This window comes from Actinoplanes sp. NPDC049548 (assembly GCF_040676695.1).
Classification (GTDB): domain Bacteria; phylum Actinomycetota; class Actinomycetes; order Mycobacteriales; family Micromonosporaceae; genus Actinoplanes.
In genome coordinates this window covers 173183-287655 of sequence record NZ_JBFAPM010000004.1, presented here as the reverse complement: position 1 = coordinate 287655, position 114473 = coordinate 173183, and the positions used below count along the sequence as shown (strand labels likewise).

At 70.8% G+C, this 114473-nt stretch carries 106 protein-coding genes, 1 tRNA gene, 1 pseudogene and 2 riboswitches (1 of these 110 cut by a window edge); of the genes and pseudogenes, 69 read left to right on the top strand and 39 right to left on the bottom strand.

Translation table 11 applies throughout. From position 1 onward, the window contains the following. The 3 genes from AB0J80_RS11155 to acs all read right to left on the bottom strand — a co-directional run. Positions 1-709 carry the 5' end (the start) of an immune inhibitor A domain-containing protein gene (locus AB0J80_RS11155; protein WP_364703288.1) on the bottom strand. The gene continues 1673 nt to the left of window position 1, outside the view, so only the first 709 of its 2382 coding nucleotides appear in the window; it begins with the start codon at positions 707-709; its stop codon lies off the left edge, out of view. Positions 710-895: 186 nt separating this feature from the next. Beyond that, positions 896-3259: an immune inhibitor A domain-containing protein gene (locus AB0J80_RS11150; protein ID WP_364703713.1), complete on the bottom strand. Its 2364-nt coding sequence runs from the start codon at positions 3257-3259 to the stop codon at positions 896-898. 271 nt (positions 3260-3530) lie between these two features. Beyond that, on the bottom strand, positions 3531-5516 hold the full coding sequence (acs, locus tag AB0J80_RS11145; RefSeq protein WP_364703285.1) for an acetate--CoA ligase: 1986 nt from the start codon (positions 5514-5516) through the stop codon (positions 3531-3533). Between the two features lie 211 nt (positions 5517-5727). Between acs and AB0J80_RS11140 the strand changes: the two genes are divergently transcribed. Together AB0J80_RS11140 and AB0J80_RS11135 are read left to right on the top strand one after the other, a co-directional pair. Further along, the gene (locus tag AB0J80_RS11140) at positions 5728-6471 is read left to right on the top strand and encodes an oxidoreductase (RefSeq protein WP_364703282.1); all 744 of its coding nucleotides are present in this window, start codon (positions 5728-5730) and stop codon (positions 6469-6471) included. Between the two features lie 58 nt (positions 6472-6529). Continuing rightward, complete coding sequence (locus AB0J80_RS11135; RefSeq protein WP_364703280.1) at positions 6530-7003, top strand: PH domain-containing protein; 474 nt, start codon at positions 6530-6532, stop codon at positions 7001-7003. A 285-nt stretch (positions 7004-7288) separates the two neighbouring features. Here the strand turns inward: AB0J80_RS11135 and AB0J80_RS11130 are convergent, their stop codons facing one another. Both AB0J80_RS11130 and AB0J80_RS11125 read right to left on the bottom strand, forming a co-directional pair. Beyond that, the gene (locus AB0J80_RS11130; protein ID WP_364703277.1) at positions 7289-8089 is read right to left on the bottom strand and encodes an HAD-IB family hydrolase; all 801 of its coding nucleotides are present in this window, start codon (positions 8087-8089) and stop codon (positions 7289-7291) included. A 391-nt stretch (positions 8090-8480) separates the two neighbouring features. Next, entirely contained in the window at positions 8481-8837 is a 357-nt protein-coding gene (locus AB0J80_RS11125) for an STAS domain-containing protein (RefSeq protein WP_364703275.1), read from the bottom strand. A 253-nt stretch (positions 8838-9090) separates the two neighbouring features. Between AB0J80_RS11125 and ssd the strand changes: the two genes are divergently transcribed. Further along, a complete protein-coding gene (ssd, locus tag AB0J80_RS11120; protein ID WP_364703274.1) occupies positions 9091-10158 on the top strand; it encodes a septum site-determining protein Ssd in 1068 nt (355 codons plus the stop codon). A gap of 98 nt (positions 10159-10256) precedes the next feature. On the opposite strand, the gene AB0J80_RS11115 is transcribed toward ssd, so the two are convergent. Beyond that, a complete protein-coding gene (locus AB0J80_RS11115) occupies positions 10257-10742 on the bottom strand; it encodes a hypothetical protein (RefSeq protein ID WP_364703272.1) in 486 nt (161 codons plus the stop codon). Positions 10743-10896: 154 nt separating this feature from the next. Here AB0J80_RS11115 and AB0J80_RS11110 point away from each other — a divergent pair, with 154 nt between their 5' ends. From AB0J80_RS11110 to AB0J80_RS11085, 6 genes and pseudogenes are all read left to right on the top strand, one after another. After that, positions 10897-12123 (top strand): TadA family conjugal transfer-associated ATPase, encoded by a 1227-nt coding sequence (locus AB0J80_RS11110; RefSeq protein WP_364703270.1) that lies wholly within the window; start codon positions 10897-10899, stop codon positions 12121-12123. Positions 12124-12269: 146 nt separating this feature from the next. Further along, positions 12270-12854, top strand: a pseudogene (locus tag AB0J80_RS11105) (hypothetical protein); the annotation flags it as partial. Between the two features lie 310 nt (positions 12855-13164). Continuing rightward, positions 13165-13761, top strand: coding sequence for a type II secretion system F family protein (locus AB0J80_RS11100; protein ID WP_364703710.1), 597 nt, complete (start codon positions 13165-13167; stop codon positions 13759-13761). A 79-nt stretch (positions 13762-13840) separates the two neighbouring features. Continuing rightward, complete coding sequence (locus tag AB0J80_RS11095; RefSeq protein WP_364703268.1) at positions 13841-14023, top strand: DUF4244 domain-containing protein; 183 nt, start codon at positions 13841-13843, stop codon at positions 14021-14023. Continuing rightward, positions 14020-14412: a TadE family type IV pilus minor pilin gene (locus AB0J80_RS11090; protein WP_364703266.1), complete on the top strand. Its 393-nt coding sequence runs from the start codon at positions 14020-14022 to the stop codon at positions 14410-14412. Before AB0J80_RS11095 ends, AB0J80_RS11090 begins: the two co-directional genes overlap by 4 nt. Before the next feature lie 83 nt (positions 14413-14495). Next, the gene (locus AB0J80_RS11085) at positions 14496-14870 is read left to right on the top strand and encodes an Rv3654c family TadE-like protein (RefSeq protein ID WP_364703264.1); all 375 of its coding nucleotides are present in this window, start codon (positions 14496-14498) and stop codon (positions 14868-14870) included. 20 nt (positions 14871-14890) lie between these two features. On the opposite strand, the gene AB0J80_RS11080 is transcribed toward AB0J80_RS11085, so the two are convergent. Further along, entirely contained in the window at positions 14891-17200 is a 2310-nt protein-coding gene (locus tag AB0J80_RS11080; RefSeq protein ID WP_364703708.1) for a DEAD/DEAH box helicase, read from the bottom strand. 220 nt (positions 17201-17420) lie between these two features. Between AB0J80_RS11080 and AB0J80_RS11075 the strand changes: the two genes are divergently transcribed. The 6 genes from AB0J80_RS11075 to topA all read left to right on the top strand — a co-directional run bounded on the left by AB0J80_RS11075 (position 17421) and on the right by topA (position 25624). Continuing rightward, entirely contained in the window at positions 17421-17792 is a 372-nt protein-coding gene (locus tag AB0J80_RS11075; protein ID WP_364703261.1) for an STAS domain-containing protein, read from the top strand. Further along, positions 17789-18229, top strand: a complete 441-nt coding sequence (locus tag AB0J80_RS11070) for an ATP-binding protein (RefSeq protein ID WP_364703258.1) — start codon at positions 17789-17791, stop codon at positions 18227-18229. Before AB0J80_RS11075 ends, AB0J80_RS11070 begins: the two co-directional genes overlap by 4 nt. A gap of 632 nt (positions 18230-18861) precedes the next feature. Then, positions 18862-21228 carry a sodium-translocating pyrophosphatase gene (locus tag AB0J80_RS11065; protein ID WP_364703255.1) on the top strand — a complete coding sequence of 789 codons (2367 nt, stop codon included), beginning with the start codon at positions 18862-18864 and terminating at the stop codon, positions 21226-21228. A gap of 72 nt (positions 21229-21300) precedes the next feature. Beyond that, complete coding sequence (locus tag AB0J80_RS11060) at positions 21301-21831, top strand: hypothetical protein (RefSeq protein WP_364703252.1); 531 nt, start codon at positions 21301-21303, stop codon at positions 21829-21831. After that, on the top strand, positions 21822-22613 hold the full coding sequence (locus AB0J80_RS11055) for a hypothetical protein (protein ID WP_364703249.1): 792 nt from the start codon (positions 21822-21824) through the stop codon (positions 22611-22613). The genes AB0J80_RS11060 and AB0J80_RS11055 overlap by 10 nt, the downstream gene beginning before the upstream one ends. A gap of 197 nt (positions 22614-22810) precedes the next feature. Next, positions 22811-25624: a type I DNA topoisomerase gene (gene topA, locus AB0J80_RS11050; RefSeq protein WP_364703246.1), complete on the top strand. Its 2814-nt coding sequence runs from the start codon at positions 22811-22813 to the stop codon at positions 25622-25624. A gap of 24 nt (positions 25625-25648) precedes the next feature. Here topA and AB0J80_RS11045 read toward each other — a convergent pair whose 3' ends face one another. Next, positions 25649-26962 (bottom strand): D-arabinono-1,4-lactone oxidase, encoded by a 1314-nt coding sequence (locus AB0J80_RS11045; protein ID WP_364703243.1) that lies wholly within the window; start codon positions 26960-26962, stop codon positions 25649-25651. 190 nt (positions 26963-27152) lie between these two features. Between AB0J80_RS11045 and AB0J80_RS11040 the strand changes: the two genes are divergently transcribed. Then, on the top strand, positions 27153-27782 hold the full coding sequence (locus AB0J80_RS11040) for a TetR family transcriptional regulator (protein ID WP_364703241.1): 630 nt from the start codon (positions 27153-27155) through the stop codon (positions 27780-27782). A gap of 10 nt (positions 27783-27792) precedes the next feature. Here AB0J80_RS11040 and AB0J80_RS11035 read toward each other — a convergent pair whose 3' ends face one another. Beyond that, positions 27793-28998 carry an amino acid deaminase/aldolase gene (locus AB0J80_RS11035; RefSeq protein ID WP_364703238.1) on the bottom strand — a complete coding sequence of 402 codons (1206 nt, stop codon included), beginning with the start codon at positions 28996-28998 and terminating at the stop codon, positions 27793-27795. Between the two features lie 243 nt (positions 28999-29241). Here AB0J80_RS11035 and tmk point away from each other — a divergent pair, with 243 nt between their 5' ends. From tmk to AB0J80_RS11010, 5 genes are all read left to right on the top strand, one after another. Further along, entirely contained in the window at positions 29242-31761 is a 2520-nt protein-coding gene (gene tmk, locus AB0J80_RS11030; protein WP_364703705.1) for a dTMP kinase, read from the top strand. Between the two features lie 19 nt (positions 31762-31780). Next, the gene (locus AB0J80_RS11025; RefSeq protein WP_364703235.1) at positions 31781-32971 is read left to right on the top strand and encodes a DNA polymerase III subunit delta'; all 1191 of its coding nucleotides are present in this window, start codon (positions 31781-31783) and stop codon (positions 32969-32971) included. Positions 32972-33096: 125 nt separating this feature from the next. After that, the gene (locus AB0J80_RS11020) at positions 33097-33423 is read left to right on the top strand and encodes a YbaB/EbfC family nucleoid-associated protein (protein WP_364703232.1); all 327 of its coding nucleotides are present in this window, start codon (positions 33097-33099) and stop codon (positions 33421-33423) included. A 367-nt stretch (positions 33424-33790) separates the two neighbouring features. Then, positions 33791-34087: a type VII secretion target gene (locus tag AB0J80_RS11015; RefSeq protein WP_364703230.1), complete on the top strand. Its 297-nt coding sequence runs from the start codon at positions 33791-33793 to the stop codon at positions 34085-34087. Continuing rightward, on the top strand, positions 34087-34692 hold the full coding sequence (locus AB0J80_RS11010; RefSeq protein WP_364703227.1) for a hypothetical protein: 606 nt from the start codon (positions 34087-34089) through the stop codon (positions 34690-34692). The genes AB0J80_RS11015 and AB0J80_RS11010 overlap by 1 nt, the downstream gene beginning before the upstream one ends. Before the next feature lie 771 nt (positions 34693-35463). Here AB0J80_RS11010 and AB0J80_RS11005 read toward each other — a convergent pair. After that, positions 35464-37677 carry a hypothetical protein gene (locus AB0J80_RS11005; RefSeq protein ID WP_364703224.1) on the bottom strand — a complete coding sequence of 738 codons (2214 nt, stop codon included), beginning with the start codon at positions 37675-37677 and terminating at the stop codon, positions 35464-35466. Between AB0J80_RS11005 and ricT the strand changes: the two genes are divergently transcribed. After that, on the top strand, positions 37676-38512 hold the full coding sequence (gene ricT / locus AB0J80_RS11000; RefSeq protein ID WP_364703221.1) for a regulatory iron-sulfur-containing complex subunit RicT: 837 nt from the start codon (positions 37676-37678) through the stop codon (positions 38510-38512). The two genes, AB0J80_RS11005 and ricT, sit on opposite strands and share 2 nt — an antisense overlap. A 214-nt stretch (positions 38513-38726) precedes the next feature. Here ricT and AB0J80_RS10995 read toward each other — a convergent pair whose 3' ends face one another. From AB0J80_RS10995 to AB0J80_RS10985, 3 genes are all read right to left on the bottom strand, one after another. Then, positions 38727-39353: a DUF1062 domain-containing protein gene (locus tag AB0J80_RS10995; RefSeq protein WP_364703218.1), complete on the bottom strand. Its 627-nt coding sequence runs from the start codon at positions 39351-39353 to the stop codon at positions 38727-38729. A 434-nt stretch (positions 39354-39787) separates the two neighbouring features. Then, positions 39788-40141, bottom strand: a complete 354-nt coding sequence (locus AB0J80_RS10990; RefSeq protein WP_364703216.1) for a hypothetical protein — start codon at positions 40139-40141, stop codon at positions 39788-39790. A gap of 193 nt (positions 40142-40334) precedes the next feature. Beyond that, a complete protein-coding gene (locus AB0J80_RS10985) occupies positions 40335-42041 on the bottom strand; it encodes a metallophosphoesterase (RefSeq protein WP_364703702.1) in 1707 nt (568 codons plus the stop codon). A 188-nt stretch (positions 42042-42229) separates the two neighbouring features. Here AB0J80_RS10985 and AB0J80_RS10980 point away from each other — a divergent pair. The 4 genes from AB0J80_RS10980 to AB0J80_RS10965 all read left to right on the top strand — a co-directional run bounded on the left by AB0J80_RS10980 (position 42230) and on the right by AB0J80_RS10965 (position 45912). Beyond that, positions 42230-42306 (top strand) — tRNA-Thr (locus AB0J80_RS10980). Positions 42307-42564: 258 nt separating this feature from the next. Then, positions 42565-42912, top strand: coding sequence for a hypothetical protein (locus AB0J80_RS10975; protein WP_364703213.1), 348 nt, complete (start codon positions 42565-42567; stop codon positions 42910-42912). 375 nt (positions 42913-43287) lie between these two features. Continuing rightward, entirely contained in the window at positions 43288-45267 is a 1980-nt protein-coding gene (locus AB0J80_RS10970) for a M4 family metallopeptidase (RefSeq protein WP_364703210.1), read from the top strand. Positions 45268-45366: 99 nt separating this feature from the next. Further along, entirely contained in the window at positions 45367-45912 is a 546-nt protein-coding gene (locus tag AB0J80_RS10965; protein ID WP_364703207.1) for a hypothetical protein, read from the top strand. Between the two features lie 465 nt (positions 45913-46377). Here AB0J80_RS10965 and AB0J80_RS10960 read toward each other — a convergent pair whose 3' ends face one another. Together AB0J80_RS10960 and AB0J80_RS10955 are read right to left on the bottom strand one after the other, a co-directional pair. Next, positions 46378-46926: a type 1 glutamine amidotransferase domain-containing protein gene (locus tag AB0J80_RS10960; protein ID WP_364703205.1), complete on the bottom strand. Its 549-nt coding sequence runs from the start codon at positions 46924-46926 to the stop codon at positions 46378-46380. 37 nt (positions 46927-46963) lie between these two features. Next, positions 46964-47425 (bottom strand): DUF2231 domain-containing protein, encoded by a 462-nt coding sequence (locus AB0J80_RS10955; protein ID WP_364703203.1) that lies wholly within the window; start codon positions 47423-47425, stop codon positions 46964-46966. Positions 47426-47555: 130 nt separating this feature from the next. Between AB0J80_RS10955 and AB0J80_RS10950 the strand changes: the two genes are divergently transcribed. The 9 genes from AB0J80_RS10950 to AB0J80_RS10910 all read left to right on the top strand — a co-directional run bounded on the left by AB0J80_RS10950 (position 47556) and on the right by AB0J80_RS10910 (position 52261). After that, complete coding sequence (locus AB0J80_RS10950) at positions 47556-47909, top strand: DUF1304 domain-containing protein (protein WP_364703200.1); 354 nt, start codon at positions 47556-47558, stop codon at positions 47907-47909. Between the two features lie 251 nt (positions 47910-48160). Next, positions 48161-48601, top strand: a complete 441-nt coding sequence (locus AB0J80_RS10945; RefSeq protein ID WP_364703198.1) for a DUF6232 family protein — start codon at positions 48161-48163, stop codon at positions 48599-48601. 238 nt (positions 48602-48839) lie between these two features. Further along, positions 48840-49283 (top strand): DUF6232 family protein, encoded by a 444-nt coding sequence (locus AB0J80_RS10940; RefSeq protein WP_364703195.1) that lies wholly within the window; start codon positions 48840-48842, stop codon positions 49281-49283. 143 nt (positions 49284-49426) lie between these two features. Continuing rightward, entirely contained in the window at positions 49427-50392 is a 966-nt protein-coding gene (locus AB0J80_RS10935) for a helix-turn-helix transcriptional regulator (RefSeq protein WP_364703192.1), read from the top strand. Positions 50393-50469: 77 nt separating this feature from the next. Continuing rightward, positions 50470-50667 carry a DUF397 domain-containing protein gene (locus AB0J80_RS10930; RefSeq protein ID WP_364703189.1) on the top strand — a complete coding sequence of 66 codons (198 nt, stop codon included), beginning with the start codon at positions 50470-50472 and terminating at the stop codon, positions 50665-50667. Positions 50668-50863: 196 nt separating this feature from the next. Further along, entirely contained in the window at positions 50864-51064 is a 201-nt protein-coding gene (locus AB0J80_RS10925; RefSeq protein WP_364703186.1) for a DUF397 domain-containing protein, read from the top strand. Positions 51065-51106: 42 nt separating this feature from the next. Continuing rightward, positions 51107-51682 (top strand): DUF6226 family protein, encoded by a 576-nt coding sequence (locus AB0J80_RS10920; RefSeq protein WP_364703183.1) that lies wholly within the window; start codon positions 51107-51109, stop codon positions 51680-51682. Between the two features lie 12 nt (positions 51683-51694). Further along, a complete protein-coding gene (locus AB0J80_RS10915) occupies positions 51695-51817 on the top strand; it encodes a hypothetical protein (protein WP_364703180.1) in 123 nt (40 codons plus the stop codon). Positions 51818-51883: 66 nt separating this feature from the next. Beyond that, positions 51884-52261: a DinB family protein gene (locus tag AB0J80_RS10910; RefSeq protein ID WP_364703177.1), complete on the top strand. Its 378-nt coding sequence runs from the start codon at positions 51884-51886 to the stop codon at positions 52259-52261. Between the two features lie 248 nt (positions 52262-52509). On the opposite strand, the gene AB0J80_RS10905 is transcribed toward AB0J80_RS10910, so the two are convergent. From AB0J80_RS10905 to AB0J80_RS10895, 3 genes are all read right to left on the bottom strand, one after another. Next, a complete protein-coding gene (locus AB0J80_RS10905) occupies positions 52510-53865 on the bottom strand; it encodes an MFS transporter (RefSeq protein ID WP_364703174.1) in 1356 nt (451 codons plus the stop codon). A gap of 112 nt (positions 53866-53977) precedes the next feature. Then, on the bottom strand, positions 53978-54616 hold the full coding sequence (locus AB0J80_RS10900) for a TetR family transcriptional regulator (RefSeq protein ID WP_364703171.1): 639 nt from the start codon (positions 54614-54616) through the stop codon (positions 53978-53980). 298 nt (positions 54617-54914) lie between these two features. Further along, the gene (locus AB0J80_RS10895) at positions 54915-55481 is read right to left on the bottom strand and encodes a sugar O-acetyltransferase (RefSeq protein WP_364703168.1); all 567 of its coding nucleotides are present in this window, start codon (positions 55479-55481) and stop codon (positions 54915-54917) included. Positions 55482-55546: 65 nt separating this feature from the next. Between AB0J80_RS10895 and AB0J80_RS10890 the strand changes: the two genes are divergently transcribed. Then, on the top strand, positions 55547-56692 hold the full coding sequence (locus tag AB0J80_RS10890; RefSeq protein ID WP_364703699.1) for a geranylgeranyl reductase family protein: 1146 nt from the start codon (positions 55547-55549) through the stop codon (positions 56690-56692). 70 nt (positions 56693-56762) lie between these two features. Here AB0J80_RS10890 and AB0J80_RS10885 read toward each other — a convergent pair whose 3' ends face one another. From AB0J80_RS10885 to AB0J80_RS10870, 4 genes are all read right to left on the bottom strand, one after another. After that, complete coding sequence (locus AB0J80_RS10885) at positions 56763-57221, bottom strand: hypothetical protein (RefSeq protein WP_364703165.1); 459 nt, start codon at positions 57219-57221, stop codon at positions 56763-56765. Positions 57222-57437: 216 nt separating this feature from the next. Further along, entirely contained in the window at positions 57438-58709 is a 1272-nt protein-coding gene (locus AB0J80_RS10880; protein WP_364703163.1) for an MFS transporter, read from the bottom strand. A 40-nt stretch (positions 58710-58749) separates the two neighbouring features. Then, the gene (locus tag AB0J80_RS10875; RefSeq protein WP_364703161.1) at positions 58750-59238 is read right to left on the bottom strand and encodes an NUDIX domain-containing protein; all 489 of its coding nucleotides are present in this window, start codon (positions 59236-59238) and stop codon (positions 58750-58752) included. 13 nt (positions 59239-59251) lie between these two features. Continuing rightward, positions 59252-60148, bottom strand: a complete 897-nt coding sequence (locus AB0J80_RS10870) for a Ku protein (protein ID WP_364703159.1) — start codon at positions 60146-60148, stop codon at positions 59252-59254. A 93-nt stretch (positions 60149-60241) separates the two neighbouring features. On the opposite strand from AB0J80_RS10870, the gene ligD (AB0J80_RS10865) reads away from it, so the two are divergent. The 5 genes from ligD (AB0J80_RS10865) to AB0J80_RS10845 all read left to right on the top strand — a co-directional run bounded on the left by ligD (AB0J80_RS10865) (position 60242) and on the right by AB0J80_RS10845 (position 64387). Next, positions 60242-61195: a non-homologous end-joining DNA ligase gene (gene ligD, locus AB0J80_RS10865; RefSeq protein WP_364703156.1), complete on the top strand. Its 954-nt coding sequence runs from the start codon at positions 60242-60244 to the stop codon at positions 61193-61195. Further along, positions 61185-62090, top strand: a complete 906-nt coding sequence (ligD, locus tag AB0J80_RS10860) for a non-homologous end-joining DNA ligase (protein ID WP_364703153.1) — start codon at positions 61185-61187, stop codon at positions 62088-62090. Before ligD (AB0J80_RS10865) ends, ligD (AB0J80_RS10860) begins: the two co-directional genes overlap by 11 nt. Positions 62091-62130: 40 nt before the next feature. Continuing rightward, positions 62131-62472 (top strand): PadR family transcriptional regulator, encoded by a 342-nt coding sequence (locus AB0J80_RS10855; RefSeq protein ID WP_364703150.1) that lies wholly within the window; start codon positions 62131-62133, stop codon positions 62470-62472. Next, positions 62469-63587: a hypothetical protein gene (locus tag AB0J80_RS10850; RefSeq protein ID WP_364703148.1), complete on the top strand. Its 1119-nt coding sequence runs from the start codon at positions 62469-62471 to the stop codon at positions 63585-63587. Before AB0J80_RS10855 ends, AB0J80_RS10850 begins: the two co-directional genes overlap by 4 nt. Before the next feature lie 245 nt (positions 63588-63832). Further along, positions 63833-64387 carry an AAA family ATPase gene (locus AB0J80_RS10845; protein ID WP_364703145.1) on the top strand — a complete coding sequence of 185 codons (555 nt, stop codon included), beginning with the start codon at positions 63833-63835 and terminating at the stop codon, positions 64385-64387. 25 nt (positions 64388-64412) lie between these two features. Here AB0J80_RS10845 and AB0J80_RS10840 read toward each other — a convergent pair whose 3' ends face one another. Further along, the gene (locus AB0J80_RS10840) at positions 64413-66074 is read right to left on the bottom strand and encodes a DNA repair helicase XPB (protein WP_364703143.1); all 1662 of its coding nucleotides are present in this window, start codon (positions 66072-66074) and stop codon (positions 64413-64415) included. A gap of 173 nt (positions 66075-66247) precedes the next feature. Beyond that, a complete protein-coding gene (locus AB0J80_RS10835; protein WP_364703140.1) occupies positions 66248-68677 on the bottom strand; it encodes a helicase-associated domain-containing protein in 2430 nt (809 codons plus the stop codon). A gap of 84 nt (positions 68678-68761) precedes the next feature. Here AB0J80_RS10835 and AB0J80_RS10830 point away from each other — a divergent pair, with 84 nt between their 5' ends. The 3 genes from AB0J80_RS10830 (at position 68762) to AB0J80_RS10820 (ending at position 70149) form a co-directional block, all read left to right on the top strand. Further along, a complete protein-coding gene (locus AB0J80_RS10830; RefSeq protein ID WP_364703137.1) occupies positions 68762-68971 on the top strand; it encodes a hypothetical protein in 210 nt (69 codons plus the stop codon). Between the two features lie 85 nt (positions 68972-69056). Continuing rightward, a complete protein-coding gene (locus tag AB0J80_RS10825) occupies positions 69057-69668 on the top strand; it encodes an HAD family hydrolase (protein WP_364703135.1) in 612 nt (203 codons plus the stop codon). 94 nt (positions 69669-69762) lie between these two features. Further along, a complete protein-coding gene (locus tag AB0J80_RS10820) occupies positions 69763-70149 on the top strand; it encodes a cold-shock protein (RefSeq protein WP_364703132.1) in 387 nt (128 codons plus the stop codon). A 114-nt stretch (positions 70150-70263) separates the two neighbouring features. Here AB0J80_RS10820 and AB0J80_RS10815 read toward each other — a convergent pair whose 3' ends face one another. The 3 genes from AB0J80_RS10815 to AB0J80_RS10805 form a co-directional block, all read right to left on the bottom strand. Beyond that, positions 70264-71085 carry a 1,4-dihydroxy-6-naphthoate synthase gene (locus AB0J80_RS10815; RefSeq protein WP_364703129.1) on the bottom strand — a complete coding sequence of 274 codons (822 nt, stop codon included), beginning with the start codon at positions 71083-71085 and terminating at the stop codon, positions 70264-70266. Between the two features lie 108 nt (positions 71086-71193). Beyond that, positions 71194-71820, bottom strand: coding sequence for a futalosine hydrolase (locus AB0J80_RS10810; RefSeq protein WP_364703697.1), 627 nt, complete (start codon positions 71818-71820; stop codon positions 71194-71196). A 119-nt stretch (positions 71821-71939) separates the two neighbouring features. After that, positions 71940-73718, bottom strand: coding sequence for an MFS transporter (locus AB0J80_RS10805; protein ID WP_364703127.1), 1779 nt, complete (start codon positions 73716-73718; stop codon positions 71940-71942). A gap of 368 nt (positions 73719-74086) precedes the next feature. On the opposite strand from AB0J80_RS10805, the gene AB0J80_RS10800 reads away from it, so the two are divergent. Then, a complete protein-coding gene (locus AB0J80_RS10800; RefSeq protein ID WP_364703125.1) occupies positions 74087-74911 on the top strand; it encodes a DUF3027 domain-containing protein in 825 nt (274 codons plus the stop codon). A gap of 189 nt (positions 74912-75100) precedes the next feature. Here the strand turns inward: AB0J80_RS10800 and AB0J80_RS10795 are convergent, their stop codons facing one another. Next, entirely contained in the window at positions 75101-75313 is a 213-nt protein-coding gene (locus AB0J80_RS10795) for a DUF2530 domain-containing protein (RefSeq protein WP_364703694.1), read from the bottom strand. 244 nt (positions 75314-75557) lie between these two features. Between AB0J80_RS10795 and AB0J80_RS10790 the strand changes: the two genes are divergently transcribed. The 3 genes from AB0J80_RS10790 (at position 75558) to AB0J80_RS10780 (ending at position 78977) form a co-directional block, all read left to right on the top strand. After that, positions 75558-77039, top strand: coding sequence for an NCS2 family permease (locus tag AB0J80_RS10790; RefSeq protein ID WP_364703122.1), 1482 nt, complete (start codon positions 75558-75560; stop codon positions 77037-77039). A 101-nt stretch (positions 77040-77140) separates the two neighbouring features. Beyond that, a complete protein-coding gene (locus tag AB0J80_RS10785; protein WP_364703691.1) occupies positions 77141-77584 on the top strand; it encodes a MarR family transcriptional regulator in 444 nt (147 codons plus the stop codon). 70 nt (positions 77585-77654) lie between these two features. After that, entirely contained in the window at positions 77655-78977 is a 1323-nt protein-coding gene (locus tag AB0J80_RS10780) for an MFS transporter (protein ID WP_364703120.1), read from the top strand. 69 nt (positions 78978-79046) lie between these two features. Here the strand turns inward: AB0J80_RS10780 and AB0J80_RS10775 are convergent, their stop codons facing one another. Further along, a complete protein-coding gene (locus AB0J80_RS10775) occupies positions 79047-79841 on the bottom strand; it encodes an FCD domain-containing protein (RefSeq protein ID WP_364703118.1) in 795 nt (264 codons plus the stop codon). A gap of 22 nt (positions 79842-79863) precedes the next feature. Between AB0J80_RS10775 and AB0J80_RS10770 the strand changes: the two genes are divergently transcribed. From AB0J80_RS10770 to thpR, 3 genes are all read left to right on the top strand, one after another. Continuing rightward, complete coding sequence (locus AB0J80_RS10770) at positions 79864-81060, top strand: MFS transporter (protein WP_364703115.1); 1197 nt, start codon at positions 79864-79866, stop codon at positions 81058-81060. A gap of 89 nt (positions 81061-81149) precedes the next feature. Further along, positions 81150-81599, top strand: coding sequence for a hypothetical protein (locus tag AB0J80_RS10765; protein WP_364703112.1), 450 nt, complete (start codon positions 81150-81152; stop codon positions 81597-81599). 155 nt (positions 81600-81754) lie between these two features. After that, a complete protein-coding gene (gene thpR, locus AB0J80_RS10760) occupies positions 81755-82246 on the top strand; it encodes an RNA 2',3'-cyclic phosphodiesterase (RefSeq protein ID WP_364703110.1) in 492 nt (163 codons plus the stop codon). 231 nt (positions 82247-82477) lie between these two features. Here the strand turns inward: thpR and sepH are convergent, their stop codons facing one another. Then, positions 82478-83566: a septation protein SepH gene (gene sepH / locus AB0J80_RS10755; RefSeq protein WP_364703108.1), complete on the bottom strand. Its 1089-nt coding sequence runs from the start codon at positions 83564-83566 to the stop codon at positions 82478-82480. Positions 83567-83773: 207 nt separating this feature from the next. Between sepH and AB0J80_RS10750 the strand changes: the two genes are divergently transcribed. Beyond that, entirely contained in the window at positions 83774-84214 is a 441-nt protein-coding gene (locus AB0J80_RS10750) for a GNAT family N-acetyltransferase (RefSeq protein ID WP_364703105.1), read from the top strand. A 415-nt stretch (positions 84215-84629) separates the two neighbouring features. Here AB0J80_RS10750 and AB0J80_RS10745 read toward each other — a convergent pair whose 3' ends face one another. From AB0J80_RS10745 to AB0J80_RS10735, 3 genes are all read right to left on the bottom strand, one after another. Beyond that, positions 84630-85886, bottom strand: a complete 1257-nt coding sequence (locus AB0J80_RS10745) for a histidinol-phosphate transaminase (protein WP_364703102.1) — start codon at positions 85884-85886, stop codon at positions 84630-84632. 62 nt (positions 85887-85948) lie between these two features. After that, on the bottom strand, positions 85949-87070 hold the full coding sequence (gene serC / locus AB0J80_RS10740; protein WP_364703100.1) for a phosphoserine transaminase: 1122 nt from the start codon (positions 87068-87070) through the stop codon (positions 85949-85951). A 30-nt stretch (positions 87071-87100) separates the two neighbouring features. Beyond that, the gene (locus AB0J80_RS10735) at positions 87101-88207 is read right to left on the bottom strand and encodes a citrate synthase 2 (RefSeq protein WP_364703097.1); all 1107 of its coding nucleotides are present in this window, start codon (positions 88205-88207) and stop codon (positions 87101-87103) included. A 203-nt stretch (positions 88208-88410) separates the two neighbouring features. Here AB0J80_RS10735 and pdxH point away from each other — a divergent pair, with 203 nt between their 5' ends. From pdxH to AB0J80_RS10700, 7 genes are all read left to right on the top strand, one after another. Then, positions 88411-89037: a pyridoxamine 5'-phosphate oxidase gene (pdxH, locus tag AB0J80_RS10730; RefSeq protein ID WP_364703688.1), complete on the top strand. Its 627-nt coding sequence runs from the start codon at positions 88411-88413 to the stop codon at positions 89035-89037. Further along, positions 89034-90347, top strand: coding sequence for an MFS transporter (locus AB0J80_RS10725; protein ID WP_364703094.1), 1314 nt, complete (start codon positions 89034-89036; stop codon positions 90345-90347). The genes pdxH and AB0J80_RS10725 overlap by 4 nt, the downstream gene beginning before the upstream one ends. 10 nt (positions 90348-90357) lie before the next feature. Further along, positions 90358-91287: an aldose 1-epimerase family protein gene (locus tag AB0J80_RS10720; RefSeq protein WP_364703092.1), complete on the top strand. Its 930-nt coding sequence runs from the start codon at positions 90358-90360 to the stop codon at positions 91285-91287. Positions 91288-91290: 3 nt separating this feature from the next. After that, positions 91291-91914 (top strand): nitroreductase family protein, encoded by a 624-nt coding sequence (locus tag AB0J80_RS10715; protein WP_364703090.1) that lies wholly within the window; start codon positions 91291-91293, stop codon positions 91912-91914. Positions 91915-91982: 68 nt separating this feature from the next. After that, complete coding sequence (locus AB0J80_RS10710; RefSeq protein ID WP_189205918.1) at positions 91983-92279, top strand: type II toxin-antitoxin system VapB family antitoxin; 297 nt, start codon at positions 91983-91985, stop codon at positions 92277-92279. A 19-nt stretch (positions 92280-92298) separates the two neighbouring features. Continuing rightward, positions 92299-93468, top strand: a complete 1170-nt coding sequence (locus AB0J80_RS10705) for an acyl-CoA dehydrogenase family protein (RefSeq protein WP_364703087.1) — start codon at positions 92299-92301, stop codon at positions 93466-93468. A 40-nt stretch (positions 93469-93508) separates the two neighbouring features. Next, the gene (locus tag AB0J80_RS10700) at positions 93509-94258 is read left to right on the top strand and encodes a DUF4230 domain-containing protein (RefSeq protein WP_364703086.1); all 750 of its coding nucleotides are present in this window, start codon (positions 93509-93511) and stop codon (positions 94256-94258) included. Between the two features lie 10 nt (positions 94259-94268). Here AB0J80_RS10700 and AB0J80_RS10695 read toward each other — a convergent pair whose 3' ends face one another. After that, on the bottom strand, positions 94269-94451 hold the full coding sequence (locus AB0J80_RS10695; protein ID WP_364703083.1) for a PspC domain-containing protein: 183 nt from the start codon (positions 94449-94451) through the stop codon (positions 94269-94271). Positions 94452-94668: 217 nt separating this feature from the next. On the opposite strand from AB0J80_RS10695, the gene AB0J80_RS10690 reads away from it, so the two are divergent. From AB0J80_RS10690 to AB0J80_RS10660, 7 genes are all read left to right on the top strand, one after another. After that, complete coding sequence (locus AB0J80_RS10690; RefSeq protein WP_364703080.1) at positions 94669-96672, top strand: DUF5941 domain-containing protein; 2004 nt, start codon at positions 94669-94671, stop codon at positions 96670-96672. Then, entirely contained in the window at positions 96669-98843 is a 2175-nt protein-coding gene (locus tag AB0J80_RS10685) for a bifunctional glycosyltransferase family 2 protein/CDP-glycerol:glycerophosphate glycerophosphotransferase (protein WP_364703078.1), read from the top strand. Before AB0J80_RS10690 ends, AB0J80_RS10685 begins: the two co-directional genes overlap by 4 nt. 130 nt (positions 98844-98973) lie before the next feature. Further along, entirely contained in the window at positions 98974-100272 is a 1299-nt protein-coding gene (locus tag AB0J80_RS10680) for an ABC transporter ATP-binding protein (RefSeq protein ID WP_364703075.1), read from the top strand. Positions 100273-100412: 140 nt separating this feature from the next. Further along, entirely contained in the window at positions 100413-101288 is an 876-nt protein-coding gene (locus tag AB0J80_RS10675; protein WP_364703073.1) for a hypothetical protein, read from the top strand. Between the two features lie 60 nt (positions 101289-101348). Next, positions 101349-101867, top strand: coding sequence for an ATP-binding protein (locus AB0J80_RS10670; protein ID WP_364703070.1), 519 nt, complete (start codon positions 101349-101351; stop codon positions 101865-101867). Positions 101868-101945: 78 nt separating this feature from the next. Then, positions 101946-102686 carry a beta-phosphoglucomutase family hydrolase gene (locus tag AB0J80_RS10665; protein WP_364703068.1) on the top strand — a complete coding sequence of 247 codons (741 nt, stop codon included), beginning with the start codon at positions 101946-101948 and terminating at the stop codon, positions 102684-102686. Positions 102687-102732: 46 nt separating this feature from the next. After that, positions 102733-105099, top strand: a complete 2367-nt coding sequence (locus AB0J80_RS10660) for a glycoside hydrolase family 65 protein (protein ID WP_364703065.1) — start codon at positions 102733-102735, stop codon at positions 105097-105099. 197 nt (positions 105100-105296) lie between these two features. Here the strand turns inward: AB0J80_RS10660 and AB0J80_RS10655 are convergent, their stop codons facing one another. Beyond that, on the bottom strand, positions 105297-106316 hold the full coding sequence (locus AB0J80_RS10655; RefSeq protein WP_364703062.1) for a hypothetical protein: 1020 nt from the start codon (positions 106314-106316) through the stop codon (positions 105297-105299). A gap of 4 nt (positions 106317-106320) precedes the next feature. After that, a riboswitch (cyclic di-AMP (ydaO/yuaA leader) is annotated at positions 106321-106457 on the bottom strand. A 246-nt stretch (positions 106458-106703) separates the two neighbouring features. Beyond that, positions 106704-106841: riboswitch (cyclic di-AMP (ydaO/yuaA leader) on the top strand. A gap of 3 nt (positions 106842-106844) precedes the next feature. Here AB0J80_RS10655 and AB0J80_RS10650 point away from each other — a divergent pair. Next, positions 106845-107927 carry a hypothetical protein gene (locus AB0J80_RS10650; protein WP_364703059.1) on the top strand — a complete coding sequence of 361 codons (1083 nt, stop codon included), beginning with the start codon at positions 106845-106847 and terminating at the stop codon, positions 107925-107927. An 18-nt stretch (positions 107928-107945) separates the two neighbouring features. On the opposite strand, the gene AB0J80_RS10645 is transcribed toward AB0J80_RS10650, so the two are convergent. Beyond that, a complete protein-coding gene (locus tag AB0J80_RS10645; protein ID WP_364703057.1) occupies positions 107946-108716 on the bottom strand; it encodes an ABC transporter ATP-binding protein in 771 nt (256 codons plus the stop codon). Continuing rightward, positions 108709-109602, bottom strand: coding sequence for an ABC transporter permease (locus AB0J80_RS10640; protein WP_364703054.1), 894 nt, complete (start codon positions 109600-109602; stop codon positions 108709-108711). The genes AB0J80_RS10645 and AB0J80_RS10640 overlap by 8 nt, the downstream gene beginning before the upstream one ends. Positions 109603-109773: 171 nt before the next feature. On the opposite strand from AB0J80_RS10640, the gene AB0J80_RS10635 reads away from it, so the two are divergent. Continuing rightward, complete coding sequence (locus AB0J80_RS10635; RefSeq protein WP_364703051.1) at positions 109774-110382, top strand: TetR/AcrR family transcriptional regulator; 609 nt, start codon at positions 109774-109776, stop codon at positions 110380-110382. Here the strand turns inward: AB0J80_RS10635 and AB0J80_RS10630 are convergent. Next, positions 110345-112258, bottom strand: a complete 1914-nt coding sequence (locus AB0J80_RS10630; RefSeq protein WP_364703048.1) for an EAL domain-containing protein — start codon at positions 112256-112258, stop codon at positions 110345-110347. The genes AB0J80_RS10635 and AB0J80_RS10630 overlap by 38 nt on opposite strands. Before the next feature lie 64 nt (positions 112259-112322). Continuing rightward, positions 112323-113765: a glycoside hydrolase family 76 protein gene (locus tag AB0J80_RS10625; protein ID WP_364703045.1), complete on the bottom strand. Its 1443-nt coding sequence runs from the start codon at positions 113763-113765 to the stop codon at positions 112323-112325. 196 nt (positions 113766-113961) lie between these two features. Between AB0J80_RS10625 and AB0J80_RS10620 the strand changes: the two genes are divergently transcribed. Then, positions 113962-114306, top strand: a complete 345-nt coding sequence (locus AB0J80_RS10620) for a hypothetical protein (RefSeq protein ID WP_364703042.1) — start codon at positions 113962-113964, stop codon at positions 114304-114306. The last annotated feature ends 167 nt before the right edge of the window (positions 114307-114473 follow it).

Sequence of the window (114473 nt, the reverse complement as noted above, 5' to 3'; positions counted from 1 at the left end):
GGGCCCAGGCGTTCGTGTCGGTGCAGGTGCCGTTGACGTCGCAGTCGCGACCGTAGCGGGCCTCGTTGTAGGGCACCTTGACCCAGTCGGAGACCTCACCGTCGACGCTGTAACGACCGGAGGACTGGGTCTCGTAGTAGGTCTTGAGCGACTCGACGCCCTTGCCCTCGCCGAAGTACAGGTCCTCGTAGTGCTTCTTGTTGTAGTCCGCCTGCCAGACGGTGGTGTTGTCCTTGGACCGGTCCGGAGCCGGGATCTTGTTGTGCAGCGGGCCCTCGAACGTGGTGGGGCCCGGCGTAGCCGGGTCGCTGTCGACGTCCGGGTAGTTCGGGTGCCGCTGGTTACCGAACTCCGCCAGGATCACGAAGATCTTGTCGGTGCGCTCGTTGCTGAGCTCGACGTACTGGTCCTGGCCGGCCGCCTTGACCGTGCGGTCGTTCAGGCCGCCGCCGCGGGTCTTGCCCACCTTCGCAACGGTGCTGCCGCCGCGCTCCTGCGTCTTGATCTCGCCCTTGAGGACGCCGTTGATGGCCTCCTCGCGCAGCTCGCGACGCTTGTCCTCGACCGGGTTGGGAAGGTCGTCCATCGCGGTCCGCTTGCTGGCCGCGGTCGGCTCCACCGGAGGCGCCGCCTGGGCCACGGTCGGGAGCGAAATCCCGACACCGGTGACCATCGCGGCGCCGAGTAGTCCCACGACTACTTTTCGCACTACGTACCTCCGTCGACATGCCCGACACGCTGGGTCACAGCGGATCGGCGTGCATCAACCTTGTGATCAAGGCCGCAGTGAACGTATGCAAAAAGTGAGATGCGTGGAAGTCTTCGCAACGAATTCTTTATCCGAAACGAAACGGCGCCCGGGAGATTTCCCGAGCGCCGTTCCTTATGTCCGAGATCAGCTGATGCGGATCTTCATCGAGGTGCCGTTCACGTCGACCACCTTGATCTTGACACCGACCGCCGGGAGCTTGACGCCGTGGTTCGGCAGCTCGTCGTAGAAGAACTTCTTGGTGTCGTCGAACAGCGGCTGCGCGGCCTGGCCCCGGATGTAGCTGGGCTTGCCGTTGATGTGCAGGGTGAACGAATCCGCCTTCTTCAGGCTGAACGGGGCGTCGTACACCTGGATGCGGGCCCGCCACGGCAGCCCTTCCAGGTTGTAGAACGGCGCCGGGTGCGCGTCGATGTACAGGTTGCGGCCCGTACCCGGGTGCACGTTGGTGTTGTTGTCGACCTGCGAGGTGTCCCAGTACGAGATGAGCAGACCCTCCTGGTAGGAGTAGTGGTCCACCTTGTCGGGCAGCGCCGGCAGGTAGCCGAAGAAGTACGGGCCCGTCTTCAGGTACTGGTCGTACGACACGTAGCTGCGGTGGCCGGCGATGTAGAAGTTGTCGAACTCCTCGGTCGAGGTGGCCCCGACGATCGAGAAGCCGTTCAGCTGCCACGAGGTGTCGCCCTCGGCGCCGTCGGCCAGCACGGTTGCGCCGTCCGCGGTGATGGTCACGTCGTCACCGAAGAAGCCGCCCTCGGCCACGCCGCCATCGGTCAGGTAGTGCAGACGGAACGTGATCTTCTTGCCCGCGTACGCGTTCAGCGGCACGGCGATGTCCGCCCACGCGCCACCGGTGCTGCCGGTCAGAGCCGGCGTGTTGCTGGCGTCCCGCGGGAACGCCGCACCGTTCAGCGTGCCGTCGAGGCGCGTCCAGGTGGCGCCGTTGTCTGTCGACGCCTCGAAGTACAGGTAGTCGTAGTCCTGCTCGATGTCGTACCGGCCCTTGAGCGTGACCGCCGCGGTGGTCTTGCCGGTCAGGTCGATGTCGTGCGCCATCGAGTTGTTCAGGTCGTCCGCGTTGCCGGAGAAGAACTGGCCCTCACCCGCGAACGGCGCGCCCAGGTCGGTGGTGACCTCCTTGTCGGGCAGCACCACCACGACACCCTGCGCCTTGGCCGTGTTGTACTCCTGCGGGCCGAGGTTCAGCGTCTTCTGCTGGCCGGCGACGACGGTCTCGTAGTCGAGCCAGTTGAGCTGGAGCTTGTTCCAGGCGCCGAGGTCGCCGGGCCGGGTGCCGATGCCCTGATCGCCGGCCGCGCTGAGCCGGCTCTGGGCCATCAGGGTCCAGTGCTCGTTGTTGTTGTCGCCGAGGCCGGAGGTGTCGTAGTCGTCCGGCAGGCCCAGGTCGTGGGTGTACTCGTGCGCGAAGACGCTCAGGCCGCCGTTCTCCGGCTGGATGGTGTAGTCGCCGATCCAGATGCCGGTGCTGCCGATCTGGGTGCCGCCGAGCAGGTTGCCGGCCGGGCCGGTGCGGCCCTGGTCGGTGCCGTACGCGTACCAGCGGTGGCTCCAGATCGCGTCCTCACCCTGCTGCGGGTCACCGTCGGCCTGGTCGCCGCCGGCGTGGACGATCTGGAAGTGGTCGATGTAGCCGTCGGGCTCGTTGAAGTTGCCGTCGTTGTCGAAGTCGTAGCGGTCGTACTGGTCGAACGACTTCATGTCCGCGGCGATCTGGGCGTCGGTGCGGCCGGCCTTCTTCTGGTCGGCGACCCACTGGTTCGCGGCGTCGCGGACGAGCGCCCAGGTGTTGTTGCAGACGTGGCTGCCGCAGAAGTCGCGGCCGTACCGGGCCTCGTTGTAGTTGACCTTGACCCAGTCGGTGACCTCCCCGTCGACGCTGTAGCGTCCGGACGACTGGGTCTCGAAGTAGGTCTTCACCGACTCCTTGCCGGCGCCTTCACCGAAGTACAGGTCGCGGTAGTGCTCGGCGTTGTAGTCCGGCTGCCAGACCGTCGAGTTGTCCTTCGAGCGGTCGGGGGCCGGGATCTTGTTGTGCAGCGGGCCGTCCCACGTCGTCGGGCCGGGCGTCGCCGGGTCGCTGTCGACGTCGGGGTAGCTCGGGTGCCGGTCGTTGCCGAACTCGGCCAGGATCACGAAGATCCGGTCGGTCCGCTCACGGCCGAGCTCGACGTACTGGTCCGTGCCGGACTTGGCCACCTTGCGGTTGGTCACGCCCGAGCCCTGCGTACGGCCGACCTTGACGACCGTGCTGCCGTTCCGCTTTATCGCCTTCGCCTTGCCACTGACCACGTCGGCGACAGCCTGCTCGCGCAGAGCGCGGCGCTTGTCCTCGAGCGGGTTGGGCAGGTCGTCCACCTGAGTCATGCCGGCCTTGGCCGCCGGCGTTGGGTCGACCGGCGGTGCTGCGAGGGCCGTGGCCGGGACGGAGATCCCGACACTGGTGACCATCGCGGCGCCGAGCAGTCCCACGACCACCTTGCGCACTACGTATACCTCCGTTGGCATGACCGCGCGCTGGGGTACAGCGACAGCGGTGAAACCGCCCCGGATTCGGAGCTCCAGTGAAGGTATGCAAAGTCGCCGATGTCTTGGAAGGGGCTACACGGATTGTTCGGGGATGGTTACGCATTATGGATGAGGCATAATGCGAGGACCGGCAAATGGTAGAAATTGGACCGTCCACACGAAACAGCGGCAGATCTGACGATCGCAGATCTGCCGCCATTCATAGACGATTATCTCAGTCTTCGGACTTGGCCGCCTGCATTCCGGAGGAGATCAGGTCCATCACCGTGGAGTCCTGCAGTGTCGTGACGTCGCCCAGCGACCGGTTCTCGGCCACGTCCTTGAGCAGCCGCCGCATGATCTTGCCGGAGCGGGTCTTGGGCAGCTCGGCCACGAGCATGATCTGCCGAGGCTTCGCGATGGGGCCGAGCTTCTTCGCCACGTGGGCGCGCAGCTCCTGGATGAGCTTCTCGCCCGCCTCGCCCGAAGTGTCCACATTGCCACGCGGGATGGTGAAGGCCACGATCGCCTGACCGGTGGTCGGGTCGGTCGCGCCGACCACGGCCGCCTCGGCCACCGACGGGTGCGACACCAGCGCCGACTCGACCTCGGTGGTGGAGATGTTGTGCCCGGACACCAGCATCACGTCGTCGACGCGGCCGAGCAGCCAGAGCGCGCCGTCCTCGTCCTTCTTCGCGCCGTCGCCCGCGAAGTAGACCCACTCGTCGCCGGAGCCGGCGCCCTTGCCGAAGCGGGACCAGTACGTGTCGATGAAGCGCTGGTCGTCACCCCAGATCGTGCGCAGCATCGACGGCCACGGCTCGCGCAGCACGAGGAAACCGCCGCCACCGTCCGGCACCGACTGCGCCGCGTCGTCGACCACGTCCGCCGAGATGCCGGGCAGCGGGGTCATCGCGGACCCGGGCTTGGTGCTGGTCACGCCGGGCAGCGGAGAGATCATGATCGCGCCGGTCTCGGTCTGCCACCACGTGTCCACGATCGGGGCGTTCTCGCGGCCGACGTTCGCGCGGTACCACATCCAGGCCTCGGGGTTGATCGGCTCGCCCACGCTGCCGAGGAGGCGCAGCGAGGACAGGTCGTACTTGGCCGGGATGTCGTCGCCCCACTTCATCATCGTGCGGATGAGCGTGGGGGCGGTGTAGAGGATCGTCACTTTGTACTTGTCGACGATGTCCCAGAACCGGCCCTTGTGCGGGGTGTCCGGCGTGCCCTCGTACATGACCTGGGTGGCACCGTTGGAGAGCGGACCGTAGACGATGTACGAGTGCCCGGTGACCCAGCCGATGTCGGCGGTGCACCAGTAGACGTCGGTCTCCGGCTTGAGGTCGAACACGGCGTGGTGCGTGTACGACGTCTGGGTGAGGTAGCCGCCGGTGGTGTGCAGGATGCCCTTGGGCTTACCGGTCGTGCCGGAGGTGTAGAGGATGAACAGCGGGTGCTCGGAGTCGAAGGCCTTCGGCTCGTGCTTGTCGCTCGCCTGCTCGACCGTCTCGTGCCACCACAGGTCCTTGTCGCTCCAGGCGACGTCCTCACCGGTGCGGCGGACGACCAGCACATGCTCGATGCTCGGGCACTGCGCGACGGCCTCGTCGACGGTCGGCTTGAGGGCGGACGGCTTGCCCCGGCGGTAGCCGCCGTCCGCGGTGATGACCACCTTGCAGTCCGCGTCCTGGATGCGGGTGGCCAGTGCGTCGACCGAGAAGCCGCCGAAGACCACGCTGTGCAGGGCGCCGATCCGGGCGCAGGCCAGCATCGCGACCGCGGCCTCGGGGATCATCGGCAGGTAGATCGCGACCCGGTCGCCGGCCGTGACGCCCAGCTCGGTCAGCGTGTTCGCCGCCTGGCTGACGCTGCGCAGCAGGTCGGCGTAGGTGATCGTGCGGGTGTCGCCGGGCTCGCCCTCCCAGTGGATCGCGACCTTGTCGCCGTGGCCGGCCTCGACGTGCCGGTCGACGCAGTTGTACGCGATGTTCAGCTCGCCGCCGACGAACCACTTGGCGAACGGCGCGTTGGACCAGTCCAGCACCTGGTCCCACGGCTTGGCCCAGGTGAGCCGCCGGGCCTGTTCCTCCCAGTACGCCAGGCGGTCGGCGCCGGCCTGCTCGTACGCCTCGGCCTTGACGTTCGCCGCGGCGGCGAGCTCGGCCGGCGGCGGGAACTGCCGCGTCTCCGAATACAGGTTCTCCAGCGTCTCACTCATGAGGGCGGCTCCTCTGCCGTGACCGGTCTCTCTTGTGGTGAACACTAGTTCCGCCCCGGCGCGGCGGGCGAGAGCTGCAGGCGTCTCGCGCCGAGTGGCACGGCGTGCGCGCCGATCGGGCAGAACGTGATCGGTACTGCGCGAATCTTGCCACTTCCGAGCCGGTTCGTGCAGCCCATGTTTCGTGTCTTTTTCCGGCTAAGTTAGGCGCGTGACGAACGATCCCCTGGCCCCGCTGCTCGCCCTCGCCGACGTCGAGCCTGCTTTCACCGACGCGCGTGCCGCCGTGGACGCCGCGCTGCGGCACCGGGCTCTGCGGCGCAACGGCGGTCAGGTAGCGGCCGAGATCGGCCTGCACGCGGCGGTCGCGAGCGCGGCCCTCGAGGACCACCGGCACGACGTCGCCGAGGTGCGCGCGGGCACCGTCACCGATCCGGTCGTGCAGGGTGCGCTGCGGGTCTCCGAGGCACTCGACGGCCTGACGGACCTGTGGCCCCGGGCCCCCCGGCAGGTTCTGGCCCGGCTGCACGTGCTGGCGGCGCGCGGCGCCGTCGCCGACGGTGAGCTCGGCCGGCTGGTGTCCGGGGCCGAGCGGATCGACGCGCTCGCCGGACTGGTGGCCGGCAACGAGCGGACGCCGCCGCTGCTGCTGGCGGCCATCGTGCATGCCGAGCTGCTGGCCCTCCGCCCGTTCGCCGGGCCGGCGGGCGTCGTGGCCCGCGCCGCCGCCCGCCTCACCTTGATCGCGCGCGGCTTCGACATCCGCGGCCTGGTCGGGGTCGAGCAGGGCCACCTCGCCCGCGAGCCCGAGTACGTCGGCTCGGCCGGCGCCTACGCCACCGGGACGCCCGACGGCGTCAGGTCCTGGCTGCGGCACTACGCCGCGGCGGTTACGGCCGGCGCGGAAGAGTTGGTTCGGGTGGCCGATGAGGTGCTGGCACCTTCAGGCAAATGACGCCGCGGTCGCGCAAAAAGCACCTTTTGTCCCTGGGTCGGTTGGCATACTCGTGCCCGTGGGAGACGACTGGGTTCGCCCCTACTCGCCCGGAACCGGCCGGTGGCTGGTCATCGGGTGGGAGGCGGTGGCATTCGGGCTGCTGGGCTGGGCGAGCATCGGGCTCTTCGAGCTGACGGGCGTCGGCGTACGCATCCTGGCCGTCCTGATGGCGGTGGTCTGGGTGGTCGGCGGCTGGCGCATCCTCGAGATGGGCGTGTACGTCAGCCCGGGCGCGCTGCGCATCCGGGGGCTGCTGCGCTCCCGCACGCTGCGCTGGGAGGAGATCGCCCACGTCCGCCTGCACCGGCACACCAACAAGATCGGTCGCTGGGAGATCCAGGGCGGCATGACCGTGCTGATCGAGCGCCGCGACGGGTCCATGGTCAACACCGAGCTGTGGGCGCAGGGCGTCGACTTCCACCGGCGGCCGCACGTCTTCCGCGAGGTCTACCACGAGCTGCGCAACCGGCACCTGGCCGCGACGGTCTAGACAGTAAGGACGGCGCCTCACTGATGAGGCGCCGCCGCTTGCGCGTCCGACCGGGTTATCAAGCGTGCACCTGGGTCGTTGTCGGCAGTCCCGCCGGTATCCCCGGTGGGTCCCGCCGCAACGTGCCTGCCGTGGCTGATCGCGCGTGGGTTCCCGGTGGCCGTGCACGGAACCTTCGGTCTTCCTTCGTGGTCCCGCGTGTTCTTTTCTACGCCGCCGCGGCCTTGATCACCAGGGCAAAAGCTACGAACAGTAATTAGTCAGACGCTTGACGGTGACAGTGCTCTATGCAAGAGCGGCACGTAGGCGCCGATGCCGGCCGTACAGCGCGATCCCGATCGCCACGCCGACGCCCACCCCGAGGGCGGCGGCGGCCACCGGCACGGCGGGACGATCTCGCAGCCGGCGACCCAGCGGCACCGGGTGCCGGAACTCCAGCACCGGCCAGGAACGTTCCTGCGCCACCCGCCGCAGCGCGCGGTCCGGGTTGACCACGCTCGGCCGCCCGACGGCCTCCAGCAGTGGCAGGTCACTGCTCGAATCGGAATAGGCGTAACACTCCGCAAGGTCGTACCCGCGCTCGGCGGCGAGCTCGCGCACGCCGGCCACCTTGCTGGGGCCCGCCGCGTAGAACTCGACCTCGCCGCTGTAGCGCCCGTCGACGATGCCCATCCGCGTGGCGATCACGTCGGTCACCCCGAGCAGCTCGCCGATCGGGCGCACCATCTCGTCGCCCGACGCGGACACCAGCACGACGTCCCGGCCGGCCGCCTGGTGCTCGCCGATGAGGACGGCGGCCTCGGCGTACACGTACGGGTTGATGAGCTCTTCCAGGGTCTCCGCGACGATCTGCCGAACTTGCTCGACCTTCCAGCCCTTGCAGAGCGTGGCCAGGTAGTCACGAATCCGCGCCATTGTCTGCTCGTCCGTGCCGCCGAGACGGAACATCAGCTGCGCGTAGGCCGACTTCACGACATCGCGGCGGCTGATCAGCCCATCGCGGTAGAACGGCCGTCCGAAGGCCAGCGCGCTGGACTTGGCGATGACGGTCTTGTCGAGGTCGAAGAACGCGGCACTCTGGCCCACGGGCCGAAAGTGTAGCCGCAAGCCGCACCCGATCACGCCCACGGCGGCGCCTGTGGGGTTTCTGGTGACAGTGGGTACTCGACGGTAGCCCGCTCCTGAGGCATGCTTGTGTTGCGACTGAGATTCACGTTGCGCACTTCCCTCACCAAGATTCTCGGTGGTTGCGCCCCCCGCGATCGCCGAGTCCGATTCGGCTCGACCCCCCCGGAGCCGAATCCTCGGACGGCCCCCGTCACCCCCGACGGGGGTCGTTCTCTATTTCTCCGGTTCTGGCTTTTTCAAGTACGCGCACAGCACAGTGTCGCCCGCACACCGCGAGGCGCTGCATGGTTGCGCGGGGAGACGCGACCGTCCGGGCTGTCCGCGGGGACCTGGTTTGGGGCTTTGGTGGTCAGGCTCCTGTGGCCTGGCTAAGGTCGGCCTGCTCGGCTTCCTCGGGCATGCCGAACAGCTCGCAGAGCCCGGTCACCGTCAGCACGCGGCGGAAGCTCGGGGTCGGGTTGCTCACCACGAACCGGCTCTCCGCCTCCGTCACCGCACGGTAGCCCTCGATCAAGGCGCCCAGACCGGTCGAATCGATGAAGGTGGCCCCGGAGAGGTCGATCCGGATCTCCGGCGGCGACCACTCGTCGACGGCATCCCGGATCGCCTGCGCGACCTCGTCGGCGTTGGAGAAGTCGATCTCGCCGAGCACGGTCACGTGCGCGACGCCGTCCTCGCCGAGCTCGCTCCGAACCGGGTTCTCCATGCCAACTCCATCGGTCGTGTCGGCAACAACATACCCAACGTCAGCATCATCCGCTCTGTCATGTCCGTCGCGGGCCCGACGATGCTACGCCGCGATCGGGGATGTCGGCGCCGCTCGTCATAGCAGATCAGCCGCTGGAGTGTGACTTGTACACAGCCCGGTGGTTCATCCACAGCCCGCCGGTCTCCTCTTGAGCGCGAACCGGCCCGGCCGCGAGCCTCGCTCGTCGTGCCCTCTGTCCGCTGGAGCCGCCATGTCCGCCCCCGCCACCCTGCCGCTGGTCGTGACCGCCGACCCCGACCTGCTGGACGACCTGGTCCGCCTCGCGGCCGCCGCCGGCACGGAGGTCGACGTGGCGGCCGACCCACCCGCGGCCCGGAGGAGCTACCCCGGCGCACCCCTCGTCATGATCGGCGCGGACCAGGCCGCAGCCTGCCTCCGCGCCCGCCTCCCCCGCCGCCCCCGCATGGTCGTGGCCGGTCACGAACCGGTCATCCACGCCGCCTGGCAGCTCGCCGAGCCACTCGGCGCCGAGCACGTCGCCGTGCTCCCGGCCGCCGAGCCGTGGCTGGTCGAGCAGTTCGCCGCCGCGGCCCGCTCCGACCCGCCCCCGGCCGGCCGCATCCTCGCCGTCCTGGGCGGCCGAGGCGGTGCCGGAGCCAGCACCCTCGCGGGCGGCCTCGCCGTCACCGCCGTTCACGAGGGCCTGCGCACCCTTCTGCTCGACGCGGACCCCCTCGGCGGCGGCCTCGACCTCGTCCTCGGCTGGGAAAGCGAACAAGGGCTCCGCTGGCCGGCACTGGCCGAAGCCGGCCCCCACGCCGACCCGTCAGCCCTGCTCAAGGCCCTCCCCAACCGAGGGGACCTGGTCCTGCTGTCGTTCTCCCGCGACAATCTGCCCGCCATCCCACCCGAGGCCATGGCGGTGACGATGCGAACCGCCCGCGAGAACCGCGACCTCACCGTGATCGACGTCCCCCGCCACCTCGACGACGCGGCGGCCATCGCCCTGGCGTCCGCCGACCACACGATCATGATCGTCCCGGCCGAGCTGAGGGCGACGGCCTCGGCGGCGCGCGTCGCGGCGGTGGCGAAGCTGCACTGTCCGCAGCTCTCGGTGGTGGTCCGCGGCCCGGCACCGGGGCGGTTGCGAGCCCGGGAGATCGCCCGGTCCCTGGGGCTGCCGCTGGCCGGATCGCTGCGGCCGGAGCAGGCGTTGTGTCAGGGGCTCGAGCAGGGAGAGCCGCCTGCCGCCGGGGGAAAGGGGCCCATGGCGGACCTCTGCCGGGAACTCCTCGCCCGTCTGACGTCTGCGGCCTGACGGCGAGGTCATCACCGATCCGGTCCTTCTGGTTCTCTGAGCACCCCTCTTTCGGCCCAGACGCCCTGCGGGACTTGCTCTCCCGCGAGTTGCTTCGGCTACGTCGGCTGCTGGTCGTCGATGCAATCGGCTGCACCCTCCAGCACGGCTGCGAGGGCGTCGGGCCGAAGGTTGGCGACGAACACCTTGCCTTGGTCCTCGGGAGCCGGGTGGTCCGCTCGCCAGAACGCGAAGACGAGGACGACATTGTCGTCGTCGCGGTAGGCGTACCGCGACACGTTGTCGACGATTTCGCCCCATTCCAGGAACCAGAACCGTTCCCTGAAGTCGGTTTGGTCAGCGTGGAGCAGTGCGAAGATCTCGCCAGGTTCGCGGCCTGGAGCAGGGCAGGGCTCGACATCGCGCCGCCGCAACTGTGCGGCGGTTGATCGCATCGCCCGAGCGAGGAACGGAACAAAGGCGACATTGTCGGCGGTGGTCAGCCGCTTTCCGGCGGCCCACAGATCGACGACGCGAAGCTGGGGCGACTGCTGCACCCCGATCTCGACGGCGAAGTCAGCTCGGTCGCCGAATCGGCGCGTCATGATCACGACGGTAGCAGTGGACAGCCCGCCACCCGGGCGTCCGCCGGTTATCCACAAGGACGCTCGTCATCCACAGGTTCGGCGCCCATCCGTTGAGGCGAGGTCCTGGTCTTCGCGATGGTTTGCGACCTACCCGTCAGCTCCGGAGGTCGCCATGTCAGTCCCTCATCCCGTCCTCTTAGGACCCGGTAGCGACCGCACGGCCACCGGCACCGGGATCACCGAGAAGGTGCGGCACCGGTTCGCGGTCGACGGGGTGCCCCCGACGGCCGACGCCGTCGTGACCGCCGTGAAGGAGGATTCTTCCGTCTCGCTGCTCGGGGACACGGCGGTGCGAAGAGTCGCCGACCGGGTTCGGCAGGACCTGGTCGGTGCCGGCCCGCTCGCGTCCCTGCTCGCCGACCCGGCGGTGACCGACGTCCTCGTCAACGGCACCGAGGTCTGGGTCGACCGCGGCGCGGGCCTGCACCGCGCCCCGAAGGCGTTCGGGCACCCCGACGACGTCCGCAGGCTCGCCCAGCGCCTGGCCGCCAGTTGCGGGCGACGGCTGGACGACGGCCGGCCCTATGCGGACGCGTACCTGCCCGATGGCACCAGATTGCATGCGGTGCTGCCGCCGGTCGCCACGTCAGGGCCGTACCTGTCACTGCGTACGTTCCGGCAGAGACCCTTCACGCTCGCAGATCTTGTCCGATGTGGAACAGTGCCACCGCAGATCGGCCGGCTGCTCACTGCGGTGGTCGAGGCCCGGCTGGCCTACCTGGTCGTCGGTGGCACCGGGTCGGGGAAGACCACCCTGCTCAGCACCTTGCTGGGGATGGTGCCGGCGACCGAGCGGATCGTCCTGGTCGAGGACGCGGCGGAGCTGCGGCCCGCACATCCCCACGTGGTGGCACTGCAGACGCGGACGTCGAACGTCGAAGGTGCCGGCGCGGTCAGCCTCACGGACCTGGTACGCCAGGCGCTGCGCATGCGGCCGGACCGGCTCGTCGTCGGTGAGTGCCGCGGGGCGGAGGTCGTGGACCTGCTCGGTGCGCTCAACACGGGGCACGAGGGCGGTGCCGGCACGCTGCACGCCAACGCGCTCGGCGACGTCCCGGCCCGGCTGGAGGCGCTCGGGCTGCTCGGCGGCCTGCCCAGAGCGGCCCTGCACGCCCAGGTCGTGGCCGCGATCCAGGTCATCCTCGAGGTACGCCGGGAAGCCCGCGGACGAGTTCTCGAGTCGATCGGGGTGCTGGTGCCGGCGGGGGAGCAGCAGCTCGCCACGGTCGTCCCGGCCTGGCAGCGGGCTCGGGGAGCCGGACCCGGCGCGACGACGCTCACCCGTGCCCTGGCCGACCGCGGCGTACGGGTCGCTCCGGTCCTGGGGCCGCGGCGATGACTTCGTGGACCTGGACGACCGCGGCGGTTCTGCTCGTCATGGCCGCCGCGCTGGCCGCCTGGCCGGCCAACCACGGGCTGAGCCGGCTCGCCGTGCGATCGCGGCCCTCCGTAAGCCTCGCGTCCACACGCGACTGGCCGTCACGCTCACCGCGTCGCTTCGTCATCGCATCAGGGGTGATGGCGGCGCTGATCGGGGCCGTCCTCGGTGGCCCGGTCGCCGCGCTGGTCGCTTCGGTCTACGCGGCGCTCGGGGCCCGGGCACTCACCCGCCGGGCAAGCGGCCGCCGGTACGCCGAGGCTCGGGCCCGCGACCTCGACGAGCTCAGCGCACTGGCCGCTGACCTGCGCGCCGGGACGTCGCGGGCACCAGCGCCCATCGGCGGGCGGCTAGGGGAGCTGACGGCAGCCGCGGCACGGCTGTCGGAGCGTACGGGAGCCCCGACGGCGGACCTGGTCGAACGGATAGAGGCGGACGCGCGCGCCGCCGACAGGGCCGAAGCCACGGCGGCCGCCCAGGCCGCGGGGGCCCGGGCGACGGCGGTTCTGCTGGCGGCGCTGCCGGTCGGAGGCATCGCGTTCGGGTACGGCATCGGCGTCGACCCACTGCACGTCCTGCTCCACACCGCGGCGGGCGCGGCCTGCGCGGCCGGTGCCGTCCTGCTGCAGGCTGCCGGCTTGCTCTGGGCCGACCGCCTCGCCGGTGGGCCGTCGGCCGGACGACGCGGATGAGCGCCTCGATATGCGGTGCCGAGTCGATCCTGCGCAGGGGAGGCCCGGTGCAGGTGCCGCTGCAGCCCTGCTGCGTCGCCGCGCTCCTGCGCGCTGCCCGGACGCCGAGACCGTCGGCGCTGACCACGGTCGTGCCTTGCCCGCTTCGCGCTGATCTGTGCGCCCTGACGTCGGCGCCGATCCGGGAGGGGGTCGCATGATCCGGCGGGTGCTCATAACCTTCGCCTGCGGTGCCGGGGTGGCCTGGTACGTCGGCCATTGGTGGGGTGTGCCGCCTGCGCTGCTGGTCGCGTACGGGATCGATCGGTGGCTGAAGAAGCAGGAGCCCGCCGCCGTGCGGGCGGCGCGGATCAGCGCTCAGGCCGACCTGCCGCTGAGCGCCGATCTGCTCGCGGCTGCCCTCCGCGCCGGGACGCCCGTCGACGGCGCGGTGTCGGCGGTGGCTGAGGCGCTCGGCGGGCCGCTGGGCGAGCGGCTGGCACGGATCGCGCGGTCGTTGCGGCTGGGCGCCGATCCGCCCGAGGCTTGGGCGCACCTGACCGGCCTCCCCGGCCGCCCTTCCGGCGGCCTTCCGAGCGGCCTTTCCGACGGCTCTTTCGGCGGTCGTTCCGCCGGCTTCCCGGGCGGCCTTCCCACGGGACCTTCCGCCGGCTTCCCGGGTGGCCTTCCCGGCGCTGAACGGCTGGTGGCGGCGGCCGTGCGGTCCAGTGCGAGCGGGGGAGCGCTGGCGGGGGCGTTCACCCGTATCGCCGACGATCTGCGGGCCGATCGGGCGGTCGCGGCGGAGGCGGCCGCTCGGCGGGCCGGGGTGTTGATCGTCCTGCCCCTGGGCCTGTGCTTCCTGCCGGCGTTCCTGCTCGCCGGCCTGTTCCCGGTGCTCATCGCCGTCCTCGGGGACGTGCTGTGACGCCAACAAGCTCGCCGGTCCGCGGACCGGTGCTGGTCGCCGACCCGGCGACGTCCCGTGACAACCACACCAACTAGGAGTGCCCGTGTACCGACTCATAGCCCGCCTGACCGGGCCTCACGCCGACGAAGGAATGAACACAGCGGAGTATGCGGTCGGCACGCTGGCCGCCGTCGCCTTCGCGGGCGTGCTGTTCAAGATCTTGAACAGTCCCGCCGTTGCTCAGGCCCTCACCAGAGTCATCACCGAGGCCCTGAAGTGAGGCGGCGCCGGCGGCCCGGGCGCCCCTCTGCCCTGGCCGGGCTGCTGAGAGGGCGGGATCGTGGCTCCTTCACGGCCGAGCTGGCGGCCGGGCTGCCGGCGCTGATGCTGCTGCTCTTCGCGGGTCTCACGGCCGTCGTAGCGGTGACGACGCAGGGCAGGTGCGTCGACGCGGCCCGGGAAGGCGCAATCGTCGCCGCCCGGGGTGGCGCGGGGGCGGAGAATGCCGGCCGGATCGCTCCGCCCGGCGCCGCCGTGGCGGTCGTCCCCGGCGACGACACGGTGACCGTCACGGTACGGGCGCGGGTGACGGTACTCGGCGGTCACCTTCCGATGCTCACGGTCGAGTCGACGGCCGTGGCGGCCCGGGAGCCGGAGGGAATCCCATGAGCCCACGGCCGTGGCCGCGCATGGGCCGGAGGGAGTCCCATGGGTCGCTGGAAGAGGTGGCTGAGGCACCGGAGGGGGCTCTCGTGAGTCGGCGCTCGTGGCGGCTCGGTAGGGCGGCGGACCGGGGAGCCGGGTCGGTGTTCGTGCTCGCCGTCGGGCTCACCCTGGTCGCCGGTGGGGTGGCCGGCGCGGCAGTCGGCGCGGCCCGGGTGGGACGACATGCGGCCCGCACAGCGGCCGATCTGGGGGCATTGGCAGGGGCCATGCGCGCCGTCGAGGGGCCGCGGGCGGCCTGTGCCCGGGCCGAGGAGCTCGTCTCAGCCAACGGAGGCCGTCTGGTGACCTGCCGGCTCGAAGGGCTGGAGATCGTCGTCGGAGTCGTGACGCCGGTGAGGCCGTTGCCCGGGCTCACCGTCGAGGCCGGAGCCGCCGCCCGGGCCGGCCCGGTCCAGGGGTGACCGGGGCTCCCACTCCGGGGTCAGGAGCCCTGGTGGGGGAGGGCGGCCAGAACCGCGTCGAGCACGGCGATCGCCTTGGCCTTGTCGAGCGGGTTGTTGCCGTTGCCGCACTTCGGGGAGTGCACGCACGACGGGCATCCCGTCTCGCACCCGCACGACGCCACCGCCTCCCGGGTGGCTCGGAGCCAGGCCGATGCCGTCCCGTACGCGCGTTCCGCAAAGCCTGCCCCGCCCGGATGACCGTCGTACACGAACACCGTAGGGCTCTGGGTGTCCACATGGTTCGCCGTCGACAGCCCGCCGATGTCCCACCGGTCGCAGGTCGCGATCAGTGGAAGGAGGCCGATTCCCGCATGTTCCGCCGCATGCAGCGCACCCGGTACGTCCGCCGGTTCCACACCCGCCCTCAACAGCTCCTGGGGCGAGATCGTGAACCAGACGGCGACCGTACGCAGCTCGCGTGCCGGCAGGTCCAGCGGGCGGGTGTCGAGCACCTCGCCGGTGCCGATGCGGCGGCGCTGGTACGACACCACTTGGCTCGACACGTCCACCGTGCCCAGGAAGAGGCCGACCGGGCCGGCGTCCACGTACTCGCGGACCGAGACCACGGACACGTCGGTGACGTCGCGGGCGTGGGTCGACCAGTCCGGTTCGGCCGCATGGACCAGGGCCACCGCCTCCTCCAGGTCGAGGTCGTCGACCAAGTAAGTGGCGCCCTGGTGCAGGTAGACCGCGCCCCGGTGGAGCATGGCGTGCGACGAGCCCTGGTCGACCGTACCCAGCAGGCGACCGGTAGCCGACTCGACCACCGCCACCGGAGCCCCGCCCGTGCCGCGCAGGTCCACCTCGGGCCGGCCCTTGTGAGTCCAGTACCAGCCGGACGGGCGTTTGCGCAGCGCGCCCGAGCGGACCAGGTCGTCGACCGCCGCTTCGCCGCCGAACAGGGCCAGGTCCGCGGGCCGCAGCGGCGCCTCGGCGGCCGCGCAGCACAATTGCGGGCCGAGAACGTACGGGTTGGCCGGGTCCAGCACCGTCGCCTCCACGGGACGGCCGAAGAGGGCTTCCGGGTGATGCACGAGATAGGTGTCCAGGGGGTCGTCGCGGGCTACGAGCACCGCGAGCGCCTCGCCGCCGGCCCGGCCCGCCCGGCCCGCCTGCTGCCACAGCGACGCCCGGGTCCCCGGGTAGCCGCAGATCAGCACCGCGTCCAGGCCGACCAGGTCCACGCCGAGCTCGAGGGCGTTGGTCGAGGCCAGCGCCAGCAGCTCGCCCGACATCAGGGCGCGTTCGATCGCGCGGCGGTCCTCCTTGAGATAGCCCGCCCGGTACGCCGCCACCCGCTCGCCAAGGCCCGGCACCGCCTCGTCGAGCGAGCGCCGTGTCATGGTCGCGACGACCTCGGCGCCTCGGCGGGAACGGACGAAGGCGAGGGTACGGGTGCCCGCCACGACGGCGTCCGTCAGCAGATCCGCCGTCTCGGAGAGGGCCGAGCGCCGGGTCGGGGGCAGGTCGGGATCCTCATGGGGCAGCAGCGGCGGTTCCCACAGCGCGAAGGTCACCGCCCCGCGTGGCGAGGCGTCCTCGGTCACGGCCGTCACGGGCAGGCCGGTCAGGCGGGACGCCGCGTCGGCAGGATCGCCCGAGGTCGCCGACGCGAGGACGAACGTCGGGGTGCCGCCGTACAGGGCCGCCAGGCGACGGAGGCGGCGCAGGACGTGGGCCACGTGGGACCCGAACACGCCCCGGTAGGTGTGGCACTCGTCGATCACCACGTACGAGAGACGGCGCAGGAACGTGGCCCACCTCGCGTGACCCGGCAGCAGGGCGTGGTGGAGCATGTCCGGGTTCGTCAGGACGAAACGCGAGTGCTGGCGGATCCACTCGCGTTCCTCACGGGGCGTGTCACCGTCGTATGTGGCCGGGCGTACGCCGTCGAGGCCGAGCCGGACCAGCGCCCGCAGCTGGTCCGCCGCCAGGGCCTTGGTCGGCGACAGGTACAGGACCGTCGCGCGCGGGTCCGCGAGCAGCCGGCTCAGGGCGGGCGTCTGGTACGCGAGCGACTTCCCGGACGCCGTACCCGTGGCCAGGACGACATGCCGTCCGCCGTGGGCGAGCGACGCCGCGGTGGCCTGGTGCTCCCAGGGCTCGAACCCGTACGCGTCCCGCAGCTCCCGTGGCACCCACTCCGGCCAGGGCACCGTCCGCCCCGCCCGCGCCTCGACGCGCTCGATGTGAGTGACCGGCGAATCGTCGGCGGAGGATCGGCGTGCCCGCAGCCGGTGCAGCAGCTCGGCCGGCCCGAGCGCCTCGAGCCCCCGCACGACGCCCACCCCCGAGGCCGCGACCTCGCTGCGAGGCGTCGCGACCTCGCCGCGCGCGGCCGGAATGTCCGGGACGGTCGTGGTCACGTCCTGCACTCTGACATCGGTATGCCCCGAACCCCAAACGGGTACGACGGTGGGTGCCCACGCGTCGGGGGATGACGGTCGGTGGTTAGATTCGCTGGGGAGATCGGCTGCCTGAGGGCTTGCCCCGGAGGGAGGAGGACCGATGGAGCTGTCGCTGACGACCCGGACCGTCGGCGAGCACACGGTGCTCGACGTCGGCGGTGAGGTCGACGTGTATACCGCCCCGCGGCTGCGGGAACGCCTGGTCGAGCTGGTCGACGGCGGCGCACGCCACGTGGTGGTGGATCTCGCCCGTGTCGACTTCCTCGACTCCACCGGTCTCGGTGTGCTGGTCGGCGCCCTCAAGCGGTTGCGGGCCGCGAGCGGGACGTTCGGCCTGGTGTGCTCGAAGGAACCGCTGCTCAAGATCTTCCGGATCACCGCGCTCGACCAGGTCTTCCCGATCTACCCCTCCGTCGAGGCGGCCACCTCGACTCCGTCCGGCGATCGCGACGACAACACTCCGACAGCGTGATGGCGACGGTACGGCTGTCGTTCTCCCCGGCCCCGGTGCACGTGCGCACGGCCCGGCTGGTCGGCGTGGCGGTGGCTCGGCGCGCGGGGGTCGCCGAGGAACTGCTCGACGAGGTGCGGCTGGCCATAGGTGAGGCGTGCACTCGGGCAGTGGCCCTGCACAACCAGTACGGCCTGCCCGATCTCGTGATGGTCGAGATGTCGGACGCGGACTCGTACACGGTTCGGGTGATCGACCGTGCCCCGATCGAGGCCAGCATCGGTCTTGCGAAGCTGCCGCCGGACGAGCTCGCCGACGAGTCGCTGACGGACGAGGCGCTGACCACCGGTGTCGGATTCGCGCTGCTCGCCGGCTTCGTGGACGATCTTCAGGTGCGCCCGGTCGACGAAGGGGCGGGCACCGAGGTCCGCATGGTGTGGCCCGTCCACCGTCGCTGAGGAAAGCTCCGGCCCAGGAAAACGCCGCCGATGGGACGCCGCTGGGGAAACGCCGCTGACCGAACGCGGCCACCGAACGCGCCCGACGGAACGCGGCTGACCGAACGCGCGGCCGACCGAACGCCGTTCACCGAACGCGCCGCCGAGCGAACGCCGTTCGCCGAACGCGCGGCCGAGCGAACGCCGTTCACCGAACGCGGCCGAGCGAACCCGAAAGCCGCCGACTGAACACGGCCGACGGAGTCGCCGAGAGGAACGGCCCCGGAGCGCCGCGAGAAAAGAACCGCTGAACGAAGATATCCGCCACCGCGTGGCGCGGAACGGCCAGCCGCCGCTGAGGGAACAAAATGGGCACCGTAGCGCACGCCCCGAGAAATCCGCAGGTGGAGGGGGCAGCCTAAGGGTTGACGCCCATCTATGCCAACCGCTAACACAGCGGTAAACATCACCACGACACGGCCGGAACCAGGTGTGACCACTGCCACGTCCGGCCGCTACAGTACGCCGGTAATCAGCTACTGCTCCCTGGTCCCGTGTCCGCGGGACCCGGTTTGTCGTCTCCCCGCCCGCGGGGATGCGCCCGGCAGTTTCGTCCGCTACCGGGTGCGGTCGGTGTGTACAGGAGGACATTGATGTCCGGGACTTCGATACCCCTCGCCGCGGAGAGCGGTGGGGCGTCCCTGAGCGGTCAGAACGTCACCTACGTCATCGTCGCGGTGGTGTTCGCGCTCGTTGCGCTCGCGTTCGCCGCGATGTTCGTGCAATCGGTGCTGAAGGCCGGCCGGGGCACCACCAACATGCAGGAGATCGCCGGCGCCGTGCAGGAGGGCGCGTCGGCGTACCTCTTCCGGCAGTTCAAGACCTTGGCGATCTTCGTCGTCATCGCGGTCGTGCTGCTGTTCCTGCTCCCCGTGCACGGTGACGGCGACAACGAGACCGCCGTGAAGATCGGCCGGTCGCTGTTCTTCGTCGTGGGCGCGGTCTTCAGCTCGTTCATCGGCGGTGCCGGCATGGCGCTGGCGACCCGCGCGAACCTGCGGGTGGCCGCGGCGGCGGGTGAGTCCGGTGGCCGCGAGAAGGCGATGGGTATCGCGTTCCGCACCGGCGGCGTGGTCGGCTTCCTCACCGTCGGCCTGGGCCTGTTCGGCGCGGCGCTGGTGGTGTGGATCTACCGCGGCGACGCCCCGACCGTGCTCGAGGGCTTCGGCTTCGGTGCCGCGCTGCTCGCCATGTTCATGCGAGTCGGCGGCGGCATCTTCACCAAGGCCGCCGACGTCGGCGCGGACCTGGTCGGCAAGGTCGAGCAGGGCATTCCCGAGGACGACCCGCGCAACGCCGCGACGATCGCGGACAACGTGGGCGACAACGTCGGTGACTGCGCCGGCATGGCCGCCGACCTGTTCGAGTCGTACGCGGTCACGCTGGTCGCGGCCCTGATCCTGGGCCAGGCGGCGTTCGGCCAGGACGGCCTGGTGTTCCCGCTGATCGTCTCCACCATCGGTGTGGTCATCGCGATCGTCGGCGTCTTCATCACCCGGCTGCGCGCCTCGGACCGCAACGGCCTGACCGCCATCAACCGGGCGTTCTACATCTCGGCCGTGCTGTCGGCGGTCATCGTGGCGATCGTCAGCTTCCTGTACCTGCCGAAGACCTTCGCCGGGTTCGAGGACGCGTCGCTGGACCCCGGCGTTCTCGCCAGCGGCCGCAACCCGCAGTGGGTGGCCATCGGCGCGGTCGTGATCGGCATCGTGCTGGCCGCCGCGATCCAGGCGCTGACCGGCTACTTCACCGAGGTGGAGCGCCGGCCGGTGCAGGACATCGGCAAGTCGTCGCAGACCGGCCCGGCCACGGTCGTGCTCGCCGGCATCAGCGTCGGCCTCGAGTCGGCGGTCTACTCGGCGCTGCTCATCGGCGCCGGCGTCTACGGTGCGTTCCTGCTGGGCGGCTCGTCCATCACCCTGTCGCTCTTCGCGGTCGCGCTCGCCGGCACCGGCCTGCTCACCACGGTCGGCGTCATCGTCGCGATGGACACCTTCGGCCCGATCTCCGACAACGCGCAGGGCATCGCCGAGATGTCGGGTGACGTGGACGAGCGCGGCGCGCAGATCCTGACCGAACTCGACGCCGTCGGCAACACCACGAAGGCGATCACCAAGGGCATCGCGATCGCGACCGCCGTTCTCGCGGCGACCGCGCTGTTCGGTTCGTACACGAACACGCTGTCGTCGTCGCTGGCCGACGCCGGTGTCTCCGCGGACCGGATCGGCTCCGAGATCCTCGGCCTGCTGAACATCTCCAACCCGCGCAACCTGGTCGGCCTGCTGATCGGCGCCGCGGTGGTGTTCCTCTTCTCCGGCCTGGCGATCAACGCCGTCTCCCGCTCGGCGGGCGCGGTCGTGATGGAGGTACGCCGGCAGTTCCGCGACTTCCCCGGCATCATGGACCGCACCCAGCGGCCCGAGTACGGCCGGGTGGTCGACATCTGCACCCGTGACGCCCAGCGTGAGCTGCTCACCCCGGGCCTGCTGGCGATCATGGCGCCCATCGCGGTGGGCTTCGGCCTGGGCGCGGGCGCGCTGGCCTCGTATCTGGCCGGCGCGATCGGTGCGGGCACGCTGATGGCGGTCTTCCTGGCCAACTCCGGTGGTGCCTGGGACAACGCCAAGAAGCTGGTCGAGGACGGTGCGTTCGGCGGCAAGGGTTCCGACGCGCACGCCGCGACGGTCATCGGCGACACCGTCGGCGACCCGTTCAAGGACACCGCCGGTCCGGCCATCAACCCGCTGATCAAGGTGATGAACCTGGTCTCGCTGCTGATCGCTCCGGCGGTCGTGGCGTGGAGCATCGGCAGCGACAAGAACGACGGGCTGAGGATCGCCGTCGCCGTGGTGGCGGCGCTGATCATCGTGGCCGCGGTGGTCTGGAGCAAGCGCAAGCCGATCTCCATGGGCGAGGAGGCTCCGGCCGCGGAGAAGAAGGCGGCGCGCGTCAGCGCCTGAGGTGACAGCAGCGGAGGGCACTCGGCGTTCGCCGGGTGCCCTCCGCCGTGCGTTGCCCGTACGCTGCAATCCATGCGCACGGCCCGCACCATCCCCCTACTCATCGTCTGCTCGCTCGTCGTGACGCTGGGTGCCTGTTCGAGTGGCCCGGCACCCCGCGCCTGGGTCGCCTCCGTCTGCAAGGTGCTGGCGCCGTGGCGTACGGAGATCGGCACTCTTGCGACCCGCACCCAGCAGCAGATGACCGCCGCGACGACCCCCGCGCAGGCGAAGGAGAACCTGACGCGGCTCTTCGGCGGCGCGGAGTCGGCCAGCGAGAAGGCGCGCGCCGGAGTGCAGAATGCCGGCGTGCCGGATGTCGACCAGGGTAAGAAGGTGGCGGAGAGCTTCACCGCCTCGCTGGGCGCGATGCGCGACGCCTACGGCCGGGCGAAGGCCGGGATCGAAGCGCTCGCCACCAGCCCGTCGAAGGACTTCTACGCCAAGGTCGGCACCGTGGTCCAGACCCTCAACGCCGACTACAAGGCGAGCGAGCTCGACACCAGCAACCTGTCGTCGGTCGAGCTGAAGCAGGCCTTCGACGAAGCTCCGGAGTGCCGCTGACCATGGTCGAGCCCGGGTGGCCGCTGATTCCGCGCGAGGTGCTGCCCGCGCCGGTCCAGCCCGCCCGTTCCCGGCCGCGGCGGGGCACCGCGCCGGCCCCGGCGGGCCGGCAGCTGTCCGTCTTCGGGGTCGAGGCCGTCGACCCCTCACTGGCCGACCTGGCCGGGCTGCTGGCGGGCCCGGGACGGCTCGGCCGGATGGGGGGCACGGCCCGGGTTTCGGTACGGGTGGACGCCGCGTGGCGGGTGCACGTCCTGGTGCAGGAGCTGGTCAGCCGCGGTCTGGTCGTCAACTGGCACCCGATCTCGGAGCAGCCGCGGGAGGAGCCCGTGGTGGAGCTCACCTCGGTGCCGGTCGACCAGGAGTCCGATGAGCCGGCTCCCGCACCCCGGTCGCCGGAGCTCGGAAACGCCGGCGAGCAGGACGAACGAACAGTGGCGTTCGAGGTTCGAACGGCGTACAGCAGTCGTCTCAACCCTCTCGCGCGCGGCTGGCCGCCTCCGGCCGGACGGCTGTTCCTCAACGGCTCGAGGCTGCGCCTGTGGGTGGCGGCCGCCGGTGCGCCGCTGCCGCACGGGTACGCCCTCGGTCTGGATCCCGACGGTTCCCTTGACAAGGCGGTCGACGCGGCATTGACAAGGGTCGGTCTCGCGGGCACGATCCAGGCCGGTCCCGCGTACGTGATTGCAGGTCGCAGGCGTCTCGCCCGGCTCGCCGAGCTGATCGGCGAGCGACCCCCGGCAGCGCCCGCGCGGCTGTGGCCGGGCGGCGCCGCTGCGTGATCTTCCGGGATTGTGTGCGACATGACGCCATGTTCCCGGTGTACGGTGTCGCCGTCGGACGCGTGCGGTGGCCGGGCCGTTACCATCCGACTTCTGTGTGCCCGGGGAATGGGAGCTCGTCCGGCGCGTTACGTTGAACGTCCGCGTGTCCGCCGTCCGCGACGGGCCGCCGAGTGAGTGTGAAGTTTGGGAGTGCCGTGCCGAGCAACGCCAGGACGACCCGTCTGGTCATCGTCGAGTCCCCGTCGAAGGCCAAGACGATCGCCGGCTACCTGGGGCCCGACTATTTCGTCGAGGCCTCCTTCGGGCATGTCCGCGACCTGCCGAAGAACGCCGACGAGGTGCCCGAGAAGTACAAGGGCGAGTCGTGGGCGCGGCTCGGCGTCGACGTCGACAACGGCTTCCATCCGCTCTATGTGGTGTCCTCCGACCGCAAGCAGCAGATCGCCAAGCTGAAGCAGCTGGCGAAGGAGGTCGACGAGATCTTCCTCGCCACCGATGAGGACCGCGAGGGCGAGGCCATCGCCTGGCACCTGGTCGAGACGATCAAGCCCAAGGTCCCGGTGCGGCGGATGGTCTTCCACGAGATCACCCGGCCGGCGATCCAGGCCGCCGTCGCCAACCCGCGCGAGATCGACAAGGACCTGGTCGACGCCCAGGAGGCCCGGCGCATCCTGGACCGGCTGTACGGCTACGAGGTCAGCCCGGTTCTCTGGAAGAAGGTCATGCCGAAGCTCTCGGCGGGCCGGGTCCAGTCCGTGGCCACCCGGATCGTGGTCGAGCGCGAGCGCCAGCGCATGGCCTTCCGCTCGGCCGAGTACTGGGACATCAACGCCCAGCTCGCCGTGCAGGGCAAGGTCGAGGGGCCGCGCAACTTCTCCGCCACGCTGATCGCCCTCAACGGCGACCGCATCGCCACCGGCAAGGACTTCGAGCCGACCACCGGCCGGATCAAGCCGGGTGCCGCGGTCGTGCACCTGGACGGCGACGGTGCCCGCGGGCTCGCCGCCCGCCTCGAGGACCGCCCGTTCCAGGTCACCCGGGTGGAGGAGAAGCCGTACCGGCGCCGGCCGTACGCGCCGTTCATCACCTCGACGCTGCAGCAGGAGGCCGCACGCAAGCTGCGCATGTCCTCGCAGCAGACCATGCGTACCGCCCAGCGGCTGTACGAGAACGGCTACATCACGTATATGCGTACCGACTCGGTGAACCTGTCGGAGACGGCCATCGCGGCCGCCCGCCGGCAGATCGCCGAGCTGTACGGCGAGCGCAGCGTCCCGCCGGAGCCGCGCCGCTACACCGGCAAGGTCAAGAACGCCCAGGAGGCGCACGAGGCGATCCGGCCCGCCGGTGACACCTTCCGTGCTCCGGGCGAGCTGGCCAACGAGCTTTCCGGCGACGAGTTCCGGCTCTACGAGCTCATCTGGCGGCGTACCGTCGCCTCGCAGATGACCGACGCGGTCGGCAACTCGATCTCCGTGCGCATCCGGGCCGTCTCCACCGCGCAGGAGGAGGCCGACTTCGCGGCGACCGGCAAGACGATCACCGACCCCGGCTTCCTGCGCGCCTACGTCGAGTCTTCCGACGACGAGAACGCCGAGGCCGAGGACGCCGAGCGCCGGCTGCCCAACCTCGTCAAGGACCAGCCGCTCACGGCCGAGCAGCTCGCGGCGGTCGGCCACCACACCAGCCCGCCGGCCCGCTACACCGAGGCGTCGCTGGTCAAGGCCCTGGAGGAGCTGGGCATCGGCCGCCCGTCGACGTACGCGTCGATCATGCAGACGATCCAGGACCGCGGGTACGTGGAGAAACGCGGCCAGGCGCTGATCCCCACCTTCATCGCGTTCGCGGTGATCGGGCTGATGGAGCAGCACTACCCCCGCCTGGTCGACTACAACTTCACCGCGGCCATGGAGAACGACCTCGACGGCATCGCCGGCGGGGAGAACGCCTCGCTGGACTTCCTGAGCGCGTTCTACTTCGGAAGCCAGACCGCGGACGCCGACGACTCGATCGCCCAGGCCGGCGGCCTGCGCAAGCTGGTCACGGACAACCTCAGCGCCATCGACGCCCGGTCGATCAACTCCATCCCGCTCTTCGAGGACGAGGAGGGGCGGCTCATCGTCGTGCGGGTCGGCCGCTACGGCCCGTACCTGCAGCGTCAGCTCCCGGAGGCCACCGAGGAGTCGCCGAACGACCGGGTCTCCATCCCGGACGGCGTAGCGCCCGACGAGCTGACCCCGGAGAAGGTCAAGGAGCTGTTCCTCGGCGGCGGCGGGGAGAAGAGCCTGGGCGAGGACCCGGCGACGGGCGGCCAGGTGCTGCTCAAGTCCGGCCGCTTCGGCCCGTACGTGGAGAGCGGGGAGCGGCGCTCGTCGCTGTTCCGCACCCAGTCCCCGGAGACCCTGACCCTGGACCAGGCGCTGCAGCTGCTGAGCCTGCCGCGGGTCGTGGGCAAGGACCCCGAGGGCGCCGAGATCGTCGCCAAGAACGGCAAGTTCGGACCGTACGTGCAGCGCGGCACCGACTCGCGGTCGCTGCAGAGCGAGGACCAGCTCTTCACGATCACGCTCGACGAGGCGCTGGCCCTGCTGGCGGCCCCGAAGACGCGTCAGCGCGGGGCCGCCAAGCCGCCGCTGCGGGAGATGGGTCCCGACCCGGTCACCCAGAAGCCCATGGTGATCAAGGAGGGGCGCTTCGGCCCGTATGTCACCGACGGCGAGTTCAACGCGTCCCTGCGGCGCGGGCAGACGCCCGAGGAGCTGACCGTCGAGCAGGCGTCCGAGATGCTCGCCGAGAAGCGCGCGAAGGGCCCGGCCCCGAAGAAGAAGGTCGCCAAGAAGGCGGTCGCGAAGAAGGCTGCCGACGGCGCCGAGCCCGCGAAGAAGGCCGCCAAGAAGGCCCCGGCCAAGAAGGCGACCGCCCGCAAGGCGACGAACGCGGCACCGGCGGCGAAGAAGGCGGCGCCGAAGAAGGCCGCACCGGCGAAGGCGACCGCCAGCGCCGAATGACCCTGTGGACGGGCCTGTGGATAACTACTTCCCCAGGACCCGTTCCAGGTAGGCGTTGGCGAAGACCCGCTGGGGGTCCAGCCGTTCGCGCACGGCCAGGAAGTCGTCGAACCTCGGGTACGCACGGCGCAACGACTCCGCGTCCCGGTAGTGCAGCTTGCCCCAGTGCGGGCGCCCTCCCAGCGGCTCGCACAACGCCTCGACGGCCCGGAAGTACGGCTCGTAGGGCGTGCCCGCGTACTGGTGGACGGCCACGTAGGCGGACTCGCGGCCGTAACCGTGCGAGAGCCACACGTCGTCCGGGCCGGTGAAGCGCACTTCGACGGGAAACTGCACCTTGAACGGCAACTGCTCGATGAGCTTCGGCAGTGCTGCCATCACCTCGGGTACGCACTCGCGCGGGAGCTCGTACTCCATCTCCACGAAACGCACGCGGCGCGCCGTACAGAAAACGCGGTCGGACCGGTCGGTGTAGGCCCGGGCCGTCAGGCCGCGAGCGGCGACCGCGCTGATCAGCGGGACCGTCGCCGGGATGCGCCGGCCCAGCCGGCAGAGTCCCTCGAAGACGGTGTTCGGCAGGAAGTCGTCGTCCATCCAGCTCCGGAAGCGGGTCAGCGGCCGGTCCGCGACCTCGACCCGGTTGTTGAGCTTGAGCTGGGCCCGGTCCGTGTACGGGTACCAGAAGAACTCGAGATGGTCGTTGCCGGCGATGCGCTCGTCCAGCCCGGCCAACACCTCCGTCAGTGCAAGCGGGCGTTCCTCCGCGAGCAGTACGAAGGCCGGCACGCACCGCAGCGTCACCTCGGTGAGGACGCCCAGGGAGCCGAGACCGACCCGCGCCGCCGGGAACAACTCGGACGAAGAGTCGATGTGGAGCACTTCGCCCGAGCCCGTGACCAGAGTCACCGCCGCCACCGAGGAGGCCAGGGTCGAGTGGTTCCGGGCGCTGCCGTGGGTGCCGGTGGAGATCGCACCGGCGACGGTCTGCCGGTCGATGTCGCCCAGGCTCGGCAGGGCCAAACCGTGCTCCGCTAGGGCCGCATTCAGGGCATAAAGGGGCATGCCGGCCTGCACGGTGACCAGATCGCCGTCGACCGAGACGAGCTCCGCGAGTCGGTGCAGCGTCAGCCGCCGGTCGTCGGCGACCGCGATGGCGGTGAACGAATGACCGCTGCCGACCGCCTTCACCCGGTGCCCGGCGGACGCCGCCTCCTTGACCAGCGCGGCGACCTCGTCGACAGTGCCAGGGGTGAGGACGTCGGCGGCGACGGCCTGCTGGTTACCACCCCAGTTCCGCCACCGACGGGCCGTGACGGGGGTCGCGTTGTCACTGGTCATAGCGGTCCTGTCCTCCCGACGAGCGGACAGTCGCACAAAACTGCGGATCCAGCGTGCCCCCCGCGTCCCGTCGATGCGTCTCGCTCGTTGATCCGAGTAACGTTCTTTTTGAGGTTTGTTTGCGGCCGCCGGCGGTCCTTCCGCCGCCGCGAACAGGTCTCATCTCACTGCTGAGAGGGAGTGGCGACGCGTGTCGACACCAACCGTCACCACCGGACCGCTGCGGCGGGTCCCGGTGCAGGGCAGAAGCGTTGCCCGGGTCCAGCGCATGCTCGACGCCTGCGCCGAGCTGGTGGACGAGGTCGGGTACGAAGGCCTGACCACCACCCTGCTGGCCGAGCGGGCCGAGGTGGCCATCGGCTCGGTCTACCAGTTCTTCCCGGACAAGCGCGCCATCGTCCAGGCGCTCGCCATGCGCAACATGGACGCGTACCTGCAGAGTCTCTCCGCCCGCTTCGCCAACGAGACGTTCGCCCACTGGTGGGACGGCGTCGATGCGGCCATAGACGCCTACATCCACATGCACCGCAGCGTGCCGGGCTTCCGGACGCTGCACTTCGGTGACGTCGTGGATCTGCACCTGCTCGACGCGGAGCGGGACAACAACGCGGTCATCGGGGACCGGCTGGCCGAGCTGCTGGTCGACCAGTTCCAGCTGATGGACCGTGCGCGGCTGCGCTTCGCGCTGCTGATCGCCGTCGAGGCGGCGGACGCCCTGATCAAGCTCGCGTTCCGGCGCGACGTGACCGGAGACGAGGCCGTCCTCACCGAGGCCAAGGCCCTCATCCGCGAGTACCTGCACCGCCACGTCCCGGCGTGAGGGTTTCCGGTTAGCCGAGGAACGCATATCCCTCTCCCCGGTACGTCGGGGCCGGCGTCGCGGTGTCGCCGTCGACGAGGTGCACTTCGTTGACATGCTCGCACAGCTCGCCGGCCTTGGCGTGACGAAACCACACCCGGTCGCCCGGCCGCAGCTCGTCGGCTGCCGCGCCGAGCAGCGGCGTCTGCACCTCGCCGGCCCCCTCGTCCGGGCGTAGGCGCAGGCCGGCCGGCATCCACGGCACCGGCTGCCGCGTCCGGTCGGGCGGCCCCGAGGCGATCCAGCCTCCCCCGAGCACGGTGGCGATACGCGGCGCCGGCCGCCGCACCACCGGCACCGCGAAGAACGCGGCCGGGGTCGGCCGCCAGCTGCGGTAGGCGTCGAACAGCGCCGGTCCGTACAGTCCGGAACCCGCCGTGACCTCGGTGACGGCGGGGTCGGCGGCCGTCGCGGCCAGGCTGCCGGTGCCGCCGCCGTTGACGAACTCGAGCTCGGCGTGCTCCCGGATCGCGGCGACCGCTGCCGCCCGGCGCCGGCCGAGCTCCTGTAGCGAGCGGCGTTGCATGGCGCGGATGGCGCGGCCGCGCAAGGCCTGGCCGGGCGGTGCGTCGCCCAGCCCGGCGACGTGTGCCTCGTACGCCATCATCGCGACCAGCCGGAAGCCCGGCCGCGCCACCAGACGGCGGGCGAGCGCCCCGGCCTGGGCGGCCGAATGCACCGGCGAACGGCGCACGCCGACGTGCAGCGTGCCCGCCGGCCGCCACGCCGCGTCCAGCTCAAGGCAGATGCGCACCTCGGGACGGCGGCCGGGGGGCGTCACCGCGTCGACCAGGTCCAGGTGGGAGGCGCTGTCCACCATGAGGGTGACGGCGGCGGCCAGCCGGGGGTCGGCGGTGAGCTCGGCGATCGCGCTCCGGTCCACCGTCGGATAGGCGACCAGCACGTCGTCGCACGTCCCGCTGCGGACCAGCCAGATCGCCTCCGGCAGCGTGTACGCCATGACGCCCGCCCAGCCGGGCCGCCCGAGCACCCGGTCGAGCAGCGCGCGTACCCGGACGGATTTGCTCGCGACCCGGATCGGCTTGCCGGCCGCGCGGGCGGTCAGTGCCGCGGCGTTGGCGTCGAACGCGGCGAGGTCGACCACGGCGAGCGGCGTCTCGAGGTGCGCGGTGGCGCGGTCGAGGCGTTTCTGCAGGACGCTGCGTTCAGCCGACACGATGAGCAACTTAGCCGTTCATCGACGAATGCGAAACACTCTCATTTATGCGCCACCCGTACGAGCGCACCCACGCCGAGCTGCTCCGCCCGTTAGAGTGCTTCGGGCAGTGACGACCGGGAGGTAAGGGCCATCGACACCGAAACGAGCACGGCGCGCTCGGACGCCGCCCCGGTGGACCTGTCCGGGGTCGCGGCGCTGCGTTCCGTCCTGCGGATCCGCCCCTTCCGGCGGCTCTGGCTCGTGCTCAGCGTGGCGTCGTTCGGCGACTGGATCGGCATCCTCGCCACCGCCCTCTTCGCCTCCCAGCAGGTCAGCGGCAGCGTCGCGCAGGGCAGCGCCTTCAGCAGCACGATCGCCATCCGCCTGCTGCCGGCCCTGGTCCTCGGCCCCATCGCCGGCGTCATGGCCGACCGCTTCGACCGCCGCTACACGATGGTCATCTGCGACATCCTGCGGTTCTTCGTGTACGGGTCGATCCCCGTCGTCGCCCTCGTCAGCGACTCCGGCGCGTTCACGGTGACCTGGACGGTGATCGCGACCTTCATCGGCGAGACGATCACCCTCATGTGGATCCCGGCGAAGGAAGCCGCGGTCCCGAACCTGATCCCCAAGGGCCGCCTCGAGGCGTCCAACCAGCTCAGCCTGATCACCACGTACGGCGTCACCCCGATCCTGGCGGCCCTCGTCCTCGCCGCCCTCGACGGCGTGGTCCGCGGCCCGATCGGCGGCCTGCCCACCTGGGCCTCACCCGTCCAGATCGCCCTCTACATCAACGCCTTCTCCCGTGCGGCGACCGCGGCGGTGGTGTTCTTCGGCATCAAGGAGATCAGCGCCGGCCGTCGCGAACGCCAGCAGAAGAACGCCGAACAGAGCATGTTCCGGCAGTTCGTCGAGGGCTGGAAGTACATCGGTAGTACACCGTTCGTTCGCGGCCTCGTCCTGGGCATCTTCGGCGCGTTCGCGGGCGCCGGCATCGTCGTCGGCACGGCCCGGTTCTTCACCGCCTCCCTCGGCGCCGGCGACGCCGCGTTCTACCTGCTGTTCGCGACCCTGTTCATCGGCCTCGCCATCGGCATCGGCCTCGGCCCGGCGATCGTCAAAGAGCTGTCCCGCCGCCGCTGGTTCGGCGTCAGCCTGGTGCTCGCCAGCGGCGCGGTCGCCTTCCTCTCCGTCGCGTTCCACCTCTCGATGGCCCTGTTCGGAGCGCTGTTCGTCGGCGCGGGGGCGGGCATGGCCTTCCTGGCCGGCGTGACGCTGCTCGGCGGCCAGGTCGGCGACGAGGTCCGCGGGCGCGTCTTCGCCGTCGTGCAGATCGGCGCCCGGCTCGTCCTGCTGCTCGCCATCTCGCTCGCCGGCGTGCTGGTCGGCCTCGGCAGCTCCCGCACCATCCGGGTCGGAGACGTCGCCGTCGACATCTCGTCCACCCGCGTGCTGCTGCTCGTCGCCGGCGTCATCGGCGTCTGGACCGGCACCAGCGCGTTCCGCCAGATGGACGACAAGCAGGGCGTACCCGTCCTGGCCGACCTCTGGGGCGCGATCCGCGGGCGCCCGCTGTCGCCGGCCGAGTCGTTCGCCCGCACGGGAATCTTCGTGGTCTTCGAAGGCGGCGAGGGAGCGGGCAAATCCACCCAGGTCACCCGCCTGTCGGAAGCCCTCATCGAGGCCGGCCACGACGTCGTCGTGACCCGCGAGCCCGGTGCGACCGACGTCGGCGCCCGCATCCGAAGCCTGGTGCTGGCCCACGGCGACGGCGCCGACTCGCCGTCCCCACGGGCGGAAGCCCTGCTCTACGCGGCGGACCGAGCGCACCACGTCGCCACGGTCGTCCGGCCCGCCCTGGAACGCGGAGCCGTCGTGGTCAGCGACCGGTACGTTGACTCGTCGCTGGCGTATCAGGGCGCCGGCCGTACCCTTCCGGTCCAGGAGATCTCCTGGCTGTCGTCCTGGGCGACCGGCGGTCTGAAGCCCGACCTGGTCGTGCTCCTCGACGTCGACCCGACCGTCGGCCTCGGCCGGGTGGACAGCCGCGGCCTGGGCGCGGACCGCCTGGAGAGCGAGTCCCGCTCCTTCCACGAACGCGTCCGGTACGCCTTCCTGGACCTCGCCTCCGCCGACCCGAAGCGCTACCTGGTGCTGGACGCCGCCCGGCCGGCGGACGAGATCGCCGCGGTGGTGGCGGCCCGGGTGACCGCGCTGCTCAGCACGGCGGAGGAGGGTCATCCGGAACCGGCGTCGGACCTCGCGCCGACGATGGTGGTGCCCAGCGGGGCGGATCCGGAGCGGACGCAGGTGATCCGGGCGGACGAGACGGTAGTGGTCCGCTCTGCCGGAGGCCCCGAGGAAACCGCGGTCATCCTCCCCGCCGGCACGCCCTCTTCTGCCGACGCCACGCCCTCTTCTCCGGCCGGGGCGCTCTCTTCTCCCGAAGTCACGCAGGTCGTGCCGCCTTCTTCGCCCGACGCCACCCAGGTGCTGCCGCCTTCTTCCTTGCCGTCCTCCTCTTCTCCCGAGGCCACTCAGGTGTTGCCACCTTCGTCCTTGCCGTCGCCCTCTTCACCTGAGGCCACCCAGGTGGTGCCGTCCTCCTCTCCGGAGGCCACCCAGGTGGTGCCGCCGTCCTCACCCGAGGCCACCCAGGTGCTGCCGCCCTCGTCCTCGCCGGAGGAGGCCGCCCCGATCGAGGTTCTGGAGGATCTCACCGGCAACCGGTCGCAGGCCGCCGACGATGCGGAGGACGACCAGGTGGGCGAGCGACGATGAGCGAGCGAGAATCGACGCCATGACTGTGTTCGCCGACCTGGTCGGGCAGGACGAGGCCGTCGAGACCCTGAGCCGTGCCGCTGCGGCCGCCGCCCGGATCGTCACCGGGGACACCGGTGCCCAGGGCGCCATGACGCACGCCTGGATCTTCACCGGCCCACCCGGCTCCGGCCGCTCCGTCGCCGCCCGTGCCTTCGCGGCCGCCCTCCAGTGCGAACGCGACGGCACCGGTTGCGGCGAGTGCCATGGCTGCCATACCGCGCTCGGCGGCACCCACGCGGATATCAGGTTCGTGGTCCCCGAGGGCCTGTCGATCGGCGTCAACGAGATGCGGGCGCTCGTGCTGCGCGCCGGAAGCGCCCCGTCCGGCGGACGCTGGCAGGCCGTCGTCATCGAGGACGCCGACCGGCTCACCGAGGCGGCCGGGAACGCGCTGCTCAAGGCCATCGAGGAACCGCCGCCCAGGACGGTGTTCCTGCTCTGCACCCCCTCGACCCACCCCGACGACATCTCGGTGACGATCCGGTCGCGCTGTCGCGTCGTACCGTTGCGCCAGCCGTCGGCAGAGGCCGTCGCAGAAGTCCTCGTACGCCGTGACGGCATCGTCCCCGACGTAGCCGCGTGGGCGGCCGCGGCGGCGCAGGGACACGTGGGTCGCGCCAAGCGCCTCGCCAACGACGCCGACGCCCGTACCCGTCGCGAAGCGGTCCTGACCGTTCCCCGCCGCCTGACCGGCGTGGGCGCCTGCTTCGATGCGGCGTCGGCCTTGATCGAGGCAGCCGAGGCGGAGGCGGCCGCGGCCTTCGCCGAAACCGACAGCGCCGAGAAGGCGGCCCTCGAACAAGCCTTGGGAGCCGGGGGTACGGGCAGAGGCGCCACCACCGCCATGCGGGGCGCCGCAGGCCAGATCAAGGAGCTGGAGAAGCGCCAGAAGTCCCGCCTCACCCGCTCCCAGCGTGACGCCCTCGACAGGGCCCTCGTGGACCTGGCCGGCTTCTACCGCGACGTGCTGGTCACCACCCTGCGCGCGCCGGTCGAAGTGGTCCACTCGGACACCGCGACCCAGTCGTCGGCAGCGGCGGCCAAGTGGTCGCCCGAAAGCACCCTGCGCCGCCTCGAAGCCGTGCTCGCCTGCCGTGACGCTATCGAACAGAACGTAAAGCCGAAAATCGCCATAGAGGCAATGATGCTCAGCCTCTGGCGCGGCTGACACGTTATCCACAGTTGTCGGATATCCACAGCAAGCGTCCACAAGGGATGCGCCGGGGTCGCCCGACCGGGTACGGTTCGGTGCCGTAACGCCATCAAAGCGGTACGCCCCGTAAGGAGCCGACGATGCCCCGCGAGATCGACGAGGCGTGGATCGACGAGGCCATCGAGCGCTACCGCCGCCTCGACGCCCTCCGGGCGGAGTTCGACAAGGCCGTGACCGCCCACGTCGTGTCCGTCCACTCCCCGGACGACACGGTCGAGGTCCTGGTCACGGCGGCGGGCGACATCACGGACGTCCGCATCAGAGGAAGCCTGCAACACCGCAACGCAACGGAGCTGGCCCGGGAGGTGCAAGCGGTGGTCACGAACGCAACACAAGCAGCCCGCTGGGCCCGCGAGAAACTCCACGACGAGATATTCGGCGCCTTCCGCAGCCTGGGGGAGCGGTGATGCGGCCCGCAGCCCGGTGCCCGGCGATCGCCTCAGGTGGCTCAACCCCCTGGCGAAGGGCGGCCTTACCCTCGCCGCCGGCCTCACCCGCGCCGCCGGCCCGCACGAGCTGCCGCGCTGATCGGCACTCGGCGTCCACGGCTCCGCACACCTCTGGCGCCCGGGCGCCCGGCCCGCCTCAGGGGCGGAAGTTGTCCGGGGTCGCGTCCAGCTGCGGCAACGGTGTCTCCTGGGGTCGGAGTGGGGCGGCGGGCCTTCCTGTGCTCGGGACTGTCGATCGCTCGGTGGCCGGTCCGGTGCCCGTGACCCATGGCGGCCACGGTCGGCCGGGCGGGTGGGGCCGGGCGCGCGGACCGGGGGAGCACTGATGGAACACCTGGCCGCCAGCCTCGAGACCGCCGCCGACGACCTGACCACTCTGGACCGTTCGCTCCCCGTGCATGTCGCCTCCCCCGGAGCTTTCGGGGCCGACGACGAGGGCGTGCCCGGCCGCATCGGCAAGCAACTGCACGATCATTGGCGTGCGGTGCTCAACGCTCGCTCCCAGGAAGCCGCCGACACCGCGAAGCACCTGCTCGACCTCGCCGCCGATGTACGCCTCACAGCGAAGGCATACGCGGAGACCGACGACGAGACTGCCCGCCGCGTGCGACGAGGCATCTGATGGACCGGCTCGACCAGCTCCTCGGCGCGGCATCCCCACTCCTGCGCCGCGTCGACGCGCTGCTGCGAGCGGGCGGTGCGCCACCCGACCACGGCGTCTGGCACCAACTGCGCCGCGTACGCCTCCTCCCCGGCGACGCGGCACGCGCGGTCGCGGCACTGCGCCCGACCGACCTGCGCGACGCGGGCCCCGAGCTGCGCGCCGACGCCCGAGCCTGCGCGCTGCTGGCTGCTCACCTACCCCCGCCGGGAGAATGGTCAGGTGCCGCGGCGGACTCCTACGACCAGGCCCGACAGCGAACGGCCGAACGACTGAGCGGCGGCGAGACGAGCCTCACCGAACGCCTCGAAGCCTCGGCCGACCTGGCGGAAGCGCTCGTCGACTGGATGCGAACCACCCGCGACGGCCTGGCCTGGATTCTGGCCGAGTTACTCGGTTCCACGGAAGCGGTCGTCCTCGCCTCGGACACGATGGACATCGCGTCGCCAAGGGAAGCCGGCGCCTCGGCGGACATCGCGGAGAAGGTCTTGCAAGCCGTCGCCGACGCCTACGACGAAGCCACCGATCTGCTGCGTCGCTCAACGGCGCTGGCCGTCGCCCGCTGACGCACTAGTTGGCGGTGCACGTCGTCCGCTTTGGCCGGCTCAATCAACTTGTGCCTGGCCGTTGCCTTGATCGCCGGGTGTGCAGGTTGATTGCGTCTGTTTCGCTACCCGGGTCGTCGTGCCCTCGCTGCCGCCGATACCCCGATCGTCGGTGTGCACGATGATCGAGTCGTTCTCGCTCGCCGGCCGGGATCGCTGTGATCCAGGGTTTCGCTGTCACCCGCTGCCCGCTTCCATCAAATCTGCGACGCGCTACACGTCGTCGTGGGATCGGGGCCGGTTCGGCCTCGACCCGCCGATCAGCTCAGTCGGGGGATGCCGCTGGGCGGCTGCCTCAAGAACCAACGTGTTGGCTGGACATGGCACGGCGCCGCATCCGGATACCGGTCCCGATGCGGCGCCGCCACCTCCTGCACCCCCCGCAGGCCTGACTCCACTCAACGCCTCCACCCTGGTTTTGTCGCCCGGCACGGGGCTGAATCGGCCGCTCGGTCGACGCAGGACGGCACGAGCGGCGTACTGGTAACAGCCGTCCGGCGGCTACCGCATGCCTGCAACGAACATCGACGTTCGTTCACACCGTTCGAACACCGTGCGTCGAAGACGAACGATGGGTGATCCACCGACCGGATCCGACGTCCGCGCGGAGGTCGCGGCCGAGGACCGCCGGCTTCCTGGGCGGACGACGCGGGTCTCGGCCGGGACCCGCGTCGTGGGTAGGCGGCGCGGATTACGGCGGAACAGCCGCTTCTTCCGGGTGGGCAATGCGCGCTACGGCCGAGACCGCCCGCGCAGCCCGAAGATCAGCGCAGCCGCTCCCGCGATCATCAGCGCCACCCCGCTCAGCGCGATCACGTCCACCCGTGGACCCGTGATCGGCAGGCCACCGCCCTCGCCCCCGGTAGCGTCCGACACGGCACCCGCCGACACACCGCCCCCCGTCTCCGGAGCTACCGCCGCCGCCTCCAGCACGCCCATGTCGAACGCGAGTGCGGCGCTCTGCGCGTACCCGGGCTTGGTGCGCTTGCCCGACGAACTGTGCGTGACCACAACGGACATGGCGGCCGCCCGGGCCGCGATGGCCCGCCCGCGCGAGGCCTGGCGGACGTCACCCAGCGAGATGCGCACCCTGGTGCCGGGCTCGGCGACCGGCGCGGGCTTCGAACCCGGCTGCGCAACCTCCGGCAATCCGGGCACCTCGGGCAGAGGCAGCGGGTTCCCGGAACCGAGGAGCCCGCCGACGAGGGGCAGCTTGCCCAGCAGACCGTCCGTCGCCGCGCCGGAGCTCGATTCGGTGGCAGCACGGCGGTCCGGCTCGTCGAACTCGATCTCGATGTCGTCGCCGGCCGCGCTGAGCCGCTCGGTCTTGAACCCGCGCCCGGACACCTCGATCACCGCCGGCAGGTAGCGCACCTCGCCACCGTCCTGGATGGACATGCTCGCCCGCAGCGACGGCGCCTTGATCACTTTGACCTTCACGGCACCGCCGAGCAACTCGAGGTCACCGCCGTGCAGCCCGGCCGTCGCCACGGTCGCCGCGGCCGCACCGCGCCGCTCCAGCTTCGTGGTGCTTTCGCTCTCAACCTTCCCGGGTACGCGCACAAGCGCCGTGTCGCCATCAGCGACGATCCCGGCGCCCCGGAGCCGGGCCGTGGCACGAGTGACGTCGCCCACGGTGGCGCCGCAGGCCATCCCGGCCTCCCACCGCGCATGGGTGGTCATCTTGCCGGCGCCGAGACTCACCGGCCCCACATCCGCCGCCCCGGTCGACCGGCGCACGGGTTCGGCGTTGGTCGGGGGCGCCTGCTGCTGCACAGCCTCGGTCAGTTCCGCGGGCGTCCCCTCGCCACCGGCGTCGATCATGCGAGCCACCGCAGCCGAGCTCACCGACGCCTGAGCCACCATCGCCGACTTGGCCTCGCCGACGTGAACCTCCTGGACGTCACTCTGCCCGGAAGCGTCCCCGCTCTGCGAACCGCCATGCCCGGAGCCGTCCCCGCCGGGTCCAGACGCGTCAGCCCCGGTCTTGGAGGCGTCCCCGCCGGGTCCAGGCGCGTCAGCCCCGGTCTTGGAGGCGTCCCCGCTGGATCCGGCCGCGCCGGCCCTGCGCGGCGAGCCGTCAGTGCCGGTCCCGGAAGCGTTCTTTCCCGCCTCCCCAAGATCCAACTGCGTAAGCCGAAGAATCTGGCTACCGGACTGCGCGGAATACCGTTCGGCCTGCTCACATGGCGCGGGCGCGGCGCTCGCGGGCAACGGCACGAGAAGCATGCCGACCACGCCCGCAGCCCCGGCACCAACCACCTTCCGCCGCTTGCTCCCAGACGCGGCCTGAACCCCGGTCGCCTCAGCGAGCTGCGCGGTCGCCTCGGCGTGGTGCAGGGTCGCCTCGGTGCGCTGCGCGGTCGCCTCGGCGCGATCCACCATCAGCTCGTCATGGCCCGCAGTCGGCCCAGCCTGGTTCAGGGCCGACGGGACATCGAACGCCAGGGCAGCGGCGTGATCCGATGCCAGTGCGTCCCGAACCGCGACCGGCTCCGCGTGATGCGACCGCGAGTGCTTTTCACCCGGCTCCGCGTGATACGACCGCGAGCGCTCCCCACCTGGCTCCGCGTGATGCGAGCGCGGGCGCCCCCCGCCCGGCTCGGCCCGGACCGCGGCCGGCTCGCTGCGGATCGCGGTGAGCTCGGCGGTTCCCGATGCGCGGCCGGCGGCTGCCAGCTTGCCGAGGCGCCATCCGCGGCTGAACGCGACGATGGCGGGCACTCCGGCCAGCCAGTTTCGCAGCGAGCGGGCGGGCCGGTCGGACTGCACAAGATCATCTCGTAAGGGCACGGCGCGCGTCATGAAAAGTGTCCTCCCCCAAGGATGCCGCGGCGAGCGGCGTCTACGGGACTGCCCAACGAGGTTCGATGCGGGGGGTTGCGCGGATCTATGTGGGTTCGAGCCATTTCGCACGCCCGGTCCGTCGCCGTAGGGTGGGTGCATGGGCATGCTGTGCGCGGTCAGCTTCAACCGGTACGGCCGCCTCTACTACCTCGACCCAGGCGAGTTCTCGCCGCAGGTGGGCGACCGGGTGCTGGTCCCGACCGACGACGGGCCGGAGGTGGCGGAGTGCGTCTGGGCGGCGCAATGGGTCAGCGAGGACACGAGCGGTTTCCCCAAGGTCGCCGGCCTCGCCGATGACCGCGACCTGCGCCGCGACGAACTGTTGAGAAAACGAAAGGCCGAGGCGAAGGTCGCGGCCAAGAAGCTGATCAAAGCGCATGAGCTTCCGATGAAGGTCGTCGCGGTCGACCACGTCCTCGAGCAGGGCGGCACGGGCAGCGCACGTACGACGATCTACTTCACGGCCCCGCACCGCGTCGACTTCCGCTCCCTGGTCCGCGACCTGGGCGCGACCTTGCACTGCCGCGTGGAGCTGCGCCAGCTCTCAGCCCGCGACTCGGCCCGGGTTCAGGGCGGCATCGGCTCGTGCGGCCGGGACCTGTGCTGCGCGACCTTCTTGACCGACTTCGAGCCGGTCACCATCCGCATGGCCAAGGACCAGGACCTGCCCCTCAACCCGCTGCGCATCTCCGGCGCCTGCGGACGGCTGATGTGCTGCCTCAAGTACGAGCACCCGCTGTACCAGAAGTTCCAGGCGTCGGCCCCGGCCATCGGCAGCAGGGTCACCACCCCGGAGGGCGACGGACGAGTGGTCGGCCACAGCGTCCCGAAGGACGCCGTCGTCGTACGCATGGACGCCGACGGTTCCCGGTGCTCGTGCAGCCGGGCGTCGGTCTGCGGTCCCCGCCAAGCGCACGACGAGCAGTACAACTGACGACCGCGCCGAAGCTGTGGGGATCTGACGGCGGCACGATAGATCTCCCGCCGGCCGCGGCCGCGGGGGAACGAGGGCGCCATGATCGAGGCTTCCTTCGACGCCTCGACCTGCCGGTCTTGCCCGGTAACGCCGACGCCCCTGGCCGCTGACGCCTTGGGGCGCCGACATCTCGGGCGCCGGCGCCCCTGGCCGCAGGCGCGGCCGGCATTGCTCAGCGGCAGACCTCACCCTCCGTCGCCGGGCCATCGGCCGCCGAGCCCGGCCTTCGGCGGAGGGTGAAGCTGAAGTCGCTGGACGACTTCCCGCTGAGGCGATGCGTCGACGAGAGGGCGCCGTCCGCGACGAGCCTCTCCACTTCCGATCGCGACACGTCCAACCCAACCGACAACAACTTCATCAGCCTGATCGGAATCCGCTGGATGAAGCGGACCGATGTGTCGACAACCTCGGCCTCGGAGACGTCGACCGTTGTCTTCTGAACCGTCCACGCACCATCCCAATCGAGCGTGACGCCGTTCCGGCGCAACAATCCCGGGTCGGCCAGCAGGCTCGCCGCGAGGGCCGGGTCATTGCCGTGGAATCGGTCCAGCGTCGTTGGATCGACGGTACGGACGTTGGCACGTTCCAGAACCGTCAGTTTGATGGTCTCCCCGCACCCGACGCACAGCGCTAGCAGCCAGACGTCGAGGAGCTTGTGGTTGGCGTTGATGCGGAACTTGCCGTGTGCGCGGTACTGCGCCGACTTACAGCGCAGGCACCGGCGGCGGATGAGAGGCAGGCCAGTGGGGCGTACCAGCCACTGCGTCGCGAATCGTCGTGTTGTTTCGTTCGTGGTCACGGTGGACACCGATCTGCTGCGACATTCCCGTGCGGAGACGACGCTCCGCGGAAGAGATCCGCGCATGACGGAGAAGCGAGTGGCGGGCCGTGTGTCACGACGGCGCGCCGCGCTCGCTTTGGTCGATGCGGGATGTCAATGCTCGAAAGAGCAGGGTCTGCCCGGGTCGCACGCTGCGGACATGCTCGAATGAGGCGTCGGCGGAAGCGGGTTCAGCTCCGTGTGCCGGCCTCGGAAGTCATGGCGTGCCTACTCGGCGCAGTGAAATGTCTCAGCTGATGTACAACGGCCTGTCCTTGTTCGGCGCCTGAACCGCCTCGACCGCGCGGGGCATGCAGCGTGGTCGAAGGCCACCCAGCTCCGGCAGATGCCATCGGGAGCCGGGGGAGGTCATCCGGGGACGCTAGCAGCGAGCTACCGGACTGCTCCACCGGTTATTGAGGGTCGCCCATCAGCCCTACCGGCATCAGCAGCAACGCCGAGACGGCGACGCAACCCAGGAACGGATACAGCGGCAGCCCGGCACCGATCGAGGGACGCCACAGGAGCAGAAGTGCGGCCAGGGCGCTAAGCGCGAGAACAATGCCGGACATCAGCGAAAGCTGAGGCGCTCGTATTCCCCTGGCGACCGGTCCGGGCCCCCACCGGCTACCTGCGGCGCCGCCGACCACCAGCAGCGAACAGAACGCGATGCCGAACCACGTTCCGGCTCCACTGCCCGCGCTGAGCAGAATCACGAGCCCCGCACCGAGAACCGCGGAGCTGAGGAAGAACAACAGCCGGCGCACCGAACCTCCGAAACCGCACGGCAGAGAACGCGGTCGATCAATATGAACACCGTCCGTCCGTCCGCCGCCGCAAGCCGAGGGCCGGCCTAGCAGGTCGGCGGCGCGTGCACGCAGGCCCACCGACCGGGGACCGGCGCCTGGCGCCACGCCGGGCACTATCCGGGTCGGCCGGCGTTCAGTCGGTTGCTGCTGGTCAGGCCGTTGCCACGTCACCTTCTTCGGAGACCGGGGCGCTCGCCGCCGGACCGGCGATCACGATCGGTGGCTCGATCAGGTGGGGGGACAGGGGGTCCTGGGGGAGGAGCCAGGGGCTGTCCGGTGGACCCGCCGGGTTGGCTTTCCACTTGCGGCTGACCTTGTCGATGCCGAGGGGGTAGATCGTCAGGGTGCCGTCCGGCGCGATGTGCATCCTCAGGAAGCACTTGGAGTCCTCGATGCCCTGGCCCGCGAAGAGCTCGTTCACGTTGACGTCGAAGGAGCCGGCGACGAGGAGGTAGAGCGCCAGGAGCTGCGTTGCCAGGAACGCGATCACCGGGCCGTACAGGATGGCTGCCATCAGCAGAGGGCTCGGCCAGGACCAGTCGTGGAAGGGCAAGCGCAACCACACCCAGGTGCCGGCCGCCGCGAGTCCGATCTGGGCGAAGCCGTGGAGCAGGCCGAAGATCCAGTGGCGGGCGTGCTTGTTCTGGTTGGCGCTGGGCGGCTGCGCGAACATCACCGTGCCGGTCAGGAGGACCACCAGCATGAAGACCAGCGGGATGCTGAACAGCCGCTGGAAGATGCCGCCCTGGCTGGCCGCGCCCGCCATCGCGAGCATGGTGAGGGTGTGGAGGAGGCCGAGCATGGTGGCGAAGCCCGCGTTGCGCGCCGGGACCCTGCGGAAGACGCCCCAGCTCATCCGCCGGGAGTCGGTCGCGCTGGGGTAGCGGGCCGCGAGCTGGTAGTCCCGGCTCGGGCTGGCGTTGCGCGTCAACGTGTCCTTCGGTGGCACGGTGAGCTTCTCCGGCAACTGGTGGGTCGCCAGCAAGTAGGCGCCGCCGCCACCGCAGGTGATGAGCTCCCGATCCGCCCCGGTGTAGCGGGCGTAGTGATGCAGGTCCCCGGAGACGAGCAGCCGCACCTGCGCCCCGGTCGGCGCCAGGATCGTACGGATGAAGTAGTCGACCGAGTCGTACGCCTCAGGCTTGTCGGCGGCCTTGACCCACGTCGGCGACGGCGTCATGAGGATGATCCGGTCGTCGGGTCCCAGCGCGCTCGCCGCCTTCTCGAAGTACAGCAGTTGCGGGTCGTCGATGTAGGCGCCGAACTGCTCGTCGATGCCGAACAGCCACCAGTCGGCCGGCAACCGCACGGCGAAGTACGACCGGCGTTGCTGGGTGCGCCAACCCCCGATGTGGCCGTCCTTACGGCGGGCGAAGAGGCGCAGGAACGCGGTGAGTCCGTCGTACCAGTCGTGGTTGCCCGGAAGGGCGAAGAGCGTGGGCCGCGGCCCGGCGGCCGGCGGCTCGGGCAGGGCGGCACGGTAGGGGCCCTTGGTGCGGTTCTCGTATCCGTCGCCGTTGGCGACCGGATAGACCTGGTCGCCGCCCATCAGCAGCATCCGGCCGCGGGGCAGCACCCGGCCCTGGACCTCGAGACCCGGCTGCGCCAAGAGGTACGCCACCGAGTAGGTCGCGTTGAAGCCGTCGCCGAGGTCCGCCACGTAATCGAGCCACAGCTCGCCATCGGTGCCGGGCTGCTCGAAGGACTCCCCGGACAGGGCGTTCTGCAGCTCCCGTTTGTCGAGATAGGCGCCGAACAGAATCGCGAGCAGTGTTCGCAGACCGGTGTTGAGCAGCAGCAACGGGGCCAGCCACCCCACCGGCCGCTGCGGCGTGAACCCGAGCTCCTGGGGATCCATGCTGACCGGCCGGCGTGCGCGGGGCGGCTGGGCCTCGGCAGACCGCGGGCTCGGATGCCGGGCGGGGTCGTGATCGGTCACGCTTGGCAGGTTATCCCGGAGGTATGACAACGATCGTCCGGTTCCGGCGCGTCCCGGCCCTCCCGTGAGAAACCCGCCTGCGGGATGCCGTACACTCAATGACCGTTGCCGCCTTAGCTCAGTCGGCTAGAGCGACGCACTCGTAATGCGTAGGTCGACGGTTCGATTCCGTCAGGCGGCTCCATGTGAAAGCCCAGGCCAGTCGGCCTGGGCTTTCCTCGTTCCCCTCCGTCTGCCTGGGCGACGAGCGGACGGTCGGCCCGCTGATCGGCGCCGTGCTCCTCGGCGCCATGTGCGCGGCCCACACCGCCCTGCTGGTCGCCGTCGTGCGACGCCTGCGATACCAGTCGGAACCGCTGTCAGAAGTAGAACGACAGGGAGTGCCCTCGCGCGCGGTGAGGCCGCCGGTCCCTTCCTCGCCCACGACACCCGAGGCCGGCCGGTGACCCCGCAGGTCCCGGAGGCCACGCTGATCGGGTTCTTCAGCCCGGCCTGCGCCTCCTGCCGCCGCGAGCGCAACCGGTTGCGAGCGGTCGCGGCTCGGTGGCCGGGCGGCCCCGAGCGGGTGTACGCCGTCGTCACCGGTCCCAGCGGGTCGGCCACGTTCCTCGCCCGCCTCGACCCGGTGGCACGCATCGTCGTCGACGTGGACGAGGCGATGCGGCACGCGTTCGGCACCACGGCATTCCCGGCCGTCTTCGTCCTGGCGGAGTCCGGCAGTCTGAGCTGGACCGGCCTGCACGTCGACGCGGTGCCGGCGTGGGCCCTCGAAGGAGCGAGTTCCGTCTAGCGCCCGCGTGTTTTCGTCGCCGCCCGGAATGGTGCCGAATGACGTCCGATTCGTACGACGGAATGGCCACCGACGTCACAATGGTGGGGCGGTCCCGCACGCCGTCCTCGTCCCTGGCCTGCTCATGCTGTGGCGGCGGCGCTGGTGGCCGGCGTACCGCATCGGCTTGATAAAGGTTACCGAAAGCCCAGCGTAAGACGCTGAAGACAGACCTTCTCGAGGATTAAGCATTCCTTAAGCGCATTGACGGTTTTCTTTTGCGATCCAAGACTGGCTCTCGCTCGGCAGACGAGCGCATCCCCTCACTTCGCGACGGCGGGACGATCGGGCACGACCCGGGCATCGGCGCCGCGAGTCTTCGCGCAAGGAGCACCGTTGAAGCACAAAGTCGCGGTGGCGACCGGCATAGCGGCCGTCACCGTAGCGGGATCCATCGCCCTGACCATGCCGCAGGGAAACGCGGCCACCACAGCGGCGGTCCCGATCGTGGCACCGCCGGCCGGCCCGGTGCCGACGGCCGTCGCCACCTCCCGGGCCACGTCGTCGGCGGCCGGCCTGGTGGCGAAGAAGCCGAAGCTCTTCTTCAAGAGCGGCCGCGACAAGCTCGTGCGGCGGCAGGTGGTCAGTCAGAACGGCCTGCAGTACGTGGCGTACGAGCGCACCTACAACGGCCTGCCCGTGCAGGGCGGCGACGCGGTCGTGGTCACCGACGGCTCGGGCCAGGTGCTGGCCAACTACGTGGCTCAGGACCAGGCGCTGTCGATCGGCACGTCCGCCAAAATCTCCGCGCGCGCCGCAGCCAAGGTGGCCCGCAAACAGCTGAGCACGGTCCGGTCGACGGGCAAGCCGACGCTGAAGGTGGTCGCGCAGGGTGCCGGCGTTCTCGCGTATGAGGTGGTGGTCGCCGGCACCAAGCAGACCAAGCAGGGCCCGGCGCCGAGCAACCTGCACGTCTTCGTGGACGCCGGTACGGGCAAGGTGCTGCCCGACCTCACCCGTGACGACGTCGTCGACGCCACCGGCCGCGGCGCCTACTACGGCAACGTCACCATCGACACCCAGGCCTCGGGCGGCCGGTTCACCATGAGCGACCCGACGCGTCCGGGCCTGCAGTGCGGCGGGCAGAACGGCGCCGCGTTCACCAGCACGACCGACTCGTGGGGCACCGGCAACGCCACCGACCAGGTGACGGGCTGCGTGGACGCCATGTACGTGGTCTCGCAGGAGTGGAACATGCTGCGCGACTGGCTGGGCCGCAACGGCATCGACGGCAACGGCCGCGCCTTCCCGATCCGGCAGGGCCTCAACGACGTCAACGCCTTCTGGAACGGCTCGCGCGTCGAGATCGGCCACTCCTCCGACAACCGGCGGCTGCTGAACAGCATCGACGTGCTCGGCCACGAGTTCGGCCACGCGATCAACCAGTTCACGCCGGGCGGCTCCAGCGGCGGCAACGAGGCCGGCGGCCTGAACGAGTCCACCGGTGACATCTTCGGCGCGCTGACCGAGTTCTTCGCCCGCAACCCGAACGACGCCGGCGACTACACCGTCGGCGAGCTGGCGAACCTCACCGGCGACGGGCCGATCCGGAACATGGCCGACCCGTCCAAGCTCGGCGACCCGAATTGCTTCTCGACAAGCATTCCGAGCACCGAGGTACACGCCGCCGCCGGCCCGCAGAACCACTGGTTCTACCTGCTGGCCGAGGGCTCCCGGCCGACGAACGGCCAGCCGTCGAGCCCGACCTGCAACAACAGCTCGGTGACGGGCATCGGCATCCAGAAGGCCGGCAAGATCTACATGGCCACGCTGATGCGCAAGACCAGCGGCTGGAACCACGTCAAGGCCCGCGCGGCCTCGGTCGCGGCCGCGGCCCAGCTGTTCGGCAACGGCACCGAATGTGCCACGGTCAAGGCCGCGTGGAACGCCGTCAGCGTTCCGGCCAGCGCCGGCGAACCCGCCTGTACGGGCGGCGGCAACCCCACCCCGGGACCCACGGCGACGAGCAGCCCAACTCCGACCACGCCGCCGACCCAGCCTCCGTCGGGCGACTGCCAGGCCGGGTTCTCCTCGCACGACAACGGCACCATCTCCACCGGCCAGACCGTCGTCACGGACTCGTTCACCGCGGGCAGCGGCCGGCACACCGCGTGCCTGGCAGGGCCCGCCGCGGCCGACTTCGACCTCTACCTGGACAAGAACGTCGGCGGCCGGTGGACGACCGTGGCCCGCTCCACCGGGGAGACGTCCCGCGAGGCCATCGCCTACACCGGCACGACGGGCACGTACCGATACCGGGTGGTGTCGTACGCCGGTTCGGGGAACGCTGTCCTGGGTTGGAACGCGCCCGCCTGATCACCGCGTCTGACCGGGGTGGCGTTCGCGCCACCCCGGTCTTCATGAGCGAACGGAAATGGGGAACCCGCGGTGCGACAGTCACACGTATCCGTAGTCGTGGCGGCTCTGCTCCTCGTCGGCATGGCCGGCTGCAACGACGACGAACACCGTTCGGCGCCGGTCGGCTCCGCGTCGGTCTCAGGGCCTCCCGGCTCCACGCCCACCGGACCTGCCGCCTCCGAGCCCGCCGGCTCGGCGCCCGTCACCCCTGCCGCCGGTGCACCGAGCAGCAGCGCGCCTGGCCCCTCGAGGAGCGCGGCGGGGGCGAGCAAGGCCTTCCCGCTGGAGGTCGCGCGCCGGGGCGGCTTCGCCGGCGTCGACGACCACGCCTCGATCTCCGCGGACGGCTCGGCGGTGGTCACGCGCGGAGGCCGGCCCAAGGTACGAACCTCGGTGCCCCCCGCCACCATGGCCGAGCTCCGCAAGCTCCTGGCGGCGCCGAACCTCGCCGACCAGGCGACGGGCGGCGGAATCTGCAACGACGGCTACGAGTACGAGATCGTCAGCCCGTCATTCACCACACGCGTCCAGGACTGCGGCGGCCAGCACGGACCCGAACTGGACCGCCTCCTGACCATCGCCTCGGGCTTGTTCGCCAGCTGACCCACCAAGTCACCCGGGCGTTCGCACCGCCGCCCTGCGGTTCAGTTCAGCGTTCGCCGCCCGCCCGCGGTTCGGTCCGCTGTTCGTCGGCGGGCTGGCGCTCCGGTTCAGTGTTCGCTGGCCCGCGTGCCGTTCCGTGCGGTGTTCGCCCGGCCATCCGCCGGTTCGGTGCAGTGTTCGTTGCCCGCCGCGGTTCGGTTCGGTGTTCGTCGGCGGGCCTGCGGTTCGTTCGCTGTTCATTGGCGGGCTGGTGGTTCGGTTCGGTGTTCGTTGTCCGCCCGCGGTTCGGTTCCGTGTTCGTGGGTCGACGGTGGTTCGGTTTGGGGGTCGTTGGCCGACCCGCGGTTCAGCCCGGCGGCCGCTCGACAAGCCGGTGGCGCACGGACCTTCGTCCGTGCGCCCCTCGGGCTTGCTGTGTCCGTATCTTCAGAATTTGATCGTGATCCTCAGGCCCGAACCCGACCTTCAGACCCGGACCGCCGCGATCTCCTCGAGGAGCTTCTCGCAGAAGGCCGGCAGGTCGTCGGGCTTGCGGCTGGTGACCAGGCCGCCGTCGACGTAGACCTGTTCGTCGACCCAGGTCGCGCCGGCGTTGGCGAGATCCGTGCGCAGGCTCGGCCAGCTGGTCAGCGTGCGGCCGTCGACGACGCCGGCTTCCACGAGGGTCCAGGGGCCGTGGCAGATGGCCGCTACCGGCTTGCCCGCCGTGAAGAAGTCGCGGACGAAACGGACCGCGTCGGGGTCGGTGCGCAGGAAGTCCGGGTTGGCGACGCCGCCGGGCAGGACCAGGGCGTCGTACTGGTCGGCGTCGGCGTCCTTCGCCAGCTTGTCGACCTGGTACGTGCTCGCCTTGTCCATGTGGTTCACGGCCTGGATCCGGCCGTTCTTGATGGAAACGAGCTCGGCTTGGCCGCCCGCCTCCTCCACCGCCTTGCGCGGCTGGGTGTACTCGACTTCCTCCACGCCGTCAGTGGCGAGGAAAGCGACGCGCTTGCCCTTGATCGAGGTCGCCATGGTCGATTTCCTTTTCTCTCTCGGCGTTGTGCTTCGGTCAGTACGTGCGGTTCCCGGCCTCGGCACGCGCAAACGTGGCGGCGCGACGGTTCACGAGCTCGCCGCCGTACCAGGCGCCGAAGACCGCGCCGGCGAGGGCGAGCAGTTCGACGGCGAGGAGGCCGCCGCCCGCCACGCGGTCCGGGGTGCGCATGCGCAGCATGAGGATGACTGCGAAGAGGATCAGGACGCCCATGTTGGCGAGGCTTTGCAGGACGCCGATGCGCTTGGCCGGCGTGCCGTTGCGGATGAACATCAGGTCGATCGCCCCGGCGAGGGCGGCCAGGATGCCGCCGACCAGCCCGGCGAGGATGTTCCAGTACGCGAGGGCGCCGAGGATGTCCGGCCCGCCGAGCAGGTTGCCGACGTCGAAGAGGACGGCCATCGCGAAGAGCCCCAGCGGGAACATGACCAGGACGGGCTGGACCGCCTGGCCGGCGATCGTGAGTCGGCTCTGCATGGTGGTCCTCACCCTCCTTGAGCTGCTTCTTCGCCGGTTCCGGGTGTGGCCTACCCGGTGGTTGCGTCGATGAAACGCGTGGTGTCGCCCGTTACGTCCGTCGATGGAGGTTGATCGTTAGGGTGTGCCCATGGAACGGGCCGCGCAGATCCTCGTGGGCCTCGTGGCCCTCATCCACGTCTACATTCTCGTGCTCGAGATGTTTCTCTGGCGGACACCGCGGGTGCGTGCGGTGTTCGGGAACACGGCCGAGTTTGCTGCGGAGACCGCCACCCTGGCCGCGAACCAGGGCCTGTACAACGGCTTCCTCGCGGCCGGCTTGATCTATAGTCTCGTCGCGGACAGTCTGGCGTTTCAGGTCTTTTTCCTGTCCTGCGTCATGGTCGCCGGAATTTATGGCGCTGTCACGGCCAACCGCCGGATCCTGTTCGTGCAGGCCATCCCCGCGGTGATCGCCGGTGCGGCGGTGCTGCTGGCGGCCTGACCGCGCTATTTCGCGTGCACGCAACCTGCGATGTGGCAGGTTGAGTAGTGGCGGAGAGCCGGGTGGCGTGCTGTACTGAGAGCAGGCAAGACGGGCGGAGCCGAGGCGAACGGGCAACGGCACCCGGCGGCAACCGGGTGCCGTTGTGGCCTCGAAGCTCTGCGGCACACGAGCGAGGCGGGGAATTCTCTCTGCGCCAATGGTGGCTCGCCTTCCCTCTCCTCGCAAGGAGTCGGAGGGGGGAGTTCGTCATGCGTATCTATTACCGTGGGCCCGACGCGACGGTCACCAGCGAGCATTTCGTTCATCGCACGCCCACCACGACGAAGGCCTTTCTGGTACGCGACCTGCGCAATGTCGGCATCACCAGCGTCGAGAGCGGGGGTCCGCCGCCCGCCCTGCCGCTGGGTGGCACGGTGCTGGCGCTGGTGGCCGCGTGGCCACTGTGGAAGCTCTCGCCCCTGTATGCGATCGGACTGCTGGGACTGGCCGGCTTCGGGATCGCCGCGGCGGCAATGCTCCGGCGCGGCCGGCCCCGGACCTGGGTGCTGGAGGCGACCTACCGCGGCCAGTCGGTCGACCTGTACGCGTCGATGGATGCACGAGTCTTCAACCAAGTCAGCCGCGCCCTCCGCCGTGCCATCGAGGACGCCCGGCCGCCCTCGTCCTGGGATGATGCCGCAGCCGCCTGATGGCTTGTTCGCAATCTGCAAGGTGGCATGTTGAGAGGTAGCGATCAGGTTAGTGGCCGTGATGTACTGCTCACAGGCAGTCAGGGCGGATAGATCGAGGGGAGACACATCACGGCACCCGGCGGCAACCGGGTGCCGTCTTTGCCTCTCGATCTTTCTCCGGCCCGTTCGAGCGAGACGGGATTCTCTCCGCAACGCCCTTTCCCTCTCGCGGAGGAGCATGGAAGGGAGCTCGCAAATGCGTGTCTACTACCGTGGCCCCGACGCACGCGTCACCGACCAGCACTTCATCCGTCGCACGCCTACGGCGGAGGCTGTCTTCGCCGTCCGAGACCTTCGCAACGTCGTCCGGGTGCAGGGCGGTGCCGCCCCGGACCGCCTGGGCGGCATGCTCGTCACCGGTGCCGGCCTGGTGGCCCTGACGGCGGCGAGCTGGTCGCTGATCGGCCCGGCCGCCGGGTACGCGATGGCCGCCGTAGCGGTCGCCGTGGGCCTGGGCCTGCTGTCCGTACGCCGCCGCAACGACCGGTGGTGGCATGTGCGCGCCACCTACCGGGGCGCGGAGATCACCCTCTATTCCTCGGCCGACCAGCAAATGTTCAACCAGGTGGCGCGTGCATTGATGCGGGCCATCGAGGACTCCCGTCCGGGGCGCGAAGTGCAGCGCCTCGCGACGGCCTAGGAAAGATCACCGAGAGTTTCGGGTAGGTGACTTGTTTCTTTTCGGTGAACCTTCCGCCGCCGCTTTCCCGTTCTGATAGGACAGTGAAGTAGGCTGGCGCGCGACCTCGCTGGCTGCCGTCTGGCAACCAGCGAGGTGGCTGCTTGGCGCTCATCGCGAGCGACGTCAACCGCTCCATCACGACCGACTTCAACGCTGAAGGATTCATGGCTGAGGGCGACTCGCCGACGGTGGCACGCAGGCGCGTGCGTCTCGTGCTGCGCGAGGCCCGCGAGGCTGCCGGCTACACCCAGCTCGACGTCGCGGAGCAGATGGAGTGGAGCCTCAGCAAGGTCATCCGCATCGAGAACGGCGACGTCACCATCGCGCCCAACGACCTGCGGCCCCTGCTCAACTTCCTCAACGTCAAGGACCGCGCCCAGGTTGCGGATCTCCTCGCCACCGCGAAGATCGCGCGTACGCGCCAACGCCAGGCCTGGTACCAGAAACCCGAGTTCCGGGAGCACCTGACCGACGGGCTCCGCCGGCTCATCGAGTACGAGGCGGAGGCGACGTCCGTCCACACGTACTCGGTGTTCCACATCCCCTCGCTGCTGCAGATCCCCTCGTACTCGAGCGCCCTCATCCAGATGTGGCGCGACGAGGTCACCGAGGAGCAGCGGCACTACCGCCTCGAAGCGCGCCGGATCCGCCGCGAGGCGATGCTGAGCCGGATCGGTCCCCTGCGGATGACCGCGGTGCTGGACGAGTCCGTCTTCCTGCGAGCCGTGGGCGGCCCGCAGATCTTCGCCGACCAGCTGGAGGAGATCCTCCGGCTCGAGGAGCGGCAGTTGGTCTCCATCCGCATGTTCCCCTTCACTGCGGACACCGGACTGTCCTATGACGCCGGTTTCGACATCCTCTTTCTGGGCGATGAGGACGAGGAGACGGAGACAGGCGACAAGGTCCACGCGGTGATGTACCGCGAGACCGGGACGACCGACGAGGTCGTCGAGGACAAGTCGCTGGTGACGCGCCACTACGCGCGGTATCGAAAGCTCTGGGAAGCAGCAACGCACGAGGATGAAACCGTCGACTTCGTCAGGAAGCGAGTCAGGGAGCTCCGGTGATCGGCGAGATGATCTAGCAACTTTCCAGAGGCGAAAGGGTTAAGACTCGGAAGCTCCATTATTCGGAAGGTCAGACCGTGAAAATCACTCCGACAGGTCAGTGGCGTAAGAGCAGCCGCTGCAACACCGGCGCCTGCGTCGAGGTCGCCCAGTTCGCTGACCGCGTCATGATCCGGGACTCGAAAGACCTCGCCGGCGTACCGCTCACCTTCACGCCGGACGAGTGGGCCGCCTTCGTCCACGGGGTGAAGGCGAACGAGTTCGACGGCAACTGACGCTGGCTTGCGTGCGGCCCCCGTCGCACGCAACTCAGTGGTCGACCGGGCGAGTGATGCACGACGTGACCAATGGTGTCTTCCGGTGCAAGTCGGGAAGACGATGAACTAAGGAGCGCTTCACTCATCTTTCTTCATGGAGGAGGAAGCGTGAGTCTCGTACCGTGGTTCGGGAAACCGTCACGGAGGAGCGAGCATGACCAACTGGACGGAGAACTCGATCATCTGGCGTAAGTCCAGCCGTTGTTCGACGAACGCCTGCGTGGAAGTCGCCGAGGTCGGGGACGAGATCTGGCTCCGCGACAGCAAGAACCTGGCAGCGGCACCGCTCCGGTTCACCCGCGCCGAATGGGCCGCCTTCCTCGAGGGAGCCGGCGCCGGGGACTTCAGCTTCTGAGATCCCGGCATGGCCGCGGGCCGAGCGCGGCATACTGCCCAGGTGGGCGACGGGAAGGAACAGCCGGATCCGCACCGCGCCGTCCGGGTCGGTGACCGGGGGCGGTTCCAGGTGCTCCACGACGCCGCGGAGCGCCTGCTCGACGAGCTGACCGAGCGTTACGTGGTCGACCGGCGCGAGGTCAAGGAAGCCGTCGGCCCGCAACCCGACGCCGAGATCGTGCGTACCGTCCGCCTGGTCCCCAGGCACCCCGCCGCCGGCCCGCTGGCCGTCACCTTCACCGACTTCCCGGGGATCGTCCTGCGCCTCGGCCGCTGGTTCGTCGAACCGCTACCGGACTGCGGCTGCGACGACTGCGCCGAGGACGCGGCCGAGCTGGTCGCCGACCTGCGCGCCCTGTCGGCCGCGCACGTGGAAGGCGGACTCTGGGAACGGGTACGCCGCGGCGTGACGGGCTCCTGGTGCGAGACGCGACTCATCGGGCCCGGCCTCCGCAAGAACCGGCAGGTGCAGCTCGACAACCGCGAGGCGCGCGACGCCCGCCGGGAAGGGTTCGCCGCGGCGGTGCAGTGGGCGCCCTGGCCGCTGCGCGCGCCCGAAGATGTCGGTGGTGACTGATAGACCGGACCCATGAACTGGGTACGCGCCCTGACGGCGCAGCTGGACTTCTACTGGGAGACGAGCCTGCGCCCGCGCCTCGACGGGCTGACCGACGAGGAGTATTTCTGGGAGCCGGTCGAGGGATGCTGGTAGCTGCGCCCGGAGCCGGAGGGCGGCTACCGGCTCGACGGGACCGAGCCTGCGCCCGACCCACCTCCGGTGACGACCATCGCGTGGAGAGTCCTGCACATCGCGGTCGGGGTCTTCGCCGCGAGGGCGAGCACGTTCTTCGGTGACGGCCGGGTGCCGGCGGACGCGACCATGTTCGACCCGCGGCATCAGCCGGAACGGCTCCCGGGTACGGCGGCGGGAGGGGTGGCCCTGCTGGAGTCGTCCTACCGGTGGTGGCGCGACGGGGTGGCGGGGCTCAGCGAGGAGGAGTTGCTGAAGCCGCTGGGTCCGCGCGGGGCGTTCTTCGCGGAGGAGCCGATGGCCATGCTGGTGCTGCACCTCAACCGGGAGACGTTCCACCACGGTGGGGAGATCGGGACGTTACGGGATCTGTACCGGGCGAAGTGGGGCCGTGCCGCGGGGTGATGGGGTGTGTGCGTGCTTCCTGTAGCTGATCAGCTCTGTCGGTCCCTGGTACGTGCGCAAGCTCGAGGAGCGGGCCGGTGACGAGGCGTCAGATGAGATCGCCGCTTGCCGGGGGAGGCCATCGACGCGAGCGGCAGTCGACTCCGGCAGTGAACGCTGGGTCGCCGCGGCGAAGTTTCGCTTAGCGGAAGGACGATCGGCGTTCTGCGCGGATCGGTGCGGCGTCAGTCACCGGGCTTGGCGGTGGGCTAGCGGTGAGTGGTCGGCTGGGGCTGGTCGGCGGTCGAAGCTGTGGGTTCGGTGGCCGGTAGGGGGCGGAGGACTCCGGCGATGGCCGTCGCGACCGCCAGGAGGACGGCCACGGATGTCAGTGCCTTGAGCACCGTGATGTGGTCGCCGAGGAAGCCGACCAGCGGCGGACCGCCGAGGAAGGCGCAGTAGCCGATGGACGCCACGACGCTCACCCGGGGCGCCGCGCGGGAGGGGTCGTCGGCGGCCGCGCTCATGCCGACCGGGAAACCGAGTGACGCGCCCAGGCCCCACAGCAGGGCACCGGCGAAGGCGGTCGCGGTCGTCGGGCCGAAGACGAAGATCATCAGGCCGATGAGGCTGAACCCGGCCAGAGCCCGTACCACGGCGACGCGGCCGTAGCGGTCGAGCAGGGCCGGTCCGAACCAGCGGCCGAGGGTCATCGCTGTGAGGAACGTGGCGAAGCCGAGCGTGCCGGTGGTGGCGGCCGTGCCGTACCCGTCGATCAGGGCGACGCTGATCCAGTCGATGCCGGCGCCCTCGGCGAAGGCGAAGGCCAGCACGAAGAGGCCGATCAGCAGGGTGCGGGGCTCGCGCCAGGTGGCGAGGGTCCGCGCGAGACCGCCGGTTGTCGCGTCGTCTGCGGTGCTGAGGGTCGGGTCGGTTTCGGTGGTCCGTGTCGTGTGCCCTGCCGTGCTGTGCGTCGCGTGGGCTTCGGTGGTTCCTGGCGCGTTGCCTGCGGTGCCGGATGTGGTGGGTTCGGGTTCGTCGGGGACGAAGCTGCGCACGGCCGCGATGACCGCGGCGGCTACGAGGGCGGCGGAGCAGATCAGGTGGACGGTCACCGGGAGGTGCAGGGCGACGGCTCCCGCTCCGGCCAGAGCGCCGGCGACCGTGCCGACGCTGTAGCCCGCATGGAAGCGGGGCATGATCGAGCGGCCGAGGCGGCGTTCGACCACGGCGCCCTGGACGTTCATCGCCACGTCCCACGCGCCGTTCGCGAATCCGAACAGGAACAGGCCGACGAGCACAGGCGGAACACCGTACGGGTAGCCCAGGCCGACCACGGCCAGCGCGACGGCGAGGACGGCGGCCATCGCGGTCACGGTGAGCCGGGAGCCGAGGCGCGCCACGATGTGGCCGGCGAGCACGAGCGACACGATGGAACCGGCGGCGATGGCGAGCAGCACCAGCCCGAGGCGCGACGGGGAGAGGTCGAGGCCGTCGCGTACCTGCGGTATGCGCGTGGCCCAGGACGCCATCGCGACACCGGCGCCGATGAAGGCGACGTAGACGCCGCGGCGAGCGGCACGAATCTCGGCGCTCGGCGCGGCGGTGGTGGCAGGGGTGATCACGAGGTGGCTCCCGGATGGGCGAAGACGGTCAAGGGATGGGCTGGTGCGTCGAGGGGGTGGGCTGGCGCGTCGACGGGGGAGGGCTGGCGCGTCGACGGGGAGGACTGGCGCGTCAACGGGGAGGACTGGCGCGTCGAGAGGAGGGCTGCTGGGGCGCGGAACTGGTCGCGGAAGGAACCGTCACGCCGGACGAGGGCGGAACGAGGCGGGCGATGATGTCGCGGGTCTCGGAGCGGGTGGCGCCCGATGTGGTGGCCAGGACCTTGTGCATCACCAGGCCCTCGATGAGGGCGTCGACGCCGCGGGCGGTGGTCGGGTCGGTGAAGCGCTCGAGTACCGACCGGCTGGTTCGCATCCAGGAGTCCGTGACCTCGCGCAGTGCCGGGTCGCGGAGGGCGGCGAGGTAGAGCTCGTAGGCCACGGCCCAGTCCCGCGAGTCGGCGTCCGCGTCGCTGTGGATCAGGTCGGTGACGGCGTCGACGAACTGGTCGTGGGTGCGTACGCCGGCGAAGGCCGCCGCATAGGAGCGGGACATGCGTTCCGCATGCCGCCGGAAGGCCTGGGTCAGCAGGTCGTCCAGGCCGTCGAAGTGGTAGGTCAGGGATCCCAGGGGTACGTCGGCGGCCGCGGCGATGCGGCGATGGGTGGTGCCGGCGACCCCGTGCTCCGCGATGATGTCGACCGTGACGTCGATGATCCGGGACTTGCGGTCCGGGTCGTGACGACGGGCGGACCGGGACGGGGCGGTCACCGTCTTTTCCGCTGTTCGTGGGTTGGGGTCGGCACGGTCATTGTTCGTCCCGCTGTTCGTCGCTCGAGGGGTTGGCAGGGTCGCTGTTCGTTGTGCTGTTCGTTGTTCGTGGGCGGCAGGGTCGCTGTTCGTTGTGCTGTTCGTTGTTCGGGGGCGGCAGGGTCGCTGTTCGTTGTTCGGGGGCGGCAGGGTCAGTGTTCGTTGTGCCGTTCGTTGATCGGAGTCGGCACGGTCACGGTTCGTCGTGTTGTTCGTGGGTGGGGTGGCGCTGTTCGCGCGTCGCGGTGATGGGCGGTGGTCATTGCTCGACTTCGCGGATGATGCGGGCGGGGTTGCCGACCGCGACCACGTTCGGGGGGAGGTCGCGGGTGACGACCGCGCCCGCGCCGACGACCGTGTTGTCGCCGATCGTCACGCCCGGGAGGACGATGACGCCGCCGCCGAGCCAGACGTTGTCGCCGATGGTGATGGGGCGGGCCGCTTCCCATTTGTCGCGGCGAGGGCCGGCGGCCACCGGGTGGGTCGGGGTGAGCAGCTGGACGTTCGGGCCCATCTGCACGTCGTCGCCGATGGTGATGCGGGCGACGTCGAGACACATGAGGCCGTAGTTGGCGAACGTGCGGGCGCCGATGAAGGTCTGGTAGCCGTAGTCGCACCGGAACGGTGGCCTGATCTCGCTGTCCGGGCCGAACGCGCCGAGCAGGTCGGTCAGCACAGCGCGCCGGGCGGCGGCGTCGGTCGGGTCCATGGTGTTGAGCCGGTGGCTCAGGGCGGCCGCCCGCTCCATGTCCCGGGCCAGCTCCGGGTCGTCCGCGATGTACAGCTCGCCGGCGAGCATCCGGTCACGCATGCTCCGCTCCGTCATGTGTACAACCGTACACATCATGTGTACGGTTGTACACAGCGCGCCGTGGATAGACTCCGGTCGTGGTGGCGGAGTGGGACGTGGCCGTGGTCGGTGGCGGTCCGGGTGGTCTGGCGGCGGCTCACGCGGCGGCGTCGGGCGGGGCGAGAACGATCGTGCTGGAGCGGGCGGAGCACCCCCGTTACAAGACGTGCGGCGGCGGCCTGATCGGCACCTCGCTCTCCATCGCGGGCCCGAGGATCGCGGTGCCGGCGCGGGACACGGTGGACGCGATCACGTTCACGGACCGGGGTGGCAGGGCGTTCACCCGCCGGACCCGGCATCGCCCGTTGCTCACCATGGTGCGCCGGGACGACTTCGACTTCGCCTGGTACGGGGCTGCGGTCGCCGCGGGTGCCCACGTACGCCAGAATGCCCAGGTCCGCACGGTCGGCCAGGACGCCGATGCGGCGACCGTGACCCTCGCCGACGGGGAAGTGATCACCGCGCGGACCGTGATCGGCGCGGACGGGTCGGCCGCGGTCACGTCCCGACACGTCGGGGTCACCTTCGAGCAGCAGGATCTGGGGCTGGAGGTCGAGCTCGCCGCCACGCCCGGGGACCGGGCCGCCTATCGGGGCCGGGTGCTCCTCGACTGGGGGCCGGTGCCGGGCTCGTACGGGTGGGTCTTCCCCAAGGACGACGAGCTGACCGTGGGCGTCATCATGGCCAAGGGCAAAGGCGCCGAGACCAAGCAATACCTCTCGGACTTCCTGGCGCAGCTGGGCCTCGCCGACCGCAAGGTGGTCCGCGACTCCGGGCATCTGACGCGATGCCGCAGCGTCGGCGCGCCGCTGCGCCGTGGCCGGGTGCTCGTCGTCGGCGACGCGGCGGGGCTGCTCGAGCCGTGGACGCGTGAAGGCATCAGCTATGCGCTGCGGTCGGGGACCTGGGCGGGCGAGGTGGCGGCGCGCGCCCGTACGCCGGAGGAGCTGGCCGAGTACGACCGGGTGATCGAGCGACGGCTCGCGCCGGAGATGGCGGCGGGGCGCCGGATGCTCAACGTGTTCTGCCGGCATCCGAGGCTGATGCACGCGGCGATGCGGACACCGGTGGGCTGGCGGGCGTTCCAGTCGTTCTGCCGGGGCGAGCTGTCGATGGCCGGGGTGCTGCAGCGCAAGCCCATCCGGCTCGCGGTCGGCCTAGCGGGAGGCCGCGACCGGCTTCCGTAGCGATCATGGGCTCGCACGACGGCGACGCCCGGGTCACGTCGGTGGACATGGCCCGGGCGTACGGCCGGTGTCAGACCTCTTCGATGGCGACGACCTTCGCCGCCCACGGGCAGTAGTACGGCGAGGTCACGGCGTGACGCTCCACGTACGACGGCAGTCCGTCGCACACCTCGGCGGACATCTCCACCATCTGCACATCGGTGAGGTACCAGCTGTAGCCGGTGTTGTCGCCCGAGCCCTTGCCGTAGACGATCGTGCCGATCGGGTGGGTCGGCCACTCCTCGGTGCCGGCGTGGTTCGCCCGTACCTGCGCGATGGCGGCCGGGTCCGTGACCCGCATCCGGAACCGGTTGGCGGCGTCCGGGCCGACCTGCACGGTGGCGATGACGGCGCCGGCGGACCCGTCGACCGCGGGTGTGCCGATCGCTGGGGTGGTGCCGGCGTCGTCGGCGGCGAAGGCCGGGACGATGCCGAGGGACAGTGCACCGAGCGTGGCGGCGGCCATCAGGGCGATCTTGCGGGTCTGCACGAGGGATACTCCAGGTCGTCTGCCACACCGGCGGATCGCGCCGGGTGAGCCGTTTGAGGTCGGCCGCCGGTCGGCGGTCGATCGATGTCCGGCACGACGCTACCGGCGAGTAGCCCCCGATTCATCGGTAACGGTGACTCTATTCGTGTGATCCGCATGACCGGCGACCCCGGAACCTCAGATTCTTAAGCTGTCGAAGCAACAAGCGTGGCTTGGCTAGGCCTGGGTGCGGGCTTCGGCGGCCGCCGCCCACGCCTCGTCCTCGGCCTTCTTGCGCGCCATACCGTCCTTGCCGTCGTACCTCAGGAACTTCGGCAGGGCGAGCGCCAGTCCGGCCGTACCGATGATGCAGAGCGCACCACCCACCCAGATCGAGCCGCCCACCCCCAGCCGGGTCCGGGCCATCAGGCCCGAGCGGAGCTGGCCCAGCAGCGGCCCGGTCGTGTACGACAGCATCTCGATGCCGGCGAGGCGGCCGCGGAGGTGGTCGGGGATGGTCTGGCTCCAGATGATCATCCGGAAGATGCCCGAGATCATGTCCGCGGCGCCGGCGAAGGCCAGGCAGAACAGGGTCAGCCAGAGGGTGTTCGACAGGCCGACGCCGATGATGCCGGCGCCCCAGAGGGCCGCCGCGACGATCACCATGAGGCCGTGACGGTGGACGCGGCCGGTCCAGCGGGAGCCGAGCGTCGCCAGCAGGGAGCCGGCCGCCGGGGCCGCGTACAGCAGGCCGAGGATCCTGGGTCCGCCGAGCTGGGTGGCCAGGAACGGGTAGAGCGCCTGCGGCATGCCGAAGAACATGGCGTTGATGTCGACCAGGTACGTGCCGAGCAGCTCGGGGCGGCTGCGGGCGTAGCGCAGGCCGGTGACCACCGAGCGCAGGGACGGGCGGTCCGCGTCCGGGGGCGGGGGTACGGCCTTCACCAGGGTCAGGCAGGTCACCGAGACGGCGAAGGTGAGCAGGTCGAACGCGTACACGAGGGAGAGGTCGACCGATGCGATGAGCATGCCGGCCAGCGCCGGGCCGCCGAGCTGGGCGATCTGTATGCCCAGCGAGTTCAGGGCCATGGTCGCGGGGAGTTCGTCCGGCTGCACCAGCCGCGGGATCATCGCCTCGAGTGCCGGGCGTTGCAGGCCGTCGACCGTCGCCGTGAGGGCGGCGATCACGAACAGCAGCCACAGGTGCGGCCTGGCGGACAGCGCGTTGAGCAGCAGCACCCCGCAGAGCGCCGCGAGTGCCACTTCGCCGCCGCGGACCAGCAGGCGGCGGTCCAGGAAGTCGGCGAGGGCGCCGCCGACGAAGGCCATGAACAGCAGGGGTACGAGCTCGCACACGCCCAGCAGCCCGACCATCAACGGGTCGTCGGTGAGCGCCGCGACCTGGTACGGGATGGTGACGTACGTGATGAACGACCCGAAGCTGGACACCGCCCCGCCGGCGAAGACGAGGCGGAAGTCGCGCGAGGTGCGCAGCGGGGTGAGGTCCATCGAGGGCCGATCCTGCCTCAGCCCCAGGCCCGGCGCGACGCTATTTCAGCACCATGCGACCGGTGCTCTCGAAGGCGGCGAGGTCGGCCAGCGTCTCCTCGATGATGCGTGAGCGGGGGCCGGGCAGCGCGTCGAGCGGGAAGAAGCCGGCGTCGACCGACTCGTCCGTGACCTTCTGCAGCTCGCCCTCCCACTCGTGGATGCGGAACGACATCAGGATCTGCTGGTACGTGTGTCCCCACTCGTTCGTGTACGTGTACGCGCTGTAGAACGCGAACGGTGTCAGCGAGGTGGCACGCAGACCGGTCTCCTCCCACACCTCGCGGATCGCACACTGTTCCATGCTCTCGCCGAGCTCCATCGCGCCCGCCGGGATGGCCCAGCGGCGGTTGTCGGAGCGCTGGATGAGCAGCAGCCGCCCCTGCTCGTCGATGATCACGCCGCGCGCACCCACGAACAGCAGCGTGTCGGCGTCCCCGACGCTCGTGCGAACCCGACCCAGATAAGACTCAGCCCACGTCAATCCCACGGGGACCAGTTAATCAGGCGGTCTTCTTCGTCGCCTTCTTCGCCGGGGTGGCCTTCTTCTTCGCTGGTGCGGCCTTCTTCTTGGGCAGCGGCGTCGCTTCGACGGCGCGTGCCCGCTCCTCCGGCTTCTCGCCGCGGGCCGCCTTCGCCCGCTCGACCGAGGCCTTGAGGGCGGCCATGAGGTCGACCGCGGCGGCCGGGGCCTCCTCCGCCTCCTCGGGCGCGACGATCTCGCGGCCCTCCACCTTGGCGTCGATGACCTCCTGCAGCGCCGCCCGGTAGTTGTCGGTGAACTCCTCGGGCTTGAAGCTGCCCGCCATCGAGTCGATCAGCGACGACGCCATCGCCAGCTCGGCCGGGCGGGTCTCGATGTCGTCGTCGAGGAAGCCGAAGTCGGGGGTGCGTACCTCGTCGGGCCAGAGCATGGTGTTGAGCACGAGGACGTCGTCGTGGACGCGCAGCGTGGCGAGCTGTTCGCGCTGGCGCAGGGCGATCTTGACGATCGCGACCCGGTCGGCCTCGGTCAGGGCGTCGCGCAGCAGCACGTACGGCTTCGCGGCCTGCCCCTCGGGCTCGAGGTAGTACGCCTTGGCGAACAGCAGCGGGTCGATGTCGTCCGCCGGGACGAACTGCAGAACGTCGATCGCCCGGGACGTCGTGAGCGGCAGGTCGGCGAAGTCCTCGTCGGTGAGGATCACCATCTCGCCGCCGCCGATGTCGTACCCCTTGGCGATGTCGTCGTAGCTGACCACCTCGCCGTCGATCGAGCAGGTCCGCTGGTACTTGATCCGGCCACCGTCGGTGCGGTGCACCTGGTGGAACCGGATGTCCTTCTCCTCGGTCGCCGAGTAGAGCTTGACAGCGATCGACACCAGGCCGAACGAGACCGCGCCCTTCCAGATCGCCCGCATTGTCGCCTCCTACCCCCGTGAGCAGCCGCTCGATCAAGGATTGCATCACCGAGACGCCTGCGTAAGGTGTTCGTCCCTGCCTATGGTGATCAGGTGCCGGGTGCGCCGTTGTCTCCCATGCTCGCGACGGCGGGGCCGCTCCCGCTCGGCGCGGGCTGGAGCTACGAGTTCAAGTGGGACGGCGTCCGGGTCCTCTCCTCGTTCTCCGGCGGTGCGCCGCGGCTGTGGGCCCGCTCGGGCACCTCCGTCAGCCTCGCCTATCCGGAGATCGCCTCGCTGGCATTGCCGCCCGATTCACTCCTCGACGGCGAGATGGTCGTTCTCGACGCGGCCGGCCGGCCCTCCTTCACCTCGCTGGCCGAGCGGATGCACGTCCGCGACCCCGGCAAGGCGGCCCGCCTGGCGGTCACCCTCCCCGTCACCTACATGATCTTCGACCTTCTCCGGTACGCGGGGGAGTCGTTGCTCGACCTCCCGTACGAGCAGCGGCGCGCCCGCCTCGAGGAGCTCGACCTGGGCCGGGGGCCGTGGATGGTGCCACCGGCGTTCACCGACGGCCCGGCGACCGCGGCGGCGGCGCGGGAGAACAACCTCGAGGGCGTGGTCGCCAAGCGGCTGGACACGCCGTACGTGCCGGGTGCCCGCTCACCCGACTGGATCAAGGTGAAGTTCGACCGGACCGGCGACTACGTGATCGGCGGGTGGCGGTCCGGTGCCCGGCGGCTCGGCGGCCTGCTGGTCGGCGTACCGGGACCGGACGGCCGCCTGCGCTTCCGCGGCCGGGTGGGCGGCGGGATCGGCGGGGACGCGGAGCGTGAGCTGCTCTCCGTGCTGGGCCCGATCGCCGCGCGCGAGTCGCCGTTCGCGGCCGGCGCCGTGCCCCGCGAGGATGCGCGCGGCGCCCACTGGGTAAGCCCCGACCTGGTGGTCGAGGTGCGCTACGGCAACCGCACGCCCGACGGACGGTTGCGGTTCCCGCGCTTCCTGCGGCTGCGCCCGGACAAGACGCCCGCGGAATGTGTGGAGGACGACGACGATGGTGGGTGAGCGCTTCGCCGTCCAGATCGAGGGCCGCGACCTCGAGCTGTCGAACCTGGACAAGCTCATGTACCCGGCCGCCGGCTTCACCAAGGGCGAGGTCGTCGACTACTACACGCGCGTGGCGCCGGTGCTGCTGCCGCACCTGCAAGGCCGGGCGCTCACCCGGATCCGCTATCCCAACGGCGTCGACGGAGCCCACTTCTTCGAGAAGAACGCCCCGGGCGGAACCCCTTCATGGGTACGCCTGGAGACACTGCCCGTACCCGGCTCGACGAAGTCCCGGGAGACCATCGACTTCGTGGTCGTCGACGAGCTGGCCACCCTCGTGTGGGTCGCGAACCTGGCGTCGCTCGAGCTGCACACCCCGCAGTGGCGCATCGGCGAGCACCCGGACCTGATGGTGGTGGACCTCGACCCGGGCGCGCCGGCCGGGCTGCGGGAGTGCTGCGCCGTGGCGATGCTCATGCGGGACCGGCTCGCCGTGGACGGGCTGAGCGCGTACCCGAAGACGTCGGGGAAGAAAGGCATGCAGCTGTGCGTGCCGATCTCGGGCACGCAGGACTCCGAGACGGTCTCCGGGTACGCCAAGAAGGTCGCCGAGGAGCTGTCCGCCCAGGTGCCGGGCTCGATCACGGCGAAGATGGCCAAGGCTATCCGGCCCGGCAAGGTGTTCATCGACTGGAGCCAGAACGCCGCCGCGAAGACGACGGTCGCGCCGTACTCGCTGCGGGCCCAGCAGGCGCCCACCGCGTCCACGCCGCTGACCTGGGAAGAAGTGGTCGCCATGGCGCTGGGCGACGAGCCCGCCCGGCAGTTCGGCGCCGCCGAGGTACTCGAGCGCGTCGATACGTACGGTGATCTGCTCGAGGATCTGCTGGAGCCCGGCCCGGCACTGCCGTGACTCCTTGAGGTACCTTGCGACGCAAGGTACCGTGTGCCGCATGGCGGACGTGGCGCAGCTGTCGACCGGCCTGCGGCGCGGGACCCTCGAGTTCTGCGTCCTGGCGATGGTCGAGCACGAGGACCGGTACGGCACCGAGATCGTGCGGCGCTTCGGCGACGAGACCAACCTCGCCGCCTCGGAAGGCACCATCTACCCGTTGCTGTCCCGGCTGCGCCGTGTCGGCTGGCTCGACAGCAAGTGGAGCGAGTCCCCGTCGGGCCCACCCCGGCGCTACTACGCCCTCACCGACAGCGGCCGGTCGGCGCTGGAGCACTTCCGCACGGAATGGGTTTCGTTTCGACAGACCGTCGACCGTCTCGTAGGGACCGGTGGGGAATGACCAGCGACCGATTCGACGCCGTCGTCGCCGAGTACCTGCACGAGATCGAGCAGCGACTCCACGGCCTGCCCGTCGTGCAGCGCCGCGAGCTGCTGGGCGACCTCGAGGCCCACATCCTCAACGAGCGCGCCGAGCGGGGCGTGACCACGGAGACGGAGCTGCTGCACGTGCTGGAACGGCTCGGCAGCCCCGACGTCCTGGCCGCGGCGGCGTACGAGGAGGCGGGTCTGCCGCAGCCGACCATGCCGCTGCCGGCGGTGTCCGTGGGCTCGGCCCCGATGCCCGCCGCGGTCCCGGAGACGGGCGGGCAGGTCTTCGCGGGGACGGTGTCGTTCGCGGCGAACTCGCGCTTCAGCGGGCGTGCCGAGCGGACCGCGCCGGTGGACACGGCCGAGGTGGCCGCGATGGTGGCCGCCTCGGTTGGTCCTGACCCGGCTGCGCAGGCTCCTGCCTCGGTTGCGGCTGCGCCGGGTCCTGAAGAGCCGGCTTCCGCTTCGAATCTTGCGGCGCCGGCTTCCGCTTCGGCTTCCGCGGCGCCCGTTTCGGCTACGGTTTCGGTTGCCCCCGCTCCGGCCTCGGCGCCGCCGGCGTGGGTGCCGCCGATGCCGACACCCCAGGCTTATGTGCCGCCGGCGCCCGCCGCGGTGATTCCGCCGCCGGACGATCTGCGCCGGACCCGGCCGGGGCCGTTCCCGCCGAGCGGGCCCGGACGGCCCGGACGACCGTTCCGGCCGCCGGCGAGTGCGCCGCCGCCGTTCGTCGGCGGGCCGCCGCTCGCCCCACCGCCGATGGTTCGCCGGCCCGCCTCGGGTGGCACGTGGATGCGGGCGCTGGTCGCCGGCGTGGTCGCGCTCATGTTCGTGCTCGCCCTGGGGTGTCTCGGCGGTGCGTTCCTGCTTCGCAGCGACGTCTCGGACTCCGGGCCGGCCGCGGTCGTCCCCGAACCGGTGGCCCCGTTCGCCCCGGCCGAACCCGCCGACGCGACCGAGCCCACGGCGACCGAAGATGCCGCCGATCCGACGGCGACGGCGACGGCGACGGCGACTGAGGGTGCGGCCGATCCGACGACGCAGTCCACTGCTCCGGCCGGAGCGGCGGTTTCGACCGCCGACTAGGCCGAGCCGGCGACGCCGGCCACTGCTCCGGCCGAGCCGCGTCGTAGCGTTTCGGGCCGATGGGCGAGAAGACGTCGCCTTCGCGGCCCGTCCTCGCGGTCCGGCCGAGGCGGCGGCGGGCCTGCAGGTCGGGCGGTGAGCCGGCGCCGCGCCGCACCCGTATGTCTCTGAGGCCGACCACCTCGCCGGTAGCGAGGCATTCAAATGGATGGCGTTGCGCGCTGGACGGCAGATAGGGTCCGCCGATGCTGACGGTGATGTTGGGTGGTGCCCCCGGTGTCGGAAAGTCCACCGTGGCCGAGCGTCTACTGGAACTCGCCCAGGACGGGCAGCATCTCGTCCAGTGGGTTGATGTCGACAGCCTGTGGCTGCACCAGCCGTGGCGTGTTGATGACCGGATGAAAGCCATGGTGCAGGCAAACCTGCGCGCCGTGGCCAGTCACGCTTCCGAGGCCGAAGTTGACATCTTGCTGATCACCTGGGTGTTCCAGTCCTCGGAGTTTCACCACCTCATCACCGGGCTCCTGCCTGCCGGAACCGCGACCATGTCGGTCCAGCTGCGTGCCGGCGAGGACACATGGGTCCGCCGCTTCGAGGCGGACCCGAGGCGACCGGGACTCAACGACTTCTACTGGAGCCGTTTCGCGGCGGCTCAAGCCACTGCCACCGACTACACCATAGAAACCGACGGCGTCACCCCCACGGAAGTGGCTCTACGGCTGGCGGCCCTCGTCGGACTCGCCGAGCCGGATATCCCTGTCGCCGCTCAGTCTTCCGCCGAGCCGTCGCAGAATGCGTGAGAGATTTCGGTGGTCGAGCCGCCCGTCAGTCGATCTGGGGGAGCGGCGGGCCGAGGACGTCGTCCGCGTCGACGATCGTGTACGCGTACCCCTGCTCGGCGAGGAACCGCTGCCGGTGCGCCGCGTACTCCGTGTCGATGGTGTCGCGGGACACCACCGTGTAGAAGTGGGCCTGGCGGCCGTCCGCCTTCGGGCGCAGGACCCGGCCTAGGCGCTGGGCCTCCTCCTGGCGGGAGCCGAACGTGCCCGACACCTGGATCGCCACCGCCGCCTCGGGCAGGTCGATGCTGAAGTTGCCCACCTTGGAGATGACCAGGGTGCGCAGGTTGCCGGCGCGGAACTCGTCGAACAGCCGTTCCCGCTCCTTGTTGGTCGTGGAGCCCTGGACGATCGGGGCGTCGAGGTACTCGCCCAGCTCGTGCAGCTGGTCGATGTAGCCGCCGATGACCAGCGTCTGCTCGCCCGCGTGCTTCTCCACCAGCGCGCGGACCACGGGCAGCTTGGTGCGGGCGGTGGCCGCCACCCGGTAGCGCTCCTCCGCGTCGGTCACCGCGTACGCCATGCGCTCGGCGTCCGTGAGTGTCACCCGGACCTCGACGCACTCGGCCGGGGCGATCCAGCCTTGCGCCTCGATGTCCTTCCAGGGCGCGTCGTAGCGTTTCGGGCCGATGAGCGAGAAGACGTCGCCTTCGCGGCCGTCCTCGCGGACCAGGGTCGCGGTCAGGCCGAGACGGCGGCGGGCCTGCAGGTCGGCGGTGAAGCGGAAGATCGGGGCCGGGAGCAGGTGCACCTCGTCGTAGATGACCAGGCCCCAGTCCCGGGCGCCGAAGAGGTCGAGGTGGGTGAACGCGCCGCCGCGGCGGGAGGTCAGCACCTGGTAGGTCGCGATCGTGACCGGGCGGATCTCCTTGCGTTCGCCCGAGTATTCGCCGATCTCCTCCTCGGTGAGCGACGTGCGGGCGATCAGCTCGCGTTTCCACTGCCGGCCCGCGACCGTGTTCGTCACCAGGATCAGCGTGGTCGCCTTGGCGGTGGCCATCGCGGCCGCGCCGACCAGCGTCTTGCCGGCGCCGCAGGGCAGCACCACCACGCCGGAACCGCCGGCCCAGAAACCCTCGACCGCCTCCTGCTGGTACGAGCGCAGCGTCCAGCCGTCCTCCGCGAGGTCGATCTCGTGCGCCTCGCCGTCCACGTACCCGGCGAGGTCCTCGGCGGGCCAGCCCAGCTTGAGCAGCGCCTGCTTGAGCCGGCCGCGTTCGGACGGGTGCACGACGATCGTCTCGTCGTCGATGCGGGCGCCGAGCATGCCCGCGAGCTTCTTGCTCTTCGCCACCTCCACCAGCACGATCTTGTCCAGCCCGCGCAGGACGAGCCCGTGCGACGGGTCGTTGACGAGCTGGAGGCGGCCGTACCGGTCCATCGTCTCCGCGACGTCGACCAGCAGCGCGTGGGGCACCGGGTAGCGGGAGAACTTGATCAGCGAGTCGACGACGCTCTCGGCGTCGTGGCCGGCGGCGCGGGCGTTCCACAGGCCGAGCGGGGTCAACCTGTACGTGTGCACGTGTTCGGGCGAGCGTTCGAGCTCGGCGAACGGCGCGATGGCCATCCGGCAGGCCTGGGCGTCGGGGTGGTCGACCTCCAGCAACAGGGTCTTGTCGGACTGCACGATCAGGGGTCCGCCGCTCACCAAGGTGCCCTTCCACGAACGAGAGAAGACCCTCCAGTCTGACACGGCTTCGCGCGTACACGGGAAAGCTTGACCGGGCGTGCAACCCTACTGCCCATGTAGGCGTTTATCGATCTGAGGCACGGGCGAAGGATCGCGCGCGAGGGAACAACGGGGGCGCGCGGTCCCGTCCGTCACTCCTCCAGCACGGCCGCCGTCACCCGATGCAGGGCGAAGGTGTGCAGCGTCTCCGTCCGTTCGTCCTCCGCGCGCAGGTAGCCGGCGCTGAGCGACACCGGGCGGACCAGCCGGGACAGGGTCGCGCCGTGCGCATCCACGTACCCGACCCAGACCCGGGCCTTGTCCCGGACCGCCTGCTGGAGCACCGCCATGGCCTGCGTGTGCGCCTGCACAGATGTGAGCCCGGGCACACCCTGCCCGTTCGCGGCGCGGACGGTGACGGGGGCACGACGCGCGGCCCGGGTCGCGATGTCGCCGCGGCGGATCTGCTCGACCACCCCGGCCAGGCGCGGACCGGCCAGCAGCGGGCCCGCCGGCTCCGCGATCCGTGCGGAGACGGGGGTACGGCTGGGAGCACGCCGAACCTTGGGCCGCGTCAGCACCGCCGCTCCCGCGGAGTCCTCGGCGACCGGCGCGAACCCGGCGTCCCGCAGCGCGCCCAGCAGCCGGGCCGGCTGCAGTGGGCTGACCAGCACCGTAGGGGCGAGCCGGCGCAGGGTGGCGCTGCTCAGGCGCTTGTCCGCCAGCACCTCGGCGATCAGCGCCTCGTCGTCGCTGCGCACGTACGAACCGGCGGAGCCGGCCCGCAACCCGCCGTGCTTGCGGGCGGCGTCGTCGATCAGGTACGTGAGCGCCTGCGGGATGGGCGTGCGTGACCGGCGCTGGAACAGTGCGTGCAGATCAGTGGCCGCGTACCCGACGTCGAGGGCGCGCCGGACGCTCGCCGCCGTGACCCGGTGCACGCTCGCGCCGCCCGCCGACTCCAGCTCCGCGACCACATCCAGCTCCGCCGCCAGCTCGGGCTCCGGCGGGCCGGGCACGACCACGGACAGGTCCGCCTGCACCAGCACATGGTCGACCGGCGCCGGCAGCAGCGCGTCGAGGGCCCGGACCGCCTCGGACGTCCCCGGCAGCCGCTCCCCGTCCGGTCCGGCGCCCAGCGGGTCGTCGCCGGGCCGGTCGTCGCCCGACTCCAGCAGCCGGCCGTACGAGGTCAGCGCCCCGCGCCCGGTCAGCCCCAACGTCGCCGCGCCGGTCAGCGCGTCACGGTGGGCGTGCTCGCGGCCCCGCGCCCTCCGCGGCGCCTGCCAGGCGAGCAGGGCCAGCACGTCGTCCGCCGGCGGCGCGGTGCCCGGCGCCAGATCGGCCAGCGCGGCCAGCACCTCCCGGCGCGCCTGCGGGGCGCCCGCCCGCTCGGCGTCCGGGGCGAGCGCGTTGATCGGGCGGTCGCGCTCGTCACGCTGCCCGACCAGGCCGGGCTGACGGGTCATCGCCAGCCACCCGGTGGCCAGCGCCGACCAGCGCTGGGCCACGCTCAGCGCCCGCCACAGGTCGTAGGAGCCGGTGGGCAGGAAGATCTCGTCGGCGGCGCCGGACGCGCGGCTCGTCGTGACGCCCCGGCCGGTGCCGGCGACGTCCGACTCGCCGAGCAGGCCGGCGGCATGTGCCACCTCCAGCAGCAGGGCCGCCGCCGGCTCCTCGACCCCCGCGGCCCGGGAAAGACGCTTCAGATCCCGTACGCCCAGACCGCCGGTCTTGAGCACCGCGGCGGGCTCGGCCGCCAGCGCCTCCAGCAGCGCCTCGGTGGTGCGCACGGCCTCCATGACCTGGCCGGCACCCGCCGAGTCGACGGACTTCGGGTCGCGTACGGGAGCGTCCGGAGCCGGCGGGAACGGCCGCAGCTCACCCAGGGGCCCGGCGTCGCGGCGCAGCAGGAAGCCCACCTCGCGGGGCAGCTCGACCAGCTCACCGTCGGGCCGGGGCGCGCGGCCGGCCTCGGTGACCGGGACCAGGATGTGGTGGTCGATCAGCCACTGCACCGGCTCCGCCACGCTGCCGCCCGAGCTGAGGGCGCCGACCGGGGGGCCCGCCGCGAGCCGGTCCAGCACCGCCCTTGCGCCCGGGGGCGCGGCCATCACCGTACGGCGAAGCTTGGCCTTGTCGGCGCAGAGAGCCGCCGCCTTCGCGTCCAGATAGTCGGCGGGCCGGCCCAGGCCCGCCGGATAGGGCGAGGTGACCTCGTCGACCGCGCCCACGACCTGCAGTGCCTCTTCCGGCCCGTGCAGCAGGAACCGGGCCCGCAGCCGGCCGATGGCCACCCGCACGTCGTCGGGCGAGACCGCCGAGGTCAGCGCCAGGATGGCGGACACCGAGGTCAGCGCGGTGTCCTCGGCCCGGCTGAGCCGCGCCGCGTCGAGCACGGCGAGCGTGAACTCGTCCAGCGCGTCCAGGCAGCGGGCCACCGAGCCGCGGGACTGGGCGCGCACGGCGAGGGCGGAGACGTCGGACGGCACGGGCACGACAAGATCGGGACGCAACTGGATGAGCGCGCCCAGGGCGTCGTCGGACAGGGACCGGAGCTGGTCGGCGAATGCGGTGGCCATCGCCATCCACGCTAACCGCCGTGGGACGATTGGCGGGGGTCCGGGGCGTGGCCGGACCGACTGAGCGACCAAGGGGAGTGAGCTGTGGGGGCAAGCAACAAGATGCCGGGTACGGGCGTGGAGGCCGGCCGGGCCACGCAGAAGCCGGGCCGCGAGTCCTCGATCAAGGAGGGGCACCTCGCCGTTTCCGAGCTCGTGAGCGACCGGGCGGCCGCCCCGTCGCCGTTCGGTGACGACCAGTCCTTTCCGCTGCCGGTGGACCGCTTGACGTACACGCCGACCACGACTCCGTGACGGAGCCGCAGGTGTCATACCCTCCTGCTCCCCGCCCGCGATGCCGTCGTGCGGTGCGGGTGGGTGCCGCCCGGTGCAGCCGGTCATGACGGAAGCGGTCGGGTTCGACCTGGACATGACCCTGATCGACTCCCGGCCCGGGATCCGCGCGGCCTACCGGGCGCTGACGGCGCGGACCGGGGTGCACGTGGACGCCGACCTGGCGGTCACCCGGTTGGGGCCGCCGCTGCGGACCGAGCTGCGGGAATGGTTCCCCGAGGCGGACGTCGAGGAGGCGGTCGCCACCTACCGGGCCCTGTACCCCGACCATGCCATCGAGCCGACCGTTCCCATGCCGGGGGCGGTGGCCGCGTTGTCCGCCGTACGGGAACAGGGCCTTCGGGTGGTGGTTGTCACATCCAAGCTCGGCCGGCTGGCGGCGATGCATCTCCGGCACCTCGGCCTGGAGTACGACGAGCTGGCCGGAGACCTCTTCGCGGAGGGCAAGGCCGCGGCGCTCACCGAGCACGGAGTTCGCTGGTACGTGGGTGACCACGTGGCGGACATGGTCGCCGCACGGACGGCCGGTGTCCCGGGCATCGGCGTGGCGACCGGGCCCTGCTCGGCCGAGGAGCTGGCCGAGGCGGGCGCGGCGCACGTTCTCCCGGACCTGACCGGTCTGCCCGTTCTGCTCCGGGAGATAACGGTTGGGTCCTGACCCGGCCGGTCGATAACCTTGCCCTGAGCAATCGAGTCGTATGAGATTTGTGCACGACGTGCGCGAGCCTCATTGAGTGAAGTCGAGGTCAGCGGTGCCCACGGGTCGAGTGAAGTGGTACGACGCGGCGAAAGGGTTCGGGTTCGTCACCAGCGACGAGGGCGGGGACGTGTTCCTGCCCAAGGGCGCCCTCCCGGCCGGGGTCGCCGACCTCCGGGCGGGCCAGCGGGTCGAGTTCGGGGTGGTCGACAGCCGCAAGGGCGCCCAGGCGCTGGGTGTGAAGGTGCTCGACGCCCCGCCGTCGGTGGCCGAGCTGCGGCGACGGCCGGCCGACGAGCTGCACGGCATGGTGGAGGACATGATCAAGGTGCTCGAGGCCAAGGTTCAGCCGGACCTGCGCCGCGGGCGCTACCCGGACAAGCGGACGGCGCAGAAGATCGCTCAGCTCGTGCATGCGGTGGCGCGCGAGCTCGAGGTCTGACGGTTCGTTGATCACGAAGGCCGCCCCTCGGGGCGGCCTTCGTCGTGCTCGGTGTTCGTCGTTCGTTCGGTGTTCGTTCGTTCTTGCTGCGTGTTCGTTCGTGCTGGGCGTTCGTCAGTGCGGGAGCAGGGTCGGCAGGGGCGGGGTCAGGCCGGCCGCGGCGGCCCGGCTCAGAAGGGCGTCCGCCGCCGCGAGGCCCTCCTTGCCGAGGTCGAGCGTGAACTCGTTGACGTAGAGCTCGATGTGCCGCTTGACCACGTCGGGCTCCATCTCCTGGGCGTTGGCCAGCACGAACTCGCGGCTCGCGTCCGGGTTGGCCCACGCCATGCTCACGGAGGTGCGGATCCACTCGGCGGCCTCGTGCGGGTCGACCACGCCCTTGCGAGCCAGGATCGCGCCGAGCGGAATGGGCAGGCCCGTGTCCGACTCCCACCACTCGCCGAGGTCCGCCAGCGCGGTCAGGCCGTAGCGCGGGTAGGTGAAGCGAGCCTCGTGGATCACCAGGCCGGCGTCGTACGTACCGTCGGCCACACCCGGCATGATCCGGTGGAACGGCACGACCTCGATGCGGCCCGGCTGGTTGTCCTGCGCCCAGAGCCGGAACAACAGATACGCCGTGGTGCGGTCGCCGGGCACGGCCACGGTGGCACCGCGCAGGTCCCCTTCGTGGCCCTCACGGGTGAGCACGAGCGGGCCGCAGCCCCGGCCGAGCGCCCCGCCGCAGGGCAGCAGCTCGTACTGGTCGAGCAGCCACGGCAGTGCCGCATAGCTGACCTTGACCAGGTCGAACTCGCCGCGTTCGGCCGCGGTGTTCGTGACGTCCACGTCCGCGAAGGTCAGGTCGACCGGCGGGGCGCCGGGGATCAACCCGTGCGCGAGGGCGTGGAAGACGAAGGTGTCGTTGGGGCAGGGCGAAGCCGCCAGAGAAAGCGCCACGTCCCTCACGGTAACGAGGTCGACGCCGAGCCGCCCGGACCCGAGGGTGTCTGCATCGCCACACGTTGTGTGCCCCACATCGGCGCCACCACGGGCTCGTCCACAGAGTTATCCACAGGCCTTCGCGACGGCGTCGGTGAGGGCGGAGAATGCTTCCGCAAGGCGCCAGGAGGCTCGGTCGCGCGGCCCGATCGGATTGGAGATGGTGCGCAGCTCGGCGAAGGGCACACCCGCATCCCGCGCGGCGCAGGCGACGCCGTATCCCTCCATCGCCTCGGCCACCGCCGCAGGGAAGCGACGTCGCAGGGCGGCGGCGGTGCCCGCCGTACCGGTGACCGTGGCGAGGGTCAGCACGTCGCCCACGACGGCGTGCGGCAGGGCCTCGGTGAGAGCCTCGAGCAGGGTTGCGTCGGCCTCGGCGGTGCTGCTGCCGAAGCCGAGCTCGTCGACGGTCAGGAAGCCGTCGGGCGTCTCGGCGCCGAGATCCGCCGCGATGCTGCGGGCGCCGAGGACAGTCGCCCCGACGTCGGCGCGTCCCGCGAAACCGCCGGCGATACCGGCGCTGACCACGGCCCGGTAGGGGCGGCCACGGGCTTCTGCCGAAGCAAGCAGCCGGGCGGTGCCGGCGGCCGCGGCGGCGGGACCGACCCCGACCGGTACGACGTGGACGATCGCGGGATCGACGCCGGATCGTACGGCCGCGGCCTCGGCCTCGACGGCCGTGACGATGAGCAGCCGGCCCGTCGTCTCCTCATCCGCGGCTGAGGCCGGGTTCGCCTTCTCCGCCTCGACGGCCAGGACGTTTCCGGTCGCGGGTGGGTCGGCTGGGATGTTCCGCTCGCCGTCGGCCGGGTTCACGGGTTGGGCTCGTCTCGGCCGGGGGCGTTGCCGTTGGCGGCGGACGACGGGCGGTAGATGTGGAAGCCGGGAGGCGCCAGCTCGTCGTCGTCCCGGAGCCTGTCCGGTTGCGGCGGGGCCGGCGGCATGGGTGGCGGAGGCGGAGCGCCGGCGGCCTTGGTGCCGGAGCGGGAGAAGAGACGGCGCTTCGGGGCAGGCGGCGCCGTGGCGACGTCGGGCTTCCGCGCGGCCGGAGGAGTCGTGCCGCCCGGAGCGGCTCCCGGCACCGTCGCGCGAGAGGCCGCGCTCGCAGGGTCGGCGGGCGTTCCGGGAGTTGCCAGATCGGCCGCCGGCGTCAGGATCTTCTCAGTGGCCGGCTCGCCGCCCGCTGTGGGCGCGGCAGCGCCTTCCGGGGCAGGGTCCTCGGCGGCGACGTCCGGGCGGCCGTGGAGCCGCTCCTTGTGCAGGCGGCCCGCCACGATCGTGCCCCGGACCGCCGCGGCCACCGAGAAGACCGCCGCCACGGCGATGCCGATGCGGCCGTCCAGCGGGATGATGCCGACCGCGCCGCCGATCACCCAGGCGATCATCAGTACGGTCTCCGAGTGCGCGAAGGCGCTGGCCCGCAGCCGTTCCGGGACCCGTTCCTGGATGCTCGCGTCCACCGCCAGCTTCGAGATGCCGCTGAAGATCGACGCCACCAGGGACAGCAGCGCCACCATCGGCAGCGTGAAGAAGATCGCCGTCAGCACCGCCACACCGGCCGTGATGGTCAGGCCGCTCGACTGCAGTGCCGTCGGGCGGCGGATGCGCAGGCGGGTGCCGACCGCGGTCGCGAGGAACGTACCGACCGCCAGCGCGCCGCCGACCAGGGCCACCGCTCCCTGGCTGCCGATGTCGCGGCCGAAGAAGTCGGTGCCCAGCCCCTGCGCTTTCACCGCGAAGGCGAGGTAGAGCAGGAGGAAGCCGTACAGGCAGCGGAAGCTCGCGCTACCGATGAGCGTGTTGACGACCAGGCTGCCGGAGAGCGGGCGGTCAGGTCCGCGGCGCAGGCGCAGCATGGTGCGGAACGGGCGCGGCACCTCCTCGGGCGGGTCCGAGTCCGCGCGCGGCGGCAGGCGCAGGGAGATCACCATGCCGACCACGAAGATGATCGAGGCCACCCGCAGCGGCCACTGCGGACCGAACTCGAAAGCGAGCAGTCCGATGGGCGCGACGACAGCCCCCGCGAAGGTGCCGTAGACACTGGCGCGAGCACCGACCTGGGACAGCCCGACACCCTCCGGCAGGAGGCGTGGCACGGCTGCGGAGCGCGCCACACCGTACGCCCGGGAGAGAGCGAGCACCCCGAAAGCCGCCGGATACAGTCCCCAGCCGAGCAAATTGTCCGCGATGACGTACGCGAGGAACGCGCGGCCGAGCATCGTCACGGCGAGCGCGTACCGGCGGCCGTGCCGGAAGTGGTCGAGCAGCGGGCCCACCACCGGGGCCAGCAGCGCGAACGGCACCATCGTGATGAGCAGGTAGAGCGCGACCTTGCTGCGGGCCTCGCCCAGCGGCACGTTGAAGAAGATCGTGCCGGCCAGCCCGATCGCGATCAGCGTGTCGCCGGCGCACGAGATCGCATGCAGGTCGAAAAGGCGGATCATGCCGATCTCGTTGGCCGCGCCACGGGCCCGGGCGTCACCCACCCGGCGGGTCGCCCACGCACTTCCGCGCAGGCCGCCTCGCACCAGCATCCGCATCGCCTTGACGCCGGTGCCGACGGTGCGTCCGATCGAGGGAAGCAGCGGCATCGCCCCATCCTGTCGCATCGAGGCGACCCGCGTCGCCTCCCGGGCCGCGGTGTGCCCGGGGTCGCGTCGCCGGGCGGGCCGATCCGGCTGGTTTTCCTGCCGTGAGGTCGGTTGCCTGGAACGTAGGAAACCCCCCGGGCCGTCTGCCTTGCCGCCGGGCGGCGGGCGGCCCGCGCCGGCTGGGTTCGGCCGTGAGGTCGGTCGCCGCCGGAAGCCAAGTTGATGCGCCCCGGGGATGGGTCGCCGTGCCGGTCGACTGGGCTGGTTGCGTGCCGTGGGATCGGCTGTCATCGGAGCGCCGGGAACCCGGATCGCGGATCTGGGGGAGTCGTTGCCACCGGGGTTGGCGGGTGGGGGACAATGGCCGGGTGACGACCAGGACCACCGGGAACCGTGCCGCCCGACTCGACCAGGTCTGTGCCGACGCGGTCGGCGTCGCACGGGGCGCCATCACCGATGTGGACGCCGCCGACATCGGCGAACACCTCGAGGCGGTGGCCGACGGCGATCGGGTCGTGACCCACTTCTTCGAGAGCCACCTCGCCGGCTACAAGGGCTGGCGGTGGGCGGTCACCGTGACCCGCGTGCCACGGTCGCGGCACGTCACCGTCTGCGAGACCGTGCTGCTGCCCGGCCCCGACGCGCTGCTGGCGCCGGGCTGGGTGCCGTGGAACGAGCGGGTGCAGCCCGGCGATCTCGGCGTGGGCGACCTCATGCCGACCGCACCGGACGACGAACGGCTCGCCCCCGGCTACGTGCTGAGTGACGACGCCGCCGTCGAGGAGGTGTCCTGGGAGCTCGGGCTCGGCCGATCCCGGGTGATGTCCCGCGAGGGGCGCATCGAGACCGCCCAGCGGTGGTATGAGGGCGAGTCCGGTCCGGACGCCCCGATCTCCGCGGCGGCGCCGCGCACGGCCCGCTGCGGCACCTGCGGCTTCTACCTGCCGCTGGCCGGGTCGATGCGGGCGATGTTCGGCGTCTGCGGCAACCTGTACGCCCCCGACGACGCTCGCGCCGTCAGCGCCGACCACGGGTGCGGCGCCCACTCCGAGGCGCTGCAGGGCACCTCGGAGCAGCCGGTGGAGGAGCTGCCGACGGTGTACGACGACAGCGAGGTCGAGGCGGTAGCGGTGAGCCGCGCGCACGGCTCGGTCGAGGCCGGCGAACCCGCCGAGGACTACGGCCACAGCTGACGAACGCTCGCCGGTTCGTCGAAACGAACGCGCGTCCGTTCCAGCGAACGGGCGATGGTTCGGACCGACGAACGTGGGCCCGGTTCAGCGAACCAATGAACGAGCGACGGTTCAGCGAACGAACGCTACGGTCTCACGAACACGCAGGCGATCGGAACGGCGTTCGGGTTCTTGCTCGAGCGGTGCGGCTCAGCCCTCGTCGGTCACCGTGAACTCGGGGTGGCTGAGGGCCCGGCGACGCCGCCGGTTGGCGTCGTGGCGGAGCATGGTGATCAGGCCGGGGATGCCCGCGAGCAGGCCGGCGAGGCAGGTCCACAGCCAGTCGTCCGGAGCGTGCGCGAGGAGCATGATCACGCCCGCCACGGCGAACGCCGCCATGCCGGCGAGGGCGAACGGCACCATCGGGGGGTCGAGGGGCTCGGGGCGCTGTTTCGTGCCGGTGACCGCGTCCAGCCCGGGCACGTGCCGTTCCGGGTCGCCGCCGGACGCGGTCGCGTGGGGGGTGGGGGACAGGTCGGCCACGTCATGAGCGTACGTCTCGCGAGATCGTCCGTGGGGAGCCGTGACGGTTGTAACAGTTCCGATCTTTTGCCGAGGTCACTGTTCTGATTCGATGCGCGTAACACCCCTGCGTGGAAGGGCTCCGATGTCCACTGCTGCTGCCGCCGATGCGAATGTCGGCTCGTCCGGGCGTACCCCTGGAAATGGTTTTGATCGGTTCTTTCAGATCTCCGCTCGCGGCTCGACGGTCGGGCGGGAGGTCCGGGGCGGGTTCGCCACCTTCTTCACGATGGCCTACATCGTGGTGCTCAACCCGCTGATCCTCGCGGCCGGGGTGGACGCCACCGGCGCCAAGCTGCCCATCACCGCGCTGGCGGCGGGTACGGCGCTGGTGGCCGGCGTCATGACGATCCTCATGGGCGTCGTGGCGCGGTTCCCGCTGGCGCTGGCCGCGGGCCTCGGAGTGAATGCGCTGGTGGCGTACGAGATCGCGCCGGAGATGACCTGGGCCGATGCGATGGGCCTGGTGGTGATCGAGGGTGTCGTCATCGCCGTGCTGGTGCTGACCGGGCTGCGTACCGCGGTCTTCCGGGCGGTCCCGACCGAGCTGAAGACGGCCATCGGGGTCGGCATCGGCCTCTTCCTCATGATCATCGGCCTGGTCGACGCCGGGTTCGTGCGGCGCATCCCGGACGCCGCCGGTACGACGGTCCCGGTCGAGCTCGGCATCGGCGGCAAGCTCATGAGCTGGCCGCTGCTGGTGTTCTGCCTGGGCCTGCTGCTGACGCTGATCCTGTTCGTCCGCCGGGTGAAGGGCGCGATCCTGATCGGCATCCTGGCCACCACGGTGCTCGCGATCGTGGTCGAGGCAATCGCCAAGATCGGACCGTCGAACGCCTCCGGCAAGCCGAACCCGTCCGGCTGGTCGCTGAACGTTCCCCGGCTGCCGGACAAGATCCTCGACACGCCGGACCTGTCGCTGCTCGGCAAGTTCAACGTGCTGGACTCGTGGAGCCGAGCCGGCTGGCTGGTCGTGCTGATGTTCGTCTTCACGCTGCTGATCACCGACTTCTTCGACACCATGGGCACGATGGTGGCCGTCGGTCAGGAGGGCGGCCTGCTCGACGCCGAGGGCATGCCGCCGCGGACGCGGGAGATCCTGCTCGTCGACTCGGTGGCGGCGGCGGCCGGCGGTGCGGCGAGCGTGTCGAGCAACACCTCGTTCATCGAGAGCGCGTCGGGTGTCGCCGAGGGGGCGCGTACCGGCGTGGCCAACCTGGTCACCGGGGTGCTGTTCCTGCTGGCGATGTTCCTGGCGCCGCTGGTCACGGTGGTGCCGTTCGAGGCGGCGTCGACGGCGCTGGTGGTGGTCGGGTTCCTGATGATGATGGCGGTGCGGCAGATCGACTGGACCGACTACGAGATCGCGATCCCGGCGTTCCTGGCGATCACGATCATGCCGTTCACGTACTCGATCTCCAACGGCATCGGCGCCGGCATCATCTCGTACGTCGTCATCAAGCTGGCGGTGGGCAAGGCCAGGATCGTCCACCCCCTTCTGTACGGCGTAGCCCTGCTCTTCGTCCTCTACTTCCTGCGGGGGCCGCTGGAGTCGGTACTGCTCTGACGAACGTGGCGGTCACCGGGTGCGTTACCGTGCCCGGTGACTACGGTCATAGGCGAATCGGATGTCGTTAGCCAAGCTCATTAGCTAGGCTAATCAACGTGATGGAGCGGTCGGTGGCGGAGCGGACTTCAGCCGAGCAACTGGCCATCGGGCTGCGCGAGGCGATCACCCGGCTCAACCGCCGGGTGCGCCAGGAGCGCCCGGTCGGCGACCTGACGTTCAGTCAGCTCTCGGCCCTGACCAGCCTCCAGCTGGCCGGGGCGCTGACACCGCGGGAGCTCGCCGACGTCGAGCGGGTGCAGCCGCCGACGATGACGAAGATCGTCGGCAAGCTCGAGGAGCGCGGCCTGGTCGCGCGGACACCCCACCCCACGGACCGCCGCCAGGTCATCCTGGCCGCGACCGAACAGGGCCGGGTCGTGTTCGCGCAGTTCGAGAAGGCCCGCAACGAGTGGCTGGCGAAGCAGCTGGCCGAGCTCACCCCGGACGAACGCGACACGCTCGAGCGGGCCGCGCAGATCCTCCAGCAGGTCGCTCGCGCCTGACGCGGCTCAGCCTCCTGTCGTTCCGTCACACGGCGATGACGCGTACGACCACAGGAGGAGGCGCACCCGAGTGCGGGCAGTGCTGAGCACGACATTCCGGTCCCTGCAGGTTCGTAACTATCGGTTCTTCGTGACCGGCCAGCTGGTGAAGCTCATCGGCGTCTGGATGATGTTCACCGCGCAGGACTGGCTGGTGCTCGACCTCTCCGGCAACTCGCCGGGCGCGCTCGGCGTGGTCACGGCCCTGCAGTTCCTGCCGGTGCTGCTGCTGACGCTGTGGGGCGGCAAGCTCGCCGACCGGTACGACAAACGCAAGCTGCTCATCGTCGCGAACGCCGTTTTCGCCGTCACCGCCATCGTGTTCGCCCTCCTGGTCGCCGGCGGGTTCGTCGTGCTGTGGCACGTGTTCCTGTTCGCTTCGCTGCTCGGCGTGGCGAACGCCGTCGAGACACCCGTACGGCAGTCGTTCGTCTCCGAGCTGGTCGAGCTGCCGCTGCTGCCGAACGCGCTCGCCCTGTCGGCCGCGACCTTCAACACCGCCCGCATCGGCGGCCCGGCCCTGGCCGGTGTGGCGCTCGCGCTGTTCGGAACAGGACCGGTGTTCGTCATGGCGACCCTGCTGTCCGTCGCGCCGATCTTCAGCTACTGGCGGATGCGCACCGCGGAGCTGCACCGCGAGGATCGACGTACCAAGGCCGGCGACACCAAGATCGTCGACGGTCTCAGGTACGTCGGGAAGCGGCAGGACCTGCTGCTGCCCATCGGTCTCATGGCCGCCATCGGCATGATCGGCTTCAACTTCCCGGTCACCCTGGCCGCCCTTGCGAAGATCGACTTCCACGCCGGCCCCTCGTCGTTCGGCCTGCTCACCACTGCCCTGGCAGCCGGCGCGCTCGGCGGGGCCCTTGCCGGCAGCGGCCGCCGCAGCCGCCCGGGCGCGTACGTGGTGCTCGGCGCGGCCCTGATCTTCAGCGTCTTCGAGATCGCGGTCGGGTTCGCACCCACCTTCCTGGTCGCGATGATCCTCCTGGTCCCGGCCGGCTTCTTCTCGATATACCTCGCCCAGGCGGCCAACCACCGCGTCCAGATGGGAGTCGACGCGCAGTACCGCGGCCGCGTGATGGCGCTCTACGTGCTGGTGTTCCTGGGCACGACGCCGATCGGGGCGTCGCTGGCCGGCTGGTGGGGCGAGCACTTCGGGGTGCCGTCGAGCATCTGGGTCGCGGGGGTCATCTGCCTCGCTGCCTCGGTCGCGGCCCTGCTGTGGCAGCTGCGGGTGACCGGGGACAAGGTGAGTGTCCGGGTCGGTCCGCGGCCCCGGCTGAGCCTGGTGCGAGGCGGGGCGGCGGAAGGGCCGGAGGGCGCGGAGCCGGCCCGCTCGGTCGCTGCCTGAGGCGGTTGCCCGGGTACGCGGACCGCGGCGTGCCGCCGTGGTGCGGGAGGTCGGGCGCTGGGCCGCCGATCATGCGGGGTCTTCCGCGGTGGCGAAAGCCGGTCCGCCGGTGGTGCCGGAGGCCTCCCTCCCGGCTCCGGAGGCCCCCGTCGCGGCTCCCGAGGCCTCTCTCGCGGGTCCGGAGGCGGCCCTCGCGGCGTTTCCAGGGCTGCCGATCGTGCGGGAGGCTTCCGCGCTGGCGGTCGCGGGGTCGCCGGCGCGGATGGCTTCCAGGAGGCCGCTGTGCTCCATGTACTCGTCCGGGCTCAGCGACGCGCCGAAGTGGCCGCTCAGCGACTCGCGGATCACCTCGCCCAAGTCGGCGTAGAGCTCCGTAAGGATCTCGTTGTGGGAAGCGGCGACGACGGCCCGGTGGAACGCCGCGTCGGCGTCCACGAAGGCGTCCCGGGCGCCGGTGGACCAGGCGTGCTCGCGCTGGGCGTACAGAATGTCGAGGCGGTGGAGGTCGTCGTCGGTGCGCCGGCGGGCCGCGAAGCCGGCGGCCGCGGCCTCGAGGGTGCCGCGCAGCTCGCGGACGTCCTCCGGGTCGGCGGCGGCGAAGCGCCGCTGCATGACGCCGGCCAGCTCACTCGTGGCCAGGACATAGGTGCCCGAACCTTGCCGGATGTCCAGCAGACCGTTGTGGGCGAGCGCCCGAACCGCCTCTCGAACAGTGTTCCGAGCGACGCCGAGCCGGGCGACGAGCTCCGGTTCGGTCGGGATGCGCGAGCCCACCGGCCAGGCGCCGGAGGTGATCTGCTGGCGCAGCTCGGCGATGACTCGCCCGGAGAGTGATTCGGCGCGCGCCACGGGACCCAAATTCATCCCATGATTCTATGATGGGCTCATGACGATGACCAGCACCTCGCCGCCGACCCGCCGAGCCGGACGCAGCCGCGCTCTCGCCGTCGCAGCGCTGGTGCTGGCAGCCGTCAACCTGCGTCCCGCGGTAACGAGCCTGGGGCCGGTGCTGGCCGAGGTGCGCGAAAGCCTCGGCATGAGCGCAACCGTCGCCGGGCTGCTCGCCTCCGTGCCGGCGCTCTGCTTCGCGGCGGTCGGCTCCCTCGCCCCCATGCTGGCGCGACGATGGGGGACCGCTGGAGCGGTCGCCGTCGGCGTGACGGCGCTCGCGCTCGGTCTGGCCGTACGGCCCTGGGCCGGTGGGACGGCCCTCTTCCTCGCGCTGACCGCCTTGGCGCTGGCCGGCATCGCGCTCGCCAACGTCCTGCTCCCGGTCGTCGTCAAGCAACGGTTCCCGGATCGCGTCGGAGCGATGACCGGCCTGTACTCGGTCGCGCTGAACTTCGGCGCGTCCACCGCGGCTGCCGTCACCGTCCCGCTGACCGGCGTGTTCGGCGGCGACTGGCGGCTCGGCCTCGAAGTGTGGGCGGTGGTGGCGGCAGTCGCCGTACCGCTCTGGGTCCTGCTGGCTCGCCACCGCGATCGGGAATCACCGTCGGCCGCGGGATCCGGTGTGGAGCTCCGGCGCGAACCCGTGGCCTGGGCGCTCGCGGTCTACTTCGGGCTGCAGTCGACCGCCGCGTACGTGATCATGGGTTGGCTGCCCCAGGTCTTCCGCGACGCCGGCCTTCCGGCGGCGACCGCCGGCCTGCTCTTCGCGGTCACCGCGCTGCTCGGCGTGCCGCTGTCGTTCGCGCTGTCCGCGCTTGCGGGCCGTCTGCCCCGGCAGAGCGCCATCGCCGTCGTGGTCGGTCTCTTCGGCATTCTCGGGTACGGCGGACTCTGGGCCGCCCCCGCCGCCGCCCCGTGGGTGTGGGCGGTGTTCCTCGGCGTAGCGAACTGCTCGTTCCCGCTCGTGCTGACAATGATCGCTTTGCGGGGCCGGGACACCGCCGTCGTGGTACGCCTCTCGGCGTTCGCCCAGAGCACCGGCTATCTGCTGTCGATCCCGGGGCCGATCATCGTCGGGGCGCTCTACCAGCACACCGGGAGCTGGCGCGTACCGCTGGCCCTGATGGCCCTGCTGATGGTGCCGCAGATGATCGCGGGATTCTTCGCCGGCCGCGACCGTCAGATCGGCTGACTGCCGCTGCGGGCCGGCGCCGATACTGGCAGACCCAGTCATCCGAACGGCTGTCTCCTTACGCTTTCCCGAAGCCTTAGCGTCGATCCGTGGCAATCACGCACATCGCGGTGCTCGCCATGGCGCTGGTGGCGCTGCTGTGCCTGCCGTGCGCCGTCGTGGTCGTCGTCTGCGCGGACGCGATGCCCGCCCGCCGTCCCTGGAGCCGGGGCGGGCGGCGGGACGTCCATGCCCTGCGTTGCCTCGACCGCCGGTTGAGCAGCACCGAACCCTTCGAACTGCCGGCCGCATCCCAGCCCGGCATCGACGAGCTCACCGCCGATCTGCGGCGTCTGGCACGGCAGCGGACGAGCGGTCCTACACGCGAGTCGGCGGCGTGGCTGGCGGCTGTCGTGCGGGCGTACGATCATCGGCTCGTCGTGGTGAGCGAGGCACTCGGCGTGCCGCACCATCTCACCGGGCTCGACGGGATGGACCGCGACCTGGAGCGGATCCGGCTGGAGGAGAAGCTGCGCGCCGCAGGGCTGCGCCTTCGCTAGCGCCGCGTTTGTTAGTGCTGCGTTCGGTGGAAGGTGCGTTCCGTGGGCGTGCCGCGGTTGTTCGCGGTGCGTTCGGTAGAGGGTGCGTTCCGTGGGCGTGCCGCGGTTGTTCGTGCTGCGTTCGGCGGGAGGTGCGGCTCCGCTAAGGTCTCGGCGTGCGGCTTTTCGTGGCGGTGTACCCGCCGGACGACGTGCGCCGGGACCTGCGCCGCCGGCTGACGGAGACGGTGGCTGAGCGCGGCATGCGGCTCACCCCCATCGAGAAGTGGCATGTGACGCTCGCCTTCCTCGGGGAGGTGGCCGCGGAGCGCCTGCCCGACCTCGAAGGCGCGCTGGACCGGGTCGTCGTACCGCGGGGCCGGGAGCTGCGGCTGAGCGGCGGAGGCGGGTTCAGCGGCCGGGTCACGTGGGCCGGAGTGGACGGCGACCTGGGCGACCTCAGCGACCAGGTGCGCCGGGCGGCGAAAGAGGTCGGCGTTGCACCTGACGAACGGCCGTTCACCGCACACCTGACCGTCATGTACGCCCACGACGACGCTGTGCGTGAAATCCTCGAGACCTATTCGGGGCCGACGTGGACGCTGACCGAGATGGCCCTCGTGCGTAGCGACCCGAGTGGCACCTACACCACCTTGCGGACCTGGTAGCTCGGAAGTTCTAGCCAGCCGCCCTGGCCAGGTAGCCCGCGGACGTGGCGGCTCTGGTGGATGGCCAGCGGATATGAGCGGCCGAGGGGCTCGGATCAGGCAGTGCGCGAAGGTGGTGGCTGAGACGGTCCACCCCGATCGCCCGCGAACCGATGAGCTTGAACGCCGACCGGGCAGTATGCCGACCCGAGGGGTTCGAGCGTTGGCCGGGCAGTCTGCCGAGCCCGTGGCTCAGGAGGACTCGCGGGCCGCCGGGCCGCCGCCGAACAGGACGTCGTCCCAGCTCGGCAGGCGCTTGCGAGGCTTTGCGGCCGCCTCTTCCGACTCGGTTTCGCCGGGTTGGGCGCCGACCGTGCGGCGAGGCCGGAGGACGGCGAGGCTGGGCACCGCCGGGACCTCCTTGGGGAGGTCGGCGTCGTCGTCGAAGGCCGAGCCGGCTCCGCCGCCCAGCAGGGCCGCGGCGCCGCCGGTGACGGGGCGGCGGGTTTCCTGGGCGGCCGGTTCGAGGCCGCGGCCGGGACGTTCGCTGCCTAGCGGCCGGTCCAGGGAAGCCAGCAGTGCGTCGCGTCCGGCCCGGATCGGATCGCGGGTCGGGCGCGGGGAGTCGGCGGCCGGGATGCCACGCCCGCCGCGGGCCGGCTCGGCGCTGCGGGCCGGGCCGGGCAGGCCGTGGCCGCCGCGCTCGTGGGCGCCGCGTTCCGGGGCGGGTTCCTGACCGAGGATCTGAGTGGGCCGCTCGGCGCAGAGGTACTGCGCCATGTCGTCGTGCGGCGAGACGACCTGGCGGCCCTTGTCCAGGTCCCAGACCGCCTGCGCGGTGGCCTTGCCGGACGGCCAGGTGGCCACGATGCGCCAGGTGCCGTCCTCGCGCCGGTAGGCGTCCCAGGAGATCTTGTCGGTGTCGATGCCGTGCTGGGCGAGCCGACTGTCGACCACCTCGGCCAGCGGGGCGCCCGAGTCGGACGTCTTCAGCCGGGTGCGGCGGGCGTGCTGGGCGAGCATGGCTCGTTCCTGCAGCACGGGGCCGGCGTACCGCAGGACGCGGTCGACGGGGACGCCGGCCACGCGCGCCACGTCCTCGGCCGACTCGCCGGAGCGGATGCGCGCCTGGATGTCGCGCGGGGAGAGGGTGGCCATGGCTTCGGTGTTGGCCAGGGCCAGAGCGTTCGTCGACGTGGCCACGGCCACGGCACCGCCCTCATGGTGCAGGGCCGTGCTCACCCGGTCGTCGATGGGGAGTGCCAGGAGCCGGCCGACCTCGTCGGCGAGCACCAGGGCCTGACCGTCCTCGGAGAGGGCGACGAAGCGTACCGGCCGCATGCGTTGCCTCCGTCCCGTCGCTGGCTCAGGTGTTGATCGGACTCAGCCTTCCCGAGACTCAGTCACCCGGGCGCGTTTCGGAACACGGTACGCGCCCCGGTCACTCGATGGTGGTAAGCCACGCCGTCCAAACTTATTGACCTGCGAAGATGATCTTCAAAGGATAACCCGTTGCCCGGGCGGGTCCGGCGGTCCTACAAAGACGGCATGACTGTCGAGCTCCGCCCGGTGACCAAGGACGACTTCCGCGCCGTCATCAAACTGGAGGTCGCCCCCGACCAGGCGGACTTCGTGGCGCCGAACGTCGTGGGTATCGCCGAGGCGCACGTCTACCCGCAGGCGGAGCCGCGCGCGGTCTACGCGGACGGCGAGCTGGTCGGTTTCGTGCTGCTGCACCCCGGCGACCGGGCCGGCGAGTATGTGCTGGTCCGGCTGATGATCGACCAACGGTTCCAGGGCCGGGGACTCGGCCGCCAGGCGCTCGAGGCCGCCGTCGACCATGCGGCTCGCGAACACGACGCTCATTCTGTACGGCTGAGCTTCGTGCCGTCGAACGACCGGGCTCGCGCACTCTATGTCTCCGCCGGCTTCGCAGAGACCGGGGAGGTCGACGACGGCGAGATCGTCATGGTCCGGCAGCTGAGCTGACCGTCGGCGAACAGCGAACAGCGAACAGCGAACAGCGAACAGCGAACAGCGAGCGGCGAGCGGTCCGGTGGCGGACTGGACGGCGAAGGGCGAACGACGCGCGGCCCGGTGGCGGACTGAACGGCGAACGGCGAACGGCGAGCGGTTCGATGGCGGACTGAACGGCGAAGGGCGAACAGCGAGCTGCGAACGGCGAACGGCGAACGGCGAACGGCGAATGGTCCGCTGACGGACTGAACGGCGAAGAGCGAACAGCGAGCGGCCCGGTGGCGGACTGAACGGCGAACGGCGAACAGCGAGCGGCCCGCTGAGGAACCGAACGGCGAACAGAGATGCGGCCCGCAAGCGGACCCCTCGCCGAACGGCGACGCGAACAACGAACGGCGTTCGGTGCGACGATGGCGGCGGGATCCGGCTAGCCGTTCGCGGCGCGGCGGGCCGTGTAGTCGGTGGTGCGGTGTGACGGGTACGGGATGAGGTTGTCCGGTTCCTCGTCAGCGGTGTTCCAGCTGCGCCGCGTGTCCAGCGGGTCGTCCTCGTATGCGGGCCGCACCCGGAACTGCCGTCCGTAGTCCATCATCCCGTCGATGAGCCGGTCGACATCGCGCGCCGGGCGGACGACCAGGCGCATGAACTGGCTGGTCATGCCGAGCTTGTTGCCGCATTCGCGGGTGTAGACCCCGTGGTTGGCGACCAGGTAGTCGCGCAGCGCCACGCCGGACCATTCCGTCGGCAGCTTGACCAGGATGAAGTTGCCCTGGGACGGGAAGACCGTCAGGCCGGGGATGCGGGCCAGTTCGCCGGCCATGGTGCGGCGGTCGCGGCTCAGGAGGCGGAGGCTGTCGTCGTACTCGGCGTCGTGTTCCTGGATCATGTAGACGACTTTCTCGGCGAGCGAGTTGAGGTTCCACTTGGGCAGCGCCTTGCCGATCTTGCCGGCGATGGCCGGGTTGGCCATGAGGTAGCCGAAGCGGATGCCGTGCAGGCCGAAGTTCTTGCCGAGGCTCTTGAGCACCACCGCGTTGGGGCGGATCACCGCGTCCGGGCCGACCGACGGGTACTGCTCGGCGTCGGAGAAGTCGATGAACGACTCGTCGACGACGACCAGGTCGAGGTCGCCCAGGGCGTCCATGAAGCGGATCACGTCGCGGCGGGCCAGGTAGCCGCCGTCGGGGTTGTTGACGTTGCAGACGACGGCGACGCGGGAGCCGCGCTCGCGGATGAAGCGGACGTAGTCGTCGAGGTTGAGGCGGAAGGCGTCGCGTTCCTGCAGGGGGAACATGTCGACGCGTTTGCCGGTCTCCAGTGGCTGGTCGGTCCAGCGGCCGAAGGTGGGGATCGGGATCGCCACGCTCTCCTTGATCAGGAGGTGGTCGATCCAGGTGATCAGTTCGGTGGAGCCGTTGGCCATCGCCACCGTCTGCGGGTGCAGGCCGAGCACGCTGGCGAGCTTGTTCGTGATGCTGTGCGAGTCGCTGGGGTAGTACTTCAGGATGTTCTTGAGGTCGCGGGAGAGCTCGTCGAACATCTCCGGGGTGGGGAAGTACGGGTTGCAGGGGATGCAGAAGTCAACGATCTCCGCGCCCTCGCCCATGCTTCGGGAAAGATCGAAATAAGAGGCGCTGTGCGCTCCCTTGTGCAGGATCGAGGTGTCGATTCCGGTCCGGGCCACGGCGACTCCTTCTCATCCAGCGACATTGCCGCCCGTCAGTACGGGCGGTGACGCCGAATCGTTCAGAGTCGTTCGATGACGAAGTCGATGCAGCGGGTCAGCGCCTCGACGTCGGCCGGGTCGACGGTGGGGTAGAGCGCCACCCGGAGCTGGTTGCGGCCCAGCTTGCGGTAGGGCTCGGTGTCCACGATGCCGTTGGCGCGGAGCACCTTGGCGATGGCCGCCGCGTCCACCCCGTCGGCGAAGTCGATCGTGGCCACCGCGGAGGAGCGCAGTGCCGGGTCGGTCACGAACGGTGACGCGACGGGCGAGCGGTCGGCCCAGCCGTAGATCGCCGCGGCGCTCTCGGCGCTGCGCTTCGCCGCCCAGCCGAGGCCGCCCTGCGCGTTCATCCAGTCGACCTGCTCGGCGGCGAGGAAGACGGTCGCGAGCGCCGGGGTGTTGTACGTCTGCTCGAGCCGTGACTGCTCGATGGCGGTGACCAGGTCGAGGAACTGCGGGATGTAGCGGCCCGACGCCTTGATCTCGTGGGCCCGCTCGATCGCGGCCGGCGACATCAGGGCGATCCACAGGCCGCCGTCCGAGCCGAACGCCTTCTGCGGCGCGAGGTAGTAGACGTCGGTCTCGGTGAGGTCGACCTCGAGGCTGCCGCCGCCGGAGGTCGCGTCGGTCAGCATGAGGGCGCCCGGGTCGGCGCCCGCGACCCGCTTGACCGGTACGGCCACACCGGTGGACGTCTCGTTGTGCACGCTCGCGTACGCGTCGACGCCCGCCTCGGCGGTCAGGTAGGCCGCGCTGCCGCCGGGTGCCTTGTGCACGGTCGGCTCAGCGAGGAAGGGCGCGTCCTTGGCAGCCTTGGCGAACTTGGCGCCGAACTCCCCGAACTCCGCGAACTGGGCTTTGTCGCGGATCAGGCCGAAGACGGCGGTCTCCCAGAAGGCGCTGGTGCCGCCGTTGCTGATGATCACCTCGTAGCCGTCCGGAAGGGAGAAGAACTGCCCGATCCCGGTGCGCAGGCGGGCGACCTGCTCCTTGACGGTCTTCTGCCGGTGCGACGTACCCATGAAGGTCTTCGCCACCCGGGAGAGCGCCTCGACGCCTTCCGGCCGGACCTTGCTCGGTCCGGACCCGAACCGGCCGTCGACGGGCTTGAGGTCGTCCGGGATGCGGATCGGGTCAGTCACGGGGGGTCCTTCCGGGTGGTGGCGAAGCGACTACAGATTATGCGGGACGGCGTCCCAGCCCTCCACGTCCTGCGGCTTGCGGGACGCGGGTCCCACATAACGCGCACTGGGGCGCACGATGCGACCGAGTTTCTTCTGTTCCAGGATGTGCGCGCTCCAGCCGGCCACCCGGGCGCAGGTGAACATCGAGGTGAACATGTGTGCGGGGACCTCGGCGAAGTCGAGGACGACCGCCGACCAGAACTCCACGTTGGTGGCCAGCACCCGGTCGGGCTTGCGGGCCTGCAGCTCGGCCAGGGCGGCGCGCTCGAGCGCCTCGGCCACCTCGAAGCGCGGCGCGCCGAGCTCCTTGGCCGTCCGGCGGAGCACCCGGGCCCGCGGGTCCTCGGCCCGGTAGACCCGGTGGCCGAAGCCCATCAGCCGCTCGCCGCGGTCGAGCACGCCCTTGACGTAACCCTCCGCGTCGCCGCTGCGCTCGACCGCCTCGATCATGTGCAGCACCCGGGAGGGCGCTCCGCCGTGCAGCGGGCCCGAGAGCGCGCCGATGCCCGACGATATGCAGGCGGCCGCGTCGGCGCCGGTGGAGGCGACGATCCGGGCGGTGAAGGTGGAGGCGTTCAGCCCGTGCTCGGCGGCGGAGATGAAGTAGGCGTCGACCGCCTTCACGTGGCGCGGGTCGGGCTCGCCCCGCCAGCGCTTCATGAACCGCTCGACGATCGTCTGCGCCTTGTCGATGTCCTTCTGCGGCACGGCCGGCAGGCCCAGGCCGCGGGCGGCCTGCGCCACGAACGACAGCGCGGTGACCGACACCCGGGCCAGGTCGGCGCGGACCTGCTCATCGTCGATGTCCAGCAGCTGGGACAGCCCCCAGTACGGCGCGAGCATGGCGACCGCGGACTGCACGTCGACCCGGATGTCGCCGGAGTGCACGGGCACCGGGAACGGCTCGGCCGGCGGCAGCCCGGGGCCGAACCGGCCGTCGACCAGCAGCGCCCACACGTTGCCGAAGGACACCTGGCCGATCAGGTCCTCGATGTCGACGCCGCGGTAGCGCAGGGAGCCGCCGTCCTTGTCGGGTTCGGCGATCTCGGTCTCGAAGGCGACGACGCCCTCCAGGCCCGGCTTGAAATCGGACACGACGCCTCCTGGGAGTCCGGCTGGACGAAAGCCGTGGATGCTTCATCTTGCCCGCCGGTGACCGGGAGGTCGACCCGCGGGAATGTGCTGTCTGCGACACCTATCCTTCCTGAGGGGACGTGCCGGCGTACGCGACTTAGGTTCGTTGGGTCGATCTGGGAAAAGGAACGTATGTGACGTCCGAACAACCGTCGCCGGCCGGCATGCGGCGCGACTACACCGAGCGCGGCGAGCTGCTCGAGACCGATCTGGCGGCCACCTGGCCGGAGCAGTTCGCGCGCTGGTTCACCGACGCGCTGGAATACGCGCTCCCGGAACCCAACGCGATGATCGTGGCCACCGCGGACGCGTCGGCGCGGCCGAGCGCGCGCACGGTCCTGCTCAAGGGGTACGACGAACGCGGCTTCGTGTTCTTCACCAACTACACGTCCCGCAAGGGCACCGAAGCTCTGGAGAACCCCCAGGTCAGCCTGGTGTTCCCGTGGTTCCCGATGCAGCGGCAGGTGATCGTCTGCGGCGGTGTGGAACGGGTGGACCGGGCCGAGACCGAGGCGTACTTCGCCACCCGGCCGCGGGGTTCGCAGCTCGGCGCGTGGGCCAGCCCGCAGAGCCAGGTCGTGCCCGGGCGCGACGCGGTGGAGGCCGGCTTGGCGGAGGCCGTCGAGCGCTTCGGCCAGGACGGGGCGGTGCCGCCCCCGCCGCACTGGGGCGGCTTGCGGGTCGTGCCGGAGACCGTCGAGTTCTGGCAGGGCCGCAGCAATCGCCTGCACGACCGGCTGCGGTTCCGCCGGACCGGGGACGGCTGGGTCGTCGAGCGGCTGGCCCCGTGAGCCAGGAGCCGGTGGAAGCCGCCGAGAAGGTCGTCGAGGAAAGACAACGCAAGAGCTGGGTGATCGACGTACGGCCGCTGCGCGGGGTCGCGTACCGGCGGATGTGGATCGGCAACGGGGTCTCGTTCTTCGGCTTCCAGTTCACCTCGGTGGCCGTGCCGGTGGAGATGTTCTCGATCACTCACTCGTCGGCGTGGGTGGGGCTGCTGGGCATCGCGGGACTCGTACCGTTGCTGATCTTCGGTCTGTGGGGTGGCGCCGCCGCGGACGTGGTCGATCGCCGCAAGCTGCTGCTCGCCAGTTCGACGCTGGCCTGGCTGTCCACGGTGGGGCTGCTGGTGCAGGCGTTGCTGGGTGTACGCAGCGGCGTGCTGCTGCTCGCGCTCACCGCGGTGCAGTCGGCCGGGTTCGCGATCAGCTCGCCGGCCCGCCAGGCGATCATCCCGCGCATCGTGCCGGCGGCGCTCGTGCCGGCGGCCAACACCCTGGCGTACACGACGACGACCGCCGGCGGCGTCCTGGGCCCGCTGGCGGCGGGTTTGATCTTCGGCGCCTGGTCGACCGGGACCGGCGTGACGATCGCGTACGCGGTGGACGCCGCCCTCTTCACGATCTCGTTCTGGGCGACCTACCGGCTGCCGCCCATCCCTCCTGTGCACGACGACGGTGAGACGGAGAAGCCCACCGCCGGCCTGCGTGGCATCGCCGACGGCCTGCGCTTCCTGGCCACCCAGCCGGTGCTGCTGCTGTCCTTCGCGGTCGACATCGTCGCGATGGTGCTCGCCATGCCGCGTGCGCTCTTCCCGGAGATCGCGGAGGACCGGTTCGGCGGCGGGTCCGCGGTGGGCTGGCTCTTCGCCGCGATCGCCATCGGCTCAGTGGTCGGCGGCCTCACGTCCGGCTGGATCGGCCGGGTGAAGCGGCAGGGCGTCGCGCTGGTCCTGGCGGTGGTGGGCTGGGGCGTGGCGGTCGGCTTCGCCGGCCTGGCGACCTCGCTGTGGCTGATGGTGCTGCTGCTGGCCGTCGGCGGCGCAGCTGACCTCGTCAGCGCGGTCTACCGGCAGTCCATCCTGCAGGTGTACGCCCCGGACCGGCTGCGCGGCCGGCTGCAGGGCGTGTTCACGGTGGTGGTCGCGGGCGGTCCTCGCCTGGGCGATCTACGGGCGGGTGCGACCGCCGACCTCGCCGGTCCCACCGCGTCCTGGGCCGGCGGCGGCTTCGCGGCGGCCGGGCTGGCGGTGGTGCTGGGCCTGGCATTCCCTGCCCTCGTTCGATACCGCCCTCCGGCCGGCAGCGAGGCCGGACGATAGTGTCACGGTCATGACCGATGTAGTGGCGGCGAAGTCCGGGACTCAGTGGACGATCGAGGCGGACGGCCACCGGGCCACCGTCGCCGAAGTCGGTGGCGTGCTGCGGGAGTACGCGGTGGGCGCCCGTGAGGTGCTGGACGGGTTCGGGCCGGACGAGATCTCGCCCGCGTGCGCCGGCCAGATCCTCGCGCCCTGGCCCAACCGCATCCGCGACGGCCATTACACGTTCGAGGGCACGACATATCAGCTTCCCCTCACCGAGCCGGACAAGCACAACGCGATCCACGGGCTCGCCAACTGGTCCCGGTGGCGCCTCGCGGAGCAGTCCGCCGGCTCGGTCACGCTCGAGTTCGACCTGCCGGCCCAGGTCGGCTACCCGTGGTCGCTGACGTTGCGCACCCGGTGGAGCGTCTCCGCCGACGGCCTGCGCGCCGAGCAGGAGGTCACGAACACCGGCGACGCGAACGCGCCGTGGGGCTTCTCGGTCCACCCGTACCTGCAGCTGCCGGGTGTGGCCGTGGACGACACGCTGCTGCGGGTCCCGGGGCGCAGCAGGATCCTCGCCGACCAGCGGCTGCTGCCCATCGGTGCCGTGCGGGTGGCCGGGACGGAGTTCGACTACACCGAGCCGCGACGCATCGGCAACGCCGTCCTCGACACCACCTGGGGCGACCTGGACACCGAGCCCGACGGCGGCTCCTCGGTCACCATCGCGGCACCGGACGGCAGCCAGGCCGTCACCGTCTGGGGCGACGCCGCCTTCAAGTGGTGGCAGGTGTTCAGCGGCGACACCCTGCACGGCGAGCGGTTCCGGCGGTCGCTGGCCATCGAGCCGATGACCTGCCCGCCGGACGCCTTCCGGTCCGGCCGCGACCTGATCGTGCTGGCGCCGGGGCAGACCTGGCGGGCGTCCTGGGGCATCCGGCCCGCGGCGGCCTGAGCCGTGGAGTTCGACGAGGTCCTGCGTCGGCGCCGGATGGTGCGCACGTACGACCCGGAGCGCCCCGTGCCCCCGGAGATCGTCGACAAGCTGGTCAAGCATGCGCTGCGGGCCCCGTCGGCCGGGTTCTCGCAGGGCTGGGGGTTCCTGGTGCTGCAGGAGCCCGAGGACCGCGAGCGCTACTGGTCGGTCACCGCGGCGGGCGGACCGGCGGACTCCTGGCTGCAGCGGCTGCGGACGGCACCTCTGATCATCGTGGCGCTCTCCAACAAGTCGGTCTACCTGGACCGGTACGCCCAGCCCGACAAGGGGTGGACCGACCGCGACGAGAGCCGGTGGCCGGTGCCGTACTGGGACGTCGACACCGGCTTCGCGGCGCTGCTCATGCACCTGACCGCGGTCAACGAGGGCCTGGGCTCGCTGTTCTTCGGCGTACCGGCGGAGCGCATCGCCGCTTTCCGGGACGCTTTTGGCATACCTGATGAATTCACCCCGGTCGGCGCGCTCTCCGTGGGCTATCCGGCCCCGGACAAGAGGTCACCGTCACTGCGCCGCGGGCACCGGCCGGTGGACGATGTGGTGCATCATGGCCGGTGGACCGCCGGGGGGACGACGGCGGCTCGCTAGGCTGGCAGGCGTACAGGCCCGTCCGCCGGGTAAGGCCAGAGCGAGGGACCGGAGGGGAGCGTGCCGTCGTGATCTTCAAAGCGGTACGGGACGGAGCGCCGTACCCCGACCATCACACGACGTTGAAGGCGTGGGCCGAGATCCCGCCCCGGCCGATCCGCCTGGCCGACCTGATCACCACCAAGCGTGAGCTGGCGCTCGACAAGCTTCTCGCCGAGGACTCGACCTTCTACGGCGACCTGTTCCCGCACGTCGTGGAGTGGAACGGCGGCCTCTATCTCGAGGACGGCCTGCACCGCGCCCTGCGGGCCGCGCTGCAGCAACGCAACCAGATCCACGCCAGAGTGCTCGTCATCGACAACTAACGCTGTTAGTTTTAACGGCATGGCCGTCTCACCGCTGGATCTGCTGGACCTCGATGACCTGCTGACCGACGAGGAACGCGACGTCCGCGAGCTCGCTCGCCGGATCGCCGACGACCGGGTCCGCCCGCACGTCTCCGACTGGTACGAGCGCGGCGAGGTACCCGTCCGTGACCTCGCCCGCGAGTTCGGCAAGCTGGGCTTCCTCGGCATGCACCTGACCGGGTACGGCTGCGCCGGCGCGTCCGCGGTGCAGTACGGCCTCGTCTGCCTGGAGCTGGAGGCCGCCGACTCGGGTGTCCGCTCGCTCGTGTCGGTCCAGGGCTCGCTCGCCATGTACGCCATCTGGAAGTTCGGCAGCGAGGAGCAGAAGCAGCAGTGGCTGCCCGGCATGGCCGCGGGGGAGCTGATCGGCTGCTTCGGCCTCACCGAACCCGACCACGGCTCGGACCCGGCGACCATGGCGACCCGCGCCCGCCGCGACGGCGACGACTGGGTCCTGCACGGCGGCAAGATGTGGATCACCAACGCGCCGCTCGCCGACGTGGCCGTGATCTGGGCCCGCGCCGAGGAGGGGATCGTCGGCTTCGCCGTGCCGACGGCCACCCGCGGTTTCTCGGTGCGGGAGGTCAAGAAGAAGCTGTCGCTGCGCGCCTCCGCCACCGGCGAGATCACCCTGGACGACGTGCGGCTGCCCGACTCCGCCCGGCTGCCGCTCGCGCGCGGGCTCAAGGCGCCGCTCTCCTGTCTCACCGAGGCCCGGTTCGGCATCGTCTGGGGCTCCCTCGGGGCCGCACGCGACTGCCTCGAGACGGCCCTGGCGTACGCGACCTCCCGCGAGCAGTTCGGCCGTCCGATCGCCGGGTTCCAGCTCACCCAGGCCAAGTTCGCCGACATGGCGCTCGAGCTGCAGAAGGGCTACCTGCTCGCGCTGCACCTCGGCCGGCGCAGCGACAGCGCGGGGCTGCGGCCGGAGCAGGTGAGCATCGGCAAGCTCAACAACGTCCGGGAGGCCATCAAGATCGCCCGTCAGTGCCGCACCATCCTCGGCGGCAACGGCATCAGCGGCGAGTATCCGGTGCTGCGGCACGCCAACAACCTCGAGAGCGTGCTCACGTACGAGGGAACTTCCGAGATTCACCAGCTCGTCATCGGGCAGAAATTGACCGGTCTGAACGCATTCGGGGGTTGAGCCGCTGCGGTTGTCGCACCCCGGCCGTACCGTTAGCACCATGGCCAACTCGAACGAGGTGGATGAGCCGACCAGGGAGTATCCGGCCGTGGCGGAGCCCGGGCCGGCGACGGCCGCCGAGCCGCCGCCGGAGCGGTCGCCCGGCATCGGCGGCTTCGCGCGCGTCGTCGTCTTCACCGGTGTGGTCTTCGCCGTCATCGTGGCGATGTGCCTGGGGCTGCGCGCGATCAACGTGCTGCCCAGCTTCGACAACCCGTTCGCCGACAAGACGACCGACCGCAGCCAGCCGGTCCTGCTCCAGTCGATGCGCGACCTCAGCCGTTACGTCGCCGCCGACGGGTCCTTCCAGGTGATCGTCGACCTGCAGGACAACAAGGAGAACATCCCGGACTTCCTGCTGAACAAGCGCACGCTGTTCGTCGGCGCGGGCACGGTCGAGGAGTACGTCGACTTCGGCCAGCTGTCGTCGAGCGCGCTGACCGTCGACGAGGAGAACAAGTCCGTCCAGATCAAGCTGCCACCGCCGCAGCAGGGCCAGGCCGCCCTGGACATGCAGCGCAGCTACGTCGTGGCGGAGGAGCGCGGCCTGCTCAACCGCATCGGCGACGCCTTCTCCAGCAACCCTGACCAGCAGCAGCGGGTCTACCAGCAGGCGCAGCAGCGGATCACGGAGGCTGCCCGCGCCAGCGGCCTGGACCAGCGGGCGCGGGACAACACCGAGAAGATGCTCACCAGCCTGTTCGAGCGGCTGGGCTACACCAAGGTCACCGTCGAGTTCACCAACCCGTGACCCGCGCCCCTCACTCGTTGGGCAGCATGACCCACAGGATCAGGTAGATCAGGAACTGCGGTCCGGGCAGCAGGCAGGAGAGCACGAAGATCAGCCGCATGATGCCGGAGGACACGCCGAAGCGGCGGGCCAGGCCGGAACACACGCCGGCGATCCATCGGTCGTCGCGGGGGCGGGCCAGTCGGCGAGCCATGTCATCCACTCCTTCGTCGTCGGCCGGGCAGTGTGCCTGACCTGCGATCCACGGTACGAGCGCGGGGCACCTGCGCCCTCGGTCGCGAGGGGGAGAAGGCGGCTCACATTCCCGTAAGGGCTCCCCGTACCCGTCACCGATCCGCTGTTAACATCGGGGCAATTCCGCCCCCTATGCGCTGCGGCTCCGGGCGGCTTCTGGTGGGAGGGATGTCGCGGTGACGCTCGCCGTTCTGTGCGGCAGCACCGGCAACGACCTCGACCCGGCCGCCGCCGGCAGGCTTGCCGACGAGCTGACCGTAGGACTGACCGCAGCCGGAGCGTCGGCGGTGCTCACCGCCGACGGGGGCGACGTCGCGGCGCAGCTGCGCGACATCGCGCGGATCGCGGCGGGCGCGAAGGAGCCGCTGCTGCTCTGCGCCGACGACCTGGTGGCGCATCCCAGTCTGCTGTGGACGCTCGCCACCGAGCCCGCCGGCCGCAGCACCGCCCTGGTCGCGGCCACCGCAACCGGCGCCGGCGGCGATCTTCGCGAGGACCGCGGCCGGCTGGTGCCCGCTGCCGACGGCCCCACCCGCTTCCTCGGTGCGCTCTGCCTCGCCCCCGGGGACCTGCGCCTGGTGGCGGCGGCCGCGGAGGAGGCCATCGTCGCCGGCGAGAACGGCGGCGCCACCGACGTGATGACCCGGGCGCCCTCGGTGGGCAACGCCCTCGAGGCACTGCTGCCCGCCCTGCTGGCGTCGGGGCTGGTGCCGATCGCCACCCGGGTACGCCTGCTGCACGCCGAACGCGTGCACACCGACGCCGAGCTGGCCGCGGCCCAGGCGGCGGTCGCGGCCGTCGACGAGGACAAGGCTCTGCTGCGGCTCGCCGTCAAGGAGAAGGACGACTTCTTCACCACGTACGCGGTCAGCTCCTGGTCGCCGCTGGTCACCAAGCTGTGCGCCCGCGCCGGCCTGACACCCAGCGGGGTCACCGCGCTGTCCGTGCTCTTCGCGGTCGCGGCGGCACTCGCCTTCTGGGAGGCGTCACGGCCCGCGATGATCGCCGGGGCCGTGCTGCTCTACCTCGGGTTCGTCCTCGACTGCGTCGACGGGCAGCTCGCCCGCTACACGCGGCGGTTCGGGGCCTTCGGCGGGTGGCTGGACACGATGGCCGACCGGGCGAAGGAGTATGCGGTCTACGCCGGGCTCGCCGCCGGAGCCGAGCGGGCAGGGCTCCCGTACGCCTGGCCGCTGGCCATCACCGCGATCGTCCTGCAGACCGTCCGCCACATGACCGACACCTGGTACGGGGCCCTGCACGACGAGGCCGCCGCCCGCCAGGCCGTGGGCACCGCCGGCAACGCCGACGCCGGCGGCGGGATGGGTGCCCGGCTCAGCCGCGCCTCCAACAAGGTGCAGGCCGACACCGGGTCGGCCGCGTACTGGCTGAAGCGGATCGTGGTCTTCCCGATCGGCGAGCGCTGGGCGTTGATCGCGGTTCTGGCGGCGCTGACCAACGGGCGGGTGGCCCTCGCCGCGGTCGTGGGCTGGGGGCTGTTCGCCGCCGCGTATACGTTGGGTCTGCGATCGTTGCGCTCGGTCGCCATGCGCGTCGGTGTGCTGGACACGGTCGACACCTCGCGGCACCGCGACGACGGCCGGCTGGTCCGCGGAACGGTGAGTGCCGCGGACCTGTCCCGGCCGCTGCTGTGGGCGGCGGTCGCCGCCATCGCTCCTCTCGCCCTGATCGGCGCGGTCGCGGCGGGCCGGGTGCCGCGCGGAACCCGGTGGGAGCTCGGGAGCATCGAGCTGGTCCGGGCCGGGAACGCGTCCCTGTGGCTCCTGGTCGCCGCGCTGCTGGTGCTCGGGGGCGGGCTGGCGGCGCGGGCGTCGCACGGCGGCCCGCTGGACTGGCTGGTGCCCGCGGGACTCCGAGCCGCGGAATACCTGATGGTCGTCGCGGTCGCGATGATCTGCGACGTGTCGCCGCCGGTGGCGTTCGCGCTGCTGTTCGTGCTCGCACTGCACCACTACGACCTGACCGCGAGGATGGAGAAGGGCGCGCCCGACGCGACCGCGAAGCGGGCCCTGCTCGGCTGGGACGGACGGGTCGTGCTGCTGGTGCTCTTCGCGCTGGCGGGTGCCGCGACGTTCGGGCAGCTGCTGCTGGCCGCCGGGACGGGCCTGGGGTTCCTGACGGGGGCGATACGCGACTGGCGAGGCGGGGGACGTCGATGACGCTGCTCAGCGTCGTGCTCCCGGTGTACAAGGTGCAGGGCTACCTGCGCCAGTGCCTGGACTCGCTGCTCGAGCAGTCGTTCGCCGACTTCGAGGTGGTGGCGGTCGACGACTGCTCGCCCGACCACAGCGGCGCCATCCTCGCCGAGTACGCCGCCCGCGACCCCCGCGTCCGCGTGCTCTCGCTCCCTGAGAACGTGGGCCTGGGCCAGGCCCGCAACGCCGGCCTGGACCACGCCGTGGGCGAGTACGTCTGGTTCGTCGACAGCGACGACTGGCTCGCCCAGGGTGCCCTGAGCGCCGTCGCGGACCGGATCGCCGACACCGGGGCGGACGTGCTGGTGGTCGGCTTCGACCGGGTGAACTGGGACGGACAGGTGGTCGTGCCCAGGGCGGGGCGGCTCCTCGCCCAGGCGCCCGAGACGTTCACGGCGGAGCAGTGGCCGCGGATCCTCGACACGCTGCACGTCGCCTGGAACAAGGTCGTGCGCCGCGACCTGCTGCTCAAGCTCGGCTTCCGCTTCGGCACGGGCTGGTACGAGGACGTCTCGTTCACCTTCCCCCTGCTCGCCGCGGCTCCCCGGATCAGCGGCCTGGGCCGGATCTGCGTGCACTACCGCCAGCGCCGCACCGGCGCGATCACCCGTACCCTCGACGACCGCCACTTCGAGGTCTTCGACCACTGGGGTCACGCGATGACGCTGGTCGACGAGTACAGCGACAGTGCCGGGGCACTGCGGCCGGTGCTGTTCCAGCGCATGATGTGGCACTACCTGGTGGTGCTGCGCAACGCCCAGCGGGTGCCCAAGGCGTCCCGCCGGCGCTTCTTCGACCGGATCACCGAGGACTACCACCGCTACCGGCCGGTCACCGGCTACCGGGCTCCGCCGGGTGCCATGGGACTGCGGCACCGGTTCGTGGCCCGAGGGGCGTTCCTGCCCTTCCAGGTGATGCAGCGGGCCATCCGCGTGGTCCGGGCCGTCGACCGGGTCCGGCGCGTGCCGGTGGTCAAGGCGAAGGGACTCGCCAAACGGGTACGCCAAGCCGCGTACCAGGCGTACTACCGGGCGCAGCTGCGGCTTCCCGTGGACCGGAACCTCGCCCTGTACGCCGCGTACTGGTATCGCGGGGTGACCTGCAACCCGGCCGCCATCGCGCGCAAGGCGGCCGAACTGGCACCCGGCGTGCGCAGCGTGTGGGTCGTGGGCCGGGGGCGGGTCAGGACGGTTCCGGCCGGCACGGAGTACGTGGTCGCCGGCTCGCTGGCCTACTACCGCGCGCTGGCCCGGGCCCGCTGGCTGGTCAACAACGTCAACTGGCCGAACTGGGCGGTCAAGCGCAGGGGCACCACGCACGTGATGACCCATCACGGCACGCCGCTGAAGATGATGGGCATGGACCAGGCCGACCACCCGGCGGCCGCGAAGGACCAGGACTTCCACGCCCAGATGCGGCGGGCGGACCGCTGGGACTTCAGCATCTCGGCGAACGCGCACACGACGGTCGCCTGGGACCGGGCCTATCCGTGCCGCCACGAGACGCTCGAGGTCGGCTATCCCCGCAACGACCGGTTGGCGACCGCGACGCCGGCCGACACCGCCGCGGTACGGGAGAAGCTCGGCATCCGGCCGCACGAGCGCGCCGTCCTCTACACGCCGACGCACCGCGAGTGGCTGCCGCTGGGCCGGCAGGTGCTGGACCTCGAGGCGTTCGCCGACACCCTCGGCCCGGACACCGTGCTGCTGGTACGCGCCCACTACTTCTATGTGAGCGCGGAACAGCCGGCGCAGGCCCGGCGCGGACGGATCGTGGACGTGTCGGCGTACCCGGTGGTCGAGGACCTGTATCTCGCCGCGGACGTGATGATGACCGACTACTCGTCCGCGATGTTCGACTTCGCGGTGCTCGACCGGCCGCTCGTGATCTACGCGCCGGACTGGGCGGCGTACAGGGAGTTGCGCGGGGTGTACTTCGACCTCATGGAGCTTCCGCCGGGGCCGGTCGCCACCAGCCTCGCCGAGCTGGTCGAGGTGTTCGCCACCGGTGCGTACGAAGGTGCAGACGCCGGGCGGGATCGGGCACGGTTCCGCGAGCGGTTCTGCTACCTCGACGACGGGAGGGCCGCCGAGCGGGTGGTCCGCCGCGTCCTGCTGGGCGACGACGCTGGGTGACCGCCCGGTCAGACATTTACAGCTGTGACGATTTGGTGACGGACCGCGAATGGCCGTTCACCCGATGGCACGTATTGAAGGGTCTGGTCACGCTAAGCCATCGTCGCAGCTCACATGCAGGAGGTTGACGGTGTCCACCGTCGCGCTCAAGGACGTCACGAAGGTCTGGCCGGACGGGACCGTGGCGGTCGACAGGGCCAGCCTCGACGTGCAGGACGGCGAGTTCATGGTCCTGCTCGGGCCGTCCGGATGTGGGAAGTCGACGATCCTGCGGATGATCGCCGGCCTCGAGGACCCCACCGCCGGTGCCATCCTGCTCAACGGCGAACCGGTGATGGACCTGGCACCGCGGGACCGGCGGATCGCCATGGTGTTCCAGGACTTCGCGCTGTACCCGCACATGACGGTCGGCGACAACATCGGTTTCCCGCTCAAGCTCTCCGGCGTCGAGCCCGGTTCCCGCGGCGAGCGGATCGGCGACGTGGCCAGCGCTCTCGGGATCGGGGACGTGCTCGGCCGCAAGCCCGGCCAACTCTCCGGCGGCCAGCGCCAGCGGGTCGCCATGGGCCGCGCGATCGTGCGCCGCCCCGGCCTCTTCCTCATGGACGAGCCCCTGTCGAACCTGGACAGCGGCCTGCGGGCCGAGCTGCGCGCCGAGATCACCAGCCTCACCCGCGAGCTCGGCGTCACGACCATGTACGTGACCCACGACCAGGCCGAGGCGCTCACCATGGCCGACCGGGTCGCGATCATCCGCAAGGGCGTCCTGCAGGACCTGGGCACCCCGACCGAGGTGTACGGCCGCCCGGCCACCCTCTACGTGGCCGCCTTCCTCGGCTCGCCCCGGATGAACCTGCTCGAGGCCTCGGTGTACGTGCACCTCGACCGCTACATCGCCCTCAACTTCGGCGAACAGGCGCTCTACCTGCCGTGGAGCGACATCCGCGCGCGGGCGATCTCGCACTACCACGGCGAGCGGATCGTCGTCGGGATGCGGGCGGAGGCGCTCACCCCGGTCGCCCCCGACAGCCCGGGGGACGTGCTCCAGGGCCGGATCCGCTACCTCGAGCACCACGGTCACGAGTCGCTGGCGTTCCTCGACATCGGCGCCACCGCGATCGTCGTCGACGAGCTCGGCAAGGGCGTCACCGACGCGGCCCCGGCCGGCGGCCCGTTGCGGCGCCTCGGCGGGGCATTGCAGCGGCTCACCGGCCGGGGGGACCGGGCCCTGCTGGAGCGGGAGGAGACCGAGAAGGCCTCGGTGCTCAGCGACCCGGGCCGGCATCACCGGCGGCCGGCCGAGCTCGCCGTGCGGCTGGCGCCCTATCCGGCCGTCTCGCCGGGGCATCCGCTGGCGATCAGCGTACGGATGGACGCCCTGCACTTCTTCGACGAGCGCGGGGACCGCATCGATATCGGCTGGCGCTGAAGAAGACATTTACCCAGCAAGACCCCATACGGCGCTGCCCGTGCGATAAGACGGGGCGGTGCCGTTGACACGGTGCCGTAACGTTCGCCGCACGTCGGTGCGATGGCGTATCGACGTCACACACCTGAAGGGTGGCGACAATGGCGAACGCATCCGGATTGCTGGTGATCGAGAGAATCCTGCGCGACAGACAGGGGATCTGGCAGCAGGTCGTCGAGGATCGGGCACTGTCGAAGCTCACCGGGCAGATGATGCTCAGCACGGTGATCGCCCTGGCCTGCTACGGGGCGGTGCTCGGCTCCTTCCACAGTGTCCTCATGGCGCTGACCTCCGCGGTGAAGCTGCCGCTGCTGTTCCTCGTGACGCTGGCGATCTGCCTTCCCACGCTCTACCTGTTCAACCTCGTCTTCGGGGCGCGGCTGTCCGTACGCCAGTCCCTTGCCCTGGTCATGGTGGCGCTGACGGTGACCGCCATGCTCGCGGTGGCGTTCGCGCCGATCGCGCTGTTCTTCCTGATCACGGCACCTGACTACGGCTTCTTCAAGCTGCTCAACGTCGCGATCCTGGCGCTGTCGGCGCTGGTCGGGCTCCGCTTCCTCACCGGCGGCATGCGGGTGCTCAACGAGCACGGCCTGCTGGCGCCCGAGAAGAAGGAGACGCCGGCCGAGGCGCCGGTCAGCCCCGCGGTCACGGCCCCGGCTCCCGAGCCCGTCGCAGTGGGCGCCGCCCCGAACGGAAGCCCCGCGCCCGCTCCCGTGCAGGTGCCGCCGGGTTACATGCTCACGCCCGTCGGCGCTCCTCGCCCCGCGCCCCGGCCGGCCCTGCAGAGGCAGCCGGCGCCGCCGAGCATGGCCCTGCTCTACGTGTGGATCCTGCTGTTCGGCTTCGTCGGTACGCAGCTCGCCTGGACCCTGCGGCCGTTCTTCGGTAGCCCCGGCATGAAGTTCAGCCTGTACCGCGACATCGACGGCAACTTCTACGCGGAGATCTTCCGGACCCTGTCGCATCTCTTCTGATCGACTCGTCGGGCTCCGACGGCTGCCACGGAGGCGGTACACAGCGTAGGCTGCTCGGCGGTGGAGGAAACCGTCGACCGCGAAGTGCTGCGTCCGGCTCCGGGCAGGGAGCCGTCGGACGCCGTTGCCTCGCACCAAAATCCCGGTGGGAGCGCGCTGCTCGACCAGGTCTTCGGCCACGACGACATCACCCTGCTGCGCCACGAGGTGCTCCAGCGGCTCGAGCCGGGCCTGCTCGGCGACCGCCTGGACGGCTTCGTCCTCGCCATCAACGAGGTGATCACCAACGTCGTGCTGCACGCGGGCGGGAGCGGGCGGCTCGTGCTGTCCCGCACCGCCACCGCGGTGTGGTGCACCGTCACGGACTCGGGCCCCGGCATCCCCGAGGAGCACCGGCACCCCCCGGAGGCGCCGGGGGCGTTCGAGGACGGCGGCCGGGGCATCTGGCTGGCGTACCAGCTGTGCGACGAAGTCACGATGGCGACCGGCCCAATTGGGACAACTATCGGACTGCGCATCGACCTGCCCGCCCGGCTATCGACGTCTGACCTGCTCAACGGGGCCTCGGCCGGCGGCTGAACACGGCATGAAACGCCGTGGAAATGTCGACATCCGTATTCAAGCGTGTTCGCCATCTGAGGCGACTACATTAGGCCGGTGCTCGGACTACCTCCTCACGTGACGGCATGCCTTTTCGATCTCGACGGTGTGCTCACCCAGACCGCCCTGGTCCACAACGCGGCATGGAAACAGACCTTCGACGCGTTTTTGCAGGCATGGTCCGCGCAGAACGGACAGCCGTTCGTGCCGTTCGACTCCGGCGCCGATTACCATCGATACGTCGACGGTAGGCAGCGCGCCGACGGGGTACGCACCTTCCTGGCCTCGCGCGGCATCACCCTGCCGGAAGGCACACCGGACGACGGTCCCGACGAAGAGACCGTCAACGGCGTCGGCAACCGCAAGAACCTGCTGGTCCTGCAGAAGATCCAGGAAGGGGCCGTACAGGTCTATCCCGGATCCGTCGACTACCTGCACGCCGCCGTGGACGCCGGCCTGCGCCGCGCGGTCGTGTCCGCGAGCGCCAACTGCAAGGACGTGCTGGAGGCCGCAAAGATCGCGGACCTCCTCGAAGCGCGCGTGGACGGTGTGGTCGCACGTGCAGAACACCTGCCCGGGAAGCCGGCGCCGGACACGTTCTTGCACGGCGCGAAGCTCCTCGGCGTACCGCCGGAGAACTGTGCCGTCTTCGAGGACGCCCTTGCGGGTGTCGAGGCGGGCAGGGCCGGCGGCTTCGGCATCGTGATCGGCGTGGACCGGGTCGGTCAGGCCGACGCGCTGCGCGAGCACGGCGCCGACATCGTGGTGCAGGATCTCGCCGAGCTCCTGACCCGATAGCACCCCCATACGACTTCTTCTCTTCTCAGTTGCGAGAGGCACCACCGTGATCCGTGAACGGGCCTACCCCGTCGACCCCTGGCACATCCGGGAGACCCGGCTGGACCTGGATCTCCTGGCCCAGTCAGAGTCGGTCTTCGCCCTGGCCAACGGCCACATCGGCATCCGCGGGAACCTGGACGAGGGCGAGCCGCACGGCCTGCCCGGCACCTACCTCAACTCGTTCTACGAGCTGCGGCCGCTGCCGTACGCCGAGGCCGGTTACGGCTTCCCCGAGTCGGGTCAGACGATGGTCAACGTGACCAACGCCAAACTCATGCGGCTGCTCGTCGACGACGAGCCGTTCGACGTGCGCTACGGCGACCTGCGCTCCCACGAGCGCACCCTGGACCTGCGCGCCGGCACCCTCGAGCGCATCGTGGAGTGGGTCTCGCCCTCCGGGCAGGCGATCCGGGTCCGCACCGTGCGCATGGTGTCCTTCACCCAGCGCTCGGTCGTGGCCTTCCTCTACGAGGTCGAGCCGATCGACTCCACCGCGCGGCTGATCCTGCAGTCCGAGCTCGTGGCCAACGAGCAGCTGCCGCCGACCAGCAAGGACCCGCGCGTCGCGGCGGTGCTCGACCACCCGCTGCAGGCCGAGGAGATGCTGGAGCAGCGCACCGGCGGGCTGCTCGTGCACCGCACCAAGGCCAGCGACCTGCGCATGGCGGCGGCCATGGAGCACCTCGTCGAGGCGCCCGGCAAGCACGCCGTCACCACCGAGGGGCACCCGGACTGGCTGCGTACCACCGTCGCCTGCAAGCTCGAGCCGGGGCAGAAGCTGCGGGTCGTGAAGCTGGCCGCGTACGGCTGGTCCAGCAACCGCTCGCTGCCCGCCGTGCGCGACCAGGTCGGCGCCGCCCTGGCCAGCGCCCGGCTGGACGGCTGGGAGGGCCTGATGGAGGCCCAGCGCGAGTACCTCGACGAGTTCTGGGACCACTCCGACGTACGCGTCGAGGGCGACCCCGAGGTGCAGCAGGCGGTCCGCTTCGGCCTGTTCCACACGCTGCAGGCCGGTGCCCGGGCCGAGAAGCGCCCGATCGGCTCCAAGGGCCTCTCCGGGCCCGGCTACGACGGCCACACTTTCTGGGACGCCGAGACGTTCGTGCTGCCGGCGCTGACCTACACCCAGCCCTCGGCCGCGGCCGACGTGCTGCGCTGGCGCCACTCCACGCTGGACCTCGCCAAGGAGCGCGCGCAGACCCTGGGCCTGCAAGGCGCGGCCTTCCCGTGGCGCACCATCCGCGGGCAGGAGTGCTCGGCGTACTGGCCGGCCGGCACCGCGGGCTTCCACATCGGCGCCGACATCGCCGACGCGGTCCGCCGCTACGTCTCGGCCACCGCCGACTACGACTTCGAGCGCGAGGTCGGCCTGGAGCTGCTGGTGGAGACCGCCCGGCTGTGGCGTTCCCTGGGCCACCACGACCGGCACGGCCGCTTCCACATCGACGGTGTGACCGGCCCGGACGAGTACACGGCGGTCGTGGACGACAACGTCTACACCAACCTGATGGCCCAGCAGAACCTCTTCGCGGCGGCGGACGCGGCCAAGCGCCACCCCGACCTGGCCCGCAAGCTCGGCGTCGACGACGAGGAGTCCGCCTCGTGGCGCGACGCCGCGGCCGCGGTGCATATCCCCTACGACCGCGAGCTGGGCGTCCACCAGCAGTCGGAGGGCTTCACCCGCCTGCAGGAGTGGGACTTCGAGAACACGCCGCCGGAGGCGTACCCGCTGCTGCTCAACTACCCGTACTTCGACCTCTACCGCAAGCAGGTCGTCAAGCAGGCCGACCTGGTCATGGCCATGTACGTGCGCGGCGACGCCTTCACTCCGGAGGAGAAGGCCCGCAACTTCGCGTACTACGACGCCCGCACGGTGCGCGACTCGTCGCTGTCGGCGTGCATCCAGGCGGTCATCGCGGCGGAGGTCGGCTTCGTCGAGCTCGCCCACGACTACCTCGGCGAAGCCGCCCTGATGGACCTGCACGACCTGCACCAGAACGCCCGCGACGGCGTCCACGTGGCGTCGCTGGCGGGCTCCTGGATCGCGCTCGTCGCCGGCCTGGGCGGCATGCGCGACTACAACGGCCAGCTGTCCTTCGCCCCGCGCCTGCCGAGCCGGATCAGCAACCTGGAGTTCTCGCTGCTGTGGCGGGGGCTGCGGCTGCGGGTCGAGGTCGCGCCGGAGGAGGTCACCTACTCGCTGCGCAACGGCGGCGGGTCGGCGCGCCTCGAGCTGCTGCACCACGGCAAGGAGGTGACGGTGACGCAGGTGAAGCCGGTCGTGCTGCCGATCCCGCCGGCGCCGCCGACCGGTCCGGCACCGTCGCAGCCGGCCGGGCGTGCTCCGGTCCGGCGGGCTTCGGGGCTGTAGGTCAAGGTCAAGAGCTTCATGTCGTAGCTCGGTGGGGGTGCAGACCGCAACTCCCGTCGAGGCCGGGCCCGGAGATCCCATCGCCTAGCGGCTCAGGGACGGATCTCCGGGCCCTTCATTCTGCGTAAATGGGAAAACCCCAAGCACGTAGAAGCCCCCGCCAGAAGAGGACGGGGGCTTCGTCGCGTGGGGCGCGGCTAGAGCATGGAGATGTGGACGTGGTCCGTGTGGTTGGACGGTCCGTGGTACTTCTTCCAGCCCGTCGCCGGGAACCAGATCATCCGGTTCCAGATGACGTACAGGATGCCGAGCCGGTCGGCGTTGCGGACGGCGAACGCCATCAGGTTGTTGCCGTACTCGCGGGTGTCCTGGTTGTGCCAGGGGGAGAAGCCGCTCTTCTGCAGGGACCAGTCGCAGGCTCGGCCCTTCGGATGCTCGAACGGCCCGCCGTCGCGGTGACAACCGACGAAGCGGTTGAAGCCCGCCTTCCTCACCTCTTTGTACATGTGCAGGGTGCGCGAGGTGATGCAGCCGCCCGTCGTCGGGTCGTCGACGTTGCAGGGCAGGGGGCCGAACTCGCCGTCGGCGTTGCGCGGTGCGGGCGCCGCCACGCGGGACTTGGCCAGCACGAAGCCGCCCGTCACCGTATCGCCGCCGACCAGCGCGAGAGCCTTCTCGGCCGACTCCTTCTGCTTCTTCATCGACTCGAGGTTCTGCTTCTGCGCCTTGACCTCCTGGTCCAGGCGCGTCTTCGCGGTGGCGACCTCGTTGATGGCCCCGTCCAGCTCGCGCAGCTTGCCGTCGTTGAGGGCGTTGATCTCCTCGAGCGAGACGGCTTTCTCGATGAAGGCGTCGGGCGAGCGCACGTTGAGCAGGAAGCCCATGGTGCTGAGACCGCCCGTGCGGTACTGCTGCGCCGCGACCGCGCCGACCTGGGGCAGGAGCGCGTCGCGCTTGGCCTCCGCGTTCTTGACCTGCAGGGCGAGCGCGAGCTGACTCTTGGTCGACTTCGCGACCGCCGACTTCGCGGCCAGGAAACGCCGGCCCGTGTTGTCGAGCAGGTCGTTGAGCATGGGGTTGTCGTCGCCGTCGTCGGCGGTCGACGAGTTTCCTCCGCCCGGCGCCGCACTCGCGGGCGCGCCGGGGGCAGCGATCATGGTGACCGCGGCTAGCGAAGCCAGGGCGAGGACCAGCCACCGGCGGGGTCTTGCCGTCATCCAGTTTCCTTCCGTGTTGCCGCCGACCGGGTTAGCTGACGGGTTCGGGACGGAAGCGATCCCTACCGCTGGTTCAGCGGATTCACCCCATTACCAGGTGGTTCCCCGATTCGCCTCACGGCGATTGAGCGGTGGTCCGCCGGCACCTTGGGGGCGGTGCCTTCCTGGCGTGACCGGCCGAAAGTTTACCCGACTCCGGGCCGGTCACCAGCGGTCGCGGCGTCGGCAAAACTGTTACGACGCAACGACTTTGCGTCACCACTCGATGGAATGACCCTGGTCATATTCCGTCGCGCGAAATCTGACGGCCCGTGGTCGATTGATTGCGAAGAGTGCGAGACCTGTCGATTCAAGAAAACCATGGGTATCGTTCGTCACGGTTCCATCACGGAACCGCCGCCTAATCGCCGAAAGGCGAGCCGGGGACCCATCCGGTAATGGGGTGAATCCGCAGCTCCCTGCGGTAGGGATCACTTCCGTCCCGAACCCGTCAGCTAACCCGACCGGCGGCCGACGGAAGGAACGCACGTGAGGCTCGACCCTGTCCGCCGGCGATTAGCGACCCTGCTCGCGGTCCTCGTCGCCACCTCGGGGCTGGCACTCGTCGCCCCGGCAGCGGCCACCGCCGCGCCCCGCCCGCTCGCCGCGCCGGGAGGCTCCGGCGACGACGGGGAGGGCGGCTCCAAGTCCCTCGTCGAACAGCTCGAGGCGGCGTCGAAGGGCTTCGTCGAGGCCAAGGAGGCGCTCGACCGCTCGAAGAAGCGCCAGCAGGAGCTGGTCGCCAAGCTCAAGGAGATCGACGCCGACCTCGGCCCGAAGCAGGGTGCGCTCGACGAGATCGTGCAGCGGACGTACCGCACCGGCCGGCTCGGCCCGATGAGCGCACTGCTCACCGCCGACTCCACCGGCACCCTGCTGGACCGGGCGCAGACGCTGCAGACCGTCGCGATGAAGCAGGACCGCGCGATCCGCGACCTCAAGGACGCCCGCAGCAAGCAGGAGCAGGCGAAGCTCGCGATCGACGCGGCGATCCGCGACCAGCAGAAGCAGCTCACCATCATGGCCAAGCGCAAGACGCAGGCCGAGAGCGCGCTCAAGGCGCACAACGCGGCCGCGGCCGACGATGGCAGCCCCAGCACCGACAGCTCACCCAGCAGCGGGTCCAGCGGCGGCAGCAGCGCCCTCGCGGCACCCGCGCCGCGCAACTCCGACGGGTCGCTGCCGGGCGAGTCGTGCAGCGTCAACGACCCGACGACCAGTGGCTGCATCACGCCGCGGACCCTGCACGCCATGAAGGAGGCCAAGGCGGACGGCTTCACCCGCTTCGTGGCCTGCTTCCGGCACCAGAACAGCGGTGAGCATCCCAAGGGCCGGGCCTGCGACTTCGCGGCCGACCGCAACGGCTTCGGCGGCGTGGCGACGGGCAGCAGCCGCACGTACGGCAACCGGCTGGCGAACTACTTCATCCGCAACTCGAGCCGGCTCGGCGTGCTCTACGTCATCTGGTTCGAGCGGATCTGGCTGCCGTCCAGCGGCTGGAAGGCGTACACCCGGGGCCAGGGTGACCCGTCCAGCGACCACACCAACCACGTGCATCTGTCGATGAGATGACCCGGGGCGGGGCGTACGTCACTTCTTGACGTACGCCTCGTACTCCTTCAGCACCTCTTCGGTGGGGCCGTCGCCGCGGATCAGGCCGGACTCGAGCCAGATGCAGCGCTCACAGGTGTCCCGGATCGACTGCTCGCTGTGGCTGACCAGGAACACCGTGCCGGCCTCGGCGCGCAGATCCCGGACCCGCTGCTCGCTGCGCTTGCGGAACTTGGCGTCACCGGTCGCCAGGGCCTCGTCGATCAGCAGCACGTCGTGCTTCTTGGCCGCCGCGATCGAGAACCGCAGCCGGGCGGCCATGCCCGACGAGTACGTCCGCATCGGCAGCGAGCTGAAGTCGCCGCGCTCGTTGATGCCGGAGAAGTCGATGATGTCCTTGACCTGGGACTTCACCTCGGCGGGCGACATGCCCATGGCGAGGCAGCCGAGCACCACGTTGCGCTCGCCGGGCAGGTCGTTCATCAGCGCCGCGTTGACGCCGAGCAGCGACGGCTGGCCGGCCGCGTAGATGGCGCCCTTCTCGACGGGCAGCAGGCCCGCGATGGCGCGCAGCAGGGTCGACTTGCCGGAGCCGTTCGTGCCGATCAGGCCGATCGCCTCGCCCTTGTACGCGACGAAGCTCACGCCCTTGATCGCGTGTACCTCCCGCAGCGTGGCGGGCTTGGCGCCGGTGATGATCCGCTTGAAGCTGGCGAGCGGGCTGCCCGTACCGGCGGCGCCGGCCTGGTGGACCCGGTAGACGACGTGGGCGTCGTCCACGATCACGGTGGGTTCGCGCTGGTCAGCCACGGCCGTAGCCCTTCTCTCCGCGCCAGAAGTACACGTAGCCGCCGATGCCCACCACCAGGGTCCAGCCGATGGCCTCCAGCCACAGGACCAGCGGCGGAGCGGCGAGCTTCACGTCCTCCATCAGGGCGTGGCGCATCAGCTCGATGAACACGAGCAGCGGGTTCGCCTCGACCACCGCGAGCTTCCAGCCGCCGAGCGCCTCCTCGAACTTGTGGACGGGGTAGAGCACGGCGGACCCGTACAGCCAGATCCGCATGATGAACGGCACCAGCTGCTTGAAGTCGGCGACCTTGGAGCCCAGCCGGGCCGCGGCCATGGCGAGGCCCGCGTTGAACACCGACTGGAGCACGAAGATCGGCACGGCGAGCAGCCACTCCAGGGTGATCGGCTCCATGATGCCGACGATGATCATGAGGACGGCGATCGAGGCGAGCATGTTGCGGACCTCGACCATGGCGATCGCCAGCGGAAGGCTGGCTCGTGGGAAATGCAGGGCCCGGATGAGTCCCAGGTTTCCGCTGATCGCCTGGATTCCCGCCTGCACCACCGACTGGGTGAACTGGAAGATGAAGACGCCGGTGCACAGGTAGGCGATGAAGTTGTCGACGTCCCGCGACTGTTTGAGGACGAGCCCGAAGATCAAGTAGTAGACGGCCGCGTTGATCAGCGGTGTCAGCACCTGCCAGAGCATGCCGAGCCGGGTCTTGCCCAGCGACGAGGTGACCTTGGCGTTCGCGTACGAGGCGATGAAGTGCCGGTACGCCCACAGCTGGCGCGTGTACGCGGGCAGGCTCGGCAGTTTGCCGGCCGCGCCGAGGCCGTGCCGGCGGGCCAGCTCTCTCAGAGGGATGCCGGTGTCGGAATCGGCGACCGCCGTCTGGGACATGGGGTGGCGCTCCGATCTGGTCGGTCCGTCAGGGGTCGTGGACCTGGATGACTTGCGCGGGAACACACTAAACAGTCTGACGCGATGAAACGCCATCGTATCGACGTTGGCTCGAACTTATCCGACGCAACGTCGAAACGCAACCGTTGCGTCCTGGCGTATAGTGACCTGGTGGCGACAGCGAAACGTGCACCCGCCGGGGCGGCGGTGCTCCGCGGTGACATCACCGCGGCCATCCGGAACGCGGTGATGAACGAGCTGGCCGAGGTCGGCTACGGCAGGCTCTCCATCGAGGCGGTGGCGCGCCGGGCCGGGGTGGGCAAGACCGCTGTCTACCGCCGGTGGAGCAACAAGCTGGAGATGGTACTCGAGATCGTCTCCGGAGTGGCGGAGCGCAGCGTGCCGATGCCCGACACCGGCAGCTTCGCCACCGACCTGCAGCTGCTGATGTTCATCGTCAGCAAGGCCCTGCAGCACCGCATCGCCTCGCAGATCATCCCGGACCTGATGGCCGAGGCGGCGCGGACACCCAAGATCGCCGAGACGCTGCAGCGCGCCCTGCGTACCCATCAGCTCGCGGTCGGCGAGAAGATCGTCGGCCAGGCGGTCGAGCGGGGTGAGCTGCCGCCGGGCACCGACCCGGACATCGCCGTCGACCTCATGCTCGGCCCGCTGTACTGGCGGCTCGCGGTCTCGCGGACCCCGATCGACGACGACTACCTGGAGAAGCTCGTGGCAGCCGTCACGGCTGCACTGCGAGGCAGCCCGCCGGCGTCATGATGGCCGCCGTGATCTGCTCCGGTGCCATCGGCCGGGCGAAGTGGAAGCCCTGCGCCCGGACGTAACCCAGATCACCGAGCTTCTCGGCCTGCGCCGAGGTCTCCACGCCCTCCGCGACGGCCTCCACGCCCATCGCGCGGGCGATCTGCAGCACCGCCCCCGCGATGGCGTCCGGGCCCGGCACCGGCGCGAACGACCGGTCCAGCTTGATCTGGTCCACCGGGCAGTTCGCCAGCAGGCTGAGCGTCGAGGCGCCGGTGCCGAAGTCGTCCAGCGACAGCCGTACGCCCATCGTCCGCAGCGCGCGCAGCGTCTCCGCGGTCGCCCCGCCGCCGACCGCCGTCGACTCGGTGATCTCGATGGTCAGCCGGCCCGGCGCGAGACCGGTCTCCCGCAGCACCGCGGCCACGTCGGCGGCGAACGAGGCGTCCTGCAGCTGACGTGCCGAGGCGTTCACCGACATCGAGCCCGGTGCCAGATCGCCCAGCTCGGCGATCCAGGACGCGGCCTGCCGGCACGCCTCGCGCAGCACCCAGCGGCCGATCGGCACGATCATCCCGGTCAGCTCGGCGCCCGGGATGAACTCGCCCGGCCCCAGCAGTCCCCGTTCCGGGTGCGCCCAGCGGACCAGCGCCTCCACGCCGGTGAGGCGTCCCTCCGGCAGGGCCACCACGGGCTGGTAGTGCAGGACGAGCTCGTCACGCTCGAGCGCGGTCGTCAACGCGGTGGTGATCCGGCGCCGCTCCGCCCCGCGAGCCTCCGAGCCGGGCCGGTAGCGCTGGTAACGGCCGCCGCCGCGCTCCTTCGCCTCGTACATGGCGATGTCGGCCTGACGCAGCAGGTTGCCGGCGTCGTCGCCGCCGCGGCCGTCGACGACGCCGAAGCTCGCCCGCACGGCCAACAGGTGCCCCTCGACGTCCACGGGTACGGCCAGCGCCTCGGTGATGCGCTCCAGCACCCGGTCGACGTCGCGGCCGCCCAGCCCCTCGAAGAGGATCGCGAACTCGTCGCCGCCCAGGCGCGCCACCGTGTCGGTCGGCCGTACGCTCGCCTTCATCCGCTCGGCGACCGCGATGAGCAACTCGTCGCCGGAGGCGTGCCCGAGCGTGTCGTTGACGGTCTTGAAGTCGTCGAGGTCGACGAGCACGATGCTCAGCCGCTGGCCCCGGCCGGTGTGCGCCGAGGCAGCCGCGAGCCGCTCGCCGAAGAGGGCCCGGTTGGCCAGGCCGGTGAGGACGTCGTGGCTCGCCTCGTAGCTGAGCCGCTCGTGCGCCTGGACCGTCTCGGTGACGTCTCGGCAGTTGCTGACGATGCCCGCGACGCCCGGCTCGTCGACCAGGTTGGCGCTGATCACTTCCAGGGTCCGGTACGAGCCGTCCGCGTGCGCCACGCGTACCCGGTAGGTCGTCGTGGCGCCCGGGTAGACGGCGATCCGGGTCATGTGCCCGGCGACGGCGACCCGGTCGTCCGGGTGCATCCGGTGCACGAGGTTCGAACCGATCACCGAACCGGGGTCGCTGCCGAGCACGCGCCGCACGGCCGGACTGACGTAGGTGAGCCGCCCGTCGGCGTCGGTGATGGTCACGACGTCCGTGGAGTTCTGCACCAGCAGGCGGAAGCGCTGCTCCTGGTTGCGCAGCTCGAGCATGTGCTCGTCGAGGCGGGCGAGCACCTCGTCGTTGCGGCGCGACCCGCCCAGCTGGCGGACGATCACGAGCGCGGTGAGCGCCGCGGCCGCACCGCCGGCCACGGCCAGCGGCAGGACGCCGCGGACCGTGAGCACGAGGAGCAGCCAGGCGGCACCGGCGACCGCCAGTGACCGGAGGATCAGCGGCAGCCGCCGGTCCCGCACGCAGATGCGGGGCTGGGCGGTCATGACACTCCTCTCGCGCCGGGACGTTGCCCCCGCACGATCGGCTCTCAGGACCGCGGGATGAGCATTACGCCTGGGGAGCCGCGTTCAGGAGATCCAGGACACTGTGCTGACAGCTGTGGTTCGTGCTGACGTACGGGCCGGCCCAGTGACTGCCGTACGCGTCGAACGTCGTTCGGTCGTTCGCGTACGCCGAATCCGCCTGTCGTCGCAGGTAGGCGTCGTAGGGGCGCCCGACCGCCGCGTTGAGCACCCCGAGCCCGCGAACGAACGCGCCCTTGAACGACACCCCGTCGCCGCTGCACTGGTCCGGTTCGTTCGGCTCCCGGAGAATGCCGTTCGCGTTCAGGTACGTGCTGGTCGTGGCCGCGTCCGCCACCCGGCGCGCCACCGCGAGCGCCTCGGTGTCCCCCGTGAGCTTGTTGAGCTGCACCAGGGCGTTGATGAGCACGCCCTGGTTGTACGTCCAGGTGACGTCGCCGTTGTTCTTGCAGGTGTTCAGGTTCAGGCCGTCGTTCACCAGGTTCGAGCCGTTGATCATGCCGCTGCCCCGGAACCACGCCCAGCCCGCCTGCGCCCGGCCCCGATACACGGTGTCGCCCCCGATGCGCTGCGACAGGGCCGCGTTGAGCTGAATGTAGAGACTGTTCGCGATGGCGTTCTTCGCCGTGCGACCGGTGTTCCAGTACACGCCCCCACCGCACTTCGTGTCCCAGTACGCGAACATGTGGTCGGCGTCGGCCCGTGCGGTGTTCAGGTAGCGGCTCTGGCCCGTGCGGTCGTACGCGGCCACCCAGGCCAGCCCCCACCACCCGCTGTCGTCCAGGTAGTCGTTGCGGAACTGGCCCTGCGCGCTGTTGATCTGCTTGTCGTACGTCCCGGCGATCGCATAGTCGTAGCTGTGCATACCGGAGATGCGGCTGGTGTCGATGAGGGCGGTGAGCGCGTTCGCACCGGTCCACCAGCCGTTCGTGTCGAACAGGCCCGTGCCACGGTCGTATCGCATCATCAGCGCGGTGGCCGCAGCCGTCCGGCGGTCCCAGGCGTTCCAGGTGCTGCGCGCCCACGCGGTGCAGACGATCTCCGGACGGTCGCCGGCCTTGCCGCAGGCCCGGAGCACGCCGACGCCCTGCGCGTTCCAGTCATCGACGTTGTACATGGCGGTACGCCAGCCGCCGGCGCCGGCCGGGACCGAGGTGTCACCGAGCCTGCTGTCCCCGTTCCAGGTGCGCCCGCCGTCGAAGGAGCGGTCCAGCCACACCTGGTCGCCGGGCTGCCCGCCGTCCACCGACGCCCAGATCATGGCGTCGGCGTCATCGACGTGGACCTTGAAGGACCGGCCGTAGAGGCCGGTGCTGACGGGAACCCGGTCGCCGGGGGAGAGCGCGGGGTCACGACCGTCGCAGTAGCGGTTGCAGACCGTCGCGGCCAGGGCGGCGCCGGTCGTCTGGAGTTGCAGGGCGGCGGTGGCGGTGATGGCCGCGGCCGCGATCCACTTCCGGTGGTGCATGGGGATGTCCCCTCTCCTGCGGGGCTGTTAACAGTTAATAAACTTGAAATATTGTTAAGCGTCAATGCCGCGCGAAAATCTCAAGCCAGGGTCGCCGCGCGGAAGTCTCAAGCCAGGGTCGCCGCGCGGAAATCTCAAGCCGGGGTCAAGGGGACCGAAAGGAGAGGTCCCGCCCACGAACGACCCCCGGAGCGCCATGCGAACCTCGCACGTCGACGCGACGATCTTTCCGACCGCGGCCCTGCTCGCCCTGGCGTTCGGCGGCACCGAGAAGATCCACGGCGGTCCGCTGCCGCTTCCCGCGGAGCCGGCCGAGGACTTCGCCGGCCTGTGGCGCACCGCCGACGGCACCGTGCGGCTCAGCCTGAGCGAGGACTGGTCGTACGAGGGCAGCATCGCCGGCCGCCGCCGCAGCGCCCGGGGGACGTACCGCCGCGACTCCGGTGGGCTGGTGCTGAACGACGAGTCGGGGCTGCGTACCCGGGTCGTACTGGCCGAGGACGCTCTGGAGATGGCGGGGCACCAGCTCTACAAGGCCTGAGCCCCTGGTCCGACTCGCTCAGCATCCGGTGCGAGGCTGCTGAGCGTCTGGTCCGGCTCCGCTCGGCGGGGTGGTCCGGCTCCGCTCGGCGGGGTGGTCCGGCTCCGCTCGGCGGGGTGGTCCGGCTCCGCTCGGCGGGGTGGTCCGGCTCCGCTCGGCGGGGTGGT

Coding starts and splice junctions, on each gene's coding strand:
- acs (WP_364703285.1), bottom strand. CDS start 5,516: ATGAGTGAGACGCTGGAGAACCTGTATTCGGAGACGCGGCAGTTCCCG.
- AB0J80_RS11125 (WP_364703275.1), bottom strand. CDS start 8,837: ATGGAGAACCCGGTTCGGAGCGAGCTCGGCGAGGACGGCGTCGCGCAC.
- ssd (WP_364703274.1), top strand. CDS start 9,091: ATGTCCGCCCCCGCCACCCTGCCGCTGGTCGTGACCGCCGACCCCGAC.
- AB0J80_RS11115 (WP_364703272.1), bottom strand. CDS start 10,742: ATGACGCGCCGATTCGGCGACCGAGCTGACTTCGCCGTCGAGATCGGG.
- AB0J80_RS11110 (WP_364703270.1), top strand. CDS start 10,897: ATGTCAGTCCCTCATCCCGTCCTCTTAGGACCCGGTAGCGACCGCACG.
- AB0J80_RS11075 (WP_364703261.1), top strand. CDS start 17,421: ATGGAGCTGTCGCTGACGACCCGGACCGTCGGCGAGCACACGGTGCTC.
- AB0J80_RS11065 (WP_364703255.1), top strand. CDS start 18,862: ATGTCCGGGACTTCGATACCCCTCGCCGCGGAGAGCGGTGGGGCGTCC.
- AB0J80_RS11060 (WP_364703252.1), top strand. CDS start 21,301: ATGCGCACGGCCCGCACCATCCCCCTACTCATCGTCTGCTCGCTCGTC.
- AB0J80_RS11045 (WP_364703243.1), bottom strand. CDS start 26,962: ATGACCAGTGACAACGCGACCCCCGTCACGGCCCGTCGGTGGCGGAAC.
- AB0J80_RS11025 (WP_364703235.1), top strand. CDS start 31,781: ATGACTGTGTTCGCCGACCTGGTCGGGCAGGACGAGGCCGTCGAGACC.
- AB0J80_RS11020 (WP_364703232.1), top strand. CDS start 33,097: ATGCCCCGCGAGATCGACGAGGCGTGGATCGACGAGGCCATCGAGCGC.
- AB0J80_RS11015 (WP_364703230.1), top strand. CDS start 33,791: ATGGAACACCTGGCCGCCAGCCTCGAGACCGCCGCCGACGACCTGACC.
- AB0J80_RS11010 (WP_364703227.1), top strand. CDS start 34,087: ATGGACCGGCTCGACCAGCTCCTCGGCGCGGCATCCCCACTCCTGCGC.
- ricT (WP_364703221.1), top strand. CDS start 37,676: ATGGGCATGCTGTGCGCGGTCAGCTTCAACCGGTACGGCCGCCTCTAC.
- AB0J80_RS11005 (WP_364703224.1), bottom strand. CDS start 37,677: ATGCACCCACCCTACGGCGACGGACCGGGCGTGCGAAATGGCTCGAAC.
- AB0J80_RS10985 (WP_364703702.1), bottom strand. CDS start 42,041: ATGGATCCCCAGGAGCTCGGGTTCACGCCGCAGCGGCCGGTGGGGTGG.
- AB0J80_RS10960 (WP_364703205.1), bottom strand. CDS start 46,926: ATGGCGACCTCGATCAAGGGCAAGCGCGTCGCTTTCCTCGCCACTGAC.
- AB0J80_RS10955 (WP_364703203.1), bottom strand. CDS start 47,425: ATGCAGAGCCGACTCACGATCGCCGGCCAGGCGGTCCAGCCCGTCCTG.
- AB0J80_RS10950 (WP_364703200.1), top strand. CDS start 47,556: ATGGAACGGGCCGCGCAGATCCTCGTGGGCCTCGTGGCCCTCATCCAC.
- AB0J80_RS10945 (WP_364703198.1), top strand. CDS start 48,161: ATGCGTATCTATTACCGTGGGCCCGACGCGACGGTCACCAGCGAGCAT.
- AB0J80_RS10940 (WP_364703195.1), top strand. CDS start 48,840: ATGCGTGTCTACTACCGTGGCCCCGACGCACGCGTCACCGACCAGCAC.
- AB0J80_RS10925 (WP_364703186.1), top strand. CDS start 50,864: ATGACCAACTGGACGGAGAACTCGATCATCTGGCGTAAGTCCAGCCGT.
- AB0J80_RS10915 (WP_364703180.1), top strand. CDS start 51,695: ATGAACTGGGTACGCGCCCTGACGGCGCAGCTGGACTTCTACTGGGAG.
- AB0J80_RS10895 (WP_364703168.1), bottom strand. CDS start 55,481: ATGACGGAGCGGAGCATGCGTGACCGGATGCTCGCCGGCGAGCTGTAC.
- AB0J80_RS10880 (WP_364703163.1), bottom strand. CDS start 58,709: ATGGACCTCACCCCGCTGCGCACCTCGCGCGACTTCCGCCTCGTCTTC.
- AB0J80_RS10870 (WP_364703159.1), bottom strand. CDS start 60,148: ATGCGGGCGATCTGGAAGGGCGCGGTCTCGTTCGGCCTGGTGTCGATC.
- ligD (WP_364703153.1), top strand. CDS start 61,185: ATGGTGGGTGAGCGCTTCGCCGTCCAGATCGAGGGCCGCGACCTCGAG.
- AB0J80_RS10855 (WP_364703150.1), top strand. CDS start 62,131: ATGGCGGACGTGGCGCAGCTGTCGACCGGCCTGCGGCGCGGGACCCTC.
- AB0J80_RS10850 (WP_364703148.1), top strand. CDS start 62,469: ATGACCAGCGACCGATTCGACGCCGTCGTCGCCGAGTACCTGCACGAG.
- AB0J80_RS10845 (WP_364703145.1), top strand. CDS start 63,833: ATGCTGACGGTGATGTTGGGTGGTGCCCCCGGTGTCGGAAAGTCCACC.
- AB0J80_RS10835 (WP_364703140.1), bottom strand. CDS start 68,677: ATGGCCACCGCATTCGCCGACCAGCTCCGGTCCCTGTCCGACGACGCC.
- AB0J80_RS10825 (WP_364703135.1), top strand. CDS start 69,057: ATGACGGAAGCGGTCGGGTTCGACCTGGACATGACCCTGATCGACTCC.
- AB0J80_RS10805 (WP_364703127.1), bottom strand. CDS start 73,718: ATGCCGCTGCTTCCCTCGATCGGACGCACCGTCGGCACCGGCGTCAAG.
- AB0J80_RS10795 (WP_364703694.1), bottom strand. CDS start 75,313: ATGGTGCCGTTCGCCCTCGCCGGCATGGCGGCGTTCGCCGTGGCGGGC.
- AB0J80_RS10790 (WP_364703122.1), top strand. CDS start 75,558: ATGTCCACTGCTGCTGCCGCCGATGCGAATGTCGGCTCGTCCGGGCGT.
- AB0J80_RS10785 (WP_364703691.1), top strand. CDS start 77,141: ATGGAGCGGTCGGTGGCGGAGCGGACTTCAGCCGAGCAACTGGCCATC.
- AB0J80_RS10775 (WP_364703118.1), bottom strand. CDS start 79,841: ATGAATTTGGGTCCCGTGGCGCGCGCCGAATCACTCTCCGGGCGAGTC.
- AB0J80_RS10770 (WP_364703115.1), top strand. CDS start 79,864: ATGACGATGACCAGCACCTCGCCGCCGACCCGCCGAGCCGGACGCAGC.
- sepH (WP_364703108.1), bottom strand. CDS start 83,566: ATGCGGCCGGTACGCTTCGTCGCCCTCTCCGAGGACGGTCAGGCCCTG.
- AB0J80_RS10750 (WP_364703105.1), top strand. CDS start 83,774: ATGACTGTCGAGCTCCGCCCGGTGACCAAGGACGACTTCCGCGCCGTC.
- pdxH (WP_364703688.1), top strand. CDS start 88,411: ATGCGGCGCGACTACACCGAGCGCGGCGAGCTGCTCGAGACCGATCTG.
- AB0J80_RS10720 (WP_364703092.1), top strand. CDS start 90,358: ATGACCGATGTAGTGGCGGCGAAGTCCGGGACTCAGTGGACGATCGAG.
- AB0J80_RS10705 (WP_364703087.1), top strand. CDS start 92,299: ATGGCCGTCTCACCGCTGGATCTGCTGGACCTCGATGACCTGCTGACC.
- AB0J80_RS10700 (WP_364703086.1), top strand. CDS start 93,509: ATGGCCAACTCGAACGAGGTGGATGAGCCGACCAGGGAGTATCCGGCC.
- AB0J80_RS10695 (WP_364703083.1), bottom strand. CDS start 94,451: ATGGCTCGCCGACTGGCCCGCCCCCGCGACGACCGATGGATCGCCGGC.
- AB0J80_RS10685 (WP_364703078.1), top strand. CDS start 96,669: ATGACGCTGCTCAGCGTCGTGCTCCCGGTGTACAAGGTGCAGGGCTAC.
- AB0J80_RS10675 (WP_364703073.1), top strand. CDS start 100,413: ATGGCGAACGCATCCGGATTGCTGGTGATCGAGAGAATCCTGCGCGAC.
- AB0J80_RS10655 (WP_364703062.1), bottom strand. CDS start 106,316: ATGACGGCAAGACCCCGCCGGTGGCTGGTCCTCGCCCTGGCTTCGCTA.
- AB0J80_RS10640 (WP_364703054.1), bottom strand. CDS start 109,602: ATGTCCCAGACGGCGGTCGCCGATTCCGACACCGGCATCCCTCTGAGA.
- AB0J80_RS10630 (WP_364703048.1), bottom strand. CDS start 112,258: ATGACCGCCCAGCCCCGCATCTGCGTGCGGGACCGGCGGCTGCCGCTG.
- AB0J80_RS10625 (WP_364703045.1), bottom strand. CDS start 113,765: ATGCACCACCGGAAGTGGATCGCGGCCGCGGCCATCACCGCCACCGCC.
- AB0J80_RS10620 (WP_364703042.1), top strand. CDS start 113,962: ATGCGAACCTCGCACGTCGACGCGACGATCTTTCCGACCGCGGCCCTG.